101 protein-coding genes are annotated in these 108,356 nt (G+C 70.1%); 57 read left to right on the top strand and 44 right to left on the bottom strand.

The features are described 5' to 3' along the window. Nucleotides 1-181, bottom strand: a 181-nt coding sequence (locus GWK61_RS55995; RefSeq protein ID WP_228561715.1) for a hypothetical protein, incomplete at its 3' end; no start/stop codon positions are given. Here GWK61_RS55995 and GWK61_RS04475 point away from each other — a divergent pair. The 7 genes from GWK61_RS04475 to GWK61_RS04445 all read left to right on the top strand — a co-directional run bounded on the left by GWK61_RS04475 (nt 171) and on the right by GWK61_RS04445 (nt 6,625). After that, on the top strand, nt 171-746 hold the full coding sequence (locus GWK61_RS04475; protein ID WP_228561714.1) for a hypothetical protein: 576 nt from the start codon (nt 171-173) through the stop codon (nt 744-746). The two genes, GWK61_RS55995 and GWK61_RS04475, sit on opposite strands and share 11 nt — an antisense overlap. 381 nt (nt 747-1,127) lie before the next feature. Further along, the gene (locus tag GWK61_RS04470; protein ID WP_194905214.1) at nt 1,128-2,465 is read left to right on the top strand and encodes an NAD(P)/FAD-dependent oxidoreductase; all 1,338 of its coding nucleotides are present in this window, start codon (nt 1,128-1,130) and stop codon (nt 2,463-2,465) included. Nucleotides 2,466-2,571: 106 nt separating this feature from the next. After that, the gene (locus GWK61_RS55990) at nt 2,572-2,802 is read left to right on the top strand and encodes a type II toxin-antitoxin system HicB family antitoxin (RefSeq protein ID WP_194905213.1); all 231 of its coding nucleotides are present in this window, start codon (nt 2,572-2,574) and stop codon (nt 2,800-2,802) included. Between the two features lie 143 nt (nt 2,803-2,945). Next, nucleotides 2,946-3,710 carry an alpha/beta hydrolase family protein gene (locus GWK61_RS04460; protein ID WP_194905211.1) on the top strand — a complete coding sequence of 255 codons (765 nt, stop codon included), beginning with the start codon at nt 2,946-2,948 and terminating at the stop codon, nt 3,708-3,710. 64 nt (nt 3,711-3,774) lie between these two features. After that, entirely contained in the window at nt 3,775-5,046 is a 1,272-nt protein-coding gene (locus tag GWK61_RS04455; RefSeq protein ID WP_194905209.1) for an SAM-dependent methyltransferase, read from the top strand. 71 nt (nt 5,047-5,117) lie between these two features. After that, entirely contained in the window at nt 5,118-5,630 is a 513-nt protein-coding gene (locus GWK61_RS04450) for a SigE family RNA polymerase sigma factor (protein ID WP_194905207.1), read from the top strand. Between the two features lie 23 nt (nt 5,631-5,653). Beyond that, nucleotides 5,654-6,625, top strand: a complete 972-nt coding sequence (locus tag GWK61_RS04445; protein WP_194905205.1) for a hypothetical protein — start codon at nt 5,654-5,656, stop codon at nt 6,623-6,625. Nucleotides 6,626-6,747: 122 nt separating this feature from the next. Here GWK61_RS04445 and GWK61_RS04440 read toward each other — a convergent pair whose 3' ends face one another. Next, on the bottom strand, nt 6,748-8,031 hold the full coding sequence (locus GWK61_RS04440) for a PP2C family protein-serine/threonine phosphatase (protein WP_194905203.1): 1,284 nt from the start codon (nt 8,029-8,031) through the stop codon (nt 6,748-6,750). A 208-nt stretch (nt 8,032-8,239) separates the two neighbouring features. Between GWK61_RS04440 and GWK61_RS04435 the strand changes: the two genes are divergently transcribed. Beyond that, nucleotides 8,240-11,599 (top strand): HAMP domain-containing protein, encoded by a 3,360-nt coding sequence (locus GWK61_RS04435; RefSeq protein WP_194905201.1) that lies wholly within the window; start codon nt 8,240-8,242, stop codon nt 11,597-11,599. Continuing rightward, the gene (locus tag GWK61_RS04430) at nt 11,596-12,216 is read left to right on the top strand and encodes a response regulator (RefSeq protein WP_194905199.1); all 621 of its coding nucleotides are present in this window, start codon (nt 11,596-11,598) and stop codon (nt 12,214-12,216) included. Before GWK61_RS04435 ends, GWK61_RS04430 begins: the two co-directional genes overlap by 4 nt. A 93-nt stretch (nt 12,217-12,309) precedes the next feature. Here GWK61_RS04430 and GWK61_RS04425 read toward each other — a convergent pair whose 3' ends face one another. Next, nucleotides 12,310-13,221: an EamA family transporter gene (locus GWK61_RS04425; RefSeq protein WP_228561713.1), complete on the bottom strand. Its 912-nt coding sequence runs from the start codon at nt 13,219-13,221 to the stop codon at nt 12,310-12,312. A gap of 37 nt (nt 13,222-13,258) precedes the next feature. After that, nucleotides 13,259-14,332, bottom strand: a complete 1,074-nt coding sequence (locus GWK61_RS04420) for a LacI family DNA-binding transcriptional regulator (RefSeq protein WP_194905198.1) — start codon at nt 14,330-14,332, stop codon at nt 13,259-13,261. Between the two features lie 93 nt (nt 14,333-14,425). On the opposite strand from GWK61_RS04420, the gene GWK61_RS04415 reads away from it, so the two are divergent. The 3 genes from GWK61_RS04415 (at nt 14,426) to GWK61_RS04405 (ending at nt 17,566) form a co-directional block, all read left to right on the top strand. After that, nucleotides 14,426-15,586: a Gfo/Idh/MocA family protein gene (locus tag GWK61_RS04415; RefSeq protein ID WP_194905196.1), complete on the top strand. Its 1,161-nt coding sequence runs from the start codon at nt 14,426-14,428 to the stop codon at nt 15,584-15,586. Nucleotides 15,587-15,594: 8 nt separating this feature from the next. After that, nucleotides 15,595-16,671, top strand: a complete 1,077-nt coding sequence (locus tag GWK61_RS04410; RefSeq protein ID WP_194905193.1) for a DUF993 family protein — start codon at nt 15,595-15,597, stop codon at nt 16,669-16,671. A 64-nt stretch (nt 16,672-16,735) separates the two neighbouring features. Next, complete coding sequence (locus tag GWK61_RS04405) at nt 16,736-17,566, top strand: sugar phosphate isomerase/epimerase family protein (protein ID WP_194905191.1); 831 nt, start codon at nt 16,736-16,738, stop codon at nt 17,564-17,566. A 77-nt stretch (nt 17,567-17,643) separates the two neighbouring features. Here the strand turns inward: GWK61_RS04405 and GWK61_RS04400 are convergent, their stop codons facing one another. Next, entirely contained in the window at nt 17,644-19,524 is a 1,881-nt protein-coding gene (locus GWK61_RS04400; protein WP_194905189.1) for a putative Ig domain-containing protein, read from the bottom strand. A gap of 256 nt (nt 19,525-19,780) precedes the next feature. Between GWK61_RS04400 and GWK61_RS04395 the strand changes: the two genes are divergently transcribed. Both GWK61_RS04395 and GWK61_RS04390 read left to right on the top strand, forming a co-directional pair. Then, complete coding sequence (locus GWK61_RS04395; protein ID WP_194905187.1) at nt 19,781-22,711, top strand: helix-turn-helix transcriptional regulator; 2,931 nt, start codon at nt 19,781-19,783, stop codon at nt 22,709-22,711. A gap of 32 nt (nt 22,712-22,743) precedes the next feature. Beyond that, entirely contained in the window at nt 22,744-23,826 is a 1,083-nt protein-coding gene (locus GWK61_RS04390; RefSeq protein WP_194905185.1) for a LacI family DNA-binding transcriptional regulator, read from the top strand. Between the two features lie 30 nt (nt 23,827-23,856). Here GWK61_RS04390 and GWK61_RS04385 read toward each other — a convergent pair whose 3' ends face one another. From GWK61_RS04385 to GWK61_RS04375, 3 genes are read right to left on the bottom strand one after another with little or no spacing between them, the layout of a single operon-like run. Next, nucleotides 23,857-24,630 carry a sugar phosphate isomerase/epimerase family protein gene (locus tag GWK61_RS04385; RefSeq protein ID WP_194905183.1) on the bottom strand — a complete coding sequence of 258 codons (774 nt, stop codon included), beginning with the start codon at nt 24,628-24,630 and terminating at the stop codon, nt 23,857-23,859. Continuing rightward, a complete protein-coding gene (locus GWK61_RS04380; protein WP_194905181.1) occupies nt 24,627-26,525 on the bottom strand; it encodes a DUF2264 domain-containing protein in 1,899 nt (632 codons plus the stop codon). The genes GWK61_RS04385 and GWK61_RS04380 overlap by 4 nt, the downstream gene beginning before the upstream one ends. A gap of 1 nt (nt 26,526) precedes the next feature. Beyond that, nucleotides 26,527-28,227 (bottom strand): heparinase II/III domain-containing protein, encoded by a 1,701-nt coding sequence (locus GWK61_RS04375; protein ID WP_194905179.1) that lies wholly within the window; start codon nt 28,225-28,227, stop codon nt 26,527-26,529. Nucleotides 28,228-28,388: 161 nt separating this feature from the next. Between GWK61_RS04375 and GWK61_RS04370 the strand changes: the two genes are divergently transcribed. After that, the gene (locus tag GWK61_RS04370) at nt 28,389-28,634 is read left to right on the top strand and encodes an NAD(P)-dependent oxidoreductase (RefSeq protein ID WP_323747400.1); all 246 of its coding nucleotides are present in this window, start codon (nt 28,389-28,391) and stop codon (nt 28,632-28,634) included. A gap of 23 nt (nt 28,635-28,657) precedes the next feature. Continuing rightward, nucleotides 28,658-29,497 (top strand): alkaline phosphatase family protein, encoded by an 840-nt coding sequence (locus GWK61_RS04365; protein WP_194905177.1) that lies wholly within the window; start codon nt 28,658-28,660, stop codon nt 29,495-29,497. Between the two features lie 10 nt (nt 29,498-29,507). Here the strand turns inward: GWK61_RS04365 and GWK61_RS04360 are convergent, their stop codons facing one another. Next, a complete protein-coding gene (locus GWK61_RS04360) occupies nt 29,508-30,314 on the bottom strand; it encodes a hypothetical protein (RefSeq protein ID WP_194905175.1) in 807 nt (268 codons plus the stop codon). Between the two features lie 209 nt (nt 30,315-30,523). On the opposite strand from GWK61_RS04360, the gene GWK61_RS04355 reads away from it, so the two are divergent. Continuing rightward, nucleotides 30,524-31,885 (top strand): magnesium transporter MgtE N-terminal domain-containing protein, encoded by a 1,362-nt coding sequence (locus GWK61_RS04355; RefSeq protein WP_194905173.1) that lies wholly within the window; start codon nt 30,524-30,526, stop codon nt 31,883-31,885. Further along, nucleotides 31,886-32,389, top strand: coding sequence for a DUF1003 domain-containing protein (locus GWK61_RS04350; protein ID WP_194905171.1), 504 nt, complete (start codon nt 31,886-31,888; stop codon nt 32,387-32,389). Nucleotides 32,390-32,460: 71 nt separating this feature from the next. Here GWK61_RS04350 and GWK61_RS04345 read toward each other — a convergent pair whose 3' ends face one another. Both GWK61_RS04345 and GWK61_RS04340 read right to left on the bottom strand, forming a co-directional pair. Beyond that, nucleotides 32,461-32,817, bottom strand: a complete 357-nt coding sequence (locus GWK61_RS04345; RefSeq protein WP_194905169.1) for a VOC family protein — start codon at nt 32,815-32,817, stop codon at nt 32,461-32,463. Between the two features lie 35 nt (nt 32,818-32,852). Then, nucleotides 32,853-33,659 (bottom strand): methyltransferase domain-containing protein, encoded by an 807-nt coding sequence (locus tag GWK61_RS04340; protein WP_194905167.1) that lies wholly within the window; start codon nt 33,657-33,659, stop codon nt 32,853-32,855. Nucleotides 33,660-33,932: 273 nt separating this feature from the next. Here GWK61_RS04340 and GWK61_RS04335 point away from each other — a divergent pair, with 273 nt between their 5' ends. From GWK61_RS04335 to GWK61_RS04325, 3 genes are all read left to right on the top strand, one after another. Continuing rightward, on the top strand, nt 33,933-34,400 hold the full coding sequence (locus GWK61_RS04335) for a MarR family winged helix-turn-helix transcriptional regulator (protein WP_194905229.1): 468 nt from the start codon (nt 33,933-33,935) through the stop codon (nt 34,398-34,400). Nucleotides 34,401-34,709: 309 nt separating this feature from the next. After that, nucleotides 34,710-35,594, top strand: coding sequence for an SGNH/GDSL hydrolase family protein (locus tag GWK61_RS04330; protein ID WP_194905165.1), 885 nt, complete (start codon nt 34,710-34,712; stop codon nt 35,592-35,594). Between the two features lie 80 nt (nt 35,595-35,674). Next, nucleotides 35,675-37,141 (top strand): MBL fold metallo-hydrolase, encoded by a 1,467-nt coding sequence (locus GWK61_RS04325; RefSeq protein WP_323747398.1) that lies wholly within the window; start codon nt 35,675-35,677, stop codon nt 37,139-37,141. Between the two features lie 19 nt (nt 37,142-37,160). Here GWK61_RS04325 and GWK61_RS04320 read toward each other — a convergent pair whose 3' ends face one another. From GWK61_RS04320 to GWK61_RS04300, 5 genes are all read right to left on the bottom strand, one after another. Then, the gene (locus GWK61_RS04320) at nt 37,161-38,828 is read right to left on the bottom strand and encodes an MFS transporter (RefSeq protein ID WP_194905160.1); all 1,668 of its coding nucleotides are present in this window, start codon (nt 38,826-38,828) and stop codon (nt 37,161-37,163) included. 134 nt (nt 38,829-38,962) lie between these two features. Beyond that, nucleotides 38,963-39,523 (bottom strand): cyclic pyranopterin monophosphate synthase MoaC, encoded by a 561-nt coding sequence (gene moaC / locus GWK61_RS04315; protein ID WP_228561711.1) that lies wholly within the window; start codon nt 39,521-39,523, stop codon nt 38,963-38,965. Further along, complete coding sequence (glp, locus tag GWK61_RS04310) at nt 39,520-40,761, bottom strand: molybdotransferase-like divisome protein Glp (RefSeq protein WP_194905158.1); 1,242 nt, start codon at nt 40,759-40,761, stop codon at nt 39,520-39,522. Before glp ends, moaC begins: the two co-directional genes overlap by 4 nt. A 78-nt stretch (nt 40,762-40,839) precedes the next feature. Then, on the bottom strand, nt 40,840-41,760 hold the full coding sequence (gene galU, locus GWK61_RS04305; protein ID WP_194905156.1) for a UTP--glucose-1-phosphate uridylyltransferase GalU: 921 nt from the start codon (nt 41,758-41,760) through the stop codon (nt 40,840-40,842). A gap of 14 nt (nt 41,761-41,774) precedes the next feature. Then, entirely contained in the window at nt 41,775-42,437 is a 663-nt protein-coding gene (locus tag GWK61_RS04300) for a GGDEF domain-containing protein (protein WP_323747401.1), read from the bottom strand. Nucleotides 42,438-42,502: 65 nt separating this feature from the next. Between GWK61_RS04300 and GWK61_RS04295 the strand changes: the two genes are divergently transcribed. The 5 genes from GWK61_RS04295 (at nt 42,503) to GWK61_RS04275 (ending at nt 47,598) form a co-directional block, all read left to right on the top strand. Continuing rightward, a complete protein-coding gene (locus tag GWK61_RS04295; protein ID WP_194905151.1) occupies nt 42,503-43,183 on the top strand; it encodes a 5-formyltetrahydrofolate cyclo-ligase in 681 nt (226 codons plus the stop codon). A gap of 104 nt (nt 43,184-43,287) precedes the next feature. Beyond that, nucleotides 43,288-45,618, top strand: a complete 2,331-nt coding sequence (locus tag GWK61_RS04290) for an ATP-binding SpoIIE family protein phosphatase (RefSeq protein ID WP_194905150.1) — start codon at nt 43,288-43,290, stop codon at nt 45,616-45,618. A gap of 153 nt (nt 45,619-45,771) precedes the next feature. Further along, nucleotides 45,772-46,176 (top strand): FmdB family zinc ribbon protein, encoded by a 405-nt coding sequence (locus GWK61_RS60570; protein ID WP_194905149.1) that lies wholly within the window; start codon nt 45,772-45,774, stop codon nt 46,174-46,176. Between the two features lie 136 nt (nt 46,177-46,312). After that, a complete protein-coding gene (locus GWK61_RS04280; protein WP_194905148.1) occupies nt 46,313-46,867 on the top strand; it encodes an RcpC/CpaB family pilus assembly protein in 555 nt (184 codons plus the stop codon). 59 nt (nt 46,868-46,926) lie between these two features. Continuing rightward, on the top strand, nt 46,927-47,598 hold the full coding sequence (locus tag GWK61_RS04275; RefSeq protein WP_194905146.1) for a nitroreductase family protein: 672 nt from the start codon (nt 46,927-46,929) through the stop codon (nt 47,596-47,598). A 4-nt stretch (nt 47,599-47,602) separates the two neighbouring features. Here GWK61_RS04275 and GWK61_RS04270 read toward each other — a convergent pair whose 3' ends face one another. Next, nucleotides 47,603-48,142 carry a hypothetical protein gene (locus tag GWK61_RS04270; RefSeq protein ID WP_194905144.1) on the bottom strand — a complete coding sequence of 180 codons (540 nt, stop codon included), beginning with the start codon at nt 48,140-48,142 and terminating at the stop codon, nt 47,603-47,605. A gap of 80 nt (nt 48,143-48,222) precedes the next feature. Here GWK61_RS04270 and GWK61_RS04265 point away from each other — a divergent pair, with 80 nt between their 5' ends. From GWK61_RS04265 to GWK61_RS04250, 4 genes are all read left to right on the top strand, one after another. Continuing rightward, entirely contained in the window at nt 48,223-49,500 is a 1,278-nt protein-coding gene (locus GWK61_RS04265; protein ID WP_194905142.1) for a serpin family protein, read from the top strand. Nucleotides 49,501-49,566: 66 nt separating this feature from the next. After that, nucleotides 49,567-50,139: an FHA domain-containing protein gene (locus GWK61_RS04260; RefSeq protein ID WP_194905140.1), complete on the top strand. Its 573-nt coding sequence runs from the start codon at nt 49,567-49,569 to the stop codon at nt 50,137-50,139. A gap of 80 nt (nt 50,140-50,219) precedes the next feature. Continuing rightward, nucleotides 50,220-50,498 carry a LapA family protein gene (locus GWK61_RS04255; protein WP_194905138.1) on the top strand — a complete coding sequence of 93 codons (279 nt, stop codon included), beginning with the start codon at nt 50,220-50,222 and terminating at the stop codon, nt 50,496-50,498. A 102-nt stretch (nt 50,499-50,600) separates the two neighbouring features. Next, complete coding sequence (locus tag GWK61_RS04250) at nt 50,601-51,839, top strand: RodZ family helix-turn-helix domain-containing protein (RefSeq protein WP_194905136.1); 1,239 nt, start codon at nt 50,601-50,603, stop codon at nt 51,837-51,839. A gap of 200 nt (nt 51,840-52,039) precedes the next feature. Here the strand turns inward: GWK61_RS04250 and GWK61_RS04245 are convergent, their stop codons facing one another. Then, entirely contained in the window at nt 52,040-52,804 is a 765-nt protein-coding gene (locus GWK61_RS04245) for a LamB/YcsF family protein (protein WP_194905134.1), read from the bottom strand. Between the two features lie 117 nt (nt 52,805-52,921). Here GWK61_RS04245 and GWK61_RS04240 point away from each other — a divergent pair, with 117 nt between their 5' ends. Beyond that, nucleotides 52,922-53,734 (top strand): hypothetical protein, encoded by an 813-nt coding sequence (locus tag GWK61_RS04240; RefSeq protein ID WP_194905132.1) that lies wholly within the window; start codon nt 52,922-52,924, stop codon nt 53,732-53,734. Here the strand turns inward: GWK61_RS04240 and pheA are convergent. Together pheA and GWK61_RS04230 are read right to left on the bottom strand one after the other, a co-directional pair. Beyond that, entirely contained in the window at nt 53,721-54,665 is a 945-nt protein-coding gene (pheA, locus tag GWK61_RS04235) for a prephenate dehydratase (RefSeq protein ID WP_194905131.1), read from the bottom strand. The genes GWK61_RS04240 and pheA overlap by 14 nt on opposite strands. Nucleotides 54,666-54,681: 16 nt before the next feature. Next, nucleotides 54,682-55,842, bottom strand: a complete 1,161-nt coding sequence (locus GWK61_RS04230) for an FAD-dependent monooxygenase (RefSeq protein ID WP_194905128.1) — start codon at nt 55,840-55,842, stop codon at nt 54,682-54,684. Nucleotides 55,843-55,931: 89 nt separating this feature from the next. On the opposite strand from GWK61_RS04230, the gene GWK61_RS04225 reads away from it, so the two are divergent. Continuing rightward, nucleotides 55,932-56,528: a TetR/AcrR family transcriptional regulator gene (locus GWK61_RS04225; protein ID WP_194905126.1), complete on the top strand. Its 597-nt coding sequence runs from the start codon at nt 55,932-55,934 to the stop codon at nt 56,526-56,528. A 40-nt stretch (nt 56,529-56,568) separates the two neighbouring features. On the opposite strand, the gene GWK61_RS04220 is transcribed toward GWK61_RS04225, so the two are convergent. After that, complete coding sequence (locus GWK61_RS04220; protein WP_323747397.1) at nt 56,569-57,270, bottom strand: response regulator; 702 nt, start codon at nt 57,268-57,270, stop codon at nt 56,569-56,571. Nucleotides 57,271-57,478: 208 nt separating this feature from the next. Here GWK61_RS04220 and pdhA point away from each other — a divergent pair, with 208 nt between their 5' ends. The 6 genes from pdhA (at nt 57,479) to GWK61_RS04190 (ending at nt 64,807) form a co-directional block, all read left to right on the top strand. Next, a complete protein-coding gene (pdhA, locus tag GWK61_RS04215; RefSeq protein ID WP_194905124.1) occupies nt 57,479-58,606 on the top strand; it encodes a pyruvate dehydrogenase (acetyl-transferring) E1 component subunit alpha in 1,128 nt (375 codons plus the stop codon). A 1-nt stretch (nt 58,607) separates the two neighbouring features. Further along, on the top strand, nt 58,608-59,603 hold the full coding sequence (locus GWK61_RS04210) for an alpha-ketoacid dehydrogenase subunit beta (protein WP_194905122.1): 996 nt from the start codon (nt 58,608-58,610) through the stop codon (nt 59,601-59,603). 17 nt (nt 59,604-59,620) lie between these two features. Continuing rightward, the gene (locus GWK61_RS04205) at nt 59,621-61,129 is read left to right on the top strand and encodes a dihydrolipoamide acetyltransferase family protein (RefSeq protein ID WP_194905120.1); all 1,509 of its coding nucleotides are present in this window, start codon (nt 59,621-59,623) and stop codon (nt 61,127-61,129) included. 140 nt (nt 61,130-61,269) lie between these two features. Continuing rightward, the gene (locus tag GWK61_RS04200) at nt 61,270-62,064 is read left to right on the top strand and encodes a carbon-nitrogen family hydrolase (protein ID WP_194905118.1); all 795 of its coding nucleotides are present in this window, start codon (nt 61,270-61,272) and stop codon (nt 62,062-62,064) included. A gap of 96 nt (nt 62,065-62,160) precedes the next feature. Continuing rightward, nucleotides 62,161-63,804: a serine/threonine protein kinase gene (locus tag GWK61_RS04195; RefSeq protein ID WP_194905116.1), complete on the top strand. Its 1,644-nt coding sequence runs from the start codon at nt 62,161-62,163 to the stop codon at nt 63,802-63,804. Nucleotides 63,805-63,853: 49 nt separating this feature from the next. Continuing rightward, nucleotides 63,854-64,807, top strand: coding sequence for an SDR family oxidoreductase (locus tag GWK61_RS04190; RefSeq protein WP_194905113.1), 954 nt, complete (start codon nt 63,854-63,856; stop codon nt 64,805-64,807). Here the strand turns inward: GWK61_RS04190 and GWK61_RS04185 are convergent. The 7 genes from GWK61_RS04185 to dnaK all read right to left on the bottom strand — a co-directional run bounded on the left by GWK61_RS04185 (nt 64,793) and on the right by dnaK (nt 73,252). Then, entirely contained in the window at nt 64,793-65,173 is a 381-nt protein-coding gene (locus GWK61_RS04185) for a DUF3037 domain-containing protein (protein ID WP_194905111.1), read from the bottom strand. The two genes, GWK61_RS04190 and GWK61_RS04185, sit on opposite strands and share 15 nt — an antisense overlap. Further along, the gene (locus GWK61_RS04180) at nt 65,170-66,033 is read right to left on the bottom strand and encodes a HipA family kinase (RefSeq protein WP_194905109.1); all 864 of its coding nucleotides are present in this window, start codon (nt 66,031-66,033) and stop codon (nt 65,170-65,172) included. Before GWK61_RS04180 ends, GWK61_RS04185 begins: the two co-directional genes overlap by 4 nt. A gap of 42 nt (nt 66,034-66,075) precedes the next feature. Further along, the gene (gene clpB, locus GWK61_RS04175) at nt 66,076-68,718 is read right to left on the bottom strand and encodes an ATP-dependent chaperone ClpB (RefSeq protein ID WP_194905107.1); all 2,643 of its coding nucleotides are present in this window, start codon (nt 68,716-68,718) and stop codon (nt 66,076-66,078) included. Between the two features lie 107 nt (nt 68,719-68,825). Then, entirely contained in the window at nt 68,826-69,293 is a 468-nt protein-coding gene (locus tag GWK61_RS59260; RefSeq protein WP_194905104.1) for a heat shock protein transcriptional repressor HspR, read from the bottom strand. 7 nt (nt 69,294-69,300) lie between these two features. Continuing rightward, nucleotides 69,301-70,425, bottom strand: a complete 1,125-nt coding sequence (gene dnaJ, locus GWK61_RS04165; RefSeq protein WP_194905102.1) for a molecular chaperone DnaJ — start codon at nt 70,423-70,425, stop codon at nt 69,301-69,303. Between the two features lie 68 nt (nt 70,426-70,493). After that, nucleotides 70,494-71,204, bottom strand: a complete 711-nt coding sequence (gene grpE / locus GWK61_RS04160; RefSeq protein ID WP_194905100.1) for a nucleotide exchange factor GrpE — start codon at nt 71,202-71,204, stop codon at nt 70,494-70,496. A gap of 170 nt (nt 71,205-71,374) precedes the next feature. Next, nucleotides 71,375-73,252 carry a molecular chaperone DnaK gene (dnaK, locus tag GWK61_RS04155; protein ID WP_194905098.1) on the bottom strand — a complete coding sequence of 626 codons (1,878 nt, stop codon included), beginning with the start codon at nt 73,250-73,252 and terminating at the stop codon, nt 71,375-71,377. A gap of 312 nt (nt 73,253-73,564) precedes the next feature. Between dnaK and GWK61_RS04150 the strand changes: the two genes are divergently transcribed. Next, on the top strand, nt 73,565-74,245 hold the full coding sequence (locus GWK61_RS04150) for a hypothetical protein (RefSeq protein ID WP_194905096.1): 681 nt from the start codon (nt 73,565-73,567) through the stop codon (nt 74,243-74,245). Nucleotides 74,246-74,329: 84 nt separating this feature from the next. Here the strand turns inward: GWK61_RS04150 and GWK61_RS04145 are convergent, their stop codons facing one another. Next, nucleotides 74,330-75,382 carry an alpha/beta hydrolase gene (locus GWK61_RS04145; protein WP_194905094.1) on the bottom strand — a complete coding sequence of 351 codons (1,053 nt, stop codon included), beginning with the start codon at nt 75,380-75,382 and terminating at the stop codon, nt 74,330-74,332. A gap of 251 nt (nt 75,383-75,633) precedes the next feature. On the opposite strand from GWK61_RS04145, the gene GWK61_RS04140 reads away from it, so the two are divergent. Beyond that, nucleotides 75,634-76,764 carry a phosphotransferase enzyme family protein gene (locus GWK61_RS04140; protein ID WP_194905092.1) on the top strand — a complete coding sequence of 377 codons (1,131 nt, stop codon included), beginning with the start codon at nt 75,634-75,636 and terminating at the stop codon, nt 76,762-76,764. Here GWK61_RS04140 and GWK61_RS04135 read toward each other — a convergent pair. From GWK61_RS04135 to GWK61_RS04125, 3 genes are all read right to left on the bottom strand, one after another. After that, nucleotides 76,739-77,302, bottom strand: a complete 564-nt coding sequence (locus tag GWK61_RS04135) for a bacterial proteasome activator family protein (RefSeq protein WP_267254209.1) — start codon at nt 77,300-77,302, stop codon at nt 76,739-76,741. The genes GWK61_RS04140 and GWK61_RS04135 overlap by 26 nt on opposite strands. A gap of 80 nt (nt 77,303-77,382) precedes the next feature. Further along, a complete protein-coding gene (locus tag GWK61_RS04130) occupies nt 77,383-78,381 on the bottom strand; it encodes an NAD(P)H-quinone oxidoreductase (protein WP_194905090.1) in 999 nt (332 codons plus the stop codon). Nucleotides 78,382-78,833: 452 nt separating this feature from the next. Then, the gene (locus tag GWK61_RS04125; protein WP_194905088.1) at nt 78,834-79,418 is read right to left on the bottom strand and encodes a TetR/AcrR family transcriptional regulator; all 585 of its coding nucleotides are present in this window, start codon (nt 79,416-79,418) and stop codon (nt 78,834-78,836) included. A 98-nt stretch (nt 79,419-79,516) separates the two neighbouring features. On the opposite strand from GWK61_RS04125, the gene GWK61_RS04120 reads away from it, so the two are divergent. Beyond that, a complete protein-coding gene (locus GWK61_RS04120) occupies nt 79,517-80,281 on the top strand; it encodes an SDR family oxidoreductase (protein WP_194905086.1) in 765 nt (254 codons plus the stop codon). Between the two features lie 160 nt (nt 80,282-80,441). Here GWK61_RS04120 and GWK61_RS04115 read toward each other — a convergent pair whose 3' ends face one another. Next, nucleotides 80,442-81,224 carry an oxidoreductase gene (locus GWK61_RS04115; RefSeq protein ID WP_194905084.1) on the bottom strand — a complete coding sequence of 261 codons (783 nt, stop codon included), beginning with the start codon at nt 81,222-81,224 and terminating at the stop codon, nt 80,442-80,444. Between the two features lie 188 nt (nt 81,225-81,412). Between GWK61_RS04115 and GWK61_RS04110 the strand changes: the two genes are divergently transcribed. Beyond that, nucleotides 81,413-82,390 (top strand): ATP-binding protein, encoded by a 978-nt coding sequence (locus GWK61_RS04110; protein ID WP_194905082.1) that lies wholly within the window; start codon nt 81,413-81,415, stop codon nt 82,388-82,390. Here the strand turns inward: GWK61_RS04110 and GWK61_RS04105 are convergent. Together GWK61_RS04105 and GWK61_RS04100 are read right to left on the bottom strand one after the other, a co-directional pair. After that, nucleotides 82,356-83,210, bottom strand: coding sequence for an alpha/beta fold hydrolase (locus tag GWK61_RS04105; protein ID WP_194905080.1), 855 nt, complete (start codon nt 83,208-83,210; stop codon nt 82,356-82,358). The genes GWK61_RS04110 and GWK61_RS04105 overlap by 35 nt on opposite strands. An 86-nt stretch (nt 83,211-83,296) precedes the next feature. Continuing rightward, nucleotides 83,297-83,878 carry a TetR/AcrR family transcriptional regulator gene (locus tag GWK61_RS04100; protein ID WP_194905078.1) on the bottom strand — a complete coding sequence of 194 codons (582 nt, stop codon included), beginning with the start codon at nt 83,876-83,878 and terminating at the stop codon, nt 83,297-83,299. A 238-nt stretch (nt 83,879-84,116) separates the two neighbouring features. Here GWK61_RS04100 and GWK61_RS59255 point away from each other — a divergent pair, with 238 nt between their 5' ends. The 5 genes from GWK61_RS59255 to nhaA all read left to right on the top strand — a co-directional run bounded on the left by GWK61_RS59255 (nt 84,117) and on the right by nhaA (nt 90,571). Continuing rightward, nucleotides 84,117-85,316, top strand: a complete 1,200-nt coding sequence (locus GWK61_RS59255; RefSeq protein WP_194905076.1) for a sensor histidine kinase — start codon at nt 84,117-84,119, stop codon at nt 85,314-85,316. 14 nt (nt 85,317-85,330) lie between these two features. After that, the gene (locus GWK61_RS04090; protein WP_194905074.1) at nt 85,331-86,065 is read left to right on the top strand and encodes a LytR/AlgR family response regulator transcription factor; all 735 of its coding nucleotides are present in this window, start codon (nt 85,331-85,333) and stop codon (nt 86,063-86,065) included. A 176-nt stretch (nt 86,066-86,241) separates the two neighbouring features. After that, the gene (locus GWK61_RS04085; RefSeq protein ID WP_194905071.1) at nt 86,242-86,820 is read left to right on the top strand and encodes an acetate uptake transporter; all 579 of its coding nucleotides are present in this window, start codon (nt 86,242-86,244) and stop codon (nt 86,818-86,820) included. Nucleotides 86,821-87,035: 215 nt separating this feature from the next. Continuing rightward, nucleotides 87,036-88,991, top strand: a complete 1,956-nt coding sequence (gene acs / locus GWK61_RS04080; RefSeq protein ID WP_194905069.1) for an acetate--CoA ligase — start codon at nt 87,036-87,038, stop codon at nt 88,989-88,991. A gap of 302 nt (nt 88,992-89,293) precedes the next feature. Then, nucleotides 89,294-90,571 (top strand): Na+/H+ antiporter NhaA, encoded by a 1,278-nt coding sequence (gene nhaA / locus GWK61_RS04075; RefSeq protein ID WP_228561707.1) that lies wholly within the window; start codon nt 89,294-89,296, stop codon nt 90,569-90,571. An 82-nt stretch (nt 90,572-90,653) separates the two neighbouring features. Here the strand turns inward: nhaA and GWK61_RS04070 are convergent, their stop codons facing one another. The 8 genes from GWK61_RS04070 to GWK61_RS04035 all read right to left on the bottom strand — a co-directional run bounded on the left by GWK61_RS04070 (nt 90,654) and on the right by GWK61_RS04035 (nt 97,106). Beyond that, nucleotides 90,654-91,412: a MerR family transcriptional regulator gene (locus GWK61_RS04070; protein WP_194905064.1), complete on the bottom strand. Its 759-nt coding sequence runs from the start codon at nt 91,410-91,412 to the stop codon at nt 90,654-90,656. A 129-nt stretch (nt 91,413-91,541) separates the two neighbouring features. Further along, complete coding sequence (locus GWK61_RS04065) at nt 91,542-92,192, bottom strand: HAD family hydrolase (protein WP_194905062.1); 651 nt, start codon at nt 92,190-92,192, stop codon at nt 91,542-91,544. A 71-nt stretch (nt 92,193-92,263) separates the two neighbouring features. Continuing rightward, entirely contained in the window at nt 92,264-93,436 is a 1,173-nt protein-coding gene (locus GWK61_RS04060) for a lipid-transfer protein (RefSeq protein WP_194905060.1), read from the bottom strand. 2 nt (nt 93,437-93,438) lie between these two features. After that, a complete protein-coding gene (locus tag GWK61_RS04055) occupies nt 93,439-93,867 on the bottom strand; it encodes a MaoC family dehydratase (RefSeq protein WP_228561706.1) in 429 nt (142 codons plus the stop codon). After that, on the bottom strand, nt 93,864-94,943 hold the full coding sequence (locus GWK61_RS04050) for an acyl-CoA dehydrogenase family protein (protein ID WP_228561720.1): 1,080 nt from the start codon (nt 94,941-94,943) through the stop codon (nt 93,864-93,866). The genes GWK61_RS04055 and GWK61_RS04050 overlap by 4 nt, the downstream gene beginning before the upstream one ends. 5 nt (nt 94,944-94,948) lie before the next feature. Next, entirely contained in the window at nt 94,949-95,359 is a 411-nt protein-coding gene (locus GWK61_RS04045) for a Zn-ribbon domain-containing OB-fold protein (RefSeq protein ID WP_194905056.1), read from the bottom strand. Beyond that, nucleotides 95,356-95,889: an FAS1-like dehydratase domain-containing protein gene (locus GWK61_RS04040; protein WP_194905055.1), complete on the bottom strand. Its 534-nt coding sequence runs from the start codon at nt 95,887-95,889 to the stop codon at nt 95,356-95,358. The genes GWK61_RS04045 and GWK61_RS04040 overlap by 4 nt, the downstream gene beginning before the upstream one ends. An 8-nt stretch (nt 95,890-95,897) precedes the next feature. Beyond that, a complete protein-coding gene (locus GWK61_RS04035) occupies nt 95,898-97,106 on the bottom strand; it encodes an acyl-CoA dehydrogenase family protein (RefSeq protein ID WP_194905052.1) in 1,209 nt (402 codons plus the stop codon). Between the two features lie 163 nt (nt 97,107-97,269). On the opposite strand from GWK61_RS04035, the gene GWK61_RS04030 reads away from it, so the two are divergent. From GWK61_RS04030 to GWK61_RS04020, 3 genes are read left to right on the top strand one after another with little or no spacing between them, the layout of a single operon-like run. Further along, a complete protein-coding gene (locus GWK61_RS04030) occupies nt 97,270-98,469 on the top strand; it encodes an NTP transferase domain-containing protein (RefSeq protein WP_194905050.1) in 1,200 nt (399 codons plus the stop codon). Then, nucleotides 98,466-99,749, top strand: a complete 1,284-nt coding sequence (locus tag GWK61_RS59250; RefSeq protein WP_323747394.1) for a molybdopterin molybdotransferase MoeA — start codon at nt 98,466-98,468, stop codon at nt 99,747-99,749. The genes GWK61_RS04030 and GWK61_RS59250 overlap by 4 nt, the downstream gene beginning before the upstream one ends. A gap of 38 nt (nt 99,750-99,787) precedes the next feature. Continuing rightward, entirely contained in the window at nt 99,788-100,843 is a 1,056-nt protein-coding gene (locus GWK61_RS04020; RefSeq protein ID WP_323747393.1) for a potassium channel family protein, read from the top strand. Between the two features lie 125 nt (nt 100,844-100,968). On the opposite strand, the gene GWK61_RS04015 is transcribed toward GWK61_RS04020, so the two are convergent. Further along, entirely contained in the window at nt 100,969-101,814 is an 846-nt protein-coding gene (locus GWK61_RS04015) for an HAD family hydrolase (RefSeq protein WP_194905048.1), read from the bottom strand. A gap of 766 nt (nt 101,815-102,580) precedes the next feature. On the opposite strand from GWK61_RS04015, the gene ssd reads away from it, so the two are divergent. The 7 genes from ssd to GWK61_RS03980 all read left to right on the top strand — a co-directional run. Then, nucleotides 102,581-104,287 (top strand): septum site-determining protein Ssd, encoded by a 1,707-nt coding sequence (gene ssd, locus GWK61_RS04010; RefSeq protein WP_194905046.1) that lies wholly within the window; start codon nt 102,581-102,583, stop codon nt 104,285-104,287. 98 nt (nt 104,288-104,385) lie between these two features. Beyond that, the gene (locus tag GWK61_RS04005; RefSeq protein ID WP_194905044.1) at nt 104,386-105,792 is read left to right on the top strand and encodes a TadA family conjugal transfer-associated ATPase; all 1,407 of its coding nucleotides are present in this window, start codon (nt 104,386-104,388) and stop codon (nt 105,790-105,792) included. Continuing rightward, nucleotides 105,789-106,601, top strand: coding sequence for a type II secretion system F family protein (locus GWK61_RS04000; protein WP_194905041.1), 813 nt, complete (start codon nt 105,789-105,791; stop codon nt 106,599-106,601). The genes GWK61_RS04005 and GWK61_RS04000 overlap by 4 nt, the downstream gene beginning before the upstream one ends. Continuing rightward, nucleotides 106,598-107,302, top strand: a complete 705-nt coding sequence (locus GWK61_RS03995) for a type II secretion system F family protein (RefSeq protein ID WP_194905039.1) — start codon at nt 106,598-106,600, stop codon at nt 107,300-107,302. Before GWK61_RS04000 ends, GWK61_RS03995 begins: the two co-directional genes overlap by 4 nt. Before the next feature lie 34 nt (nt 107,303-107,336). After that, complete coding sequence (locus GWK61_RS03990) at nt 107,337-107,513, top strand: DUF4244 domain-containing protein (RefSeq protein ID WP_194905037.1); 177 nt, start codon at nt 107,337-107,339, stop codon at nt 107,511-107,513. Further along, nucleotides 107,513-107,896: a TadE family type IV pilus minor pilin gene (locus tag GWK61_RS59245; protein WP_194905035.1), complete on the top strand. Its 384-nt coding sequence runs from the start codon at nt 107,513-107,515 to the stop codon at nt 107,894-107,896. Before GWK61_RS03990 ends, GWK61_RS59245 begins: the two co-directional genes overlap by 1 nt. Next, nucleotides 107,877-108,356 (top strand): Rv3654c family TadE-like protein (locus tag GWK61_RS03980; RefSeq protein WP_194905033.1); only part of this gene is annotated, 480 nt, incomplete at its 3' end. The genes GWK61_RS59245 and GWK61_RS03980, both read left to right, overlap by 20 nt.

The following is a 108,356-nucleotide window of genomic DNA, read 5'->3' as shown; positions in this document are numbered from 1 at the left end:
GGGTGGGACCGGGCGTGGGTCCGGGCCTGGCGGTGGGGACGACGACACCGACGCCAGGCGTGTCGAGTATGTCGAGTACGTCGAGTACGTCCTCACCGACGTCGGCGCCCTCGTCGCCGATCTCGGTGTCCCAGGTCTTGTCCGGTTCCACGCAGTCCTCGCCGAACACGGTGATCGGCACGATCCCGGCGTCCTGGAAACCACCGGTCCCGGGGCACCCGACCGACCCGACGGGCACCGACGGACCGTCGGTCGCCGAGCTCGTCATCGACGTGCTGCAACAGCTCGGGCCGGGGACGGGATCGAGCTTCAGCGGCAGCTCGATCAGCGACGTCAACGCGAACGCCACCCTGACCTGGACCACGCAGCACGGCGCGATCCGGATCTCGGCCTCGGTGAGTAACGGCGCGCTGGACGGCAAGACCCCGCAGTCGCAGTGCATGCCGGCCTTCGAAGAGGACTACTGCGCGGCGGCGACTCTCTCCGACGGTTCGGTGGTCATGGTCCAACACGGCACCGGCTACCCCGGCGGCAGCAGCACTCCGACGCACAACAACATGGTCTCGATCACGCGGCCCGATCACGCCGCGATCAACGTCGTGGAGTGGAGCGACGGTCCGCTGACCGACGACCAGCTCTACCAGATCGTGGCCGACCCGCGCTGGGGCCTGCGGATGGCCGGCTCCTTCGTCGGTCACGCGGACGCCGTCATCCGGCCTTTCACCGATGACGGCGCGGGAGGCTGACCGGCCGCCCAGGAAGCCGGGAACTCTCCCGTGGCGTCGCTCGTCTTTTGGTCTGGTCACACATTGTCTGGCTATACATGTTCTGACTGCACATGTTCCGGCCACACATTGTCCGGCCACACAGCCGGGCGGCGCTATTCTTCTACGCGACGTCGAATGTGTCTCACTACCTGACACTGTGTCGGAATAGCTGTAATGTTGCTCACAGTGTGACCAGCGTCACCAGCGCATCTGATGCCAAACGCGCACAAATCTTCCCGCTGACATCAGCTGTTAACTCGCACCGCACGGGGCACTGCCTGAACCTCTCTACGCTTGAAAAGTAAGAAGATCGAGCGTCGAGACGGCGGCCTTGGACTAGGCGGCGGAGGCGAGCATCAAGTGGGCAAGGCGAGCGGGAACGGCAAGGCGATCCCTCGGATTCTGATCGTTGGCGGCGGCTACGTCGGGATGTACACGGCGCACCGCATCCTGAAGAAGCTCGGCAAGGACGAAGCGCTGGTCACTGTCGTCGACCCGCGCTCGTACATGACCTACCAGCCGTTCCTGCCCGAAGCGGCGGCCGGCTCCCTGTCCCCGCGGCACGTCGTGGTGCCGCTGCGCTCGGTGCTCAAGCGCGCCGAAGTGCTCACCGCGCGGGTCACCGACATCGACCAGGTGCGCAAGGTCGCCTCGATCGAACCGATCGCCGGCGAGCCCTACGAGATCGAGTTCGACCAGGTGGTCATCGCGGTCGGCTCCATCGCGCGCACCCTGCCGATCCCGGGCCTGGCCGAGAACGGCATCGGCTTCAAGCAGATCGAAGAGGCCATAGCGCTGCGCAACCACGTCCTGGGCCAGATGGACATCGCGGCCACCACCAAGGACGAGAAGATCCGCCGCCGCGCGCTCACCTTCGTCTTCATCGGCGGCGGCTTCGCCGGCATCGAGGCGATCGCCGAGCTGGAGGACATGGCGCGCGACGCGTGCAAGATCTACCCGAACATCCGCCCCGAGGACATGCGCTGGGTGATGGTCGAGGGCTCCGGGCGCATCCTGCCCGAGGTCCGGCCGGCGCTCGGCGAGTACACGGTCCACGAGTTGGAGAAGCGCGGCATCCAGGTCAAGCTGAACACGTTCCTGGAGTCCTGCGTCAACCGCCGCGTGCAGCTCTCGGACGGCACCAAGATGGTGGCCTCCACCATCGTGTGGACCGCCGGCGTGAAGCCGAACCCGGTGGTGCAGAAGTTCGGCGTCCCCCTCGGCGAGCGCGGCCACGTCGTCGCCGACCCGACCCTGCGCGTCGAGGGCTTCGCCAACGTCTGGTCCGCCGGCGACGGAGCCCAGGTCCCGGACCTGGCCAACCCCGGCAAGTGGTGCTCCCCCTCGGCGCAGCATGCCGTGCGCCAGGCCAAGCAGCTGGCGGACAACGTGGTCGCGGCCGTCCGCGGCTTCGAGCCCCGCGAGTACAAGCACAAGCACGTCGGCTCGGTGGCCTCCCTGGGCCTGCACAAGGGCGTCGCCGACGTCTACAACATCCGCCTGCGCGGCTGGCCGGCCTGGTTCATGCACCGCACGTACCACATGAGCCGGGTCCCCACCTTCAACCGCAAGATCCGCGTCATCGCCGACTGGACCCTGGCCCTGTTCTTCCGCCGCGAAGCCGTCGGCCTGGGCTCCATCGAGCGCCCGCGCGACGAGTTCGCCGAGGCCGCGGGGGACCAGCGCAAGGCTGCGTGAGTCGCGGTCGTCTCGGGCCGGGGCCCGTCGGAGTTTTCGCTTCGACGGGCTTCGGCCTTTTCGCGTGCGAAAGTGAAGAGGTCCAGCCGAGCAAGGAGGCAAGTCAGTGACCGGACCTGCGACCCCCGAGACCTACCGCGCCATCGCCGAGCCGGACGGCGACTGGTGGGTGGTCACCGTCCCGGATCTGCCAGGTGTGCACACGCAAGGCCGCAACCGCGAGCAGGCCCGGAACACGGCGCGCGACGCGATCGCGACGATGCTCGGCACCGATGCGGAGCGGGTCACGATCACGATGGACTTCCGAGGATCCGAACGGTCGGGGGACAGCGGGTGAAGTCACCCGAGCCCGCCACGCCCACGCGCCGCCGCCGTGCTCACCACCCGACCGACTCACGCACCCCCGACCTCAGCCGCACGCCCCCCAGGCCTTGAGACGATGCTTCGCACCGCGAACCTCCCAGCGGTACCCTCGCTCCCGTGAGCAGGGAATCCGAACCCCGCCTCGACCCGCCGATCCGCCCGGTGCGTGACGGCGTGGTCGGTGTCGTCCTGCTCGCGCACGGTGGCAAGGAGCGTTCGCACCAGGCGCCGCATCGGCGGGGTGGGCCGGTGACGCGGATGCGCATGATCGCGCGGGCGGTGGCGCCGCGGTTGGCGGGGCGCGGGGTTGCCGTGCACACCATGTGCTTCCGGTATCAGGGGTGGAACGGGGATGAGCGGGCGCCGGTGCCGGATGTGCGGTGGGCTGCCGCGCAGCTGGCGGAGCGGTACGGCGATGTGCCGATCGTGCTCGGTGGCCACTCGCTCGGCGGCCGCGCGGTGGTGAACGCCGCCGACGCGCCGCACGTGGTCGGGGTGCTGGGCCTCGCACCGTGGCTGCCGGAGGCCGAGCCGACCGTGCAGCTGGCCGGGCGGCGGTTGCTGTTGGCGCACGGGACGCGCGATCGCGTCACCTCGCCGCGTTCCTCCTACGAGTACGCCGCTCGGGCCCGGGCCGAGGGACACGACGTGGCGCGGATCGTGGTGCCGGGCTCTGGCCACACGCTTCTGTCCCGGGCCCGGGATTGGAACCGGCTGGTCCTGGCGTTCAGCCATACGTGTCTCCTCGATCAGCCCGGCTCGGCGCAGGCGGCCGCAACCCGGCCGCCGCGCTATGCCGACCTGATCGTCGAGGCCTTCCACGCGGCCGCCCCCGAGGGCTTACAACGAGTCCTGACCCCCGCCGGGCGGGTCCGCGCTTAACGATCAAGAGCGTGTTACGTTACTGAAGGCGTTCAGAGACTGACCCCGATCTCGGAGCGGAAAGATGACTCACCAGTCCATCCCGCTGATCGACACCGATCGCTGGCCGGACCTCGCGCGTTTCCCGGACCGCCCGGTCCGTGCGCGCGTCGCACGACGTTTGTTCACCCACGCGCTGAAGGACATCCCGGTGACCGTGGTCGCCCCCAACGGGCTGGCGCTGGCCGGAGCCGGCGTCCCCGGCGGCGGCGGGCCCGTGCTGCGGGTGCGGCGACCGCAGGAGTTCCTGAACCGGCTCGGCACCGACGGCCTGATCGGCTTCGGCGAGGCCTACCAGACCGGCGCCTGGGACACCGAGACCGGCGACGAGCTGGTCGCGCTGCTCACCGAGCTGGCCTCGCGGCTGGAGGACCTGATCCCGCGGCCGCTGCACCGCATGCGCAGCCTGGCGGCCCAGCACATGCCGCGCGAGCACGACGGCGACCGGCGCGGCGCGCGGCACAACGCGCACGCGCACTACGACCTGTCCAACGACATGTTCGAGGCGTTCCTCGACCCGTCGATGACCTACTCCTCGGCGCTGTTCGACCCGGTCGCCGACGCCGACGGGCCCGGCGACCTGCACGCCGCGCAGGTCCGCAAGATCGACGCGATGCTCGACGCGGCCGGCGTCCGCAAGGGCACGCGCCTGCTGGAGATCGGCTCCGGCTGGGGCGCGCTGGCGATCAAGGCGGCCGGCGAGCGCGGCGCCACGGTGCTGACCGTGACCCTGTCCGAGGAGCAGCAGGACCTGGCCCGCAGGCGCGTCGCCGCGGCCGGCCTGGCCGACCGGGTCGAGGTGCGGCTGGCCGACTACCGCGAGGTGGCCGAGGAGCAGCCGTTCGACGCCGTGGTCTCGGTGGAGATGATCGAGGCCGTCGGCCGCCGCTACCTGCCGGACTACTTCCAGGCCATCGAGCGCAACCTGGCCCGCGGCGGCCGCGTCGCCGTCCAGGCCATCACCATGGCCCACCACCGCATGGTCGCCACCCAGGACTCGTACTCCTGGATCCACAAGTACATCTTCCCCGGCGGCCTCATCCCCTCGATCGCCGAGCTCGACCACGCCGCCGGCACCGCCGACCTGCGGCTGGCCGCCCGCCGCGACTTCGGCCTGGACTACGCCCGCACCCTGCGGGCCTGGCGCCACCGCTTCGAGGAGAACTGGCCGCGGGTCGCCGCGCACGGCTTCGACGAGGTCTTCCGCCGCACCTGGCGCTTCTACCTGGCCTACTGCGAGGCCGGATTCGCCTCCGGCTACCTCGGGGTCTCGCAGCTCGCGTACACGAGACGGTGATCCGGGCAACCCCGGAGCCCCCCACTTCCGTATAACTCCTGCCGGCGCAGGAGCAGTGGAGAGGTGGGGGGATGGACAGGTCCTACGAGGCGGAGTTCGCCGAAGTCGTCGCCGCCAAGGGCACGGCGCTGCGGCGCACCGCCTACCTGATGTGCGGGGACTGGCACCTGGCCGAAGACCTCGTCCAGGCCGTGTTCGTGAAGGTCCACCTGCACTGGCGGCGCATCAGGCGTCAGGACACCTTCGACGCCTATCTGCGCACCATGCTCTTCCGCGCGTACCTCGACACCCGCCGCGCCAAATGGCGGCGGGAGACCCCGGCGGAGTACCTGCCGGACGTCGAGGCGCCGGGCACCGGACCCAGCGACGACCGCGACATCCTGGTCGCGGCACTGCGCCGGGTCCCGCCCCGACAACGCGCGGTCCTGGTCCTGCGGTACTGGGAGGACCTGAGCGTGGAGGAAACGGCCGGACTCTTGGGGTGCACCGCGGGCACCGTCAAGAGCCAGGCCGCCAAGGGGCTCGCCGCGCTGCGCCCGCTGCTGGCCGGCACGGTCTTCGAGCCCGTCGCCGAAGAACACTGACACCAGACATGAGGGACGAACCCATGCCAGATCTCGAATCCCGAGAGGACGACTGGGCCCGCGGCGTCTTCGACCGCGCGCACACCTCTGACAACGAACCGCACTGGGTCCCGGATGCCGCGGCAGCGGCGCGGACCAGCGCCCGCCAGCGAACGCGGTACCGGGCGACCGGCGCCCTGGCGGCGGCAGCGATCGTCGCACTGTCCGCGGGCGCCTTCACCACGCTCGGCGGCGGTGCGAGCAGCAGTGGGCAGACCATGGTCTCGCCTGCGTCTTCCCCCGCGAAGACCATCGCCCCCCTTTCGAGCCTCAGCAAATACCTCCGCCTCGGCAACGGGTACCGCAACCCGACGCCGAAGGACCCCGTCGCGATCCCCGCCGGGGCCGCCGCCACGATCAGCGCCGTCATCAGCGGGATCGACCCCGGCCTGGCGCATGTCCGCAACTCGTACGACCGGAGCCCGACCGTCATCGGGCCGCCCGCCTCGGGGAGGTTCCTGGACGACGTCGGAGGCATGGGGTTCTGGACAACCGACGGAGTCCCGCCGGTGAACGGCCACGACGACGTGTCCACGCCTCTGGGGACCGTGACGGTCAACGTGTACGACAGCTGGCTGGCCGGCCAGATCACGACTCCCCCGAACGTGGCGTGCGGACTGGACGAGTTCTGGGTGCCCGTCTATCTCCTGCCGACTTCCTGGTCACCCTGCACACACCAGACTCTGAGCGACGGCTCGGTCATCGTCACGACGCACTCGGTCGGCGACAAGGACGGAGAAATGTCCGTCGCCGGCCGCCGGTTCCCCGACGGAACGCTGGTGACGGTCTCCGCCAGCTCAGTCGTCTACTTCGGCACCATCTCCGGCTACCCCCCTCTGGGCAACGGAGCCGGGAAGCAGCGCTCCATCACCGGCAAGGCCCTGAAGCCGGTCCCGTGGACCGACGACACACTCGCCAAAGCCCTGAGCGGACCAGAGGTCAAGGGTTTGCCGTGACACAACCCGAAGACCCTCGCCAGGCGTCTATATAGGTGCGGCGAAAGCCGACAGCGGTCCTGAGCCATCCCCCCGGCTCGGGACCGCACCTTTTCTGGCACCGTACCTCTACCTGATACGCCTCAGCCCTTGTAGGCGCGCAGAGCCAACAGCGCCAGGTCGTCCCGCGTTCCGGAGGACCCGAAGTCCACGACCGCCTGCCGCACCCGCGCCACTACCCCCGGCGCGGTCATGCCCGAACAGCCGGACAGCGCCGCGGCCACACCCTCGTCGCCGAGCATCAGCCGGCCGTTGCGGCGCTCGCTCGCGCCGTCGGTGTAGACCAGCAGCACCTCGCCGGCGCCCAGCTCCACGTCCTCGGCGTACAGCGTCGGCGCCGGCAGCACGCCGAGGAGCGGCTGCGGGTTCGCGGCGGCGCGGACGCTGCCGTCCGTGCGCAGGATCAGCGGCAGCGGGTGGCCGGCGCAGACCAGCACCAGCTGGGCCGAGCCGTCGGGACGGGGTTCGACCTCGCCGTACAGCAGGGTGATGAATCGCCCGGCGTCGCCGGCGAGTTCGCCCTCCTCCAGCACCGCCTGGTTCAGCCGCTCGACCACCGTGACCGGCGAGCGCCCCTCGCGGGCCAGCAGCCGCAGCGAGTGCCGGGCCAGGCCGGTCAGGGCGGCGGCCTCCGGGCCGGTGCCGCAGACGTCGCCGACCGCGAAGCCCCAGACCTTCCGGCTGATCGGGAACACGTCGTAGAAGTCGCCGCCGACGTGCACGCCGTCGCTGTTGGACGCGGCCTCGTAGACCACGCCGATGTCCAGTCCCGGCACCGCCGGCAGCGAGGGCGGCAGCAGCGAGCGTTGCAGGCCCCTGACGATCTCCACCTGTTCGGCGTACTGCCGCGCGTTGTCCAGCGCCGCCGCGATCCGGGACGCCAGCTCCATCGCCAGCGGCACCGCGGGACCGGCGAAGCCGCCCTTGCCGGGGCCGCCGAGGACCAGGGTGCCCAGCGACACGCCGCGCGCGGTGAGCGGGATCGGCAGCGCCTGGCCGTACGGCGAGGCCACCGGGACCGGCCACTCGCCGTGCGCCGGGGTGTTGATGTGAGCCCTGCCACTTTCCTCCGGCAGCGGCGGACGCCAGCCCTCCAGCGCCGAGCGCAACGCGTCCAACCTGCGCTCTTCGCGGTGCCAAATGTGTTCCGGAGTCCACGAAGACGACACGTTCGGGTGATCCGCGGCCGGATAGAGTGCCACCCAGTCGGCCAGCCTCGGCACGACGAGCTGGGCGGCCAGGGCCGCCAGGCGGCGCCGGTCCAGCGTGCCGGACAGGAGTTCGCCAGCCTGGGAAAGCAGGGTGAGCCGGACCGCTTCTTCGGGGCGGTCTCGGGGAAGAGACGTACGGGGGGTGCGAGGGGCCATCGTGTTCGAGCCTAGCCCGGCCCGGGCCTCTGCGCGGGCTAATCGTATGGTTCATCCGTTTCCGCCCGAACGATCTGCGAGACTGTGACTGACCGAGAGAACACCGGGCGGCCGCCGCCGCACGTCGGGTGACTCCGCGAGAACTGAGAGTCATCTGGCGTCGCACAACGGGACGCGGGCCGGCCGCCCATGTCAAGGAGGCGCGGCGATGACGCTGCAATCGGAACGCCTGGCGGACGCCGAGCTCGATCGCCAGCTCGGAGCCATCCTGGAGGTGGCCCAGGCGGTGGCCCGAGGCGACCTGTCGCGCAAGATCGCGCTGTCCGGGGACATCGTCGACGGACCGGTCGCCGAACTCGCGCAGACCATTGACGCGATGGTCGGACAGCTCTCGGGCTTCGCCTCCGAGGTGATCCGGGTGGCCCGCGAGCTCGGCACCGAGGGGCGCCTGGGAGGTCAGGCCACTGTCCCGCACGCCGAGGGCATCTGGCGCGACATCACCGACTCGGTGAACTCCGCGGCCCGAAACCTCACCGCGCAGGTCCGCGACATAGCGGGAGTCACCACCGCGGTCGCGCAGGGCGACCTGACCCAGAAGATCACGGTCGAGGTGGCCGGCGAGATGCTGGAGCTGAAGGACACCATCAACACGATGGTGGACCAGCTCTCAGGGTTCGCCGACGAGGTCACCCGGGTGTCCCTGGAAGTGGGCACCGAGGGCCGGCTCGGCGGCCAGGCCCGGGTGCCCGGCGTGGCCGGCACCTGGAAGGACCTCACCGACTCGGTGAACTCCATGGCCGACAACCTGACCACCCAGGTCCGCAACATCGCGCAGGTGGCGACGGCCGTGGCCTCCGGCGACCTGACCCAGACCATCACCGTCGACGCCCGCGGCGAGATCCTGGAGCTGAAGACCACGCTGAACAAAATGGTGGACCGGCTCGGCACCTTCGCCGACGAGGTGACCCGCGTGGCCCGCGAGGTCGGCACCGAGGGCAAGCTCGGCGGCCAGGCCACGGTGCGCGGCGTGGCCGGCACCTGGAAGGACCTCACCGACAACGTCAACGCGATGGCGAACAACCTGACCAGCCAGGTCCGGAACATCGCGCAGGTGACCACCGCGGTCGCGAACGGCGACCTGTCCAAGCGCATCGACGTCGAGGCGCGCGGCGAGATCCTGGAACTGAAGACCACGCTGAACACCATGGTCGACCGGCTCTCCGCGTTCGCCTCCGAGGTGACCCGCGTGGCCCGCGAGGTCGGCACCGAGGGCAAGCTGGGCGGCCAGGCCACGGTCGAGGACGTCTCAGGGACCTGGCAGCGGCTGACCGAGTCCGTGAACGAACTGGCCTCGAACCTGACCACGCAGGTCCGCGCGATCGCCGAGGTGGCCACCGCGGTCACCGCCGGCGACCTGACCCGGCTGATCACGGTCGAGGCCAAGGGCGAGGTCGCCGACCTGAAGAACAACATCAACCAGATGATCGGCAACCTGCGCGAGACCACGCGCCGCAACGACCAGCAGGACTGGCTGAACACCAACCTGGCCCGGATGAGCGGCCTGATGCAGGGCCAGCGCGACCTGGACGCGGTCTCCGCGCTGATCATGAGCGAGCTGACCCCGCTGGTGAACGCCCAGTACGGGGCCTTCTACCTGGCCCGCCGGGAGTCCGGCACGAAGGTGCTGAACCTCATCGCCTCCTACGGCGTGGACCGCGAGTCCCCGGACGTCACCTCGCGCTTCCGCCTGGGCCAGGGCCTGGTCGGCCAGGCCGCGGTGGAGCGCAAGCCGATCATGATCCAGCACGCGCCCGTGGACTACATCCGCATCTCCTCGGGGCTCGGCTCGGCCTCGCCGTCCTCGGTCGCGGTGCTGCCGGTGCTGTTCGAGAACGAGGTCATGGCGGTCATCGAGCTGGCCAGCTTCCACAGCTTCGACGAGGTGCACCGCGCGCTGCTGGAGTCGCTGATGGAGATGGTCGGCGTCACGGTCAACACCATCACCGCCAACACCCGCACCGAGGAGCTGCTCGGAGAGTCCCGCCGGCTGGCCGACGAGCTCAAGGCCCGCACCGACGAGCTGCAGATGCAGCAGAAGGAGCTGCGCCGCTCGAACGCCGAGCTGGAGGAGAAGGCCGAGCTGCTGGCCCGGCAGAACCAGGACATCGAGGTCAAGAACTCCGAGATCGAGCAGGCGCGGCAGGAGCTGGAGGAGCGCGCGAACCAGCTCACGATGTCCTCGCGCTACAAGTCCGAGTTCCTGGCGAACATGTCGCACGAGCTGCGCACCCCGCTGAACAGCCTGCTGATCCTGGCGCGGCTGATGTCCGACAACGCCGAGGGCAACCTGACCGAGCGCCAGGTGGAGTACGCCGAGACCATCCACGGCGCGGGCAGCGACCTGCTCCAGCTGATCAACGACATCCTGGACCTGAGCAAGATCGAGGCCGGGCGCATGGACGTGCAGCCGGCCCGGATAGCGGTCAGCCAGCTGGTGGACTACGTCGAGGCCACGTTCCGCCCGCAGACCGAGCAGAAGGGCCTGGAGCTGCGGGTGCGCGTCACGCCCGCGGTGCCGGCGCACCTGTTCACCGACGAGCAGCGGCTGCAGCAGGTGCTCCGCAACCTGCTGTCGAACTCGGTGAAGTTCACCGAGTCCGGGCACGTGGAGCTGGTCGTGGACACGGTCGACGACGTCGTGCTCGGCGGCCCGGAGGACAGCAACGAGGTCGCGCTGGAGCCGGCGGTGTCCTTCGCGGTGTCCGACACCGGCATCGGCATCGTGGACGACAAGATCCAGACCGTCTTCGAGGCCTTCCAGCAGGAGGACGGCACCACCTCGCGCCGCTACGGCGGCACCGGGCTCGGGCTGTCGATCAGCCGGGAGATCGCCAAGCTGCTCGGCGGCGGCATCCGCGCCGAGAGCCAGCGCGGCCGCGGCTCGACGTTCACGCTGTTCCTGCCGCACGCGGTCGGACCGGACGGCGGCGCGGTGTTCGGCAGCACCGGCAGCCTCGGCTACGGCACCAGCCCGCTGCCGGCCGGCGCGATGGCCGAACCGGCGCCGACGCTGCCGCTGATCCCCGAACAGGCCCCGCATCCGGACCCGTATCTGCCGTCCACGGAGCTCTACGCGGCCGGTTCGGACATCACCTTCGACGGGGAGAAGATCCTCATCGTCGACGACGACATCCGCAACGTCTTCGCCCTGACCTCGGTCCTGGAACAGCAGGGCTGCACGGTCCTGAACGCCGAGAACGGCCGCGCGGGCCTGGAGGCCCTGGAACGCGCCGACGACGTGGCGCTGGTCCTGATGGACGTGATGATGCCGGAGATGGACGGCTACGCCACGATGGCCGCGATCCGCGAGATCGACCGCTACAAGAACCTGCCGATCATCGCGCTGACGGCCAAGGCCATGCGCGGCGACCGGGAGAAGTCGATCGAGGCCGGCGCCTCGGACTACGTGACGAAACCGGTGGACACCCCGCACCTGCTGTCCGTCATGCGAGGCTGGCTCGACGCCGACACCGGCGCCCAGCCCGCCGCAGGAGGCCAGACCCCGTGACCGACGCCCACCGCGCCTCGACGCCGGCCGACGCCGACATCAAGATCCTGCTGGTCGACGACCGCCCGGAGAACCTGCTGGCCCTGGAGTCCATCCTGGGCTCGCTGGGCCACGAGCTGATCACCGCGTCCTCCGGCGAGCAGGCACTGCGCGCGGTCCTGCGCGAGGACTTCGCGGTGATCCTCCTGGACGTCCGCATGCCCGGCATGGACGGCTTCGAGGTGGCGGCGCACGTCCGCCTGCGCGAGCGCTCCCGCGACACCCCGATCATCTTCCTCACCGCCGCCGGCGACGGCCCGCACCAAACCCTGCGCGGCTACGCCGCCGGCGCCGCGGACTACCTGACCAAACCCTTCGACCCCTGGGTCCTGCGCGCGAAGGTCGGCGTCTTCGCCGAGCTGCACCGCAAGAACCGCCAGCTGAAGGAGCAGGCGGAGATGCTCCGCGAGGCGGCCGGGGTGACGCCGCGGATGCTGGACGAGCTGTCGAACCGGCTCGGCGCCATCGAGGGGACGCTGGCACTGCTGATCGACCAGGACGGACGCGAGGGGGCGGTCGGGCGGTTGGAGCGGCGGGTGGTGCGGATGCGGGCGGCTTTGGACGCGGTGCGGGTTTAGCGGATTTGGGGTGCGGCGCCCGCGAGGCTGCGGCAGTCCGGCTTGGCCAGGCTGCTTGCGGTGCGCGCGGATTGTGCGGCGCCGCCAGAACCCTTATGCCGCTTCGAGGATCAGGATCCCGCTGGCGATCGTCACCGCGGCGAAGATCCGGTACCGCCCGAAGGGCTCGCGCAGGAAGACCGAGCCCAGCGCCGCGCCGAAGATCACGCTTGTCTCGCGCAACGCCGACACCGCAGCGAGCGCGCCGCGCGTCTGGGCCCACAGCACCAATCCGTAGGCCACGAAGGACAACGGTCCCGCGATCACGCCGCGCATCACATCGCCGCGGCTCAGTTTGCGAAGCGTCACCCGGAAGCCTGCGGCCGCGCCTGTCGCGCCCCGCCGCACCATGATCGTCACGCACGCCGCCGTCATCAGCGTGCCCTCGGCGAGCATCATCCACACCGTGTAGCCGGCCGCCGACCCCGAATGCCGCACCGCGACGCCGTCGGTGACCGTGTACGTCGCGATCGACAGCCCCGTCATCGCCGCCCAGAACAGGGCTTTGCCCTGCGTCCGCTTCGGCCGTCCGGCGGAGAACACCAGCACCGTCAGCCCACCGCAGACCACAGCGATGCCCACTGTCTGGTGCCGCGACATCGGATCGCCCAGCAGCGTCGCGAAGCCCGCCACCACCACCGGCGAGAGCCCGCGCGCGAGCGGATAGACCTGGTTGAAGTCGCCGATCTCGAAGGTCTTGATCAGCATCAGGAAGTACCCGACGTGCAGCGCCGCCGACACAAGCAGCAGCACCCACGAGGCCCGGGCCGGCACCGGGACGAAGAACAGCCCGAGCCCGGCCAGCGCACCCGCCGACAGCGTCATCAACAGCGAGGCGGTCAGCTTGTCGGGGATGAACTTGAGAATCGCGTTCCAGCTCGCGTGCAAGAACGCTGCGGATAACACGACGGGGACCAGGATTCCGGGCGCACCAGCAGCCGAGGCCTCTGCACTGAGCAGACTCAATTCCCCACCCCTATATATACGTGTCCTGCGAACCGGCTCAGGCAGCCGGCGCCGTACTCCCCCGCACGATCAGTTCAGTAGCGCTGTGCACGACGGTGCGCCCCTCGCCCTCGGCATCTTCTGCGGGCGACTCCACCACCATCCGCATCGCCTGCTCACCCATGCCCTCGCTGTTGACGCGCACCGTCGTCAGCGCGGGCATCAGGTCGGCGCAGATCGGCAGATCGTCGAAGCCGACGAGGCTCACGTCCTCCGGCACCCGCCGCCCGGCCTCGCGCAACGCGGCCAGGGCTCCGATGGCCATCACGTCGGCCATCGCGAACACCGCCGTCACCTCGCGATGCTCGGCCAGCAGCCGCCGAGTCGCGTCGTAGCCGCCGTCGCGGGTGAAGTCGCCCTCGATCTCGTGCGCGACGACCGGATCCCCGGCGCCCTCCGTCAGCCCTCTGCGAAACCCCTCGGAGCGGTCGGCGATCGTCACGAGTCCGTGCGGCCCGGCGACCATCCCGATCTCGCGATGCCCCAGCCCCGTCAGATGCAGCGCCGCTTCCCGCGCGCCCCGCACGTTCGCCGGCAGCACCGCGTCGATCTCCGGCCCCTGGTCGCCGATGGTCACCACGCGTCCGCCGCCCTGCTGGTAGTCCAGCAGCCGCTCGCGCAGCGGCTCGGCCAGCGCCGGGTCCACCGGCGGCGAGCCGGCGACCAGGATCGCGCGGGCCCGCTGCGCGCCCAGGCGGGTGATGTAGTCCAGTTCCAGGGCCGGCTCGCGGTAGGTGTTCGCGACCATCACCAGCAGGTCCCGCTCCCGCGCCACGCGCATCGCGCCGGCCGCGATCGCCGAGAAGTACGGGTCGTTGACGTCGTGCACGAGCAGTCCGACCAGCGACGTCGTCGCGCGGGCCAGGGCCTGCGCCGGGCCGTTCGAGACGTAGCGCAGCCGGGTGGCGACCTCGCGCACGTGCTCGCTCAGGTCCGCGTTCACGATCCGGGTGCTGCCGTTCAGCACGCGCGAGGCGGTGGCCAGCGAAACGCCCGCGGCGTCGGCCACCTGCTGCAGCGTGGCTCCGCCGCGGCGCGGGGCCGGCGAGGGTGTTGACCTCTGCGTGGACACGCTCGTAACCTATCGCCTCAGGAACGGTTCGGAAAGCGCTTTCCAGTGCCGATCGGGCCTTTCGGTGATCACAACTAGATCTCGGGAGCGGCGATGACACGCGAAGTAGTCGGCATAGCCATGAACGGCGTCACCGGACGCATGGGTTACCGGCAGCACCTGCTCCGGTCGATCCTCGCGATCCGCGAGCAGGGCGGCCTGGCGCTGCCGGACGGCCGCACCGTCTGGCCCGAGCCGGTCCTGGTCGGCCGCAACGCCGAGAAGATCGAGGCGCTGGCCGCGCAGCACGGCCTGGACAAATGGACCACTTCCCTGGACGAAGCCCTGGCCGACCCTTCGGTCACCGTCTACTTCGACGCGCAGGTCACACCGGCCCGCGTCCCGGCGCTGACCAAGGCGATCGAGGCCGGCAAGCACATCTACACCGAGAAGCCGACCGCCGAAACGCTGGCGGAGGCGGTCCAGCTCGCGCAGATCGCCGACGCGGCCGGGGTCAAGCACGGCGTGGTGCAGGACAAGCTGTTCCTGCCGGGCCTGCTGAAGCTGAAGCGGCTCGTGGACTCCGGCTTCTTCGGCCGCATCCTGTCGGTACGCGGCGAGTTCGGGTACTGGGTCTTCGAGGGCGACTGGCAGCCGGCGCAGCGGCCGTCGTGGAACTACCGCAGCGAGGACGGCGGCGGCATCATCCTGGACATGTTCCCGCACTGGCGTTACGTGCTGGACCACGTGATCGCGCCGGTCCAGAGCGTCTACGCCGAGGCCCGCACGGACATCCCGACCCGCTGGGACGAGCAGGGCCGGGAGTACAAGGCCACGGCCGACGACGCCGCGTACGCCATCTTCGAGCTCGAAGGCGGGATCGTCGCCTCGCTGAACTCCTCGTGGACCACGCGCGTGAACCGCGAGGAACTGGTCGAGTTCCAGATCGACGGCACGCACGGCAGCGCCGTCGCCGGACTGCGCAACTGCAAGGCGCAGCACCGCGCCGCGACCCCGAAGCCGGTCTGGAACCCGGACATCCCGGCGACCGAGGACTTCCTCGCGCAGTGGCAGGAGGTGCCGGACAACGCGGTCATGGACAACGGTTTCAAGGTGCAGTGGGAGATGTTCCTCGCGCACCTGGTCGCCGACGCGCCGTACAGCCACGACCTGTGGGCCGGAGCGCGCGGCGTGCAGCTGGCCGAACTCGGCGCGCAGTCCTGGCGTGAGGGCCGCAAGGTCGCCGTGCCGGAGCTCGACCGGACCGGGAAGTGAGCGCCGCGATGACCGGCTTCACCTCGCGGGTCGTGTACGCCGCCGCGCACGTCGTGGCAGACCCGGACGCGGACAACGGCGCGGGCAGGCCGGCGGTCCTCGACTGGGAGGCGACGCTGCGCTTCCGCGAGCACCTGTGGTCGCTGGGCTTCGGCATCGCGGACGCCATGGACACCGCGCAGCGGGGGATGGGGCTGGACTGGCCGGCGACGCAGGAGCTGATCCGGCGCAGTGGCGCGGCGGCGAAGGCGGTCGATGCGGCAGGTGTTCCGTCGCTGTTGGCATGCGGCGCAGGCACCGACCAACTCGCCGCCGGCACGCATTCGCTCCCAGATATCCGTGCCGCCTACGAGGAACAGCTCGGCGTCGTCGAGGCGGCCGGCGCACGCGTGATCCTGATGGCCAGCCGGGCCATGGCGGCATCCGCGCAGTCAGCCGATGACTACTTGAAGGTCTACCGTTCACTGCTGAATCAGGCCTCGAACCCGGTGATCCTGCACTGGCTGGGCGACATGTTCGACCCCGCGCTGGCTGGCTACTGGGGCTCGCCGGACATCCCGACCGCATTGGCGACGGTCCTGGAGCTGATCAACGCCAACCCGGCGAAGGTCGACGGCATCAAGATCTCCCTCCTGAACGCCGACTACGAGCTGGAGCTCCGCAGCAAACTGCCGGAAGGGGTCCGCCTCTATACCGGCGACGACTTCAACTACCCGGAGCTCATCAAGGGCGACGCCGCCGGCCACTCGGACGCCCTGCTCGGCATCTTCGACGGCATCGCACGCCCCGCTTCGCAGGCCCTGCAGGCACTGGACCGCGGCGACTTGGAAGCGTACGACCGGCTGATGGGGCCGACTGTCGAGCTGTCGCGGCACATCTTCGAGAAGCCGACCTTCAACTACAAGGTCGGCCTGGTGTTCCTGGCCTACCTGAACGGCCACCAGGACCACTTCACGATGGTCGGCGGCCTGGAGACGGCACGCGACGCCGCGCACCTGACCGAGCTGCTGCGGCTCGCCGAGATCGCTGGCGTCATCGACGATCCGGAGCTGGCCGCCGCTCGGTTCGCGGCGGTGGTCGCATGAGGTTTCACATCCGCAGCCACCAGATCGTCATCGGCACCGACGCCGCAGCCCCGGCGGTCGTCGGATGAAACTCTCCCTGAACCAGGCCACCGTCAAGCGCCTCACCCTCGCCGAGGCCGTCGACGGCTGCGTCCGCGCCGGCGTCCCGGCCATCGGCCTGTGGCGCGACCGCGTCCAGGAGATCGGCATCGAGGCGGCTGGAAAGATCGTGCGCGCGTCAGGCCTCGAAGTCACCAGCCTGTGCCGGGGCGGCTTCATGACCGCCGCTTCCGCCGAGGACCGTGCCGCCGCGCTCGCCGACAACAAGCAGGCGGTCCTGGAGGCCGCGGGCGTGGGCACCGACGTGCTCATCCTCGTCGTCGGCGGGCTGCCCGCCGGCTCCAAGGACCTGCCCGCCGCGCGCGCCGCCGTCGCCGAGGGCATCGCCGATCTCGCGCCGTTCGCCGCCGAGCACGGTGTGAAGCTCGCGATCGAGCCGCTGCATCCGATGTTCTGCGCGGACCGCGCCGTGGTCTCCACGCTCGGGCAGGCGCTCGACATCGCCGAGGCGTTCCCGGCCGAGCAGGTCGGCGTCGTCGTCGACACCTACCACGTGTGGTGGGACCCGCGGCTGGAGGCGTCGATCACGCGCGCCGGCAAAGGGAATCGGATCCTGTCCTACCAGGAATGCGACTGGGTCGTGCCGCTGCCGGCCGACATGCTGCTGGGCCGCGGGCACGTCGGCGACGGCCACATCGACTTCGCGCGCATGCGGGCTCTGGTGACCGCCGCAGGATGGAAGGGCTGCGCCGAGGTGGAGATCTTCAACCAGGAGATCTGGGACACGGACGGCGACCGGACCATCGCCACCGTCCGGGCCCGCCACGAGGCGGTCGGTGCCGCCTCGGGGTTCTGAGACAGCCCCCGTACACGAGAGCGGATCCGGCCCGCGAGGGGCCGGATCCGCCTGTGTTTCACAGGGAACTGATCAACTTACGACACCGTGACGTCGTCGTACAGCGTGTACGTCGGGTCGCCGGCGTAGTTGTCGTCGTGGTTCGTCAGCGTCAGCGTGTAGCTGTGGCCGGCGGTGACCGAGGAGGTCACCTGGGTCCAGCCCGAGGTCGGGTTGGTGCAGGTCTTGGCCAGGACGGTCTTGGTGGTGCCGGTGGTGTTGTCCTTCAGCGTCGCCGTGGCCCAGTCGTACTGGACGGTGTCGTCGCAGGTCACGTTGTACCAGAAGGACAGCTTGCTGTTGCCGGTGCCGGCCTTGAAGGTCTGCGCGACGGACGAGGTGCTGCTCGGGTTGGTGTTGCCGAGCTCGGCCGCGTAGCCGCCGGAGTGCGGGCCGGAGGCGGTCGCGGCGGTGACGCCGGAGGCGGTCCAGCCGGACAGCGAGCCGTTCTCGAAGCCGCCGTTGACGATGACGTTGCCGCCGCCGGTGGTGGAGTTCACGGTCCAGCCGAAGGACGCCGAACCCGAGGCCCCGGTGCCGTCGGTGGCCGTGACGGTCACGTTCGAGCTGCCGGCGGTGGTCGGGGTGCCGGAGATCAGGCCGCTGCCACTGTCGATGGTGACGCCCGCGGGCAGCCCGGTCGCCGAGTAGGTCAGGGTCTGGGTCGAGTCCGAGTCCGAGGCCTGGACCTGCAGCGACACCGCGGTGCCGACGGTCGAGGTCTGCGCGGCCGGCTGCGTGACGGACACGGTGTTGGTGCCGGTGCCGCCGTGCGTCAGGATCTGGTGCGAGATCGCGCAGGAGTTGGTGTCGTTCGACCAGCTGGCCTGCTCGGCGAAAGAGTCCGAGCCCAGGCTCACGTTAGCCGCGCCGCCGGTGGTGCCGGGCTGGAGCCACGCGCACTCGTCGGAGTTCTCCTGGCCGTTGTAGGACGAACCGGACACGTGGTTGGTCCAGCCGCCGGCCGGGTTCTGGTCCGACATCATCTCGTGCCACTCGTGGCCGAGGGTCATCGTGTAGCCGTCGAGGACGCCGTTGCCGCCGGAGTTGATGAAGTTGGTGCCGCAGGTCTGGCCCACGTCCATGTTGTACGGCTGGTTGGAGAACGCGATGTCGCCGTAGTTGCTGGTGACCGCGCCGCCGTTCAGCGTGGTGTCGCCGTTCCAGTCGTGCCAGGCGCAGTAGCCGGTGTTGGGGTCCTGGTAGCCGTCCGGGTCGGTGCCGTGCGGGGACAGGATCACGTAGTAGGCGTCACGGTTCGCCGCCGCGGTGGTGTTGCCGAAGTGCCCGGCCGCGTTCACCGCCTCCACGCCCAGCTGGTGGCCGGTCGCCGCCGAGGGGGACGCCCCGGAGTTGTCGTACCAGACGCCGGACAGCACGCCGCCGGTCTGGTAGGGCACGAAGCTGGCGTTGCTCGGGCAGCTGGTCGCGCCGCTGGCCACGTTGGGGCCGTCGCACCACTGGGTGAGGTCGGCCGACCAGGTCTCGCCGCCGGTGCCGATGTCCTTGAACATCTTCTGCACGACCGGAGCCGCGCTGTTCGGGTCGCCGGAGAAGTTGGCGAGCCCGTTGGAGTCGGTGCTCTGGGTGCCCCACTGGGTCCCATAGAACACCAGGTACACCTTGGCGTGTCCGTCCAGCACGCCGATGCCGTCCACGCCGCCGCCGTAGGACAGCGTCTCGGAGCCGGTCGCGGCCTGCGTTCCGGCGGCGTTTATACGGTCGCACAGAGTCTGTGTCGCCGTAAGCTGCACGCCGTGGTGGTGCTGGTGGTGCGGGGCATGACTGCAGGACGCCGGGTTGATGTCCCAGGCCTGCGCGGTCTGCGCCGAGGCCGCCATGAGACCGAAGCCGGCCGCCATGGTGGCGACAGCCGCTCCGGCCGCCGCGGCTCGTCGCCGCGTGTACGTGTTTTTCATCTCCGCCTTCTGTGGGGTAGAGGGGAAAGGTGGCGAGCTAAGAATTTGCTGAAGGCCCGGTCCGACCGCATCGGGGGAAACCCTTGAACAGCTCCGGCATGACCAGCTCTTTACTTCGGGCGTCGTGGCCCGGAACACAGCGAGAACTCTTGTGACCGCGGGCGTGCACGGCGTAACCTTCCCCGAGCGGCCTCCACGCCCCACCGGGTTCGGGACCCGCAGCCGTCACCGGCACCGCGACCGCCAAGGACTTGACATGATCGGGCATGGGGAGCTCGTCGCCGCCCTGGTCGCGCGCGCCGTCGACGGCCTCCCGACGTTATTGGCCGCCCCACCCGGCCGCGGCAAGTCGGCTCTGCTGGACGCGGTCGCAGAGCCCTGGATCAGCCGTGACGATCATGTGGTGTGGCTGACGGCGGCACCGGCTGACCGCAACGTCCCCTTCGCCGCATTAGCCAATCTCTTATCCGAGGCACCCGATCTGCCCGAACCCTGGCTCGCGGCGGTGCGCCAAGCACTGCGCCGAATACCCGGGTCTCCTGACCGCGTCGCGATTCGCTTAGCCGCGCGCGCCTGCATAGACAACGCGGTCCCGCCGGACAAACGCATTCTGCTGCTGATCGATGACATGCAGTGGTGGGACGCGGAGAGCCTGGACGTGGTGGCGTATCTCGCGCGGCACGGCATCCCGGTGGTCGCGGCCACGCGCCCCGGCGGCCCGGTGGACCTGCTGGGCCGCGACGCGGTGGAGATGACGGTTCCCACGCTGACGGCGGAGCAGACCGCGACTCTGTTGCAGCAGCGCGGAATCGGCTTCCGGGTCGCGGCTCGCGTCCACTCGGCGGCAGGCGGGAACGCGCGGCTGACGGTGGAGCTCGCGCGGGGGCTGGACGCGTCGTCGGGCACGCTGGACGTGGTGACGACGCCGCCGGCGGCCCGGCGCTGCGTCCGCGGCTGGATCGACGAACTGCCGACTCCGGACGGGGTCTGGCGCACTCTGCTGATCGCCGCACTGGCCGCGGATCCTTCTATAACGACCCTGCGCCGCACCGCCGGCCCGGACACGCTGGAGGCGCTGTCCTGCGCGGAGCAGGCCGGGCTGATCGCGGTGGACGTGCACGGAACGGTCAGCTTCCCGGCCACCGCGGTTCGCGACACAGTGCTCGCCGACGCATCGCAGGAGACACTGCGCACCGCACACCTGCTCCTCGCCGAAACCACGACCGACCCGACGGCCCGCCTGTGGCACCGCGCCTCAGCCGCCCGCGACCGCCCGGACCTGGAGATGGCCTCGGACCTGGCCATCGCCGCCCGCGCGGTACGCCGACGCGGGGATCCGGGACGCGCGGCGGAGTTATGGCTGCTGGCGGCGGAGATGATGCCGCTGCGCGAGGCGGAGTCGCAGGAGGTGGAGGCGCACAAGGCGGCGAACGGTTCGCTTGCGGCGCTGCCGGCTCCGGTCAGTGGGACGGCTCAGGCTGGGCATAGCGCTGACAACCAGGAGACAGCCACAGACTCCGCAGCTTTCGGCACCGCGCAAACAGCCCAGTACCTGCCGCATCTCGCCGATTCGCCGCCGCACACTGCCGATTCCGCAGCTGCTTCAACCAGCCCCGCCGCCGATCGCGCGCCGCATCCGGCATCCCCTCCCCGCCCCACCGCCATCGCCGCCCTCCTCCTCGCCGCCGCCACCGATGCCGCAGCTGCGGGGCGCCAGCACCTTGCGCGCACCGCCGTGGCGCGGCTGGATCGCACCGAGTCCGATCATGCGGCGCGGGCGCGGGCGCGGCTTGCCGTCGTCGATGCGGCTGGGCAGGCGGTGGGTGGGCTCGATGACATTCTTGGGCGTGCGTTGGCTGATGCCGAGGCGGCGGCCGATCCGGCCCTGCTCTCCGAAGTGCACCTGCGCGTTGCCTGGCATGCGCATCTCGCGCTTGGCGACAATCGGCGGGCTCTTGATGCCGCGCGGGCCGCGGTTCGGGCTGCCGAGCTTTCGCAGAATCCTGAGTCGCAGGCCGCCGCCCTGGTCATGCTCGCGCGGATCGAGCAGCTGCTCGGCGAGGCCTCGTACCCACGCGTGCTGCGTCGCGCGCTCGCGCACAGCCCCGACCCGGCGCCCGGTTCGCTCATCAACTCCGCACGCTGGTTGTCCGTCCGCTTCGCGCTCTTCGCCGACCAGCTCGACGAGGCGCGCTATCACCTCCGGCTGCTCACCTCGTACGCCGAGCGCAGCGGGAGCCACGGCGACCGGGCGCTGCTGCTGCGGGGCGCCGTCGAGATCGAGGCTCGCGCTGGGCACGGGGCCGCCGCCATCCGCAGTGCGCGGCGGCTCAAGGAGCTGCCCGGCGCCGAGCGCGCCTCTCCCGGGCCGGTGTTGTTCACCTCCGCGCTGGCGCAGGTGGCCGGGGGCACGTTGGAGGAGGCGCTGCGGCTGGCCGATCGGGGGACCGCCGCGTCGGCGCAGGAGCAGGACCAGATCTTCATGACCCGCTGCCTGGCCCTGTCCGGGGAGGTGCGCCTGCTGCTGCGCGACACCGCCGGTGCCGCCGACGATCTGCAGCGAGTCAGGACCCTGGTCGACGAGCAGGGCATCGCCGACCCCGCCGCCGTGCGCTTCCACGCCGACCTCGCCGAGGTGCTGGTCGCCTCCGGGCAGGGCGAGGAGGCGGCGGCGGTCATCGCCGAGACGCGGCGCGCTGCCGAGCGGCTGCAACGGCGCGGGGTGCTGGCGACGCTGGACCGGGCCGACGCGGTTCTCAAGGCGGCGCAAGGGGATCACGCCCGCGCCGAAGCGCTCCTGCACCGCGCCGACCACACCTTCCGCGCGCTCGGCCTGCCGCTGGAACGCGGCCGGGTCCTGCTGACCCGCTCGTTCCTCGACAAGCGGCGGCGGCGTGCGGCCTCCGCGCGGCACTTCCACGATCAGGCCGCGGCGGTCTTCCGACGCGCGCAGGCGCCGTTGTGGGAGCCGGCCGAGGTGGCCGCCGAGGCGCCGGCGCCCGATCTGTATCTGACAGCCGCCGAGCAGCGCATCGTCGCGCTGGTCACCGAGGGCCTGCCGAACCGCGAGATCGCCGCGAACCTGTTCCTGTCGGTGAAGACCGTGGAATCCGTGCTGACCGGCGTTTACCGAAAGCTCGGCGTCCGATCGCGCACTCAGCTGGCCGTGCTCCTGCGCGATGATTAGGGGAAACGCTTTAGTAAACGTATTCTTCCCCCGTGGCGAGACGACCGGACAGCGACGCCGGATCCCCGAACGGCCGCGCGGCGACCATCCGCGACGTGGCCACCCGAGCGGGGGTCTCGGTCGCGACCGTCTCCCGGGTCCTCACCGGCAACTACCCGGTCGCCGCCGCCACCCGCACCAGGGTCCTGCGCGCGGTCCGCGACCTGGACTACGTCGTCAACGCGCACGCCCGCGCGCTGGCCGGCACCCGCTCCAAGATCATCGCGGTCCTGCTCTCCAACCTCACCTCCCCCTTCTACAACCGCGTCGCCTCCGGCGTGGAGCAGCAGGCGGTGGCCGAGGACCGGCTGTGCATGGTGAGCACCACCGGCGGCGACCCGGAGCGCGAGGTGAAGTTGGTCGAGACGTTGCGCGAGCAGAACGTCGACGCCGTGGTCCTGGTCGGCGGCGTCATCGACGGCCCCGAGTACCGCGAGCACATGGCGCGCCTGGCCCGGCTGCTGGACAGCGCGGGCTCACGCCTCGTGGTCTGCGGCCGCCCCTCGCCCGGCGAGAACCTGCCGGTGACCGTGGTCGAGTACGACAACGCCGGCGGCGCCTTCGCCGCGACCAGCCACCTGCTCTCGCAGGGGCATCGCAGGGTCCTGTTCATCGGCGGCGACCCGCAGAACACCACGACCCGCGACCGCCTCGACGGCTACCGCCGCGCCATCGGCGCCTACGGCATCGCCGAGGACCCCAGCCTGGTGATCGTCAGCAACCAGCTCCCGCCGTTCGCCTACGCCGAGCTCAAGAAGCGGCTGGCCGCGGGCCCGCCGGACTTCACCGCGGTCTTCGCCTGGGACGACCACATCGCGGCCCGCGCGCTCGTCGCGTTCCGGGAGGCCGGGGTCTCCGTGCCGGACGACGTATCAGTGATCGGATACAACGACGAACAAGAGGCGCAGGACCTCTACCCGGCGCTGACCACCGTCTCGATCCCGCACATGGAACTCGGCCGCGAAGCCGTCCGCCTGGCCCTGCACCGCGACGAGGCGGCCGCCCCGAACCAGCACGTCATGCTGGGCACCCACATCGTGCTGCGGGATTCGGTGCGGCCGCGGATCAACGTGTGAGCCGGCGACGGCCTCGATCCAAAACCGACCTCAGTCGAAGACCGGCTTCACCTTCAGCGCCTCGGCCAACGGCACCGCCTCGGGGTGCCACTTGGACTCCCACTCCAACGACACCCAGCCCTCATACCCCAGCTCCCGCAACGCGGCGTAGAACTCGGGCAGCGGGATCGTGCCCTCGCCGAGCGGCAACGGCGTCCGCTCCTCCGGCGACAACACGTCCTTCACCTGCACGTGCCGCAGATACGGCGCCAGCACTTCCTTCGTGACGGAGATCGGCTCGCCGGTCCGCCACGGATGCATGACGTCCCAGATCGTCCCGACATCACCGGAAACCTGCGCCAGCACCCGCGCGATATCCACACCCTGTGGATGACTGTCGTGAGTCTCCAAAAGAATCGCGACGCCCTCGGGCAACTGCGCCGCGATCGCGTTCAGCCGACGCACGGCACGCGCGTCCGCCTCGGCCCCGGGCTCCTCCGCACCAGGGAAGACGCGCACGAATGGCGCGCCCAGATCCCGAGCGAGTTCCGCATGCGCCAACGCATCCGCGACGCACTCGTCGTCGCTGACCGCACCGCTGGCCACTTTGACATAGGAAGCAACCGCCAACACGGTGACGCCGCCGGACTCCAGCAACTCCCGCGCGGCAGCCCGCTCCTCCACAGACAACCCGATATGCACAGGTTCGTCATCGGCGGCCCGCAGCTCCAGCCCGAGCCACCCTGTGGACCGCGCCAGCTCGACGACGTCCGCCAGCGGCATCCCCGAGCAGCCCAAAGTGGAAAACGCCAACGGCCAACTCATTCCGCGACCCCGTCTCCGTCATCGATACCGTCGTCAGAACCGTCGTCGGCGCCGTCATCAGGGAGCCGATACACCATGACTTTCGACAGATAGCTCACCGTGCCACCGGGATGCTCCGCCGTCAGATACGGCGTCGCCGAGAACGCGCCCAGCGCGTTGGCACCGAGCTCGGTGTCCACACCGGCCGCGGTCCACGTGCCCAGGCCCTCGATCCGCGACATCACCCCGAGATCGTTGACCGCGAACGCCCCGGGCAGCTTCTCGTTTTCGCCGCGCAATGGCTCTTCGGGACCCGCGACCGGATACCCGCCCTCGCGCACCGTCCAGCCGGCCGGCGCCGTCACGGAGTGCTCCCGGGTCTCGACGCCGTCCTTCACGGAGACCCTGGCCGAAATCCGTGCGCCCTCGATCGGAATCACCGCGCCGCCCGGCTCGGTCTCGAAGCCCGGGACGTGCTCCGACGAGATGTACCCGTCGGCCGCCGTACCGGGCTCGATCACGGCCCGCGAGGACACCCGGCCGTCCGGCGCGATCAGCGCGACGTGGTTCCCGACCCGCTTGGCCCACGCCTCCGGCGCGGTGTCCGGCGCGGTCACCGTCGAGAACGCCAGCGGTGAGTAGAACACGTCGGTGCGCGGGTCGAACGGCGGCGTGTGGTGCCAGGCCTTGTCGCTGCCGTGGTTCAGCAACCGGACCACGCCGTCGTCCTTGGTCCCGCTCAGCGCCCAGCCGACCGGCGCGATGAAGCTGTCGAAGTTCCCGACCTCCACCGGCAACGGCGACTCCAGCGCCGTCCACACCCTGTGGTCGGCCGGGAGCATCAAGCCGATGAAGCCCTTGGAGGCCCAGTAGGGCGAAGCAGGGCCCGAATAGTTCTGCACCATCGGCAGGAACGGCTCGTGCCACCCCGGGGTCAGCAGGCCACGCGCATCCGGCGCGCCGTGCTCGGCGAAGTGCTTCATCACACCGCTGGCGGCGCGCCGCGAAAGCCCGGCGTCATAAGGGGAACAGTCGAACATCTCCCCGACCCAGATCGGCGCGGCGGCCGCGAACCGGTACGTCAGCGACCGGCCTTGGTAGATCGGCGCGCCGTCGGAGCCGAAGAAGTCGAAGTAGCGCTCCAGGAACTGGCGCAGCCGGTCCCGATAGACCTCGCGCGCCGCGAGCGCCCTCTCACCCCGCACGCCACCCTCGGCCATCTGCGTCCACACCAGCGGATACAGGTGCATGGCCCAGCCGATGTAGTAGTCGAAGTTGCGGCCGGCACCGTCGGTGTACCAGCCGTCGCCGACGTACCATTCCTCGGTCGCGTCGAGACCGCGAAGGATCTCAGACTCCTCATACCGCGCGCCGATCGAGGACAGGAACTCCTCAGTGACCGTCTGGAACAGCATCCAGTTGTTCGGCCAGGTCGGATTGCCGATGAACTCGCCGAGCCAGTCGGCGACGAGCCCCTGGGCCCGCGCGTCCAGCCGGTCCCACAGCCATTCGCGCGTGTAGTGCAGCCCCAGCGCGATCGAGGCCGCCTCCACCATCGGCTGCCCCGGCCGGCCCTGCGGGATCCGAGGCCAGGCCTCGGGATGCGCGGCGTCCGCGCCGGCGGCGAGGCCCGAGGAGTATCGGGCGATCAGGTCCTCGGCGACCGGCCCCTGGCCCCGGTCGGCGACGATCCGCCACGCCGCGAGCAGGAAGGTGCGGGCGAAGCCCTCCAAGGCATCCGAGTCGACGCCCGAGGCGCTGGGCCGGCCCGGCAGCTCGAAGCGCGCCGAACTCGGCGACGCGAACGGCTTCAAGGAGTCAAGCAGGTAGTCGGCCTGCGCGAGCCAGTGGGCCCGCGTCCAGCCGGTGTGCTCGGACAGGTTCCGGTCCTCGGGGACATCCATCGCACCGGCCACATCAACGCTCCTTGCTCGCGACGGTGAACACGGACTCCAGCCGGCTGCCGCCAGCCTCAAGGGAGCATCGTAGCCGAATGCGGAAAACGCTTTCCAGCTCTCCGCGATGACCGCTGGTCTCGATGCTCTCCAGCTCGGGAACCATCGCGACCGGACCGCTCCACGTCATGACGCAGCGCGCCTTCTCGCCCTCCCACACCACGCGATCGGCCTCGAACGTCGGCCGGATCCGGCTGATGAAGATCTCCTCGAAAGGCATCGGGCGATCGGTCTCGATCCGGTCGACCACGACCAGGCTGCCGTGTCGCTGCCAGGTGAACCGGCGGCCCACGGCGAGCAATCCGGGGACTTCGTATGCCGAGGTCAGGTCCAAGGTCAGGATCGCGCCCTGGCCGGTCTCGGCGAAGCGCTCGACCTTCGCGGCGTACTCGGCGCCCGGCAGCTGACCCCGACCGTCGATCAGCGGGATCGAGTGCCCCTCGGCGGCTGTATGAACATCCTTATACCGGTCGGGCCCGAAGTACGCGGCGTTGTATTCGCCGGCGCCCAGGTCCGTCAGCAGCGTCTCGCCGTGGCCGCGCAGGATGAACTGGCCGACGTCCAGATGGTTGTGGAACTCGTCGTTGTGCCCGCCCTTGGCCGCGAACTCCGCCTCGCCGCCGCGGTCCACGACCCACGCCAGATCCGGCAGGTACGCGACGCCCGGCGCCGTCGGCTGGTCCAGGACGCGCTCGCTGGTCCACTCGATGTTCTTGGCGACGTGCGGCCAGCGATGACAGAAGTCCGACGCGAGGCTCGGCACAGCCGTCAGATACGGCACCGGCACCCCGAGCCGTTCGACCAGCCGCGACATCAACCCGGTCGGGATCTCCGCGGTCTCCGAGCCGTCGGAGAAGCTCGGGAACCGGCCGTCGCCGAATCCGACGCGGGAAGGGAACGCAGCGATCTCGCGGATCTTCTTGTCCAGCAACAGATCCGAGCCGCCGCGCTCGCGCCACGCCTCGGCGAAGTAGGCGAAGTACCCGAAGCCGTAGACCCAGTAGTCCATGCCCTCGGAGCAGCCGCCGTCGTCGGGGTAGTGCTCGATGAAGCGGCGCAATGACTTCTGCGCGCGCTTCAGGATCATCGCCAACCGCTTGGCCTCGTCCGGGAAGAAGGCCAGCGCGGCCATCCCGACGCCGCCGGCGACCACCGCGAGCCAGTTGTTGGTCATCTTCTCGAAGGCCATCGGCCGCTGGTCGTCGGCGAACGGGATGAAGACCCGGTCCAGCAGCTCCTCGCGGCAGCGCATCGTCACGTCCTCGGGCAGCTGCTTGCCGAAGCGCCCGATCAGCTCGGCGACGGTGTGCGCGGTCTCGGCCGCGAAAAGGTCGACGCAGCGGCGCATGTCGCCGTCGCGGGCGTGGTAGACGTGCGCGGGCAGGGCCCAGGTGTACTCGTCGCAGACCCGCCACAGCTCGTCGGCGAGGACGGCGAGCACGTCCGCGCTCACGACGCCGTCCGCGCGCACGTCGAACATCGCCGCCGCGCCGGCCGCGACCAGCCGTCCGCGCCGCTCGAAGTAGGGGTGCTCGTAGCCATAGCGGTGTCCGGTGTCGCCGAACTCCCGGTACAGCGTGAACGTCAGCTCGGGCGCGGCGGACCCGGCCGCCCCCGCCACGGCGTCGCGGACTTCGTCTTCCAGGGCGGCCAGGTAGTTCATGCGCAGATCATCTCAGCCGTGGGTCGGTATTTAACTGTGCGTCTTCGCGTACTCGGCGCCGAGCTCGGCCGCGATCTGGTCGCCGCCGCCGCTCTGCCACTTCTTGATGACGTCGTCCCACAACGACAGCGCGGCGGGCACTGGCCGGCGCCGAGGCGCTGGTGCGGCACTGCGCCGCCGGCCGGATCGACGCGTTCCTGGACGTCACCGACCCCGACGAACCGCTGCCGCCGACGCATCCGTTGTTCCTGCTGCCGAACGTGGTCGTGACGCCGCACCTGGCCGGGGCGATGGGGACCGAGGTGGCGCTGCTCGGCGCGTACGCGGTGGCCGACGTCGAGCGGTACGTGGCGGGGCTTCCGCTGCTCGGCGCGGTCCGTGAGGATGATCTAGCGCGGATCGCTTAGCCGACTCACAACCCAGGGGAGACATGAGCACTTCATGCGTACTGGTCATCGGGATCGACGGCACCCGCCTGGACTTCCTCGAAGCCGAGCCGACTCCGAACATCGACCGGATCATCGGCGAGGGCTTCCTGGCCCCGGTGTGGATCGAGGACGGCACCCCGACGGTGTCAGGACCCTGCTGGGCCACGGCCGTCACCGGGACCACGATCGAGCGGCACAACATCAGCAGCAACGACTTCGCCGGGCACCGGCTGGCCGAGCACCCGGACTTCCTGACCGTGCTGACGCGCGACTTCGGCCTGCACACGTATCTTGCGATCGGCGCCTGGCCGCCCCTGGCCACCACCGCCGACCACGGCCCGATGTTCGCCTCGCCCTCCCGCCTGAGCTTCGCCACCTTCGGCCAGTCCGCCCCGGGGTGCGACCGCGGCGACGAGGCGATCACCGGCGACGCCGAGCGCGTGCTGGCCGCCGAGGACGTCGCGGCGGCGTTCGTCTACCTCGGGGTGAACGACGCCACCGGGCACGACCAGGGCTGCGGGGACCTGTACCGGGCCGCCATCCGCCGCACGGACGCGCGCGTCGGGCGGTTGCTGGCGGCGGTGGCGTCCCGGCCGGAGCGGGCCGCGGAGAACTGGACCTTCATCCTGGTGACCGACCACGGCCAGGTGCTCGAGGGCGGCCACGGCGGCGGCAGCGCGGCCGAGCGGACGGCGTGGATCGCGGCGTGCGGTCCGGGCATCGAGGGCGGCGCGGACTACGGGACGCTGCGGCATGTCGACGTCGCGGCGCATGTGTACGCGGCGCTGGGGGTCGAGCCGGAGATTGTGTTGGACGGCAAGGCCTTCGCCTCGGTGGTGTGAGGGATCGCTACTACTTCGCGATCTTTGCTATGTCGACGACTTGTCCAGGCGGCGGCGGGTTCAGCGTCACCGGCGTGCCGTAGTCCATGAAGTCCAGCGTCCCGCCGCCGGGCGGCAGCACCCGCTCCAGGTAGGGCTGGCCGTCGATGGCCACGTACACCCGGGTGTCCTTCGACCCGGACAGCACGATCGACTTGGTGCCCCGGATGTCCTTCTGGCCGTCCTTGCCCAGCGACCCGATGCCCTGCATGATCTGCGCCAGCAGCTGGCGCGGATCGGTCAGCGAGGCGAAGGTCTGGTACTGCGCGTCGGCCGGGCCGATGTGCAGGTAGTTGATCTGCATGGCGGTCACCGCGATGCTGTTGTCCGAGGAGCTCGAAGTCGGGCTGCCCGCGGAGGTCGAGGGGGACCCGGCCGCGCTCGGCGCCGGCGAGGTGTCGCCGAGCCGCGACAGCACGGAGCGGTAGAACGCCTGGTCGCCCTTGACGTAGACGTCCGGCCCGACCCGCAGCAGCTCGATCACCTCGGTGCCGATGGTGACGGTGCCGGAGGCGCCCTTGTCCTTCTCCAGCCGCAGGTCCAGCGCGACCTGCTGGCTGCCGGAGGTGAACTGGCCCTGGATGTGCACGCTGCTGGCGTTCAGCACCGCGTCCTCGGCGGTGGCGACGATGGATCCGGCGCCCTTCTTGGCCACGCCGTTGGTACCGGTGGATCCGCATCCGGCCAGCGCCGCCACGGCCGCGACCAGCGCGGCACCTGTTCTGACGGCGGTTCCTCGGGACGTGCGCACGATGCTCCAGTCGATCGGTGTCGCCACGAGACTAGACGGTCCGCAGACGCGACGGGGAAGGAGTAGCGGAGTCGGCCACGCCGGTCCCGGAACCGGTAGCCTGATCACATCATCGGACCTGGGAGGTCGCACGGTCGGCGGCGTTTCAGTGAGCCCGTGCGGCAGCACATTCACCATGACCACCGGTAGTCGGCGCCCCCACCGCCGGCGACGTCGAGGCGGATACGGAGGTTGACTTGAGGGCCCTGTCCCGCGTTTACGTCTCCCACCTTGCGGGACGCTCCGTTTTCGACGCCGACGGCGAGCCGGTCGGCCGGATCCGCGACATCGTGGTCAGCATGGGCGCCGGCGACAGCGCGCCGCGCGTGCTCGGCCTGGTGCTGGAGATGCACGGCCGGCGGCGGGTGTTCCTGCCGATCGGCCGGGTCACCTCGATCGAGAACCAGCAGGTGGTCTCCAGCGGCCTGGTGAACATGCGGCATTTCCAGCAGCGCCCCGGCGAGACCCTGGTGCTCGCCGAGCTGCTGGACCGCCGGGTGACGCTGAACGCCACCGGCGAGGCCGCGACCGTGCGCGACGTGGCCCTGGAGCCCGAGCGCGCCGGCAAGGAGATGGCGGTCACCAAGCTGTTCGTGCAGAAGGCGGCCAAGGGCGGACTGCGGCGCCGGGGCGAGACGCTGACCGTGGACTGGGACGCGGTCCAGGGCCTGGAGGTCTCCGGCGTCCAGGGGGCCGCGGAGCTGGTCGCGGCGCTGGACAAGCTGCACGCCGCGGACCTGGCGCAGGTCATGCACGAGCTGTCGCCCAAGCGGCGCGGCGAGGTGGCCGCGGCGCTGGACGACGACCGGCTGGCCGACGTCATGGAGGAGCTGCCCGAGGACGACCAGGTGGAGATCCTGGGCGAACTGGAGTCGGAGCGCGCCGCCGACGTGCTGGAGGCGATGGACCCCGACGACGCCGCGGACCTGCTCGGCGAGCTGAGCACGGACGAGGCCGAGCGGCTGCTGGCCCTGATGGAGCCGCAGGACGCGAACCCGGTGCGGCGGCTGCTGTCCTACCGCGAGGACACCGCCGGCGGCCTGATGAACTCCGATCCGATCATCCTGCTGCCGAACGCGACCGTGGCCGAGGCGCTGGCGCTGGTGCGCGACGAGGAGCGGACGCCGGCGAACGCCTCGCTGGTGTTCGTCACCCGCGCACCGACGGAGACGCCGACCGGCCGCTACCTGGGCGCCGTGCACATCCAGCGGCTGCTGCGCGAGCCGCCGATGGCGCTGGTGTCGGCGGCCGTGGACGTCGAGCTGGAGCCGCTGGCCCCGGACGCCCCGCTGAACGAGGTCACGGCGTACATGGCCACGTACAACCTGGTCGCGGCGCCGGTGGTGGACGCCGACGACCGGCTGCTGGGCGCGGTGACCGTGGACGACGTGCTGGACCACCTGCTGCCCGACGACTGGCGGATGCGGCCGGGCGGCCACCCGCACGACGAGCTGCCGCCGGAGGCCCGCGAGGTCGTGGAGTTGCTGGAGGAACAGGACGGGGCGGGCGGCACGACAGCCCGCCGGAACCGGGCCGGCACCGAGGCAGGGGAGCGATAAGTGGCGCGCGAGTACATCCCGCCGCGGCTGGACCAGCCCCGGGGACGGCGTCAGGTCTCGTTCAAGCCGTCGTTCGACCCGGACGCCTTCGGCCGGGTGTCGGAGGCCATCGCACGGTTCTTCGGCACGGCGCGGTACCTGGTCATCCAGACCGTGCTCGTCATCATCTGGATCGGGCTGAACATCCTGGTGATCACCAAGACGATCCGCTGGGACCCGTACCCGTTCATCCTGCTGAACCTGGCGTTCTCGACGCAGGCCGCGTACGCCGCGCCGCTGATCCTGCTGGCGCAGAACCGGCAGGCCGAGCGGGACAAGGTGCAGATCGCCGAGGACCGGAACCGCGAGGAGATGTCGATCGCGACGATGGAGTACCTGACCCGGGAGATCGCCTCGCTGCGGATGGCGGTCGGCGAGGTCGCCACCCGCGACTACGTGCGCGGCGAGCTCCAGGCTCTGCTCAAGGAGTTGGAAGAGCGGGCGCGGGACATCCCTCGGGACTAACCGGGTCAGGTTCGCGTTCGGCGGGCGCGGCTCGAGAGTCACGCTTCGGGAGCCGCGCCGGGGTCGGGCCTCTACTGCTGGATGAACTCCAGGCGGTTGCCGTGCGGGTCGTAGGTGTGCAGGCGCCGGCGCTCGGGGATGGTCTGGTCCCAGGTGAACTCGTAGCCGGCGGCGGTGAGCGCGGCGACCAGTTCGTCGATGTCGGTGACCAGGATCGCCGGATGCGCCTTGCGGGCCGGTACGAACGGCTCCTCGACGCCGGTGTGGATCTCCAGACCGCCCGCGGCGAACCAGCAGCCGCCGCGCGCGGCCAGGACCGGCGGCTTGGTCAGCTCGGTCATGCCGAGGACCCCGACATAGTAGGCCCGTGAGATGTCCTCGGCGCCCTTCGGGACGGCCACCTGTGCGTGATGGAGTGCAGCGAGCATCGTGTTCTCCCCTCGGAATCACTCTCTCCAGAATGTCAGGCTGCCCGGCCGATGGCGAAGATGCGGCGGTACGGCAGCAGCTGCACAGTGCGGCCGCCGATCTCGCGGATCGGGTAGGCGACGCGGACCAGGGCGTCGTACTCGGCGACGAAGTCCGCTGCGTCGCTCTCATTCAGGGCCTTGATCGCCGGACGCAGCGCGGAGCCGCGTACGAACTCGGTCACGCCGCAGGGCACCTTCGGGTCCGGGTCGGCGGCGACCAGATAGGTGTACGTGGTCTCCCACACGTCGGGCTCCAGCCCGGCCTCGGCGAGCTTCCCGAGGTAGACCGCCGGGTCGTGGGAGGCAGGCTTCTGCAGGTCGGCCGGGACGCGGTCGCCCCACCGCTGCTTCATCTCGGCCAGGGCCAGGTGCGAGGGCGCCTCGAAGTTGCCGGGGACCTGGAAGCCGAAGACCCCGCCGGGCGCGAGCTGCGCGGCCAGGCTCGGGAGCAGGTCCAGGTGGTCCGGGACCCACTGCAGCACGGCGTTGGCCAGCAGGACGTCCACCTTGCTGTCCGGGTGCCAGTCCCGCAGGTCGCCGAGTTCGAACTCGACCTGGCCGGGCACCGCCTGCTGCTGCGCGGCCTCGATCATCGCCGGGGAGGAGTCGACGCCCACGATCCGGGCGTCCGGCCACCAGTCGACCAGCAGCGCGGTCGCGTTGCCGGGGCCGCAGCCGAGGTCGACGACGGTGTGCACCTCGCCGTCCGGATCGAGCTGGGTGACCAGGTCCAGGAAGGGGCGCAGGCGGTCGTTCTCGAACCGCAGATATTGCTGGGCGTTCCAGATGTCGCCGGCCATGACGCCTCCAGGCGGTGGGATGTTCGGAAAAGTATCTCGACATCGAGATACTTAGAGTCTGCCCGGTCAAGAATCTCGATGTCAAGATGCTCGGCGCCGACCTTCCCGGTAGGCTGGGATCTCGGAACAACGGCGAGGAGTAGGTACGCGGTGGAGACGCCACACACGCACGACCTGGACGCCGTCGCGACCCCCGCCCACAACGGCGCCGCCGCCCCGGCCGCCCCGCTCCCCGGGCCCGACCCGCAGGCCTGCCGGGACGAGGTCGACCGGCTGGTCGAGGCCTGGCGGCACGAGCGCCCGGACCTTGATGTGGCCCCGCTGGAAGTCCTCTCCCGGGTCTCCCGCCTGGCCCGCCACCTGGACCGCGCACGCCGCACGGCCTTCGCCGAGCACGACTTGGAGCCGTGGGAGTTCGACGTGCTCTCCGCGCTGCGCCGCGCCGGCGCGCCGTACCAGCTCACCCCCAGCAAGCTGCTGACCCAGACGCTGGTCACCAGCGGCACGATGACCAACCGCATCGACCGGCTGGCCGCCAAGGACCTGGTCAAGCGGCTGCCCGACCCCGGCGACCGGCGCGGCGTGCTGGTGCAGCTGTCGGACACCGGCCGGGAGCGCGTGGACGGCGCCTTCGAGGGGCTGCTGGCCCAGGAGCGCGACCTGCTCGACGGGCTGTCCGCCGACGAGCGCAAGGCCCTGGCCGGGCTGCTGCGGACGCTGGTCCTGCCCTTCGACAACTGAGCCCTCAGGCAGCCGACCCTTTCGAGCGCTGGCTCCTTAGAGCACTGAGTCCTTCGAGCACTGATCCCGTCGGCCGCTGACATCAGCGCTGACATCAGTGGCCGTTTCGGCTCGAAGTGGGTCTTTTCGACCGCTGATCCAGTGCTGTCGCGGTTGCCCTCTCCGGCAGTGTTTTCCGCGCCGTTAACAACGAGTCACCTCCCCCTACCCCTGATGACTACCTGCCGGTAGCATCCGGGTGTTCGCCGCCACATCTGTGCGAAGAAGCCCTTGCAGGCGGCGCGATCTCCACGGGAGGGGACCCAGAGGATGCACGTTCCCAAACTCAGCCTGCGCAAGGCTGCCGCGGTCGCGGCCGCGGCGCTGTGCGGCCTGGCGGTGAGCGCCGGCCCGGCGAGCGCGTCGGACGGCTGGAAGCACCGGCCCTACGACTACTACCTGGCGCTCGGCGACTCGCTCGGCGCCGGCTGGCAGCCGAACGCGGTCACCGGCCAGGGCTTCATCAGCGGCCACGGCTACGCCGACGACATCGCCGCGTCCCTGAAGGCCCGGGGCACCAAGTACGTGAACCTGGCGTGCCCCGGCGAGACCACGGGCTCGATGATCCACGGCGGCTGCTCGTACCCGGAGCCGTACAAGAGCCAGCTCGCCGCCGCCGCCTCGTTCCTGAAGGCGCACAAGGGCGACCGGGTGCTGGTGACGATCGACATCGGCGCGAACGACGTCGACGGCTGCGCCGGCGCCACCGGCCTGGACATCCAGTGCGGTCTGAACGGGATCAAGCAGACCTCGCAGGACCTGCCGGTCATCCTGAAGACGCTGCACGCCGCGGCCGGGCACAAGACCGAGTTCGTCGGGTCGACGTACTACAACCCGTTCCTCGCCTCGTGGCTCACCGGGTCCTCCGGGCAGAGCACCGCGGTGCTGTCGGCGGTCTTCCTGAACCTGTTCAACGCGGTCTTCGCGGTCGAGTACCCGCTGCACGGGGTCCGGGTCGCCGACGTCAGCTCGGCCTTCCAGAGCAATGACTTCGTCGACCAGGTGCCGCTGAAGCCGGGGCTCTCGGTGCCGCTGAACGTGGCCCGCATCTGCCAGTGGACCTGGATGTGCGCGCCGGCCCCGGTCGGGCCCAACATCCACGCGAACGACGCCGGGTATCAGGTCATGGCGAAGGCCTTCGAGGCAGCCTTCTGACATAGCCCTGTTTCACAACTTCACGCTTCTGCGCAGGTCAACTGGGGTCAATCCGAGTCGGGGTTGGCCCCGGTCGCATTGTGGGGCAGGATGAGCCGGTGCCCGGTCCACTCGTCAGTTCGACAGGACACGCGGGATTGCGCGTCGAGGCACCGGAGCTGCGGCTGTTGTGCGATCCGTGGGTGTCGCGGGGCGGGGCGTTCCTCGGATCGTGGTTCCCGTTCCCGGACAACGGCCATCTGCATGCGGTTCCGGGCTTTCTGGAAGCCGAGTGGATCGCGGTGTCGAGCGCGCACGCGGACCATATGGACCTGGCGTTCTTGTCCGGGCTCGATGACGGAGTGCAGGTCGTGGTCCCGGCGTATCCGTCGTCTGTTCTGCGGGACCGGCTGACCGCGGCGGGTGTGAAGAACGTCGTGGAGGTCGAGGGCTGGCAGCATCTGCCGCTCAACTCGCGTGGCGACTGGCTGACGGCCATTCCCGAGCAGTCGCCGATGTCCCATCGCGCTGCGTTCCTTGTCGTCGCGGATGGGATTTCCGTACTGCACTGCAATGATGCGCAGCTCTCCCTGGCGCAGACACGGCGAGCGATGATCGAGGTCGGCGGGCCGTTGGATCTGCTGGCGCTGGATGCGTCGGGACCGCGGTTCAGGGCGGTGAAGCGGTTGGTGCGCACTGTGAAGCCGCGCCTGGCGATGCCATATGGCGGTCCGGCCTGTGTTCTGGATCCGGCACTGGCGCATGACAACGCGCAGATCGCCGAGCCTGATGAACTACCGGCCGAGACACTGCGGCTGTTTCCAGGGGACAGCGTTCGTATAACGCCGACAAGCCACGACGTCACCAGGGATCCGCGTTGGGGGGACTTCTCCTATAGCGACTCCGTCGCTGTTGCGAACCACCTTGAGGCCTACGCTGCTTCTCGCGCGGAAGAGATCGCTGAGGTGTGGACGGCGCATCCTGATCCTGTCGCCGGCTCTGGTCTCGGTGAGCGCTTCGTGGAGCACTTTGTGCGGCTCGGCCGGATGAGTCCGTACTTCTTGGAGCGGATCGCCATGACGGTCCGGTTCGAGGTGGCCGGTGCGGATGGCGGGATATGGGACGTGCACCTCGGGACTTCTGACGAGACTCCTCAGTACACGTTCGGCGTAGAGGCGCGTTGGCTGGAGGCGGTTCTCAGTGGGGAGATCCTTTGGGAGGATCTACTCCTTTCGCGGCGTCTCTCCGTTAAGAGCTCCCCTGACGTCGACAACTCTTATCTGTTCGCTCTGCTTAGGCACGCCGACGTTGACGCGTTGCAGGCTATAGAGGACCACGACAAGCGTGACCCGGACGCCACGGTCATGGTGAACTCCGGAGAGCGGACCTTCGAAGTGACGCGGTACTGCCCGCACTCTGGTGAAGACCTCGCAGAGGGCGCGATTGTAGAGGAGGCGCCGGAGGGTCTGGTTCTGCGCTGCTTGGCGCACAACTTCGACTTCTCACTCACCACCGGGCTGTGTCTGAACGCCCGGTGCGAGCCCATCATGGTGGCGGCGCCTGCCTGAGGCCCTTAGCGCTCGGCGCTTAGGCGGTCGCGGCTTCTTTAGCGGGAGGCTTAGCGTCGGACAGGTAGCCGAGACCACCGGTGGACGCTATCCGTCCGGAACGCATGAAGTACGTGCCGATCAAGGCGATCGCGCCGGCTATGGCACAGGCTATGAAGATCTGCGTATAGGCGGAGTCGGTGAAGACTCCCGCGCGCTGCGTTATACCAGTCTTCGGATCCGGAGTACCGGCGAGCACCGTCTGGCCGGCCACTATCAGCTTCACAGGATGGGCCGCCTGGAACGCCGCAGCTATAGCGGTTCCCACCGCAGTGCCTATGGAGTTGGACACTCCGAGCATCCCTGCGGTAATCCCCTGCTGCTCCGGTGGAGAGGCCTCTACGAGGAGGTTCGGCGTAGTCGCGTAGTAGGCGCCGAATCCGACGCCGAACACGATGCCGACGAGCGCCAACGTCAGTGCTCCGTGATGCGCTGCGGCGTAGATGCCACTGGTCGCGGCGAAGGCGAACATGCCCACCAGCAATGGCTTGCGTGCACCGATCTTCCCCGACAACTGGCCCGAGGCTGCGCCGGAGAACATCGCGACGGTCGAGCCCCAGACCTGGACGCGGAACGCCAAGCCCAGCAACGTGAACCCGAGCCCGTAGCTGAGGTTGCCGAGCACCTTCACGGGGATCTGGTCCGGCTGCACTAGTCCCTTGAAACGTGCCGCCGCGCCTTGTTGGGTCATGGCGATCAAACCGTTGTGGCTCGGCGTGGAGACCATGTACGGGATCGCGAACGCCTGGATGCCCACCACGATCGAGGCGAAGAACGCGATGAACAGCACCATCGAGACCTTCGGCGAGAACAGCAGCCGCAGATCGATGATCGGTTGGCTGATCCTCTTCTCCAGCCCGACGAACGCCCCGATGAGGACCAGGCCGAGGACCAGATAGCCCAGATAGAGCGGATCGGTCCAGCCGACGTTCGCGCCGTTCGAGACGTAGAGCAGCGCGAAGCCCACGCCGCCGGCCAGCAGCAACGCGCCGAACGGGTCCAGCTTCTGGCGGGCGCGGAACTTGGTCTCCGGGCACACCAGGAAGACCAGGGGCAGCGTCACCAGGGTGTAGACCACCAGGAACCAGAACAGCGCCTTGTAGCTCCAGCCGGCGGTGTCGGTCAGCAGGCCGGAGAGCATGATCCCGCCGACACCGGACACGCCGAGCCCGGTGGACACCAGCCCGATCGCCAGCGGCACGTACTTGCGCGGGATCAGGTCACGGATCAGGCCGTAGGCGACGGTGGCCGCGGCGATCGCCACCGCCTGGAAGGCGCGCCCGATCAGGAAGAGCGTCCAGTTGCTGGTGGTGGCGCAGATCAGCGAGCCGATCAGGAACGACACCCCGACCGCGAGCAGCATGTTGCGCTTGCCGTACAGGTCCGACAGCTTGCCCAGGATCGGCGTGGCCGCGCCGCCGACCAGCCCGAAGATGATGGTCATCCACGCGATGTTGCTGCCCACGCCGGGGAAGCTGCGCCCGATCAGCTGCGCCGCCGGCGAGACCATCGTGTACTGCAACGGCGCGACCTCGGCGAAGAGTACGACGACCGCGATGACGGAGAAGATGCGCGCACGGGACGCGTTGTCCAGGCGTCCCGTGTCGTTCTCAGGGGGAAGTGCCGCCGCTGTACTCGAATCGGTCATGGCGCGTCCTTGAAATCTCGGGGAGATGTCTGATCGGCCTTATACGGACCCGACCTGTGAGGATGCTCACAGCTCGCGTTCGGGGCACCATGACACCGAGACGTCCAAGTCGCAAGAGTTATCGAGTGGGTGTGCTAACCCTCGCGCGACCAGTCCCCTGACACACCGCCAGATTTCGTTTCCACCCGGACCCGGGTCAGGACCGCGGCCGGGTCGACCGCCTTGACCATGTCGATGACGGTCAGCCCGGCGACCGCCACCGCGGTCAGCGCCTCCATCTCGACGCCGGTGCGGTCCGCGGTCTTCACCGTCGCCGCGATGGCGACGCCGGTGTCCTCGACCTCCAGGGCGACCTTCACTCCGCTGATCGCGATCGGGTGGCAGAGCGGGATCAGCTCCGGCGTCTTCTTCGCGCCCATGATGCCGGCGATGCGCGCGACCGACAGGGCGTCGCCCTTGGGCATGCCCTCGCCGCGCAGCAGCTCCACCACCTTCGGCGAGACCTCCACGAAGCCGGTCGCCCGCGCCTGGCGCGCGGAGACCGGCTTCTCGGTGACGTCGACCATGCGCGCGTCGCCGGTGGCGTCGATGTGGGTCAGGCGGTCGGACTTGCCGCCGCCGGCCGCAGATGCCGGTGCCTGGGTCGGGGTCGAGTCCGTCGCCGAGTCCGGCTCGCCGTGCGTCGGGTCGGTCATCGCACGCCGCCGTCCAGCACGATCACCTCGACGTCGTCGCCGTCGACCACCTCGGTCACGTGCTCGGGCACCACTATCAACGCGTTCGCCAGGGCCAGGTCGCCGACCAGGTGCGAGCCGTGGCCGCCGACCGGGCGGACGCTCAGGGCCGCCGGGTCGTAGACGCCGCGGGCGAACTGGCGCTTGCCGTCGGGCGAGGTGAAGGCGCCGAAGCAGGTCGCGGTCACGGTCTTGCGCGGCCCGGTGGCGATGCCCATCATCTTCTCGATCGCCGGGCGGATGTAGATCTCGAAGGAGACGTAGGCGGACACCGGGTTGCCCGGCAGTGTGAAGATCGGGATCCGGTCCTCGCCGACGGTGCCGAAGCCCTGCGGCATCCCCGGCTGCATCGCGACCTTGGTGAACTCCACGGTGCCCAGCGTCGAGAGCACCTCCTTCACCACGTCGTAGGCGCCGACCGAGACCCCGCCGGTGGTGATCACGACGTCGGCGCGGATCAGCTGGTCCTCGATGGCGTCCAGCACGCCCTGCGGGTCGTCGCCGACGATGCCGACCCGGATGCCGGTGGCGCCCATGGCGTTCACCGCGGCGGTCAGCGCGGGGCCGTTGCCGTCGTTGATCTGGCCCGGACCGAGCACCGTGCCCGGCTCGACCAGCTCCGAGCCGGTGGACAGCACCACGACCCGCGGGTGCGGGTGCACCGGGGCGTGGACCTGGCCGATCGCGGCGAGCAGGCCGATCTGGCGCGGGCCCAGGCGGGTGCCGGCCTTGAGCACCACCTCGCCGGTCTTCACGTCGGAGCCGAGTATCCGGATGTTCTGGTCGCGCTCCGGGACCCGGGTGATGCGGACGCTCTCGGTACCGGCGTCCGTCCACTCCACCGGCACGATCGCCTCGGCGCCGTGCGGCACCATCGCGCCGGTCATGATCCGGGCGCAGGTGCCCGGCTCCAGGATGCCCTCGTGGACCGAGCCGGCCGCGATGTCGCCGATCACGCTCAGTTCCGCGGGGCTGTCCTCGGCGGCGCCCTCCAGGTCGGCCAGCCGCACCGCGTAGCCGTCGACCGAGGAGTTGTCGAACGGCGGCAGCGCGATGGACGCGACCACGTCGTCGGCGAGCACCAACCCGTTCACATCGGTGATCGGGAGCTCCATCGGGGCGAGCAACTGCACGGTGTCGAGGACCGTCTTCAGGTGGTCGTCGACACTGCGCATCGTCGCGTTATCGGAATCGGACATGCGTCCATCATCCCTTATGCCGCGGACGCGGACGTCAGCGACGGATCGATCTCCATCAATGTGATGGAGATCAACACCTCAGTCCTTGAAGCCCTCGCCCACGTAGGACGACAGCCAGTCCCGGAACTCTTTACCGAGATCGGGACGGTCCACCGCGAGCTGGACCACGGTCTTCAGATAGTCGATGGGGTTACCGGTGTCGTACCGGCGCCCGGTGAACACCACGCCGTGGACCGGGCCGCCGATGTCCGGGTCCCCGGCCAGGGTCCGCAGAGCGTCGGTCAGCTGGATCTCTCCGCCGCGTCCTGGAGGGGTCTCCCGCAAGACGTCCATTACTGCGGGGTCCAACACATAGCGGCCGATCACAGCGAGATTCGAGGGCGCCTGCTCTTTGGCGGGCTTCTCCACCAGATCGGTGATCTGGATGAGGCTGGTGTGCTCCTGATCCAGCGCCGGACCGTCCGCCGCCGGCTTCACCGCGGCACACCCGTACATGTGGATGTGCTCTTCGGGAACCTCGATGAGGGCTACCACCGAGCCGCCATAGCGCTTCCGGACCTCGATCATGGCCGGCAGCAGCGGATCCCGCTCGTCGATGAAGTCGTCACCGAGCAGGACGGCGAACGGCTCGCCGTGCACGTAGGACTCCGCCTTGAGGACGGCGTGTCCCAGACCCTTGGGGTCGCCCTGCCGGACGTAGTGGACGTTGGCCATCTCCGAGGACGCGCGGACCTGTTCCAGCCGGACTTTGTCGCCCTTGGCCGCCAGCGCCTCCTCCAGCTCTGCGGCACGGTCGAAGTGGTCTTCCAGGGGCCGCTTGTTGCGGCCGGTCACCATAAGGATGTCTGTCAGGCCCGCGGTCACTGCTTCTTCGACGACATACTGAATCGTCGGCTTGTCGATGACCGGGAGCATCTCTTTGGGCGTCGCCTTGGTCGCCGGCAGGAACCGGGTACCCAGACCCGCCGATGGAATGACTGCTTTGCGAACCTCCACCATGGATCGGGACGCTATCAGGTGATGTGCCAACTTCCATGAGAATCTCGTTTAGCTGCCATGAGTTGTTCATCAGCGACGCGCAAAAGCGTAGCGGCGTGCGTCCCGTGATCGGGGAAGATCACGCCGCCGACGGAGATCGTCAACTGGAACGGGCCCTGCTCGGGATCTCCGTCCGGACCTGCGTCGAAGGTATGTTTGCGCACTGCGTAGCAAAGCCTCTCGGCGACCTTCGCGGCGGTGTCGGCGTTGGTGCCCGGGAGGATGAGGACGAACTCCTCGCCGCCGTATCTGGCGAAAGTATCGGCGTGTCGAACCTCAAGTGCCAGACGCTGCGCCAACTCGCGGAGTACCGCAGAGCCCCGCTGGTGGCCGTAACCGGCGTTGACCTGGCGGAAGTCGTCGACATCGATCATCAGCAACGCACCGCCTATGCCGGTGGCCCGCGCGGTCTCGAGCTCCCGGGCCAGAGCACCCTGCAGATGGCGGTAGTTCCACACGCCGGTCAGCGGATCGAGCGCGGAGAGCCGTTCCAGGTCCTCTCGGCCTTGCTCAAGTCCGGTCACCTCGATGGCGGCCTCGGCCAGAGCGGTGCGCGTGTTCTCCTCCAGGCGCACCATCCGACCGCGCAGGGTCAGGTTCATGCCGGCCAACGCGGCGCAGGCCGCCGCCAGCAACACCAAGACCACCGCCGTGAGAGACATCGGTGGGGCTCCTCTCCCGGCCTGGCATTCTTGAGCACAGCATGACGAATCAATTCAACGACCCGGGCCTTGCCAAGGGCACGATCCGGTCACGGTTGCTGGCCGCCCGGCGCGCGTGCGCCCCGGAGCGGCGTGCGGCGTGGGCGGCTGCGGCGTGCGAACTGCTGGTGGGGCAGATGGTGGCGCAAATGGTGGGGCACGGCGGTGGAGAGGACGTGGTCGCCGCCTACGCCTCGTTCGGCACCGAGCCGGACACCGGCCCGCTGCTGGCGGAATTGCGCGGGCGCGGTATTCGCGTCCTGTTACCTATTCTAGAGAATGACATGGACCTGTCGTGGGGGTGGTTCTCCGGCCCTGATTCACTCGTTCGAAGGATTCCGCCCGGCGGCTCCCGACCGGGTCCGATCCCCGAGCCTGCCGAGTCACTGGGCGTGGACGCTGTGCTGTCAGCCTCCTGGATCGTCGTACCGGCCCTCGCGGTCTCGCCCACTGGTATGCGCATGGGCCGCGGCGGCGGCAGTTACGACCGGGTGCTGGCCAGGATCGAGGCGTCCCCGCGCCCCGCACGCCCCCGGGTGGCGGCCCTGCTCTACCCCGGGGAGCTGGACGTGGACCTCCCCGTGGAGCCCCACGACCGCCCGGTCGACATGGCGGTCGCCGGGGAAACCGTTCGCCGTTTTCACCACTGCGGCGAATCTCCCGGCGGGGTTCTCTGTCTGTGATGGGGCGAATCTCCGGCGGGGTTCTCTCGCGCTGAGGGGACCGCTAGTGGCAGACTCGGCGCTTAAAGAACGTCAGGGTTCGGCAGAGCGGTTGGGTACCTCACATGCGACGTCAGCCGGGGACCGGGGAACAGCTCCCGCATGCCCGGCCGCAACCGCCGGCCGAACTGGTACCGGCGAACAGCACCCAGACCTCGGCGATCTCGGTGTTGGAGGCCCTGCCCGACCCCGTGGTGGTGCTGAACCACCGGGGGCAGATCACCGGCTGGAACCCCGCTGCTGAAGAGCTGTTCGGCTGGTACGGCGAAGAGGTCCTGGGGCGGCCCTGGACCGAGTTCGTGGTCGCCGACGGCACCAACGGCAACGCTCTGTCACACCTGGACTCCATCGGGTCGACCGTCCAGCGCGGCGGGACCTGGGAGGGTTCCTTCCCCATCATCACGCGCAACGGCGATTCGCTGCTCGCCCGGGTGCGGGCCGCGCCGATGATGAGCGGCGGCATGGTCACCGGCACCGTGGTGACCGCGATCGACCTGTTCGGCTCCGACGCCAGCCGGGACGACCAGCAGCGCGCCGCGGCACGGGCCGCTGTGCGCGCCGCCGTGCTGTCCCGTGCGGGGATGCAGCTGGGGACTTCTCTGGACACCGGCCGGACGCTCGCCGCCCTGGCCGAGATCCTGGTTCCGGCGTTCGCCGACACCTGCGTCGTGGACCTGCTGGACGAGAACGGCACTGCGCAGCGTCTGGTGACGGTGCACAGTACGGACACCTCTCCGTGTCCCCCTATGCGCGCCGGTACAGAGATCCACTACCCGGCGCGCCATCCTTGTGACCGCGCGCTGCGGACCGGGCGTCCGGTCCTCATCCAGGGCGCGCCGCGCGTAAAGGCGCTGGATCCGGATGAGGAGTGCGACCGCAAGGCGCTCCTTCTGGACGCGAAGTCACTGATCGCCGTTCCGCTGCTGGCGCCGAGCGGGGTGCGCGGGGTGTTGGCCATCGCGCTGACCGAGGACGCCGACCCGACGCCGCGGTACGACACCGCGGACTTGGAGCTTGTGGAAGAGCTGGCGGCGCGAGCCGGACTGGCTCTGGAGAACGCGGCCATGTTCGACCGGCAGCGGACTCTGGCTTTGGCTCTGCAGAAATCACTCCTGCCGACCGATCTTCCGCTTCCTGACGGTGTCTCCATCCGCGTCGGCTATGCGCCGGGTGCCGCTTCCGAAGTGAGTGGCGACCTCTATGACGTCGTCGAGCTGTCCGCCGGACGGATCGGCGTCGTCATTGGGGACGTACAGGGACGCGGTGCGCACGCCGCTGCCGTGATGGGACAGTTGCGCGCCGCTCTGCGGGCCTACGCGGTGTTGGACGTGCAGCCCGGCCAGCTGCTGTCGTATCTGGACGAGTTGGTCCGCGGTCTGAACGAGGAGATCCTCGTCACCTGCGTGTACGCCATCTACGACCCCTTTACGCGGCGCTGCGCTTTAGCGAACGCCGGGCATCCGCCGCCGCTGTTGGCCTCTGCGCACGGCACGTATCCGATGGAGGTCCCGCCGGACGTCCCGCTGGGCATCGGTCCGCTCGGACCCGGCGGCGGCAAGGGCGCGGTGCAGTTCGAGGACCACATCTTCAGCATCCCGCCGGGAGACGTCCTGGTGATGTACACGGACGGGGTCGTGGAGCGGCGCGACCAGTCGGTGGACACCGGTGTCCGCACCCTGTGCCTGGCCATCGAGCGCGTGGTGCGCGAGCCGCGCGCGATCTGCCGGGCCGCACTGCGGGCCGCCGGCAGCGAGGCGCATGACGACCAGGCCGTGCTCGCCATGGCGACGTCCACTGTCGACCTGCCGCTGTCGCGTCTGGCCCTGCCGGCGCGTCCTGAGGCGGCGTTCGCGGCCCGGCACCACACCCGGGCCGTGCTTCGCGAGTGGGGTCTGAGCGAGCACGCGGAGCTGGCCGAGCTGCTGGTCTCCGAGCTGATCACCAACGCGGTGCGGCACGCCAGCGGCCCGCGGCCGACTCCGTGGTCCTTCTCCGACTCCGACCAGTACTCCGAGCCCGAGCCGCCGCCGATGGCCGAGGACATGATGGAGCTGGCGGCCGTCCGGGAGTACGCCGACCACCTCGGCGCCCTGGACGAGGACAACGAGATGGACCTGCTGGCCGAGCCCGGCCTGCTGGACGAGCTGGGGATGCTGGACGGCACGCTGTCCGCGCCCGGCGGGTCTCGGCGGCTTGACCTGGTGCTGCGGCGGGGCCTGCGGGCGCTGTGGATCGAAGTTCACGACCCGGACGTGCGGCTGCCCCGGATCCGGCAGGCCGCGGAAACAGATGAGGGCGGCCGCGGGTTGTATCTGGTGGACGCGCTGTCGGCGCGCTGGGGCGCTCGGCCCACGGACGCCGGCAAGTTCGTCTGGTTCGAGATCCCGCTGTTCTGAAACCCTGTGAGCCCGGGGATCCGAGCCCGTTTTGCGGCGTTGTCGGTGAGGTGTGTCACAGTGCTGCCCCACCGCATTGGACAGGCCGCGCGCCGATCCCGCAGAATTGGCAGTCTGGCGGCCAGAGTGCCAGGTCGATGAAGGAGTCTCCCCGTGCCGACTTACCAGTACCAGTGCAAGGACTGCGGTGAAGCGCTGGAGGTCGTGCAGAAGTTCACGGACGACGCGCTGACCGTCTGCCCGAACTGCCAGGGCGAACTGCGCAAGGTGTTCTCCGCCGTGGGCATCGTGTTCAAGGGCAGCGGCTTCTACCGCACCGACAGCCGGTCCGCGTCGAGCTCGTCCACGCCGCCGGCGTCGAACGGCTCGTCGGGGTCCTCGGGCTCGGGTTCGAGCGGATCCGGCGATTCGAGCAGCTCGGGCAACTCCGGCAGCTCGAGCGGCTCAAGCGGCTCGGGATCGGGCGGCTCGGCGAAGAGCGGGTCGTCGTCCTCGTCCTCGGGCACGTCGTCCTCCTCGTCGTCAAGCTCGGGCTCGTCGTCGTCCACAAAGAGCTGACGCACCCCGGTTTTCCACCGGGTTATCCACAGATCCAAGCCAGTTGTCCACAGGCTGGCCCGCGACCGGTGGACAGCCTCGACGGCCCGCTTGGATCATTACTCCCCGAAGCGTCCTGACTACGCCAGGGGGAGCCATGCCGAGCACCACCACCGCCCGCCCGAAGCTCGTCGCCCGGATGTCCGGCCGGCGGCACACGTCCCGTACCCGACGGCTGCGCGTCCTCGGGGCCGCCGGTTTCGCCGGGGTCTCGATGGCCCTGCTGACCGCCGAGCACTCCGCGCCACCGCCCCGCCGACCGCCCCGGTTCACCGCGGATTCCCTGATGAGCGGCCTGGTCGCGGTCCCGGTGCGGTTCGCCGACGCGGGCAGCACCGGGTACCTGCGACCCGGGGACCGGATCGACGTGCTGGCCGCCCGGGACGCCGGACCGGGCGGACCGCCGGGTCCGCCCGACGCGGTCGCCGGCGCCGTCCCGGGCCCGGGTACGGACCCGCCACGGGGTGAGACGGTGGTCGCGGCCGACGTCTCAGTGCTCGAGATCGCGCACTCCGCGGACCCCGGTTCGCTCACCCGTTCCGCCCCGGACGACGGCGGTCTGGTGTTCCTGGCTGTGGACAACGCGACCGCCGCCCGGCTGGCCCGAGCCGCCGTCGCGGCCCGGCTGAGCTACGCGCTGCGCCAGGGGTGACGCTGTGAGTAACGCCACCCTTGCCCCACTCAGGGAAGAAATCTACCCTGCGGATCACCATGGACATTTACGAAGCGCTCTACACCACCCGGGCGATGCGCCGGGTCAAGCCCGACCCGATCCCGGAGTCCGTCCAGGCCCGCATCCTGGACGCCGCGATCCGCGCACCCTCCGGGGGCAACGGGCAGAACTGGCGGTTCCTGCTCCTGGACGACCAGGAGAAGAAGAACCAGATCGGCCCGCTCTACCGCGACGCCCTGGACCAGCTCTACAAGACCGTCTACGCCCCGCTGCTGGCCGCCGTCGCCGCCGACCCGGACAGCCCGGAGTCCCGGCAGGCGGCGAAGGTCACGAAGTCCTCGAAGTGGCTCGGCGACCACTTCGAGGAGGTCCCGCTGTTCCTGTTCGCCTTCGTCCAGCGCGACCGCACCGGCGGCTCGATCTTCCCGGCGGTCTGGAACGCCCAGCTGGCCGCGCGGGCCCAGGGTGTGGGCAGCGCCCTCACCTCGATCCTCGGCGGCTTCCATGACGCCGAGGTCAAGGAGATCCTCGGCGTGCCGGCCGAGGAGAAGTGGACCCAGTCCTGCTGCGTGTCCTTCGGCTACCCGACCGGCCGCTGGGGCGTCGCCCCGCGCCGTCCCGCACACGAGGTCGCGTACCGGAACGGCTGGGGCGAGCCGGTGGGCTTCACGGTCGACGAGCCGCTGTGGCAGCCGTCCGCCGAGGCGTGATCCGCTAGCCGAGAGCCTTCTCCTGGATCAGGTCCGTCAGGGCCCTGACCGCGTCGGCCTTGGCCGGCGACTCGGCCGCCTCCCGCAGCTCGGTGAGGCGGTCCAGGACGTCGTGCACGTCGGTGTCGGGGGAGGCGGCCTCGTCGAGGTCCACCACGACGACCGCGTCGGCGTCGGCGTACTGGACCCGGCCCTCCTTGAGGACGACCAGGGACTTGGAGGCGCCGGCGGCCTTGCGCGGGGCGCTCTTGCGCTTCGGCTTGGCCGCCGCCTTCTTCTCGTCCTTGTCCTCTTTCTCTTCCTTCTCGCCCTTGTCCTCGACGACATCGCCGACCTCGCCGGCCGGCTCCGTGTCGGGATCCGTTTCGGACTCCGCCTCGGGATCCGATCCGGCGGCGACATCCGCGGGCACCTCCTCAGCGCTCCGCGCCGACTGTCCGGCGTCCGACTGCTGCGGAATGTCAACGACTTCCTCGGATACTTCCTGATCCTGGTTCTGGGGCATCGCCGGGGGAGCCATCGGGGGCACGGTCATCGCGTTCATGAACGTTTCAACGATCGACTCCGGACACGGTCACCCCCACCGGGACGAAACCGAACCGGCCCGGCCTGCGTCCAATCCGCATGCCACGCAAGCAGATAGCCGCGATCGCCGCCGCGTCCCTCGCCGCTCTGACGGCGTGCTCGTCCTCCGGCGGCGCCGCGCAGGGAAAGGGAAACGCCTCGCTGGTGCGCACGGACGCCGCACGAGCGACCGTCGGGCAGGGCGACCTGAGCGCCGCCTCGGCCAGTGTGAACGCCTTCGGCATTGACGTCTTCCACTCCGTCGCCGACGGCGAGGGGAACGTCATGATCTCGCCGACCAGCCTGGCCGGCGTGCTGACGATGCTGTTGCCCGGCGCCAAGGGGCAGACCGAGGCCCAGATGGCCAAGACCATGCACACCACCATGTCCGCCGACCAGTTCGCGAACGCTCTCGGCGCCCTGGACTCGGCGACCGTGCAGCGCGAGCTCACCGACAAGGCGGAGCTCCAGCAGTACGACACCGTGTGGACGCAGCAGGGATACGCGATTCAGCCGTCGTACCTACAGGCGCTGGCCTCGGCCTTCGACGCCGGCATCCGCGAGACCGACTTCACCGATCCCGATGCCGCGCGCCAGACGATCAACAAGACGGTCGAGGATCAGACGAACGGACTCATCAAGGATCTCTTCGGCCCCGGGTCCATGTCCGCAGACACTCGGCTCGCGCTCACCGATGCCCTGTACCTCAAGGCGAAGTGGGCCGATACCTTCAAGAAGAGCGAGACCGCAGACAGACCATTCACCCTGGTGAACGGCACCACCGCGAACGTCTCGATGATGAGCAACGAGACCAGCTACGCGTACGCGCAAGGCAGCGGATGGCAGTACGCGGAGCTGCCGTATGAGCAGAACCACCTGGCGATGGGCATCCTGCTCCCGGCCGCCGGCTCCTTCGACAGCTTCCGCAAGTCGCTCACTGCCGACGAGCTGACCGCGATGACCGGTGCGGCCGCACCGGCGCCGGTGGACCTGCAACTTCCGAAGTTCAGCTTCGACACCAGCCGTGAGCTGGGATCGGCGTTGAAGAGCCTCGGCATGACCTCGGTGTTCGACCCGAACGCGGCGGACCTCAGCGGCATCCCGGCCAAGGCCGAGCCACTCCACGTCGGCGTGGTCGTGCAGAAGACCCATGTCGCCGTGGACGAGGACGGCACCACCGCGGCCGCGGCCTCGGGCGTCACGGTGGTGGCCGGCGCCGCCGCGGCTCCGGTCCAGACCACGGAAATGCATGTCGACCGGCCTTTCCTCTTCCTCATCCGGGACACCGTGACGGGCCAGATCCTGTTCTTCGGGCAGGTGGCGGACCCCCGGGGGTGACACAGGGTTCGAGCACCCCCGCGGTCTTGCTGGACACCCGATCCGCCGACATTGGACAATCGCTCCATGGGAGGTCCTTCGTTCGGGAACGGGGCGTGGCAGCCACCGGACCATCGGCCGTCTGATGCCGAGCGCGACGACGCCATCGAGGCTCTGGCCGCCGGCGCCGAGGCCGGCCGGCTGTCCGGCGACACGTTCGCCCGGCGCATCGACCGGGCCCTGGCGGTGCGGTCGCACACCGAGCTGACCCAGCTCGTCTCCGACCTGCCGATCCCGGCCGAGGAGCCGGGCTTCGGCCAGCGCGTGGTGAACGCGGTGTCGGCCGTCGCGCACTTCCGCTTCAAGGTCAAGGCGGCCTGGCGCGGCCCCTCCCTGCCGCGCCTGTCCCTGCCCGGCGGCGGACCCCAGGGCATCCTGCGCATCGGCCGCATGCCCGAGTGCGACCTCCAGCTGTTCGACACCACGGTGTCCCGCTACCACGCCGAGTTCCGCCGCTCCCCGGCCGGCTGGTTCCTGGTCGACCTGGACTCCACCAACGGCACCCGGGTCAACGGCTGGCGCATCACGGCGCCCACCGCCGTCCACCCCGGCGACGAGGTGGCCTTCGGCTCAGTGGTCTTCTCCCTCAACGGCCGCTGACGGTCCCCGCGACAGTCCCCTGTCCCCTGTTCGGGGCAACGCACGGTTCCCGAACCCCGGCCCCGGTAAGAGGCCCGGACATGACGACCGAAGCGCCGCAGCCCCCACCGGCCCCGCAAGCTCCGCGCACCGCGGCCGACAAAGCCCAGCGCTCCCGCATGATCGGCGGCATCGTCATCGCCGTGGTGGCGATCTGGTTCATCCTGGCCAACACCCACAAGGCCAGCATCACCTTCTGGGTGGCGACGGTGACCAGCCCCATGTGGCTGACCCTGGCGGGCACCTTCCTCGCCGGCATGCTGACCAGCCTCCTGCTGACCCGCACCCGCGCCAAGAAGCGCCAGAAGCACGAGCGGTAATATAAGACGTCTTATCCCGCATCACCCGAAACGCCCTATAACCTGTCAGACCCCTCTGTCACCCTGGTGAAACAAGCTCCAAACCACCACAGAGGGGGAACAATGACCACCTACACCCAACCCTGGCTCCGCGCGGAACTCATAGCCGCCCCCGACACCACCCCGGGCGCCCAACTGATGATCCCCGCCGACGGCGTCGAGTTCCACGACGACCAACTCGTCTTCCACCACCAAGGCGACGTCGTCTACGTGGCCGCCCAGGGCCAACTCCGCTCCATCACCTGGTTCGCCAAACAACCCAACCCCGAAACCGCCCGCCGCAAGGCCCAGTGGCCCAAACACGGCACCCGCTGGACCGACGAGGAGCGCACAGACCTCCTCCGCCGCGTCCGCGCCGGCGAGAGCTGGAAGACCATCTCCCTGGCCCACGGCCGCTCCCGCACCGGCTGCCAGCAGGAAGCCGTCAAGCAGGGCTGGATCCACCCCGACACCCTGCGACCGACGCCGGAGCTGCTGCTCAGCATCGTCGAGGAGGACAGCGCCGCCGTCGCTACCTCGGCGCCGACGGAAAGGCTGGCGCCTAACGCTGGCCCTACGGACGCCACTGAGCCAAGCCTCCCGAATGACACCGCCAGCTTGAACACAAACGCTGCGCCGAGCTCCGACACAAACGCCGACACCGCGGCGACAGCGGAAGTGCCCGCGCCTGATACCCGCTCAACAGAGACCACAGCGCCAAGCGCCCCGCGGCACCGTGCCGCCGAAACCACGCCCGCCTCTGCCGCGCCATCTCCGGAAGCCCGGCCAGCCGCCCAATCTTCCGCAGCGCCAAGCATCTCGGGCCGGACCACTGCCGACACCACGGCAGACTCCGCCGCGCCAGCCATATCCACCACTGCGAAACCGCCCACCGACACCGGCCTGGCAAACAAACCGGCTTTCGTAGCACCCATCGGTGCGAACCCGGCCGCGCCTACCGCCGCGCCAGCCACGTCCACCGCTGCGACACCGCCCACTGGTGCGAACCCGGCCCCGCCAGCCGCAATCGCCATCCCAACAACGATCGATCCCGGCCCGGCGAAGGTGTCGGCTTTCGTAGTGCCCGTCGCCATCGCCATGCCGAATCCGGATCGGCCGCAGATCCAACCGCGCGTCCCACGCCAGCGAACCGACTCGAACCCCCAGCCCAAGCCCAAACCCGATGGCGACTCCGAGAAGGATTCTGAGCCCGGCTCCAGCCCCGGCTCGCGCTTTCTCTCCCGCGCACAATCCTCACTGGCCCGGGCCACACTCGGCGCATACATGAACCCGCCACGCGGCCAGTCCGGCACGGCGACCTGACACCTCGCGTCAACACCAGCCGCCGACCATCCGGATGCGGATCCCGGCCCGGTCACGGGATATCCCCCCGTCGCCGGATGGTCGGCTGAACAAGACCTACCACCAAAGCCACCAGGGCAGGAGCGAACTCAGTCCTCGTATGCAGATAATCGATCTTGTGCGTGGCAAGTCGTCCGCCACGCCTCAACAGCCCGCCGTGCTCACGTGAACGCGCCGACCTCGACGCCCACCGACCGTAGTCCGTCGCGTACCGCGGATGCCAGGGCGACCGCGGACGGCGAATCCCCGTGCACGCACAGCGATCGCGCCGCGACGTTCACCATCGTTCCGTCGATCGCCACGACCGTGCCGGACACGGCCATTTCCACCGCGCGGCCCGCGACTTCGTCGGGCTCCGTCAGGACTGAGCCCGGGGTCGAGCGGGGGACCAGGGTTCCCTGGGCCGTGTAGGCGCGGTCGGTGAAGGCTTCCGCTACGGTCGGAAGGCCTGCGGTGGTTGCCAGTTCAAGGAATACTGAGCCGGGAAGGCCCAGGACCGGGATCTGGACGTCGTAGGCGGAGGAGAATGCCACCACCGCGCGGACGACCGCCTCGGCTTGGACCGCGTCGTGCACGATACGGTTGTACAGGGCCCCGTGCGGCTTCACGTAGCGCACCCGGTCGCCGGCTGCTCTGGCGAAGGCGTCCAGGGCACCGATCTGAAAGAGCACATCGTCAGCCAGCTCGTGGGGGTCGTACTCGATGTCGCGGCGGCCGAAGCCGGCCAGGTCACGGTAGCCGACCTGGGCACCGACCCGTACACCGCGGCCGATGGCCGCCGCACAGACCCGGCGCATGGTGGAGGGATCGCCGGCGTGGAAGCCGCAGGCGACGTTGGCGCTGGTGACCAGCTCCAGCAGGGCGTCATCGTCTCCGAGCCGCCAACGGCCGAAGCCTTCGCCCAGATCTGCGTTAAGGTCGATCATCCTGCGCACCACAGTACGCCCGAAGACGGAGCCGTCACCCCTTGTCGCTCCTGTACCCTCTCTGCCGCAGTGCCCTGAGTACATCTGTGAGGACCAACCGTGGAGACTGCCCAGGCAATGAGTGAGCCGTTGTTCCAGAATCTGGAAGACGCCGTCGTGGTGGCCGAGACGGCCCTGCTCGACACGCAGGTGGCCGTCGAGTCGCTGCGTGCCGAGTTGGACCAGTTCACCCGGCTGCACCAGATCCAGCTGGGCCCGTTGTACGGCCGGCTGGACGAACTGGACGCGCTCACCGCCGAGACCGAAGCCGCCATGACCGGCGACCCCGAAGCCATCCGCCGTGCGGTGGAGGCCCGGGCCCGCGTGGACGGCGAAGACCCGATGTTGTTCGCCGCCGCGAACGCCGGCCTGCTCGACGACGAGGAGGAAGGCTCAGAGCAGTCCGAGACGCCGCGCAGGCCCCGCGAGGAGCCCGCGGCACCCAAGCCGGACCCCGACACGCCGGTGCGGCCCAGCAAGACCGCACAGCGCCTCTACCGGGAACTGGCCCGCCGGTCCCACCCGGACCTCGTCCAGAACCCGACGGAGATCGCGCGCCGGCACGCCTTCATCACCCGCGTGAACGCCGCCTACGAGAAGGACGACCTGCCCGGGCTCCAGAAGCTCAGTGAGGAGTGGTCGCTGACGTCCTCGGGCCCGGCGAAGGACAACCCGCAGCGCGAACTGTGGCTGCGCGGCCGGCTGATCTGGCTGCGCGCGAAGCAGGCGGAGCTGGCGCTGGAGCGGCAGACGCTGATGGAGAACCCCATGGCGGACGTGCTCGCGGCCTACCAGTACGACTCGCTGACCGCGCTGCGCTCCATCTCCGAGCAGCTCTACACGGCGATCTCCGAGCGGGAGGCCCTGCTGAACTCGCTCATCGGTTCCTGAGGCCGGCCAACCACTCGGCGGCCTCGCGGAAGTCCTCGTCGGAGGTCCCCCTGCGGACCTCGGCGGCGAGGCCGTCCGCGCGCGGGTAGCTGCCGAGGTACCGGACTTCGGCGGCGACCCGCCGCAGGCCGGTGAGCACTTCCCCGACCCGCGCGTCGTCGAGGTGCCCCTCGCAGTCGATGGAGAACCAGTAGGTCCCCAGCTTCGACCGCGTGGGCCGCGACTCGATCCGCATCAGGTCCACGCCCCGGACCGCGAACTCCTCAAGGATCTCAAGGAGCGCGCCGGGGTGGTTGTCCCTCAGCACCACCGCGAGGGATGTCTTGTCCGCACCGGTCCGGGCCGGCGGCGCGCCGGGCGGCACCACCATCACGAAGCGGGTGACCGCCCCTTCCACATCGTGGATGTTCTCCGCGAGCAGCGTGAGCCGGTAGAACGGCGCCGCGAAGGATCCCGCCAGGGCGGCGTCGTGCACGCCTTCGGAGACCAGCCGCGCCGCGTCCGCGTTGGACGACGCCGCGACCCAGCGCGCGTCCGGCAGGTTCTCGGCCAGCCAGCGGCGGCACTGCGGATAGGCGTGCGGATGGCTCGACACCGTCTTGATGTCGGCGAGCGCCGTGTCGGGCCGCCCCATGAGCGCGAACTCCACCGGCAGCAGGATCTCCCGCACGATGTGCAGCGGCGGTTCCTCGGTGGACAGGTCGTCGAGGGTCGCCGGGACCGCGCCCTCCACCGAGTTCTCGAACGCGACGACCGCGCCCGCCACCTCGCCGCGCCGTACCGCGTCCAGCGCGGCCGGGACGGACTCGTACGGAACCCGCTCCGCCTCCCGGGCCCCGGGAACGCGAAGAAGCGCCGCCTCGGTAAACGTCCCCGCCGGGCCCAGGAAGCCGTAGCGAGTCAGGACGGGAGGCGACGCTTTCTTGGTCATGCGGCCTAGCCTACGGTCACTGAGGCGGCTGCCATGCGACCACCGGATCCATCGCCCGAAGCGCCAGATCCGGCACGAGCCGCCCGGCGAGTCGCATCCCCAGGTTCCGCAACGCTTCCTTGGGCCGCGACGTGCTCTGGGTCAGAGCACCCATCCGATGCGACCGGCGCACCATGTCCGCCCCTCTGGGGGCGCGCAGAGCGGTGTATTGCGCGAGCGCAGTGACGACCTCTGTAGAGCTCTGAGACGGCCCCACAAGCGCCGCCAAGGTAACGCCGTCCTCCATGGCCTGATTCGCTCCCTGCCCCAGGTGCGGCGTCATGGCGTGCGCCGCGTCGCCGAGGATCGCGACCGCACCGCGGTGGTACGCGGACAACGGTTGGGCGATCTCGTAGATGTCGTTGTGCAGAACGGTCTCGGGATCCGCTGCGGAGATGAGTTGGGGGACCGGGAAGTGCCAGGCGCCGAAACGCCTTAGCAGCTCAGCTCTCTCGTCCGGATAAGTGATGCCGGGTTCGGCGTAGTCAGCGGCATAGGCATACGTCCGGCCGTCGGCCAGGGGCGTGATCCCGAAGACCTGGCTGCCGCCCCACACCTCGCCGGGCAGAAAGTCGCCCTTGGGCGTGGGAACGAGAAGGCGCCACGCGGTGGTGCCGCTGTAGACGGCACCGGGGTGCTCCGGAAACAGAGCCTTGCGAAGAACCGAGTTCACTCCGTCCGCGGCCACGATCAGATCCGCTTCCAGCGGCCCGGAGTCTGTCAGCAGACGCGGCCGCCGGGAAGCGCCGCCCGCCTCGACCCCCTTGGCCTCGACGCCCAACCGGAACGTATCCGCAGGCAGCAGCCCGGAGATCACGTCCATCACCGAGGACCGGGTCGCCGGGATCACCGCGTCCCCGAACCGCCGGATGATGGCCTTGCTCGCGGTGCGGGCAATCACCCGGCCGTCGGAGCGGGTCACCGCGGCGTCCCCCTGGAACGCCGCCAGCTTCCGCACCGCGTCGCCGGCTCCCAGCGTGTCCAGCGCCCGCAACCCGTTCGGCGCAACAGCCAGGCCCGAGCCCACCGGCCGCAGCTCCGGCGCCCGCTCGACGACCGTCACGTCCCACCCGCGCTGGAACAGCCCCGCCGCGGCCGTGAGTCCCCCGAATCCCGCCCCCACCACGATCGCCTTCATGACCGCTCCTCACTACATCCGTAGTTCCAACTACGGATGTAGTTCTACGCCACTACAGCCGTAGTCGTCAACTGCTAAGGTCTCGGACCATGACCTCCCGTCCGGACCTCATCGGAGACACCGCGATCGCCCTGCTCGCCGAGCGGGGGCTGCGCGGGCTCACCCACCGCGCGGTCGACGAGGCCGCCGGCCTGCCGCCCGGGTCCACCTCCAACCACGCCCGGACCCGCGGCGCCCTGCTGGAGACGACGTTCGCCCGGCTGTGCCGTCTGGAGGCCGAGGTCTTCGAGGACGCGGCGAACCCCGAAGGCGTGCTGGCGGTGGAGAATCCGACCCCGGAGATCGCCGCCGACCTGGTGGCCACCCAACTGCACGACACCCTCACGCTCCGCCGGGCCCCGTCACTGGCCCGTTTCGAGCTCGCGCTGGAGGCGACGCGACGGCCGGAACTGCGCGCGATCTACGACGAGGCGGGTGTGGCTTTCCGCGAGCCGGCGCGTGGCCTCATGGCGGCTCTCGGCTCCGCCGACCCGGACCGCGACGGCCGCACGTTCATCGCCTTCAGCGAAGGGGTCCTGTTCGATTCGGTCGCCGGAGCCGGCAACCGCGCCGCCCTGACGCGCGAGGAGATCCGCACCGGTCTCCTGCAGCTGTTTCGAGGAATGCTTAAGGACGCCGCGCAGTAGGGGAACCGCTATGCGAGAGCGCGCTATAAGCGCGGAGCTCTTAGCGCGAACGCCCAGGGAGATGCCGCACGGCGAACGCAGCAGCCTGCGTACGCCGCTGCATGGCCAGTTTCGCCAGGATCCCGGTGATGTAGTTCTTCACGGTCTTCTCGGCCAGGCTCAGCCGCTCGCCGATCTGCCGGTTGGTGAGGCCCTCGGCGATCAGCTCCAGGATCCGCTTCTCGGACACCGTGAGCGACGCCAGTTTGCTCGCCGCGTCCTCCCGGTCCGCCTCGCCCGGCACGATCCCGACCCGCAGCCGGCTCAGAAGGTGCTCCGTGGCGGTCGGGTCGAGCAACGAGCCCCCGCGCGCCACCGTCCGGACCGCGTCGACGAGTGCGGAGCCCCGGATGTCCTTCAGAACGTAGCCCGCAGCGCCCGCCATGATGGCGCCGAACAACGCGTCGTCATCCGAGAACGACGTCAGCATCAGACAGCCCAGATCCGGCATCCGCGACTTCAGCTCGCGGCAGACCTCGATGCCCGATCCGTCGGGAAGCCGCACGTCCAGCAAGGCGACGTCCGGCCAGGCAGCCTCGGCCGCAGCCAGAGCCTGCGCCACACTGCCGGCCTGAGCGACCACCTCGATATCGGGTTCGGCGCTCAGCAGTTCGCCCACACCGCGCCGCACCAACTCGTGGTCGTCCAGCAGGAAGACACGGATCGGGTCCGTTATGCCCGAGATGGCAGCATCAGAGTGCACACCGACAACATAGCCATACTCAGGAGCTTTCGCGTCTTTGGTGCGGGGCGTCGCGCACGCATTCCGCCCTGTAACGTGGCCTCTGCACGGCCGAGGGGGATCCACGTCACACCCCGACCACGAACTCCGCGGCCGGCGTCGCACCTCGCTGACCGCGGCGGCGACCCCGCCGTACGTCCGTTTGAGATACGTGTAGAGGAGACATGTAGTGGTGACCTCACGCAAGGGCGCGGGTGGCAAGACCGCTGCTAAAAAGAAGGCCGGGGCCACGAACCCCGACCTCGTGCAGCTGCTGACGCCCGAAGGGGATCTGGTCGAGCACCCCGATTACTCGATCGACCTGACGCCCGAGGAGTACCGCGGCCTGTACCGGGACATGGTCCTGGTCCGCCGCATCGATGCCGAAGGCACGGCGCTGCAGCGCCAGGGCGAGCTGGGGCTGTGGGCCCCGCTGCTGGGCCAGGAGGCCGCGCAGGTCGGTTCCGGCCGCGCGCAGACCGCCGAGGACTACGCCTTCCCCACCTACCGCGAGCACGGCGTGGCGTGGTGCCGCGACGTGGACCCGGTGAACCTGCTCGGGATGTTCCGCGGCGTGAACAACGGCGGCTGGGACCCGAACGAGAAGAACTTCCACCTCTACACGATCGTGATCGGCTCCCAGACGCTGCACGCCACCGGCTACGCCATGGGCATGCAGCGCGACGGCCGCGAGGCGGCGGTGATCGCGTACTTCGGCGACGGTGCGTCCTCCCAGGGCGACGTCAACGAGGCGTTCGTCTTCGCCAGCGTGAACAACGCGCCGGTGGTGTTCTTCTGCCAGAACAACCAGTGGGCCATCTCCGAGCCCAACGAGCGCCAGTTCCGCGTCCCGCTGTACCAGCGCGCCGCCGGCTTCGGCTTCCCCGGCGTCCGGGTCGACGGCAACGACGTCCTGGCCTGCCTGGCGGTCACCAGGGCCGCCCTGGAGCACGCCCGCAGCGGCGGCGGCCCGACGCTGGTCGAGGCCTTCACCTACCGCATGGGCGCGCACACCACGTCCGACGACCCGACGCGCTACCGCAACTCCGACGAGCTGGAGGAGTGGAAGGCGAAGGACCCGATCCTGCGCATGCACGCCTTCCTGGAGAAGAACAAGCACGCCGACGAGGCGTTCTTCAAGGAGATCGACGCCGAGGCGGACACCGTCGCCGCCGACATCCGCGCGCGCTGCCTGGCCATGCCGGACCCGAAGCCGGTCTCGATCTTCGACCACGTCTACGCCGAGCCGCACCCCCTGATGGACGAGGAGCGCGCAGAGTACGGGGCCTACTGGGAATCTTTCGAGGGTGCTCACTGACATGTCAGAGTCGACTTCCAAGACACAGCAGATCAGTCTCGGCAAGGGCCTCAACCTCGGCCTGCGCAGGGCCCTGGAGGACGACCCGAAGGTCCTGCTCATGGGCGAGGACATCGGCAAGCTCGGCGGCGTCTTCCGCGTCACCGACGGCCTGCAGAAGGACTTCGGCGACGCGCGGGTCATCGACACCCCGCTGGCCGAGTCCGGCATCGTGGGCACCGCGGTCGGCCTGGCCCTGTCCGGCTACCGGCCGGTGGTGGAGATCCAGTTCGACGGGTTCGTCTACCCGGCCTTCGACCAGATCGTCACCCAGGTCGCCAAGATGCGGGCCCGGGCGCTGGGCAAGGTCAGCATGCCGATCGTGATCCGCATCCCGTTCGGCGGCGGCATCGGCGCGGTCGAGCACCACTCGGAGTCCCCCGAGGCGTACTTCGCCATCACCGCCGGCCTGCGCGTGGTCGCCACGTCCAACCCGGTCGACGCCTACTGGATGATCCAGCAGGCCATCGCCTCCGACGACCCGGTGGTGTTCTTCGAGCCCAAGCGCCGGTACTGGGACAAGGCCGAGCTGGACCCGACGGCCACGCCGTACCCGCTCTACGCCTCCCGCGTGGTGCGCCCCGGCACGGACGCGACGCTGGTCGCCTACGGCCCGATGGTGAAGACCTGCCTGGAGGCCGCCGCGGCGGCCGCGGAGGAGGGGCGCTCGCTGGAGGTCATCGACCTGCGCACGCTGTCCCCGCTCGACCTGGAGCCGGTCTACGCCTCGGTCCGCAAGACCGGCCGCCTGATCACCGTGCACGAGGCCTCGGTGTTCATGGGGATGGGCGCGGAGGTGGCCGCGAAGGTCACCGAGAAGTGCTTCTACTCCCTGGAGGCGCCGGTCCTGCGCGTCGGCGCCCCGCACACCCCCTACCCGCCGTCGCGGGTCGAGGAGGAGTTCCTGCCGGACCTGGACCGAGTGCTGGACGCCGTCGACCGCGCGTTCGCGTTCTAAGGGATCTGGGAGCACACATGGGTGAGATCAAGAGATTCAACCTCCCGGACGTCGGCGAGGGCCTGACCGAGGCGGAGATCCTGGCCTGGTCGGTCAAGGTCGGCGACCTGGTCACGGTCAACCAGATCCTGGTCGAGATCGAGACCGCGAAGGCCGCCGTCGAGCTGCCCTCGCCGTGGGCCGGCAAGGTCGTCGAGCTGCTGGTGGACGAGGGGCGGACGGTCGACGTCGGCACCCCGATCATCGGGATCGACATCGACCCGAGCACGCCGAGCGCCCCGGCGGCCGGCGGCGGGGACGACATGACCGCCGGCGTCGCGGCCACCGCCGAGGCCAAGGCCGCGCCGGCAGCCTCGGGCGGCACGGGCGGCACAGGCGGCTCGGGCAAGAGCGACGACAAGCGCGAGCCGGTCCTGGTCGGCTACGGCGTGAAGCAGGGCGCTTCCAGCCGTCGTCCGCGCAAGGCCTCAGGCGCGGCGCCGTCCGTGGCCGACGTCATGGGCGCCACGGTCCGCGAGGAGCCGGTCGCCGACGACATCCCGGCCCCGGCGTACTACGGCCAGTCCACGGCTCCGGAGCAGGCCGCTGCGGCAGTGCGGGTCACAGCTGCGGGCGCTCCGGCCGCGCCGATCGGCGCCAAGCCGCTGGCCAAGCCGCCGGTCCGCAAGCTCGCCAAGGACCTGGGCATCGACCTGGCGCTGGTGGTCCCGACCGGGATCAACGGCACGGTGACCCGGGACGACGTGCACGCGGCCATCTCCGGGACGCAGACCGCGCCAGCCGCGGGCGGCGAAGTCGCCCCGGCCGCCGCCGTACCCTTCGTCAACGGCGAGCGCCGCGTCCCGATCAAGGGCGTGCGCAAGGCGACCGCCGCGGCGATGGTGCAGTCGGCGTTCACCGCGCCGCACGTCACCGAGTTCCTGACGGTCGACGTCACCCCGACCATGAAGTTCGTGCAGCGGCTGAAGGAGATGCCGGACTTCAAGGGCGTGCGGGTGTCGCCGCTGCTGCTGGTCGCCAAGGCGTTCCTGGTGGCGATGGCGCGGAACCCGGAGATCAACGCGCGCTGGGACGAGGCAAACGGCGAGATCGTCTACTTCGACCACGTCACCCTGGGCATCGCGGCGGCCACGCCGCGCGGGCTGCTGGTGCCGAACGTCAAGGGCGCGGACCTGCTGCCGCTGGTGGAGTTGGGCCGGGCGCTCAACAGGCTCACCGACGTGGCGCGCGAGGGCAAGACCTCGCTGGCCGACATGAGCGGCGCCACGGCGACGATCACCAACGTCGGCGTGTTCGGCGTGGACACCGGCACCCCGATCCTGAATCCGGGCGAGGCGTCGATCCTGGCGTTCGGCGCGGTGCGGGAGCAGCCGTGGATGCACAAGGGCAAGATGAAGCCGCGCCAGGTGACCACGCTGGCGCTGTCCTTCGACCACCGCCTGGTCGACGGCGAGCTGGGCTCGAAGGTGCTGCGGGACGTCGGCGCGGTGCTGGCCGATCCGCTGACCGCGCTGGCCTGGAGCTGATCGCCTGGAGCTGATTGCCTGGAGCTGATTGCCTGAGGGATCCCTGCCGGGGATCCCTACAGCGGTCTCACGCGGGTTGTGGTCTCACACAGAGGGGCACCGGTTCTCAGAACCGGTGCCCCTCTGGCACGATCGGCAGTATGCGCGTATCCCTCATGCAGCTTGTCGTCGACGACGCGGAAGCGCCCGAGGACCGCTGGAACCGTGTGGTGAAGCTGGTCGAGGCCGAGCGGGAGACCGGGGCGGAGCTGGTGATCCTGCCCGAGCTCTGGGTCGCGGGCGGCTTCGACTACAAGAACTGGACCGGCCACGCCGAACCGATCGCCGACAGCCGGCCGATCGCCGCTCTGGAGAAGGTCCGGACGCAAGAAGGTCCGGGCCAGGAGATGTGGCTGCACTTCGGTTCCTATGTGGAGCGCGCGCCTGACGGAACTCTCTACAACACCGCGGTCTTCCGCGGCCCGGACGGTGTGCAGGCCGAGTACCGCAAGATCCACCGGTTCGGCTTCAGCGAGGGCGAAGCAACCCTCATGGGCGCCGGGGAAGAGCTCGTCACCGTTCCCTCTCCGTGGGGAACGCTGGGACTGGCTACGTGTTATGACATCCGTTTCCCCGAGCTGTTCCGCGGACTCCTGGACAAGGGCATGGAGCACCTGGTGGTCTGCTCGGCGTGGCCCGAGAAGCGGATCGAGCACTGGCGGGTGTTGCTCAAGGCCCGCGCGATCGAGGACCAGGTGTTCGTCTTCGCCACGAACTGCGTGGGGACGAACGGAGGGGTCGCTCTGGGGGGCCGTTCCGTGGTCGTCGATCCCTGGGGGAATGTCGTGGCCGAAGCGGGTACCGGTGAAGAGGTTCTGCGGGTGGACGTGGATCCGGCACTGGTCGCGCGGACACGTAGCGCGTTGCCCGTTCTGAACGACCGCCGCCTGCGCTGAGGACCGGGGTACGGCGGATCAACCTGCTGCCCCATAATGGCCGGGACGCCGTACAGGGGAGGCTGCACGTTGAATATGAACGGCAATGTACATAGAGTGGAGACCGCGGCGACCGATCGGGTCGGGCCGTATCTGCTCGTCACCCAGCTCGGATCGGGTGCCATGGGCCGGGTGTTCCTCGGCACCGACGCCGACGGCCGCCAGGCGGCGGTCAAGATGGTCCGCTCCGATCTGGCCGAGATCCCGGCGTTCCGCAAGCGGTTCTCGCGAGAGCTACAGGTCGCCGAACGCATCCACTCCCCACGTATCGCGGAGATCTACAACGCGGAGACCGAGGGCGCACGGCCGTGGCTGGCCACCGAATACGTCCCCGGCCCGACGCTGCAGGACGCGATCGATCAGGGCGGCGGGTTCGACGATGCGCGGCTTCGCGCTTTAGCGGTGGCGATCGCACAGGCGCTGCAAGTCATTCACGCCGCAGAGGTCGTACACCGCGACCTCAAGCCGGCGAACGTACTGCTCGGTCCGGACGGCCCCAAAGTCATCGACTTCGGCGTGGCCCGCGCACTGGATGCATCCCTGCTGACCAACACCGGTCAGACTCTCGGCACACCCGCGTATATGTCCCCTGAGCAAGCTGACGGACGCTCTGTCCAGAGCGCTTCTGATGTGTTCGCTCTGGGTTCGCTCTTGGTGTTCGCCGCCACCGGCCGACTCGCGTTCGGCGACGGCGCGCCTCTGGCGATTCTGCACCGCGTGGTCAACAATGAGCCCGATCTCAGCGGAATCGCCGAGAACGACGACGTCCTGCGTCAACTCATCAAGGGCTGCCTGGCCAAGGAAGCCGAGAACCGCCCCACACCGCAGCAGATCATCGACCTGTTCGGCGAGGTCGGGTGGCAGCCGCTCACCGGAGTCGCGTGGCAGCAACCGCCGCTCGGCGTGGGACTGCCGGTCACCGCGAGCGAGTCAGCCGACACCCCGACCGTGGCCCTCGCACCGAAACGCGGTGGCAAGCGGATCGCCGTGATCTCCGTCGCCGCGGCCGCCGCGGTCATCCTGACCGGCATCGCCGTCGTCGAGGGCAGCGGCGGCAGCACGGGAAAGTCGGCGACTGGTACTCCGCAGACGGGTGGTTCGCTGTCCGGGAGCCAGTCGGCCGCCGGCTCGTTCCCGTCCACCCCCGGGTCCTCCAGCGACAGCGGACAGCCTTCCGCAAGCGGCAAGCCGACTTCGACGTCGAACGCACCGGTCGGCCAGGTGAAGCCGGGCAACGGCGGCACGACTCCGGATCAGGGCAACTCGGTGCCGGTCACAGTAACGGTCGACGATGGCGGCCCGAACAACCCGAGTACCCCTCCGACCTCCTCGTCTGCATCGCAGCCGGTCAGCCACCCCACGACGCACAAGACCACGTCCCCACCCCCGCAACAGCCGGCACACAACCCGCCGGGACCGGTCTCCGGCGTCGGCGCGTACATTCCGGCCTGGTTCGGCGAAGCCACGGTCGACGCGTCCTGGAACGCGGACCCCGGCGCGACCAGCTATGTCCTGCACTACAACATCGACGGTGGTGGCGATCAGTACGTCACGGTCAACGGCACCGGTTCTTCCTACATGCTCCCGGCGGGAAGCACCTCATGCATCCAGGTCCAGGCAATCGGCCAGTACGGCAAGTCGACCTGGGCGCCGGCACCGGCACTGTGCTTCAACTCCGCCGGCCAGGAGGTCGGCAGCTGACTCGAGCGACCCCTACCGTTCAGTAAGTTACCGGCGGTAGGGTTCGGCCATGGGAACCTGGGGACCGCACGGCGTCAGCGGGAAGGTCGTGGTCATCACCGGCGCGGCGCGCGGGATCGGCGCGGACGCGGCGCGTCGGCTGGCGCGGCGCGGGGCGAAGGTCGCGCTGATCGGGCTGGAGCCCGAGGAACTCCGCAGGACCGCGGAGTCCTGCGGTCCCGACGCGACAGCGTGGGACGCGGACGTGACGTCTTGGGAGCAGCTCGGCGCCGCGATCGACGGCATCGTCGCGCACTACGGCGGCATCGACGTGGTGGTGGCCAACGCCGGTGTCGCGCCGACCGGCTTCATCCGCTCCATCGACCCGGCGGCGTTCGAGCGCACCATCGAGATCAACCTGCTCGGTGTCTGGCGGACGGTACGCACGGCGCTGCCTCACGTCATCGAGCGCAAAGGCTACGTACTCGTGGTCTCCTCCGCGGCAGCACTCATCCATGCCCCTGCGTTGGCCGCGTATACGGCGTCCAAGGCCGGCGCCGAAGCGTTCGGAGACAGCCTGCGCGCCGAAGTGAAGCACCTCGGCGTGGATGTCGGCGTCGCGTACTTCTCGTGGATCAAGACCGATCTGGTGACGAGCGCGGACGCGCATCCGGTCCTGGGTAAGTTCCGTAAGAGCGCGCCGGGACCAGCATCCCGTGTGTATCCCCTGGAGAAGGTCGGGGAGGCGGTCACTGAGGGAATCGCTAAGCGCAGCCGCGTTATATGCGTTCCCTCATGGGTGAACCAGCTGCGCCGTATCCACGGGATGCTGCCCGCGGTCGTGGAGAAGGCGAACGCCCGGGCCACCGCGCGTGCGGACCGCGAGATGATCGCGGACATCGAGAAGCGCGGGGCCGAGGCGTCGTCGCGGCTGACCGGTCCGGGAGGCGCGGCCGCACAGGCGGGCAACCCGGGCGAGACAGCCAAGGCAGCCAAGGCAGCCAAAGCGTCAGCCGAGGACTGACCCGGCGAGTCTGTCCAGAGCGGCCGCAGGGTCAGCGGTGAGGCCGGTGTGCACCGGACCGGGCTGCACCACCGTGGAACGCGGCGCGATCAGCCACCGGAACCGTCGGCCCAGCGCGTCCTGGCCGGCGGGGCCGGAGTCCGGTCCGCCGCAACAGACCTTCGAGACAGCGCCGAGCAGAGCCTCGATCCCCTCGACGTCCGCTGTGGGATCCAGCGCGCGCACCCGCACCGTGTCCACCTGCGTGGCGCATCCCAGGAAGTCGAGCTGCTGGCAGTAGAGCACGACGCCGACGTTGACGTACTCCCCGCGCTCGACGCGGGGAACAGCACGCAGCACCGAGTACTCGTAGGGCTGAACGCTCATTTCACCCGTCCCTGCATCCAGTTCGGGTGCTTCGCCTTAAGGCGCGCCTTGAGATCGGAGTTCTGTACGGACCGCGCGGCTTCCTGCGCGGAACTATCCACAACCTGTGGAAACCACTCGCGCGGTCCGATGACGCGGGTCAGCAGATAGCTGACGTACGCGTCACGCACCGCGTCGGCGGACTCGAATCCGGGCTCGTCGACCAGCCACTCGTCCGGCACGACCGCCACGACGGACCGCAGCAGCTCCTCCGTGACGAGCGGCGCGAGGGCCGCATCCGCACCCGGCATGTCCTTCGCATAGGAGGCGAGCACATGGTCGCCCGCGTCGAAGGGAGCCAGGGCGCCCTTCTGCGCGCCGGGCCAGTTGTGGTGGAAGATCAGCGAGGCACCGTGGTCGATCAGGTAGAGCTGGCGGTGCCACAGCAGCAGATTCGGGTTCCGCCAGGATCGGTCCACGTTGCGCACCAGCGCGTCGAACCACACGATGCGGCTGGCGAGTTCGGACTCCACGGGAAACGCCAAGGGGTCGTATCCCAGTGACCCCGGCAGGTAGTCCATGCCGAGGTTCAGACCCTTGCTCCCCTTGAGGAGCTCCTGGATCTCCTGGTCCGGCTCGGCGGCGCCGATGATCGGATCCAGCTCGATCCCGACCAGCGCCGGTACCGGCAGGCTCAGGGCCCGCGCCAGTTCCCCGGCGATCACCTCGGCGACCAGGGCCTTGCGACCCTGGCCGGCCGAGCGGAACTTCACCACGTACGTCCCGAAGTCCGAGGCCTCGACCAGTCCGGGCAGCGAACCGCCCTCGCGGAGCGGGGTCACGTACCGGGTGGCGGTGACGGTCGGCAGAGTGGCAGGCATGGACACCACGCTAGACGCACCGCCGACTTTCGATCATCTCCATTACGACTGGGGCGACTGCGGCGACTGCGGCGACTGCGAGGTGATGACCAGCGCGTCGTTCTCGACGTCCACGTCCACCCGCACCGTGTCCCCGTCCCGGATCTCGCCGGCCAGCAGCTTGCGGGCCAGCGGGTCGCCGATCGCGGACTGCACCAGGCGGCGCAGCGGACGGGCCCCGAAGGCCGGCTCGTAGCCGGCGATCGCCAGCCAGTCGCTCGCGCCCGGGCTGACCTCCAGCCCCAGCCGGCGGTCGGCCAGGCGCTTGGCCAGCTTGCCGACCTGGATGCCGACGATGCGGCCGAGCTCGGTCGTGCCCAGCGGGTCGAAGACCACCTGCGCGTCCAGCCGGTTCAGGAACTCCGGCTTGAACGCCGCGCGCACCGCGCTGTCCACCCGCTGGCGCCGGTCCAGCCGGGCCTGCACCGGGTCCAGGGCCTCGTCGACCGTCAGGTCGAAGCCGGCGGTGCCCAGGTTGGAGGTGAGGATCAGGATCGTGTTGCGGAAGTCCACGGTCCGGCCCTGCCCGTCGGTGAGGCGGCCGTCGTCCAGGACCTGCAGCAGCACGTCGAAGATCTCCGGATGCGCCTTCTCGACCTCGTCGAGCAGCACCACCGAGTACGGCCGGCGGCGCACGGCCTCGGTCAGCTGGCCGCCCTCCTCGTAGCCGACGTAGCCGGGAGGGGCGCCGACCAGCCGGGCCACCGAGTGCTTCTCGGAGTACTCCGACATGTCGACGCGCACCATGGCGTGCTCGTCGTCGAACAGGAAGTCCGCCAGCGCCTTGGCCAGCTCGGTCTTGCCGACGCCGGTGGGGCCGAGGAACAGGAACGAGCCGGTCGGGCGGTCCGGGTCGGAGACCCCGGCGCGGGCCCGCCGCACCGCGTCGGAGACCGCGGCCACCGCCTCGACCTGGCCGATCAGCCGCTCGCCGAGCCGCTCCTCCATGTGCAGCAGCTTCTCGGTCTCGCCCTCCAGCAGCCGGCCGGCCGGGATCCCGGTCCAGGCGCCGACCACCTCGGCGATGTCGTCCGGGCCGACCTCCTCCTTGACCATCGGCGCGGCCGTCTCGGCCTCGTCCACCGAGGTGGAGGCGGTGGCCAGTTCGGCCTCGACCGCCGGGATCTCGGCGTAGAGCAGCCGGGAGGCGGTCTCGAAGTCGCCGGACCGCTGCGCCAGCTCGACCTGCGACTTCATCGCGTCCAGCCGCTGCTTGAGCTCACCGACCCGGTTCAGGCCGCCCTTCTCCTGCTCCCAGCGCACGTTCAGGGCGTTGAGCTGCTCCTGCCGGTCGGCCAGGTCCAGGCGCAGCCGGGCCAGCCGGTCGCGGGAGGCCGGGTCGTGCTCCTTGGCCAGCGCCAGCTCCTCCATCTTCATCCGGTCCACGATGCGCTGGAGCTCGTCGATCTCCACCGGACGGGAGTCGATCTCCATGCGCAGCCGGGAGGCGGCCTCGTCGATCAGGTCGATGGCCTTGTCCGGCAGGAAGCGGGAGGTGATGTAGCGGTGCGAGAGCGTGGCCGCGGCGACCAGCGCGGTGTCGGAGATGGCGACCTTGTGGTGCGCCTCGTAGCGGCCCTTGAGGCCGCGCAGGATCGCGATGGTGTCCTCGACCGTCGGCTCGTCGACCAGGACCTGCTGGAAGCGGCGCTCCAGCGCGGCGTCCTTCTCGATGCGCTCGCGGTACTCGTCCAGCGTGGTCGCGCCGACCATCCGCAGCTCGCCGCGGGCCAGCATGGGCTTGAGCATGTTGCCGGCGTCCATCGACGAGTCGCCGGTCGCGCCGGCGCCGACCACCGTGTGCAGCTCGTCGATGAAGGTGATGACCTGGCCGTCGGAGTCCTTGATGTCGGCCAGGACGGCCTTCAGGCGCTCCTCGAACTCGCCGCGGTACTTCGCGCCGGCCACCATCGCGCCCAGGTCCAGGGACACCAGGCGCTTGTCGCGCAGGCTCTCCGGCACGTCGCCGGCGATGATGCGCTGGGCCAGGCCCTCGACCACCGCGGTCTTGCCGACCCCGGGCTCGCCGATCAGCACCGGGTTGTTCTTGGTCCGGCGCGAGAGCACCTGCACCACCCGGCGGATCTCGGCGTCGCGGCCGATCACCGGGTCGAGCTTGCCGTCGCGCGCCGAGGCGGTCAGGTCGACGCCGTACTTCTCCAGGGCCTGGTAGGTGGCCTCCGGGTCCTGCGACGTCACCCGCGAGGAGCCGCGCACCTTGGTGAACGCCTCGCGCAGCGCCTGCGGGGTGGCCCCGGCCTTCTTCAGCAGCTCGGCCGTGCCGTCCTCGCCCAGCGCGAGGCCGACCAGCAGGTGCTCGGTCGAGACGTACTCGTCGTCGAGCTTGCGGGCCTCGTCGCCGGCGGCGTTCAGGGCGTTGAGGGTGTTGCGGGCCAGGGTGGGCGCCGAGACCGTCGAGCCGCTGGCCGACGGCAGGCGCTCGGCGGCGGCCTCGACCGCCTTGCCGAGCGCGGCGCGGTCCACGCCGACGGCCTCCAGCAGCGGCCGGGTGGTGCCCTCGACCTGGCCGAGCAGGGCCAGCAGCACCTGGACCGTCTCCACCTGCGGGTTGCCCGCGCGCGTGGCCTCGCGGATCGCGACGCTCAGGGCCTCCTGGCTCTTGGTCGTCAGCTTCTGCGAATCCACTGTGAAACCTCCAAGAGAAAAGCCCCCCGAACATTAAGTTGTCAGCGCTCCGCCGAGCGCCAGGCGCTCACCCGCCTTGGCTCACTCGCCCTGGGGCGCGCCTCGGGTCACTTGCCCTGGGGCTTCCAGACCGCCAGGGCGGTGGTGAACGTGGCCGGCAGAGCCGGCAGCAGGTCGCCGCGGTAGCCCGGCGGGGCCGGGGGCAGCGGCGAGACCGGCGGTGCCACGGGTGGGCGAGGCGGGACCGCGCTCTTCCCGGTCGGGTAGAGCGTCACGGCCTCGAGCTCGGCGATCCGCCGGGACAGCGCCGCGACCTGCTCCTCGAGCTCGCGGATGCGCTTGATCCCGGCCAGGTTCACGCCCTCGTCCTGGGACAGGCGCTGCACCTCGCGCAGGGTGTCGACGTCGCGTGCGGAGTACCGGCGGCCACCGCCGCCGGTGCGCTCCGGGCACACGATGCCCAGCCGGTCGTACTGGCGCAGGGTCTGCGGGTGCATCCCGGCCAGCTGCGCGGCGACGGAGATCACGTAGACCGGGGTTTCCTCGGTCAGCGGCAGGAACGGATTCTTGGCCATCGGTCCGTCACTCTCCCTTCGCGGCGTCCAGCAACTCCGCCCGCGGGTGGTGGTTGCCGGTCGCCTCCTGGAACTTCTCCAGCGCCGCGCGGGCGTCGGCGCCGATCTCGGCCGGGACCGCGATCTCGAAGCGCACCAGCAGATCGCCCTTGGACCCGTCCTTGCGCGCCACGCCGCGGCCGCGCACGCGCAGCACCCGGCCGTTCTGCGAGTTGGCCGGCAGCTTCACCGTCACCGGCATGCCGCCCAGGGTCGGGACCTGGATCTCCGCTCCGAGGACCGCCTCCGGGAAGGTGACGGGCACGGTCACGGTCAGGTTGTCGTCCTCACGTCCGAAGACGGCGTGCGGGCTCACATGGACCACCACATACAGGTCGCCGGCCGGGCCGCCGCGCTCGCCGGAGGCACCCTTGCCCTTGAGCCGGATGCGCTGGCCGTCGCGGACCCCCGCCGGGATGCGGGCCTGGATCGTCCGGGAACTGGCGGCCCGGCCGGAGCCGTGGCACACCGGGCAGGGGTCGTCGACCAGCAGGCCGCGGCCCTTGCAGTCCCGGCAGGGTTCGGAGAAGGCGAAGCCGCCCTGGTTCCGGCTCACCTGGCCGGTGCCCGAACAGGTCGGGCACACGCGCGGGGTGGTGCCGGCCTTGGCGCCGGTGCCCGAACAGGCCGAGCACGGCGTGTCCGAGGTCAGCCGGAGCGAGACGGTGGCGCCGTCGATGGAGTCGCTGAACTTCAGCGTCACCTCCGACTCCACGTCCGCCCCGCGCCGCGCCTGGGTGGTGCGGCCGGTGGTGCCGGTGCCGGTGGTCGGGCCGCCGGTGCGGTTGAACAGGCCGCCGAGCAGGTCGCCGAGGTCGAAGTTGAACCCGCCGGGGGCGCCGCCGCCGGGCGGCCGGAATCCGCCGTTGCCGAAGACCGAGCGCGAGTCGTCGTACTCCTTGCGCCGCTTGTCGTCGGACAGGACGTCGTAGGCCTCGGAGATCTCCTTGAACTTCTCCTCCGACGCCGCGTCGCCCTTGTTGGCGTCCGGGTGGTACTGACGCGCCAGCTTCCGGTAGGCCTTCTTGATGTCGGCAGCCGGCGCGTCCTTGGGGACTCCGAGGATCTTGTAGTAGTCCTTGTTGACGGCCACCTAAACCCACGCCTCCCGTCCGGGTTGTGCCATGTCGTTCACGCGTCGCCCTCGTCGCCGGCCCGGGCTCACAGCCCCGAATCGTCGTCGTCGTCGACTTCCACAGCCGCATCGGCCGCTGCCTTGTTCCCGGTGCCGTTGCCGGCACTGTTCCCGTTCCCGTTCCCATTACCGCTCGGCGCACTCTTCGCGGCCGACGCGGCGGGCCCGGGCTTCGGCTTGGCCGGCTCCGGGGCCGGCTCGGCCTCCGGGGCCGGTCCGGGCTCGGCGACCTGCACCTGTGCCGGACGGACCACCCGCTCGCCGATCCGGTAGCCGGGGCGGAACAGCACCGCCACGGTCACCTCGTCCACGTCCGGGGACGTGGTGCTCAGCAGCGCCTCGTGCAGGTTCGGGTCGAAGATCTCGCCGGCCGCGCCGAACCGGGCCAGGCCCTGCTTGGCCACCACGGCCTCGAACGCCTCGCCGACCTGCCGGAAGCCGCCTTCCAACTCGCCGTGCTCGCGGGCCCGGCCGATGTCGTCCAGCACCGGCAGCAGCTCCGACAGCGCCCCGGCGACCGCGGTCTCCTTGACCACCTGCCGGTCGCGCTCGACGCGCTTCTTGTAGTTGCTGAACTCGGCCTGCAGCCGCTGCACATCGTTGGTGCGTTCGGCCAACTCCGCCTGCACACCTTGCAGCTCATTGGTCCGCTCGGCGAGTTTGGCCAGCAGCTCGGTCACCGCGAGGTTGGCGCGCTCTCCCTCGCCTCCCGGCTCGGCCGCGTACTCGTCGCTCACGAAAGGTCCTCCTGAACCCGCCGCTTCCCCACAGTCGGGAAGGCTTCAGTGTCGCTGGGGGTGGCGCCGCGCGGGAGCCGGATCACCCTTGGAGATGATCGGCCGCTCCGCGCGGCGCCGTCTAGCCGTAGTGCTTCGCTCGTCAGGTGGAACCCTGCGGCGGGCCTGCGTCAGGCCTGGCCGCCCTTGCCCTCGTCGACGATCTCGGCGTCCACCACGTCGTCCTGCTCCGGACCGGCACCGGTGGCGCCGGCGGACTCCCCGCCGGGAGCGCCGGCCGCCTCGCCAGAGGCCTGGGCCTGCTGGTAGAGCGCGGCGCCGAGCTTCTGGCTGGTGGTCGCCAGCTTCTCCGAAGCCGAGCGGATGGTGGCGGAGTCCTCGCTCTTGAGGGCCTCCTTGGTCTCGCCGATCGCGGCCTCGACCTCGGACTTCACATCGCCCGGGACCTTGTCCTCGTTGTCCTTGAGGAACTTCTCGGTCGAGTAGACCAGGGACTCGGCCTGGTTGCGGACCTCGGCGGCCTCGCGGCGGCTGTGATCCTCGTCGGCGTACTGCTCGGCCTCGCGCATCATGCGGTCGATCTCGTCCTTCGGCAGCGCCGAGCCGCCGGTGATGACCATCGACTGCACCTTGCCGGTGCCCAGGTCCTTGGCCGAGACGTTGACGATGCCGTTGGCGTCGATGTCGAAGGTGACCTCGATCTGCGGCAGGCCGCGCGGCGCCGGCGGCAGGCCGGTCAGCTCGAACATGCCCAGCCGCTTGTTGTACGCCGCGATCTCGCGCTCGCCCTGGTAGACCTGGATCTGCACCGACGGCTGGTTGTCCTCGGCCGTGGTGAAGGTCTCCGAGCGCTTGGTCGGGATCGTGGTGTTCTTCTCGATCAGCTTGGTCATGATGCCGCCCTTGGTCTCGATGCCCAGGGACAGCGGGGTGACGTCGAGCAGCAGGACGTCCTTGACCTCGCCCTTCAGGACACCGGCCTGGAGCGCGGCACCGACGGCCACGACCTCGTCCGGGTTGACGCCCTTGTTCGGCTCCTTGCCGCCGGTCAGCTCGCGGACCAGGTCGGCCACGGCCGGCATGCGGGTGGAACCGCCGACCAGCACCACGTGCTCGATCACGCTCAGCGAGACGCCGGCGTCCTTGATCACCTGGTGGAACGGGGTCTTGCAGCGGTCCAGGAGGTCCGAGGTCAGCTGCTGGAACTGCGAGCGCGTGAGCTTCTCGTCCAGGTGCAGCGGGCCCTCGGCGCTGGCGGTGATGTAGGGCAGGTTGATCGAGGTCTCGGTCGAGCTGGACAGCTCGATCTTCGCCTTCTCGCCGGCCTCGCGCAGACGCTGCATGGCCATCTTGTCCTTGGACAGGTCCACGCCGTGCGCGTTCTTGAACTGGGTCACCAGCCACTCGACGACCTTGTTGTCCCAGTCGTCGCCGCCGAGGTGGTTGTCGCCGTTGGTGGCCTTCACCTCGATGGTGGAGAAGCCGTCGTCGTCCTTGCCGACTTCCAGCAGGGAGACGTCGAAGGTGCCGCCGCCGAGGTCGAAGACCAGGATGGTCTGGTCGCCCTCGCCCTTGTCCAGGCCGTAGGCCAGGGCCGCGGCGGTGGGCTCGTTGACGATGCGCAGGACGTTCAGGCCCGCGATCTCGCCGGCCTCCTTGGTGGCCTGGCGCTCGGAGTCGGAGAAGTACGCCGGGACGGTGATGACCGCGTCGGTGACCTTCTCGGACAGGTAGGACTCGGCGTCCCGCTTGAGCTTCTGCAGGATGAACGCGGAGATCTGCTGCGGCGTGAAGGCCTTGTCGTCGACGTTGATCTTCCAGTCGGTGCCCATGTGGCGCTTGACCGACCGGATGGTGCGCTCCACGTTGGTGACGGCCTGGCGCTTGGCGACCTCGCCGACCAGCACCTCGCCGTTCTTGGCGAAGGCCACCACGGACGGGGTCGTCCGCGAGCCCTCGGCGTTGGTGATGACGGTGGGCTCGCCACCTTCCAGGACGCAGACGACGGAGTTCGTCGTCCCGAGGTCGATGCCGACCGGACGTGCCATGGGGATTCCTCCGCGAAAGACGTTTCGTTGCTGCCACGTGTCTGCTGTGCGTCGCGTGTTGCGTGGGGAAGGCCCGCGGCAGGTTGAGTCGAGTTCGCTCAATGATGCACGGTGCGGTGGGTCGAAGTCAAAAGGTTGCGCGGATGGCACTCAACTTTGATGCGCCAAATGCTTCTGACCTGCCCGGAAACCTCACAAAAAGATTTCGGCGATCATGCCGCCCGGACGGCTCCGCGACCGGGCGTCGAGGTGCACGCTACCGACCCGCGCCTTACCGTCGGCTTGTGGGGGCCGGTGGAAGGAGCCTGGAACATGCGGAACGTCCTCGGCGGTCTCCTCGCGCTGATCGGCGCGGCGGCCACGCTCGTCAGCCCTTGGCAGCCCTGGTACAACAACCGGCACGGAAGTGCCTACAAGTTCTACGAGGTCTTCGGGTCCGGGGTCACGCCCTCGGGGTCCGGGGTGATGGACTCGGTCTTCCTGGTCTTCCTGGTCATGGCCGTGCTGGCGGTGGCCGGCGTGCTGCTGCGCTCCCGGGCGATGGTGGCCTCCGCCGGCGTGGTCGCGCTCGGTTTCACGATCCTGTGGATGGTGCGCCAGGGCCAGGCGGCCGGCGAGCTGACCATCACCGGGGCGAACAATCGCGGGCTCGGCTCCGGGGTGGCCTACGCGTTCGCTGGCGGGCTGCTGATGATCATCGGTTCCCTGATGATGGCCGGACGGCCGATGCGGACCGCGACCGCCGAGCGGCCCGCGGCGAAGACCGCGGATCAGAGCACGTACGGCACGGCCGCGACGACGTCCCCGGCGCCGGCGATCACTACGACCGCTCCCGTGGACAAGAACCCCGCAGCTCGTACGGCTCCGACGCCGGCCTCGGCACCTGCCGCAGGGCCCGCCGAACGCACCGGCACCGAGCGGCTCAGCAAGGAAGAGCGCGAGATGCTCGGCCTGGACGAGGACACGTCCGCGCAGCCCAAGCAGCAGAACTGAGCACCCGCGAGCGATGTTTCACGTGAAACATCGCAGCCCCGGCGTCACCCGGCGTCACCCGGCGTCACCCGGCGTCACCCGGCGTCACCCGGTGGACGAGGTGGCGCCCGAGGCCGTGGTCGAGGCCCCAGTCGACGCCCCGGCTGACGGCGAGGCGCTCGGGCCGGCCGAAGACGGCGACTGCGAGGCGCTGCTCCCCACCGTGAAGCCCTGGTCCAGGAACGTGATCACCTTCGGGAAGGACGCGGTGACGAAGTCGTAGGAGTGCCCGCCGGGCTCGATGTGCCAGGACAGGTCGACGCCGCAGGCGCAGTCGTGCAGCCGCTGCGCGAACTCGGCGGCCTGGCCCTGGATCAGGGAGTCCGTCTCGTCCTGGTCCTCCAGCAGCAGCACCCGCTTGCCGGCCGCCTTCTGCACCATGTCGTCCGGCGTGTTGGCAGCCTCCACCCGGCTGTCCGAGCCGAACATCCCGTCCGGGTCGTCGACGTGGAAGTACCCGGCCAGCGAGACGAACTGGCTGAACAGATCCGGGTGCCGCAGCGTCAGGTTGGCCGCGGCGTAGCCGCCCATCGAGAAGCCGACTATCGCGCGCATACTGGCCGACCGCGGCGAGTTGCCCTCAACGGCCGGTATCACGTTCTTGATCAGGTAGGACTCGACCATGTCCTTGCCGTCCTGCGCGTCGGCCCACTCGGTGTCGTTGTGCGCGTTGCCGCCGCCGGTCGGCACCGCCACGATGAACGGCGCCTCGGCGCCGGAGGTGAACGCCTGGTCCAGGACGTCCTTGACGGCCTCCATCATGCGGTCCGGCTCGCCGGGCACGCCGTGCAGCAGGTAGACCACCGGCAGCACCACGTTCGCCGGTACCGCGGGCCGGTAGACGTCGACCGGCCGCGTCTTCATGTCGTCGTCCGCCGACGGCACGTTCAGCGTCGTCACCGTGCCCGGCCCGGTGACCTTGGGCGCCAGGTGCGGAGTGGTTGGCGCGGCCGCGCCCGGCTTCGCGCCGGGGGCCGAGTTGTCCGTGGCCGACGTGTCGAGCGGACCGGTCGGGGGAGGCACGATGCTGGCGTCGTCGGTGCTCTGATGGCTGCCGAAGTGGTGCGTGGCGTAGCCGAACGCCACTCCGGAACCCACGACCAACGCGGTGCTTATGACGAACAGAGCGACGGCCCGCAGGGGAGACCGACTACTGCGCTTGGGCGCACGACGATGTCCCCTCGCCGCGCTCGCCGCCATAGTCCGTCCGCCTCCCCACGCCCGGGCCGGGGCGCTGCCATGTCCTGCCACCCTCACGGAGGGCGCGCGGGATGTCCACTGGTTCATTCGAGGCTAGTCACGCCACATAAAGCGCAGGTTAAGGATGATCCGCAATGTAGAGTGCGCGCATGCCGGAGACATCAGGGCCACTCCAGGCGCTGTTTCTGCGGTTCGGGCTGCCTGCGCCGACCGCTTTCCGCCCGGTGGACAGCGGACTTCTCAATCGGTCATATCAGATTACTTCGCCCGGCCGGCACTACTTCCTGAAGCACTATCTGCCCTGGCGGGGAATCGGATCCGGGCTCCCCGACGAGCACGGCCGCAAACGCTCCGCGGACCGGACACTGCGTTGGCAGCACGAAGCCGTGATCCGATTACAGGCGGCGGGTCTCCCCGCAGTCGCCCCACTCAGGGATTTACATGGCCGTACAGTCGCATATGTACGGGGACGCCCTTTTGCAGTGTTCCCGTGGAACGACGGAGTACACCGTCACAGCAGACATATGCAGGATGTTGACGCGTTCTGCTTAGGCGCGGTGCTGGCCGACATCCACACGGGCCTGGCGCGAGTTCTTCCGCAGGTTCCGCAGCCGTTGTTCGTCGCGACCACTTCCGAACAGCGTGCCGTCGCCGAGGCCGAACAGCTGCTGGCCCTGGTCGATGCCGGCGCTGGTACCGATGCCGACACCAACACCGATGCCGTCCAGAGCGAGATGGACGCGCTCTCCGCGCACCGATTACGGGAGCGCTTAGCGCTCATTCCCGAGGTCGCCCACCTACGCCCCGCCCCGAACGCCGTCGGAACCGTCGGCTACATCCACGGCGACTTCCACGCCGGGAACGTCATGTGGTCGGGGATGGAACCCGGAAGCCGGGTCACGGCGGTCGTCGACTGGGAGAAGACCGCAGTCGCACCTTGTGGGGACGAGGTGGTGAGCACCGCTTTAGTGTTCTTCACAGGGGAGTACTCAGGTCAGCTCGACCTGGATCTGGTCAGGGCGTTCATCGGGGGGTACGTCGCGGCTCGGCCGCACTTCTCCGAGCGGGAGCTCACCGACTCCGTGCGCCGCGTCTGGTGGGAGCGGCTGACCGACTTCTGGATCCTGACATGGCACTACCAGCACGCCGACCACCGCGCGGACTCGCTGTTCCCCGCCACCGCGGCACTGGTGCCGTGGTGGACGGAGAACTACACGAAGGTCCTGGACGCCTTCCTGGACGGCGCCGCGACGGCTACAGGTACGGTCCGGCGCCGCTGATCCGCCCGGGCTGCTCGCCGTCGGCGGCCAGGCCCGCGCCGGGCGGCACGGACCCGGGCGGCAGCGCCCGGCGGATCTGCTCCAGCTGCGCCCGCGCGGCCATCTGCTGCGCGAACAGAGCCGTCTGGATGCCGTGGAAGAGCCCCTCCAGCCACCCGACCAGCTGCGCCTGGGCGATGCGCAGCTCGGACTCGCTGGGGACCTCGTCCTCGGCGAACGGCAGCGACAGCCGCTCCAGCTCCGCGACCAGCTCCGGGGCCAGGCCCTTCTCCAGCTCGGCGATCGAGGAGCGGTGGATCTCGCGCAGGCGGGCCCGGGAGGCCTCGTCCAGAGGCGCGGCGCGCACTTCCTCCAGCAACTGCTTGATCATCGAGCCGATCCGCATCACCTTCGCGGGCTGCTCGACCATCTCGGCGACGTTCATCGGGTTCTCGCCGGACTCGTCGTCCCCGTGGGCCTCGGAGGGCACCACGATGACCCGGCCGGCCAGATCGCCGTGGTCATCGGCGTCGGGGTCGTTGTTCAGGCTCATGCTCATCGCTCCGAAGATGTCGCCGTTCAATCCCGTCATGTATCCGTCCCTAGATTCAAATGCTGTTTCCGCACGGGCATTCCCGGCTAGCCGGCGCTTCCCGCCGCCGCGACGTCCAGCAGGACCTTGCCCACGTGCCCGCTGTCCTCCACGATCCGCTGTGCCTCGGCCGCCCGGTCGATCGGCAGCACCCGGTCGACGACGACCCGGAAGCGGCCCTGTTCGATGAGCGGCCAGACGGCGTCCCGCGCCGCCGCGACGATCTGCGCTTTCTCTTCAGACGGCCGCGCACGCAGAGTGGTTGCACTGATGTCGGCCCGCTTTCGCAGCAGCGTGTTCAGATTCACCTCGCCCTTGACGCCGCCCTGCAACCCGATGATCACCAGCCGGCCGTTCACCGCCAGCGCGTCGACGTTGCGGTTGAGGTAGGCGGCGCCCATGTTGTCGAGGATCACGTCCACGCCGCGGCCCTCGGTGACTTCCCGTACCCGCTCCACGAAATCCTCGTCGCGGTAGTTCACCGCGACGTCGGCGCCGAGATCGCGGCAGGCCTGGAGTTTCGCGGCGCTGCCGGCGGTGACGATCACCGTCGCGCCGAGCTCGTGCGCGAGCTGGATCGCGGTGGTCCCGATGCCGCTCGATCCACCGTGGACCAGCAGGGTCTGGCCGGCGCTGAGCCCGGCCAGCATGAAGACGTTCGACCATACGGTGCACACGGTCTCCATCAGCCCGCCGGCGTCGATCGCGCTCATGCCCTTCGGCAGCGGTGCGACCTGCCCCGCGGGCACCGCGACCAGCTCGGCGTATCCGCCACCGGCCAGCAGCGCGACCACCTCGTCCCCGGGCACGAACCCGCTGACCCCGGCGCCGACTTCGACGACCCGCCCGGAGCACTCCAGCCCCGGATAGGGCGAGGCTCCCGGCGGGGGCGAGTAGTGGCCCATCCGCTGCATGATGTCGGCGCGGTTCACCGCCGACGCCGTGACCTGGATCAGCACCTCGCCGGCCGCGACGACCGGATCCGGCACCTCGGTCCACACCAGCTGCTCCGGTCCGCCCGGCTCGGCGATCGTGATGGCGCGCATGACTTCACCCTAGCGAGAGCCGTGCACAAGGGGCGGATCCAGGCGAACGGGCGGCTCCGAGCGGTGCTGCTGAGCACGTCTGAGACCGCTGTGCAACGTGAGGCGCCATTGTTCCCCCATTCAGTCGACAACGGGTAAAAACCGGCCAGTAGCCCTTGGCACCGACCTTGATCGGTCGTAGAAAGAAAGCAAGGCCCGGCGACCTCCCAACTCAAAGAGAAGGAATGGTTTGGCACAAGGCCGCTAGACCTCGACACCGAATCGGGAACCCACGCAAAGACCGACCCCTTAAGGGGCCAGCCAGCCAGGCAGACGGAGAGTACAGCGAGGACCTGGAAGGCGACTACGGACAAGAGACGCTTGTTAACTCGTTCTCGGTGTCATTCGTAACAGCGGTGCCGCTTGCGCAGCGGCACCGCTGACCTTTTCCGTTTCGCTCCCCTTCGCGGGGATTACTGCGAATTCGCAGCGGCCGCGACAAGTGCGTCGGCGAGTTTGTGCGCCGCCTCGCCGTCGAGCGGCCGGTGGCCGACCAGACCGCGGTACCAGAGCAGGCCGTAGGCCAGGTCGGTGAGGAAGTCCAGATCTGCGTCGGCGGCCACCTCGTCGCGCGCCGCGCCGCGCTCCAGCAGGACCCGCAGGGTCGCGCGGCGGCTGGCCAGGAAGTCGTGGAAGGGCCGCGCCGCCTCGGGGTTCTCGATCGAGGCGACCATCATGCTCTTCAGCTCGCTCAGGACCTTGGGGTCCTCGGACTGCGGGAAGGTGGTCTGGAAGAACTCCCTGAGGTCGGCGGCCAGCGTGCCGGTGTCGGGCAGCGGGATGGTGTGCTGCGCACGCGTGCCCACCGCCTCGGCGATCACCGCGGCCTTGGACGGCCACCAGCGGTAGATCGTCTGCTTGCCGACCCCCGCGTCCCGGGCCAGGCGCTCGATCGTGAAGCCCTCGTAGCCGACCTCCTGAAGCAGGGCGATCGCGGCGTCGATGATCGCCTCGCGGGCTGCTTCGTTGCGGCGTCTTCCGGTGTGCGGGCGCTCCATGACCGGCAGCCTAACGGATTTGTCTAGACGCGTCGTCTCGGCAATAATTGTCGAGACGGATCGTTTCGACAAAGAGTCACCCGACGGAGGGGACCCGCATGTCCACCACCACGGCCGCCACCAACGCCACTCCGGGGAAGTTCACCGGCCAGACCGTGTACGTCATCGGCGCCAGCCACGGCATCGGCGAGGCGATCGCCGGCGCGTTCGCCGCCGACGGAGCCGACGTCCTGATCACCGGCCGCACCAAGGAACGTCTCGACGCGGCCGCAGAGCGCATCGGCCACCCGGTCCGCGTCTTCCAGTCCGACGCCCGCCGCCAGGAGGACGTGGACGCCCTGTTCGCAGCCGCGGACAAGAAGATCGACCACCTCGTCCTCGCGGTCAGCGGCGGCATGGTCGGCCTGGGCACCCTCGCCGACCTCGCCGACGAGGCCCTGCGCGAAGGCTTCGAAGGCAAGGTGTTCGCCCAACTCAGGATCCTGAAGGCATCCCTGCCGCACCTGGCACCGAACGCCTCGGTGACATTCATAGGCGCCGGCAGCTCCCGCGCAGCGTTCCCCGGCACCACCGCTCTGGCCGCGGCCAACGGCGCCCTGGACGCCGCAGTCCGCCCCCTGGCCGCCGAACTGGCCCCGGTCCGCGTCAACGCGGTCTCCCCCGGCGTGATCGACACCGCCTGGTGGCACCCGCTGGGCGAACAGCGCGACGGCTTCATGGCCCAGCAGGCGGCGGCCACCCCGGTGGGACGCGTCGGGCAACCGCAGGACATCGCCGACGCGGTGCAGTTCCTGGCCGGCAACGGCTTCACGACCGGCGTGGTGCTGGACGTGAACGGCGGGACGACACTGGCGCGGAGCTGAGCCGCCGCGCCCACGATCGGCGCAATTTCGGCGGCGATCCGCCCGCCGGGCCTTGACCTGTCCGCACCCGCCGCCGATCCTGGGCGGGCGCTCCTTTCTTCGAAGGTGGTTTGCCCCCATTGGTTGGGGCGGGGCCCCAACAGCGCCGCAGGGCGAGAAGTCAGCCGCGCATGATCGCTTCGCACACCGCCAGCGACTCGCGGGCGCCGAGCGCGACCGCCTCCGCGTACTGCGCGAGCCAGGTGGCCAGGGCCTCGTCGGTGCCGGTCGCGTAGGCGCGGGCGGCGGCCAGGTAGGTCTCGGTGCCGAGGTCCACGTGGCCGGCTTCGACCACGGCCAGGGACTGGGGGTCCAGGCCTCGGTCGGCGAGGATCAGGCGGGACGCTGCGCGGGCCAGGAGGCCGTCGGCCCAGCCGAAGGGTTCGTGCACCAGGAGTTCGGCGTGGACCGCCGCGGCGACCACGACGGCCGGCACGTCGGCGGTGGCCGGGTCGCGGAGTTCGTTGGCCAGGGTGTTCAGCGTGGCTGCCGCTTCGGGGTCGCGGGGGCGGCCGACCTTGTCCTGGTCGAGGTGGCCGGCGGCGGCGAGCAGGTGCATGCGCGACAGGGCCTGGATCGGGGAGCGCTTCCAGACCGGGGCCAGGGTGCCCAGTTCGCCGGAGATGCGCAGGGCGCCGCGCAGGAGGCCGCTGCCATCCTCGTCGCCGAGGTCGGTGCGGCGGCGGACCTCCTCCAGCGGCCAGTCGGTGCCGGGCTCGGTCAGCGAGCCGAGGGCGGCCGAGGCCCGGGCGCCGCGCAGCTGCGATTCGGCGGTGACACGGGCCGACTGGCTGCGCAGCACCTTGTGCCGGCGCACGCGGTCCACGGCCTCCCGGGCGGTCTCCGCCGCCTCGGCGGCGTTCGGGACGGCGGCCAGGCGGCGGATCGGGGAGCGGGTGTCCATGCCCCGGACTTTACCTACCGCCGAGTAGCGGGCCGCCACCCGATCGGAGGACGCATGGTTGACGCGCCGCGCCGGCGCCGTCGAGACTCGGCGCGTACCGGTTTTATTGAAAATGGTTGTCATCAGCCGCGGACCTCCCCCGGGAGGCCCGCGACGTGCTCCCACCCCAGGCGCAAGGAGGTCCCGGCATGCGCATCGCCCTGGTCGGCAAAGGCGGCAGCGGCAAGACCACGGTCTCGGCCCTCCTGATCCGACACCTGGCCGCCGGCGGCCGCCCGGTGGTCGCCGTGGACGCCGACATCAACCAGCACCTCGGGGTGGCACTCGGCCTTCCGGAGGACCAAGCCGCCGCGCTCACCCCGATGTCCGCGCACCTGGCGGAGATCAAGGACTACCTGCGCGGCGACAACCCGCGGATCGCCGGCACCGAGGCCATGGTGAAGACCACGCCGCCGGGGCGCGGGTCACGCCTCGTGCGGCTGGAAGAGGAGAACGCCGTCCACAGCCTGTGTGCGGCGCGGCTGACCGGCGAGCTGGAGAACGTCCGGCTGATGGTGACCGGCGGCTTCGAGGACAAGGACCTCGGCGTCTCCTGCTACCACTCCAAGATCGGCGCGGCCGAGCTCTACCTGAACCACCTGGTCGACGGGCCCGACGAGTACCTGGTGATGGACATGACCGCGGGGGCGGACGCCTTCGCCTCCGGCCTGTTCACCCGCTTCGACCTGACCTGCCTGGTGGTGGAGCCGACCCGCAAGTCGGTGTCCGTCTACCAGCAGTACCGCGAGTACGCGAAGGAGTACGACGTCGCCATCCGCGTCGTCGGCAACAAGGTCACCGGCCCCGACGACGTCGCCTACCTGCGCGAGAACACCGGAGCCGACCTCGTGGCCTGCCTCGGCGCCTCGCACTACGTCCGCGCGCAGGAGCAGGGCCGGGACAAGGGCTTCGACACGCTCGAGCCGGCCAACCGCACCGCCCTGGCACGCCTCCAGCTGGAAGTGGACGCCGTGTCGCAGGACTGGGCCAAGTTCACCCGGCAGGCGGTCCACTTCCATCTGAAGAACGCTCAGGCCTGGGGCGACCGCGCGACCGGCGTGGACCTCGGCGCCCAGGTAGACCCGGACTTCGTCATGGGACCGGAAGCGTTCGCGGCACAGAGCTGAACGCCGTCACCTTCCGCACGACGTCCGGGTCCGTCAGGATCCGGAAATGGCCGAGGCTGGTCCAGGTGTCGAGTTCCGCTCCGGGCCACAGCCGCGCCAGCCGGTCGCCGTTGGCCACCGGGACCTCGCGGTCGCCGAGATCGTGGACGATCAGCAGTGGCGGCAGACCGCTCAGGTCCTCAGAACGCATCCGTTGCGGGATGTCGAACCTGTCCATGGACGTCCCCACGCGCTTCTCCAGAACCCTGAGGAAGCCCCTGCGTATCCGTTCTCTGAAGCCGAGCATCTTGGCGAACTCATAGGAGAACCCGATCGGGTCGCTCATCGGCGCCACTACAGCGAGCCTCCCTATAGAGAGGCCGTCGAGAGCCGACAGGACGACTGCGGCAGCACCGAAGGAGTGCGCGATCACCGCATGCGCTTCTCCAAAACGATCCACAGCTGTGGACAAGCTCTCTGAGAACTCGGGAAGCGTGGCGCGCCCAGGTCCTGCGAAGCTCTGCGTAGACCTGCCGTGGCCGGGCGCGTCGAAGGACACGACCCGGCACCCGGCGGCCAGCAGCGGCTCCACGAAGGCGTCGAGCTGTTCGGCCACGCCGCCCCAGCCGTGGACGAGATAGACGACCGGCCCTTCCGTGCCCCACACGGTGCCGTGCACAGTGCTGCGCCGCACGGTCATCGTGAACGGCTCGCCGGCGGACACCGCGATCGGTGTCTTCGGCCGCCAGGGCCGTTTGGGCACGGTCAGCCAGATGCGTTCGGCCCAGCGCGCGCCGGGTCCCGGCGCGACGACCTCCAGTACCCCGAACGCGGTCCGCACAGCACCGACCCCCAGCCCCTTTTTAGCACGAACGGTCGTGCTTTTTTTACGCGACGACGATGACGCGGTCATATGGATGACCCCCTCTAGCGGTTGGATTCGATCAATCGGGAGAACGCACGGCGGGCCCGCTCCTCGGCCCTGGCGTCACCGAGCAGCCGGTGCGCCTGGAAGAAGATGAGCATGATCCCGTGCAGGTCGTGGGCGAACTGCTCCGGATCGGCGTCGGCGGCGAAGAAGCCCTCGGCGATCCCGGTCCGGAACATCTGCGCCACCGAGTCGCTGAAGTCCAGGTGCATGCGGACCAGGCGGTCCCGCACCGGACCCGGCTGGTCGTCGTACTCCCAAGCCGCGGAGACGAACAGACACTCCGCGGCCCCGTCGCGCGACACCGCCAGCCAGCTTTCGAAGAGCGTCATGATCCGCTTCTCGCCGCGCGGAGCGGACACGGCCGGCCGGACGACGTCCTGGACGAACGCCTCGCTGGCGAACTCCAGGACCTGGATCTGGAGCGTCTCCTTGGACTTGAAGTGCGCGAACAGGCCGCTCTTGGACATCCCGGTCCGCTCGGCGAGCGAGCCGATGGTGAGCGAGGCCAGCCCGCTGATGGCCGCGACCTCGACGGCCGCTTCCAGTACCTGCCTGCGGGTCTCCTCGCCCTTGCTCACGAGACGAAAATAGCACGACCGTTCGGAGTGCGCGACCCGGATGTGACCCGGGTGTGACCCGGGGCTCGGCCCGGGCACGACCGGCACGCTCCGGACCGGTCTCTCAACGGATCCAGGGGCCGACCACCCGCCTCGACCGCCCTCGACCGCCTCTATCGCCTCGATCACCACCCCCGGCGCCGACATCAGGCCACCGACACCCTCGACTTCGTACCCTGACCGCATCAGACTGGGACATGTGGCATCCAACCCCGCCACCGTCGGCATCGTGGCCGCGCTCGTCGCCCCGGCGGTCGCGGTGTCCCGTGCCGTCCAGCGGCACCGTCTGGCCGGGACGTCCGCCGAGCGCGCCGCCTACGCAGCCATGCACGCTGTCGCGCTGGCGGGCCCACCCCTGCGCGTCGGCCTGACTCCGGACTCCACCCGCCGCGCCGCGCGGCATCTGCGGCCGCTCCTCGGCACAGCGGCGCTGGCGTTCAACGACACCGAGCGCACCCTCACGTGGGACGGCGCCGGCCAGCACCGGCATTCTCAGGACTCCTATGAGCTCTCCACAGAAGCCCTCAAGTCCGGGACCGTCCGTGTACTCGGCCCTGAGGAAGTGCACTGCGGCAGCGACTCCTGCGTGATCCGCCATGCGGTCGTCGCCCCGATCATCCCGCCGAGCAGCATCGGGGGGATCCGGGACGGCAGCAGCACTGCGATCGGGACGCTGTCCGTCTACAGCTCCAACACCTCCGTGGCCCTGGTACGGGCCGTCGGCGAGGTCGCGTACTGGGTCGCCACGCAGATCGAGCTGGCCGAACTCGACCGGTCGCGAACCCGCCTGATGGAGACCGAACTCAGAGCGTTGCGTGCGCAGATCTCTCCGCACTTCATCTACAACTCCCTGACCGCCATCGCCTCCTTCACGCGCACGGACCCAGCGCGCGCCAGAGAACTCCTCCTGGAGTTCGCGGACTTCACCCGCTACTCGTTCCGCGCCCACGGCGAGTTCACGACGCTCGCCGAGGAACTGCGCTGTGTGGACCGCTACCTGCTGCTGGAACGGGCCCGCTTCGGCGAACGCCTCCAGGTGAGTCTGCGGATCGCCCCTGAGGTGCTTCCTGTAGAGGTTCCCTTCCTCTGCGTTCAACCCATAGTGGAGAACGCGGTAAGGCACGGCCTGGAAGGCAAACCCGGTCCCGGCCACGTCACCATCACCGCCGAACCGACCCGCCACCACTACCGCATCACGGTCGCGGACGACGGCGTCGGCATCACCCCGGACGTCCTGCGCGAAGCCCTCGCGCCGGCCGAGCCGGGCACGCGCACCTCGGTCGGCCTGTCCAACGTCCACGAGCGGCTGCGCGCGGTCTACGGGACCGCCTACGGCTTGGCGATCGAATCCGGGCCCGGAGCGGGTACCACCGTGGTGATCCGGATCCCCAAGAAGTAGGGACGACAGACCGCATGACCATCGCGACGCCGACCGGCCTGCGCGTGCTCGTGGTCGACGACGAGCCCCCGGCCGTCGCCGAACTCGCCTACCTCCTGTCCCGCGACCCCCGCGTCTCCTCCGTACGGACCGCCAACGACGGGGAGGAGGCGTTGAGGGTTCTGAAGAACTCTCCCGTGGACGCACTGTTCCTAGACATCCGTATGCCGGGCCTGGACGGTCTGGAGATAGCGGCGCTCCTCAACCAGTTCGCCACCCCTCCGCAGATCGTCTTCGTGACCGCGCATGAAGAGTTCGCCCTGGAGGCGTTCGACCTGCACGCCTCCGACTACCTCCTCAAGCCGGTCCGGGCGGAGCGCCTCGCCGAAGCCCTCCGCCGGATGACACCGGCGTACGCACCGCATAGGGCCCCTGAACCGGGGCCCTATGACGTCATCCCCGTGGAGTTGGCCGGCGTCACGCGCTTCGTCCCGCGCCAAGACGTCTCCTATGCGGAGGCCCAGGGCGACTACGTGCGCTTGTACACGACCGAGAGCAGCCACCTGGTCCGCATCCCGTTGGCGGTCCTGGAGGAACACTGGTCCGGCGCCGGTTTCGCCCGCACGCACCGCCGCTTCCTGGTCCGTGTGGAGGCCGTCTCCGAAGCCCGGTGGGAGAGCGGCCACCTGACCGTCATCGTCAGCGGGACGTCCATCCCCGTGGCCCGCCGGCACACCCGTGAAGTGCGCGAACGGCTCAGTCACCGCTGACCGTGCGGCCCCGACCGCTCGACTTCCGTTGGTCACCCGTTGAACGCCTCGGGTGGACCGTCCGTAGATCGAACCCTTATCCCCTCTGTCATAGTTTGACACCGATTACTTACGGTGAACTCAGGGCGGGTCAACGGAGATCCGCCCAAGCGACACGACGAAGGGGAGACGAAGTCGTGAGCGAGACCACCACCACTGAGGCCCGGCTCGGCGATCCGGCGCCGCTGGGCCTGGCGGGCCTGGCCATGTCACTGGGGCTGCTGTCGTTCCACAACACCGGTCTGATCAAGGAGGCCGGGCTCACCGGCCTCACCGCGGCCACCGCCGTCGTCTTCGGCGGCGTGGTCTCCCTGCTGATGTCCATGTGGGAGTACCGGCGCGGCAACACGTTCAACGCCACCTTCTTCGGTGCGCTGAGCGCGTTCTGGCTGACCACCTACTGGGCACACACCGGGACCGCCGTCGACTACAAGTCGACCGGCCTGTACTTCCTCGGCTGGACCGTCATCGGGGTCTACCTCACCCTGGCGGCCCTCAAGACCAGCGGGGCCACTCTGCTGACCACCGCCGGGCTCACCGTCACCTGGCTGTTCCTGGCGCTGGGCCAGTTCCAGAACAGCACCGACCCCGACGGCCTGACCAAGGTCGGCGGCTGGCTCGGCCTGGTCACCGCGGCGCTGGCCTTCTACGGGTCCTGCGCCGGTGTCGCCAACGAGACGCACGGGAAGCCGATCCTGCCGACCTGGCCCCGCTGACGCGGTGATCAGCCGTCCATCACTCGTTGATCATCAAGCGGCACCTTGAGCACGCCGCCCACCGAACCGGGTCCCGGTGGGCGGCGTACTGGTGTCTCCAGGTAAAAGGTCTATACCAATCGGGCTGAAACCCTTGTGTTCCGGGCCGTCCCTTGGTGTGCTACTGCCTGGATAAAGTGTGACCGCTGTCATAATGCATCGAACGAGGAGAGACGGTGTCGAACGAGGCCCTTTCCAATTTGCTCCGTGAGGACCGCCGGTTCGCGCCGCCCGCGGACTTCGCCGCCGCCGCGAACGTCAAGGCCGACGCGTACGCGACGGCTGAGGCGGACCGGCTGGCGTTCTGGGAGACCCAGGCCCAGCGCCTGTCCTGGGGCGCCCCCTGGAGCGAGGTGCTGGACTGGTCGGGCAAGCCGGTGGCGAAATGGTTCGTCGGCGGGAAGCTCAACGTCGCCTACAACTGCGTGGACCGGCACGTGGAGGCCGGCAACGGCGACCGCGTCGCGATCCACTTCGAGGGGGAGCCCGGCGACTCCCGCGCCATCACCTACGCCGAGCTCAAGGACGAGGTCTCCAAGGCCGCCAACGCCCTGACCGAGCTCGGGGTGCGCCAGGGCGACCGGGTCGCGATCTACATGCCGATGATCCCGGAGACCGCTGTAGCGATGCTCGCCTGTGCGCGCATCGGTGCGGTGCACTCCGTGGTGTTCGCGGCGTTCTCCCCCGACGCGCTCCGCGCGCGCATCGAGGACGCCGGCGCCAAGCTGCTGATCACCGCGGACGGCTACCACCGCCGCGGCGGCACCGTGAACCTCAAGGCGAACGCCGACGAGGCCGCCGAGGGCGCGGAGACCATCGAGCACGTGCTCGTCGTCAAGCGCACCGGCGCGGACGTCGCGTGGGGCGCCAAGGACGTCTGGTGGCACGACGCCGTCGGCGCCGCGAGCACCGAGCACACCCCGGAGGCGTTCGACAGTGAGAACCCGCTGTTCATCCTCTACACGTCCGGTACCACAGGGAAGCCCAAGGGCATCCTGCACACCACCGGCGGCTACCTGACGCAGGCGTCGTACACCCACCACGCGGTGTTCGACCTGAAGCCGGAGACCGACGTCTACTGGTGCACCGCCGACGTCGGCTGGGTCACCGGACACTCTTACATCGTCTACGGGCCGCTCTCCAACGGCGCCACCGAGGTGATGTACGAGGGCACCCCCGACACCCCGCATCAGGGCCGCTTCTGGGAGATCGTCCAGAAGTACAAGGTCACACTCCTCTACACCGCGCCCACCGCGATCCGCATGTTCGCCAAGTGGGGCGACGACATCCCGGCCAAGTTCGACCTCAGCTCTCTGCGGCTGCTGGGTTCGGTCGGTGAGCCGATCAACCCCGAGGCGTGGATCTGGTACCGGGAGAACATCGGCGGGGGCCGGACGCCGGTGGTGGACACCTGGTGGCAGACGGAGACCGGGGCGATCATGATCTCCCCGCTGCCGGGCGTCACCGAGGCCAAGCCGGGCTCGGCCATGCGGCCGCTGCCGGGCATCTCGGCGAACGTCGTCGACAAGGAAGGCACCATCGTCGAGAACGGTCACGGCGGCCTGCTGGTCCTGGACCAGCCCTGGCCCTCCATGGCCCGCGGCATCTGGGGCGACCAGCAGCGCTTCGTCGACACCTACTGGGCGCGCTTCGCCGAGCAGGGCTACTACTTCGCCGGCGACGGTGCGAAGAAGGACGAGGACGGCGACCTGTGGCTGCTGGGCCGCGTCGACGACATCATGCTCGTCTCCGGCCACAACATCTCCACGACCGAGGTCGAGTCGGCCCTGGTCTCCTACCCTGCGGTCGCCGAGGCCGCGGTGGTCGGCGCCAAGGACGAGACGACCGGACAGCGCATCGTCGCCTTCGTCATCCTGCGCGCCGGCCAGGAGGAGACCGAGGACCTGGACGCGGTGCTGAAGGCGCACGTCTCCAAGGAGATCGGCCCGATCGCCAAGCCCAAGCAGATCCAGATCGTGGCCGAGCTGCCCAAGACCCGCTCCGGCAAGATCATGCGCCGCCTGCTGAAGGACGTCGCCGAGGACCGCGCGGTCGGCGACACCACGACCCTGGCCGACTCCACGGTCATGGACCTGATCAAGGCGAAGCTGCCGCACGCGAACGAGGACTGATCCAGTCCGCTCCAGTTCGCAAACGCGTTACCGACCGCCGGGTGCACGGGCCTCAGGGCCCGTGCACCCGGCGGTTCCGCGTTCTGGTTGCGGTCTCTGGTTCCGCATTCTCAGGAGCCGGACCATCGCACACGGGTTCCTCACACTCCGGTAGCCTGAACAGCCTAGGAGCGCCGGGAAGTCTGGTCGGCATGGGTAGTGGTCCGTTGATCACCACCCGTCCGACGCCGACCCCCGAGCCATGAGGACGCCTGATGACGCCCCCGGACCGCCCCGCCGCCCCAATACGCGCATTTGCGCGGTTGAAGCGCATAGAGCGCAGGCACGTGGCGGCGGTCCTGCGGACCGAGACGGTCGGCGGCGCACTGCTCATCGTCTTCGCGATCGTCGGACTGCTGTGGGCGAACTCCCCCTGGCGCGCCTCCTACGACACCGTCAAGAACACAGTCATCGGTCCGCACCTGTGGCACCTGGACCTGTCGCTGGCGAACTGGGCCGCCGATTTCCTGCTCGCGTTCTTCTTCCTCGTGGCCGGGATCGAGCTCAAGCACGAGTTGCAGGCCGGCGAGCTGTCGAACCCGCGTGCCGCAGTACTGCCGGTGATCTCTGCGCTGTGCGGCATGATGGTGCCGATCGCCGTCTACCTCCTGGTCAGCGCCGGTCACACGAACGCGGGCGACGGCTGGGCCGTGCCCACCGCCACCGACATCGCCTTCGCTCTGGCCGTCCTGGCGGTCGTCGGCCAGAACCTGCCGTCGGCACTGCGCGCGTTCCTGCTGACCCTGGCCGTCGTCGACGACCTCGGTGCGATCATCATCATCGCGATCGCGTACACCGCCAAGATCGACACCGTCGCGCTGGCGATCGCGGCGGTACTGATCGTCGCTTTCTACGTCCTGCAGCGGATGCGGATAGGAAGCCTGTGGCTGAACGTGCCGCTGGGTCTGGGGATCTGGATCGCAGTGCACTCCAGCGGGATCCACGCGACGGTGGCCGGTGTCGCCATCGGCCTGATGCTGCGCGGGCACACCGGCGACGAGCACGACGACTACGACGACCATGCCGACTCCGGAGAACAGGACGAGGGACCTCAGTCACCGGCGGAGAAGGTGCAGTGGCGACTCCAGCCGTTCTCCGCAGGCTTCTGTGTCCCCGTCTTCGCGATCATGTCCGCGGGCGTCTATGTCGGCGGCAAGACGCTGGGCAGTCTGGTGAGCGATCGGATCCCTCTGGCGATCGCCGCAGGCTTGTTCATCGGCAAGGCGGTGGGGGTGTTCGGCGGCGCCTACCTCACTGCGCGCTTCACGCGGGCCGAGCTGTCCGACGAACTGCGGTGGCGCGACATCGCGGCGGTGTCCGCCCTGACCGGTGTCGGGTTCACGGTCTCGTTGCTGATCGCCGAGCTCGCCTTCTCCGACTCCCCAGGCGTGCTGAACCTCGCCAAGGGCGGAGTGCTGCTCGGGTCCTTGGTGTCCGCACTCGTCGCTGTAGTACTGCTCCGTAGGAGGGACCGCTTCTACGACGAGATCTGCACAGACGAAGAGTCGGAAGACGTGGAGCTGGTGCTCGGGCGAGAATAGAACGGCGTCCCCTCCGCACTGGCCGCGGAGGGGACGCTTCTGCGTTGTTCCGTTAAGCGGGATCCCTACCAGTTGCTTTGTACTAGTCGATCAGGCGCGCTTCCGCATAGGCGGCCATCGCGGCGGCCTGGTACTCGGCGAGGCCTTCGGCGATCTTCTGATAGTTCGCCTTGAAGCGCTCGTCGTCGACGTACATCTGGCCCAGGCACCTGTACGCGTTGCGGTTCGGCGTCCACCAGATGCAGATGCTCTGGTAGTGCTGGTGGACCTCGTCCTGGACCGCCGGATCGTCGACCGGCGTGCCGGCGGCCATGAACTCCGCCATCCGGATCATCGCCGCGGTCGCCTCGCGCTGCCAGCGCCGCATGTCCTCGTCTGTCATGGTCACGCGCCTGGCCTGGGCCCGCTCGAACTCCTCGGGCCAGCGCTCGCGCGCCTCGTCGTCGTACTGCGACTGGTCGAACCCCTCGAAGAGGTTCTCCGGCCGGTTGATGTGCACGGACATCTCTGGCTTCCCTTCCAGCTCGACGATGGTCCGCCGCACGGTCTCGGCCACCCGCGACAGCCGGTCGCGCTCGACGATCAGCCGGCCGTACTGGCGGCGCAGGGCGGCCAGCGTGTCCGGCTCGGAGTCGATCGCTTCGGCGATGTCGGCCAGGGCCAGCCCGAGCTCGCGCAGGACGAGGATCTGCTGGAGACGCAGCAGCTGTGCTTCCTCGTAGTAGCGGTAGCCGTTGGCGCCGACGTGGTCGGGCTTGAGGAGTCCGATGTCGTCGTAGTGGCGCAGAGTACGGGCAGTCACCCCGGACATGCGCGCCACCTGCGCGATCGACCAACTCATGGCGGTTCCCATCGATGTGCAGCCGGGCTTTCCGACCACTTCCTCGAAGGTAGAAGCTTCCGTTACGGCAAGGTCAAGCCGGATTGGTCCGCCCTGCGAGCCGGTCGCCGCGGAACGGTGCGAAGAACCTCAGGGCCGGCCGAGGATCAGCTCGAACGCCTCGGCGGTGGCCTCGACGACCTGCTCCGGCTGCGGGTCCGTGGCGCCGAGCCGACGGCCGTGCCGGATCCACGCGGTGTGCAGGCCCACGCCGTTGCCGCCGGCGATGTCCGAGGTCAGGGAGTCGCCGACCATCCAGCCGCCCTCCAGCGGCGCCCCGGCCCGCTCCGAGGCCAGCTGGAAGATCTTCGACTCGGGCTTCCAGCTGCCCTCGACGTCCGAGATGCAGACCACGTCCACGAAGGCGCGCAGCCCCACGGCGTCGATCTTGGCGTTCTGGAACTCGCCGAACCCGTTGGTGACGATGCCGATCCGCCAGCCCGCGTCGCGCAGCGCCTCCAGGCCGTCCAGCACCCCGGCGAAGGGCTTGAGCAGGTCGACCATCCGGAGCCGGTAGTCGGTCAGCAGCTCGGCCGGATCGGCGTCCAGCTTGAAGTGCTCGACCAGGCCCCGGAAGGCGTCGTCGGGCGCGCCGGTCCAGTAGATGTGCTCGTGGTCGGCGAACCAGCGCACGTCACCCGCGGCGCCGTGGGCCGCGACCAGCTCCTCGGTCCAGGCGATGAAGGCGCCCTTCGAAGAGATCAGGGTGTCGTCCAGGTCGAACAGCGCGAGACGGGGCATGGCTCCGAGATTAACTGATCGTTCCGACGCCCAACGGAACGCCGGGTTACGGATGATGGCCCAGGTGCCGCTCAGACCGTGCTGAGCAGCAGTCCCGAGGTCGGGACACCGGTGCCCGCGGTGACCACTACGTGGTGGACGTCCGACACCTGGTTGACGGCCGTTCCTCGGGCCTGGCGCACGGCCTCGGCGATGCCGTTCATGCCGTGGATGTAGGCCTCGCCGAGCTGGCCGCCGTGGGTGTTCAGCGGAAGCCGGCCGCCGACATGGATGGCGCCGTCCCGGATGAAGTCGCCCGCCTCGCCGCGTCCGCAGAAGCCGAACTCCTCCAGCTGCGTCAGGACGAACGGAGTGAAGTGGTCGTAGATGACGGCGGTCTGGATGTCGTCCGGTCCCAGCCCGGACTGGCTCCACAGCTGCCGGGCGACGGTCCCCATCTCCGGCAGCCCGGTGATGTCCTCGCGGTAGTAGCTGGTCATCATGTGTTGGTCGTGTGCGGAGCCCTGCGCGGCTCCCGCTATAAGGACTTCCTTCCCAGGGAGATCACGTGCGCGCTCTGCAGAGACGACCACGAGCGCCACTCCGCCGTCGGACTCCTGGCAGCAGTCCAGCAGCCGCAGCGGATCGGCGATCAGCTTTGAGCCCTGGTGCTCAGCCAGGGTGATCGGGCGCTCGTAGAACCACGCCGCCGGGTTCGTGGCCGCGTGCGCTCGTGCCGCCACCGCGACGCGTCCGAAGTCTTCGGAGGTGGCGCCGTACCGGTGCATGTAGCGGCGCGCGGCCATGGCGACCCAGGCCGCCGGGGTGATGAGGCCGTAGGGCGAGTAGTAGCCGAAGTGCTGCGCCATCGGGGAGTCGCCGCGCGCCTGGGCAGCGGCGTCGCCGGTCCCGAACCGCCGGCCGGAGCGCTCGTTGAAGGCGCGGTAGCAGACCACGACGTCGGCCAGGCCCGCGGTGATCGCGGCCGCCGCGTGCGCGACCGTCGCACAGGCGGCGCCGCCTCCGTAGTCGACCAGCGAGAAGTAGCGCAGCTCGGCGACGCCCAGGCCTCGGCCGACCATGATCGACGGACTGGAGTCCATCGAGAAGGTCACCAGGCCGTCGACGTCGCGCGGCGCGATCCCGGCGTCGTCCAGTGCGGCCTTACACGCCTCCAGGCACAGCTGGAGTTCGCTGCGGCCGGACTCCTTGGAGAACTCCGTGGCGCCGATACCGACGATCGCCGTCCTGCCGGACAGGTTCACGCTCACTCCCCGAGGCCCTTCAGCGTGACGGTGCCGGTGACGTGGTAGCCGAGTTGGTTCGCGCCGCGGACCGCGACCTCGACCGTGCCGTCCTCCCCGACGCGCGCCACGGACCCGCTGAGGGTCATCGTGTCGCCGGGGTAGTTCGGCACGCCGAGCCGGATCGCGATCTTCAGGATCCGGGCCTCGGCGCCGGCCCAGTCGGTCACGAACCTCCCGACGAGGCCGTTGGTGGTGAGGATGTTCATGAAGATGTCGGGGGAGCCCTTCTCCCGGGCCGCCGGGACGTCGTGGTGCACGTCCTGGTAGTCGCGGGAGGCGATGGCCCCGGCGACGATCCGCGTCGGCGTGATCGGGATGACCAGCTCCGGCAGCGTCTCCCCGACCTTCGGCAGCGCGCCCTGGGTGTGACCGCGTCCGGCCCCGCTCATTCGTCCTCCTCGATCGGGTGGGCGGCGATCAGCTCGCCGAGGTCACCGGACCAGGCCTCTGCAGAGCCGCCATAGAGTTCCCAGTAGCGGGCCCATGCGTGGTACCGGTGCAGGGGATAGGTGACGTCCACTCCGAAGCCGCCGTGCAGGTGGTGCGCGGAACCGACGACCCGGCGTGCGCCGTCGGAGGCCCAGACCTTGGCGGTGGCAACCGCATAGCGGGCGCGCGGTGAACCGATGCCGTTCTCTGCGATCGCGTATACGGCGTCCCACAGCGCGGCCTGCATAGCGCGGGAGTCGATATAGAGGTCCGCAGCGCGCAGGGCCACGCCTTGGAACGTCGCGAGCGGATGCCCGAACTGAACGCGGCCGCCGGTGTACTCGGCGGTCATCGCCAGGGCGCGCGCCGCGATCCCGCACAACATCGCCGAGGAGAACAGCGCGGCCAGGGCCCGGGCCTCGTCGACCGCTTCGCTCACCTCCATGACCTCGGCGTCGATGAACTCCAGGACGCCCAAGGGCTCGCCGGTCGTGGTCACCTGGTCGCCGACGCGCGCCGTCGACAGGGAGACCAGCGCCAGCACTTCCTTGTCGTCCTCACGCAGGGCCGGGACGAGCGCCAGATCGGAGCTGAGCGGATACGGCACCAGCTGCGTGATCCCGTTGAGCCGCTGGCCGGTCAGCCGCAGCGGCGCGGCCACCGCGGATGGATGCTCGGCGAGCGCCGCGGTGATGACCAGCTCTCCGGAGATAACCGCCGACAGGTTCTTCTCGTCGATGACCGAGACCGCGACGAACGTCTCCACGAGAGGCAGCCGGGCCAGCGCGGCGCCGGCGTCCGTCAGCAGGCGCACCATGCCCGGCAGACCGGTACCGCCGCCTCCCACGCTCTCTGGAAGGACCGCGGCGAGCAGTCCGGTATCCGCGAGGATCCGCCACAGGCGGCGGTCGTGTTCATCCGATACCGGTTCGTTGCTGTAGGCCGGACTCCGTGTGGCTTCTATATCGAGGTCCTTGAAGACCGCGATGGAGAGCTCTCCCACGGCTTCCAGCGCATCGTCCACCGACTGGTCCATGACGGTCACGACGCCCCACCTTCCAGAGCCGGTCCGGCGAAGACGAGGCCGTCCTCGAAGACGAGGTTCAGCGGCATCTCTATACGCAGGTCCTCGTTGGCGATGCCACGTGTGCCGCAGACGATGCGCGGTCGCGCGTCGCTGTCTTCTACTTCCAGGTCTATGAGAGCCACCGCATAGGGACCCTCTTCCCAGGGCGGGAGCGGGTGATGGCAGATCGTGTAGCTGTGCAGGACGGCCTGACCGGTCGCCTTCACCGTCGTCCAGTCCAGGGACTGGCAGTCCGGGCACATGGGCGAAGGGGGATGCCGGAGCGATCCACAGGCTGTGCATTTCTGGATGAACACGTCGCCCTTCGCGACACCCTCCCAGAAGTAGGCGTTGTCCCGGCCGGTCACCGGCTGCGGGCGCGTCATGCCTTCGCTCCCGGGTCCTGCGCCTTCGGCTGGAACCACAGGGTGCGGAACAGCATCTCGCCGACGAGTTCGCCGTGCTGGTCGCGGTACTCCGTGACCGAGGTCAGGAAGTAGCCCTCTCCGAGCGCCGTCTTCTTGCGCGGCGACACAGAGTCGAGCCGCGAGGTGGCGTACAGGTGGTCTCCCACAGTGAGGTACCGGTGATAGGTCTGCTCGCAGTCGGTCGCCACCACGGCCCGGTAGCCGGCCTCGACCAGCGTGGCCTGGGCCCGGGTGGTCCCGTCCTCGAAGCCGCGCATCCGCAGCCCGGGCATCGTCCAGGCCTGCAACGACGCCGGCGGTGCGACCACGTCGGGATGGCCCACCGCGCGCGCCGCCGCCGCGTCGGTGTAGACCGGCAGTTCGTCGCCCATCGCGTCGCACCAGTGCCGGATCATCGGCTGGTTCACCGGGTCCCAGGCCGGGACCGGCTCGGACGGCGGATCGGCTGTGTGGGCGGACACTGTCTCGTACAGCGGATCGGTCTCCACAGTTCTCCCTATCTCCGCACCCTGGGCATCGCCAGCCCGGTCATCGCGATGATCTCCCGCTGGATCTCGTTGGCCCCGCCGCCGAAGGTGTTGGTGACCGCATAGCGGTAGAGGTATTCGAGGTCGCCCATAAGAAGCGCGCCGGGAGAGCTCGTCTTAAGGATTCCCGCCGCGCCGAGTACCTGGAGCAACTCTGCCAACGCCTCTATATGCGTTTCCGTACCATGCACCTTCGCCGCGGACGCGTCGGCGGGGGACAGGTGGCCGCCGGTCTGGTCCTTCTGCAGAGCCGCGACCATCTGGCCGTTCAGAAGCCTCAGACCGCTGATGCGGATATAGGCGCGGGCCATAGCGGTTTTCACCCAGGGCAGGTCTATGACCCGCTTCCCACCGGCGGCCGGGGTCTGCATGGCCCAGCTCTGCACCTTCGCGAACGACCGGATCACGCCCTGCGCCACCGCCGCCAACGCCACGCGCTCGTGGTTCAGCTGGGTGGTGATCAGCTTCCAGCCCTCGTTCTCGGCACCGACCCGCATCGTCACCGGCACACGGACGTCGCGGTAGTACGTCGCGGTCGTGTAGTGCGAAGCGATCGTGTGGATCTTCGTCGCCTCGAAACCGGGGTCGCTGGTGTCGACCAGCAAGATCGAGATGCCTTTGTGTTTCGGCGCTTCGGGGTCGGTCCGGCAGGCGAGCCAGACGTACTCTGCGGAGTCCCCATGCGTCGTGAAGATCTTCTGGCCGTTGACCACATAGGCGCTGCCGTCCTCTGTGCGCACGGCACGTGTGGTCAGACTCGCCAGATCGGTACCGGCGCCGGGCTCGGAGTAGCCGGCCGCGACGTCGATCTCCGCGGTGAGGATGCGCGGAAGGATCAGGTCCCTCTGTTCCTGTGTACCGAAACGCATAAGCGTCGGCCCCACAGTGTTGAGCGCCACCAGGGGCATCGGACACCCCGCACGCGATGCCTCGTCGAAGAAGATGAACTGCTCCACCGGTGTCAGGCCGCGGCCTCCGTACTCCTTCGGCCAGCCGACGCCGAGCCAACCGTCCGCTCCGAGCTTCCGGTGCAGGGTACGGACAGTGTCCGTGGAGCTCTCGGGCAGCCGCAGATCGTGACGGACCTCCTCGGTGACGAGCGCGGCGAAGTACGCCCGCAGTTCGGCTCGCAGGGCCCGTTGGGCCGGGGTGTAGGCCAGGTGTTCCGGAGGGTGCATGCGGCGGCGTCTCCCGCGGTCGGCGTGATCGGCTGGACGGGCGAGTGCTGAAGGTGCTGATCGGCGCCCCGACCGGCAGTCCGCGGCGGCCCGAACGCGATCTGAGCACTCGTCAGATTAGAACACGTTCTACTGGAAGGCCACACCCCGTTATGGTGGCGGTATGGACGCTCTGGGCGGATCCGGCGAACCCTTCGACGTGATCGTCCTGGCCGGCGGCGGCGCGCGCCGGCTGGGCGGGACCGACAAACCCGCGCTCGAAGTCGGCGGGGTCAGCATGCTCGACCGGGTGCTGGCCGCCTGCCGGGGCGCGGCGTCGGTCGCGGTCGTCGGTCCGCCCCGGCCGGTGAGCCAGCCGGTCGTGTTCACCCGCGAATACCCTCCCGGCGGGGGTCCGGTGCCGGCGCTGGCCGCGGGGATGACGGTCGGCTCCGCGGAGCTCGTCGCCGTCTTCGCCGCCGACCTGCCGTTCCTGGACGTCGAAGCCGTCACGACGCTGCGGCGCGCGCTGACCGCCGACGCGGTGCTCTTCACCGACGAGCGCGGCAAGGACCAACCACTCGCCGCGGTATACCGGCGCAGCACGCTCGCGGAAGCATTGGACGCGGTGCCCGAACTCCGGGGCGCACGCCTGTTCTCGATCGTCGAGGCGCTGGCCGTGACCCGGGTCCCGGACACGCGGGGCGTGACCGCGGACTGCGACACCTGGGAAGCCGTTGACTCCGCACGCGCGCTGGTTGCGACACGACCCGCGACAAAGGCGAAGATGGACGACATGGACGACAAGAAGCAGCTCGCCGACTGGTGCGCCGCCGCCGCGGCCGAACTCGGGCTCACCGGGCACGAACTCGGCGAGGCCGACCTGGACGCGATCCTCGGGCTGGCCGGGGTCGCCGCGCACAATGTCCTGCGACCGGCGGCGCCGCTGACCACGTTCCTGGCGGGGTACGCGGTCGGGCTGCGCAGCTCGGCCGACGGCGGGCGCGGCGCCCTGGACGGGCCGATCGCGAAGCTCAGCGCCCTGGCTCAGGCCTGGGACCCGGAGACCGGCGGCCCGACCGGGCCCGGTCACGGCGCGGCGAGCGGGACGGTCGGGGGCTCGGTCGGCGGTTCGGTGGCGGGCAGTCCGGCTGCGACCCGCGACGCCTCGGCCGGCTCGGCCGCGATCGGTTCAGCAGGCAGCGCGGCGGGCAGCGGCTCGGCAGACAGCTCGGCCGGCGGCACAAACAGCGGCCCGGGAAGCAGCTCGACAACCGCTGGCGCCGGCGACGCCGGGAGCGCTGGCAGGGCTTCCGCAGGCCACTCCGCGAGCGACTCGGCCGGCGACTCGGCCGGCGGCGCACCGGGAGCCGGCGGCCGGTGAGCACGTCCTGGGCCGAGGCCCGCAAGATCGCCGGTGCCGCGGCGATCCCCCTGCCGACCACCCGAGTCCCCATGGCCCAGGCACGCGGCGCGGTGCTCGCCGAGTCGCTGTCCGCCCTGGTCGACCTGCCGCCGTTCGCGACCTCCGCCATGGACGGCTGGGCGGTGTCCGGCCCGGGGCCGTGGCGGGTCACCGGCCAGGTGCTCGCCGGTCAGGAGGCCACGCGGCTCGGCGACGGTGAGGCCGTGGAGATCGCCACCGGGGCCCGGGTTCCCTCCGGCGCGTCGGCGGTCCTTCGCCGTGAGCGCGGCTTCGTCGACGAGCGCACCAGGCTCCATGTCAGCGAGACCGCCGAGGAGCACAGCCACCCGGCCCCGGCCCCGGCCGCCGCCGCACCGCAGCGTTCTTATGCGGCCGTCTCGAACGCCGCCACCGCGACGCGCGCCCTGCGCGGCACCGAACCGGGCCTGCCGATAGGGTCCGACATCCGGCCGCAGGGCCAGGAGTCGCGCCGCGGCGAGACCCTGCTCTCGGCCGGCACCCGCGTCACCCCCGCGGTACTCGGCCTGGCCGCCGCCGCGGGCTACGACGACCTGCCGGTCCACGAGCGCCCGCGCGTCGCGCTCGTCGTGATCGGCGACGAGCTGGCCGAGTCCGGCCTCCCGGACGGCGCCCGGATCCGCGACGCGCTCGGCCCGATGTTCACCGCGTGGCTCGAAGCGCTCGGCGTCGAGGTGACGGTGAGCCGGGTCGCCGACGACCCGCGGGACCTGCTCGCGGCCGTCGCGTCCTCCCCCGCCGATCTGGTGATCACCACCGGCGGCACGGCGCGCGGGCCGCGGGACCACGTGCACCGCGTGCTGGCCGAGCTCGGCGCGCGCCTGCTCGTCGACGGCGTCTCGGTGCGGCCGGGACACCCGATGCTGCTCGGCCAGTACGGCGGCACCCGGCAGCACCGCCGGTTCGTCGCCGGGCTGCCCGGCAACCCGCTGGCCGCCGTCGCCGGCTTCGTCACCGTGGTGCGGCCGCTGCTGCGCCGGCTGTCGGGGCTGGCGGAGACGTCACACTTCCTGCCGCTCGGGGATGCCGTCGGCACCCACCCGACCGACACTCGACTCGTGCCCGTCTCCGTCACCGACGCCGTCGCGATCCCGCTGCGGTTCACCGGCCCGGCGATGCTGCGCGGACTGGCGCTGGCCGACGGGCTGGCCGTCGTACCGCCGGGGGGAGGGGTGGTCGCCCTCGGCGCAGGGCAGCGGGTGGAGGTGCTTACGGTCTGAGCGAGCACACCACGTACGCAGCGCCGTTCCGCCCGTCGGTGGTGCTGCCGCGCGCGGTCTCGGGCCCGCTGTGGGCGGTGCTCAAGCGGGTGCTGCTGGCGCTCGGGATCCTGGTGCTCTCGGCGGTGATCGTCTATCTGGGACGCAACGGCTACCGCGACTCCTCCGGCAAGACGGTCGGCTGGCTCACAGCCTTCTACTACGCCACCGTGACCCTGTCGACCACCGGCTACGGCGACGTGGTGCCGGTCAGCGACTCGGCCCGGCTGGTCAACACGCTCGTCGTCACGCCGCTGCGCGTGATGTTCCTGCTGGTGTTGGTCGGCACCACCCTGGAGGTGCTGACCGAGCGGACCCGCAACGAATGGCGGCAGGAGAGGTGGAGGTCGAAGGTGCGGGATCACACCGTGGTGGTCGGCTACGGCACCAAGGGCAGCTCGGCGGTGCAGACGCTGCTGAAGAACGGCCACACCCCGGAATCGATCGTGGTCGTCGACACCGACCCGGCGCGGATCGCCGAGGCCAACCGGCGCGGCCTGGCCGGCATCGTCGGCGACGGCAGCCGCAGCGAGGTGTTGGAGCGCGCGGAGATCACCAAGGCCAAACACGTGGTGATCAGCGCCGACCGGGACGACACGGCCGTGCTGACCACGCTGACCGTACGTCGTCTGACCCGCCGCGCCATGGTGGTGGCCTCGGTCCGGGAGGCCGAGAACGCCGCGCTGCTGCGCGAGAGCGGCGCGTCCTCGGTGGTCACCAGCTCCGACACCGCCGGTCAGTTGCTCGGCGTGGCCACGATCAGCCCCAAGGTCGGCCAGGTGGTGCAGGACCTGCTGTCCTACGGCGACGGCCTGGAGCTCATGGAGCGCCCCGCCGACGCCCGCGACGTGGACAAGGAGCCCCGGGCGGTCAAGGAGCCGGTGCTGGCGGTCATCCGCGGGTCGCGGACCATGCGCTACGACGACGTGGCGATCGGCACCATCCAGCTGACCGACCGCCTGGTCGTGGTGCGCTCGGTGCACGACCGGCAGGCCGGCCCGGGGGCGCGTCGGGGCACCGGCGCCGGTCCTGGGCGCTCCGGCCGACTCAGCTGACCCGGCCGCTCCATCTGACCCAACTGACCCAACTGACCCGGCTGGCCCGGCTGGCCCGGCCACCCCGAATTGTCGCGCTGAGGTAGCTGAGCAAGCTCAAGTCGGACAGATCCGCCGTAACAGGCTCAGACGAAGTCAGAGCGCCGCCGGCGCCGGCCGCGCGTCCCCAACCACCAGATGGTCCCCGCGGTCGCCAGAGCCAGGCCCAGGGCCGTTCCGGACACCGCCGGCCGGGCCGCCAGCTCGCCGACCCGGGAGCGCAGCGCCACCGGCTTGTCGAAGACCAGGATCGGCCACTCGCGCGCCGTCGCCTCCTTGCGCAGGGCGCGGTCGGGGTTGACCGCGTAGGGGTGGCCCACGGACTCCAGCATCGGGACGTCCGTCGCGGAGTCGCTGTAGGCGAAGGACCTGCTCAGGTCGTAGCCGCGCTCGGCGGCCAGCTCCTGGATCGCCTTGGCCTTGTTCTCGGCGTAGGCGTAGAACTCGATCTCGCCGCTGTACTTGCCGTCCTCGCCGACCGCCATCCGGGTGCCGATCGCCAGGTCCGCGCCGAGCATCTCGGCGATCGGCTCGACTACCTCCGAGCCGGAGGTGGAGACGATCACCACGTCGCGCCCGGCGGCCTTGTGCTCGGCGATGAGCGCCGCGGCCTCGGAGTAGATCAACGGGTCGATCAGGTCGTGCAGGGTCTCGGCGACGATGTCCTTGACCTGTTCGACGTCCCAGCCGGTGGCCATGGCGGACAGGAACTGCCGCATGCGCTCCATCTGGTCGTGGTCCGCGCCGCCGGCCAGGTACACGAACTGGGCGTACGCCGTCCGCAGCACGGTGCGCCGGTTGATCAGGCCGCCGTTGTAGAACGAACGGCCGAAGGCCAGGGTCGAGGACTTGGCGATGATCGTCTTGTCCAGGTCGAAGAAGGCCGCCGGACGGCCCGCGCCATCCGCACGTGCGTCCGCATGCTCATCCACACAATCGAGGATAGCGTCGTTGGTAGGTCCTACGTCGGGACCGCTACAGATGCGCCCTCAGTGACGGCTTTGAAGCGCAGTTACCCCCCGCCGACGGTGGCTCTTCAGTCATTCGGCGTAATGGATGAGGGCGGGGTTTGCATTCTGCGAGCCTCGGGTACACCATGGAAGTCACGGATCGTTCGCGACCGTGCTACCACGGCCCGGCTCCTCCCCCCCGAGCCTGGTCGTGGAGAAGACCCCCGCTCTCCCCCCCGGCGGGGGTCTTCACTTTTCTTCGTTTCTTGCGATGTCACAGCCGCGCCCCGCCCGGTCCCGGGCGGCGGCGGTCGGGTCGCCGGGCCCGTAGGTTGTGCTGACATCCGGTTCACGCCGACCGCCCTGCGGGCCCCGTCAAGGGTCCCCGCGGGCTGCTCCATGCCCCCTCACGGCACAGTTCCGGCACAGTTCCGAGACAGAACTCTCAGAGTTCCGTCTCCAGTTCCGGCACAGATCCACCGTTGATCCGGCACAGTTCCGACAACCGACGTTCGGATATCCCGCGACCCGGTTTAAATCTTCCTGAGAAATCCACAAGTTCGCACACGAACTAAGACGCCGCATCCAATAACCGCGTAGCCGCTGGGCCGAACGGGGGATAGCGGTTATCCCCAAGCCGGGTTTATCCACAAGTCCTTCCGGCAGTCCTGGCGCACTCTGCGATTCCTCGGCGACCCTGGGCCCGTGTCCCGCCGACCGAAGGCGGGCCCGATCCCAGGGAGCCGCCATGCGAGAGGTCACGCAGCATCCTGCGTCCCGCCGGCCAGACCGGAACCGCAGGTCAGGGCCCGAATCACGGTACGAACCCGGGCCCGGTCCGGCCCCGGCCCCGCTGGCCGTCACCGCCGACCCGGCCTTGGCCGAGGCGCTGTTGCGGGTGGCGGCCGAGGCCGGGGTGCGGATCGAGATCGTGCCCGGGCCGAGTGCCGCGCGCCACCGCTGGAGCGCCGCACCGCTGGTGCTCGTCGGCGTCGACCAGACCGGCGAGGTGGCCCGCGCCGGGCTGCCGCGCCGCCCGGAGGTGGCACTCATCGGCCGCGACCTGGACGACGCCTCGGTCTGGCAGCGCGGGAGCGCGCTGGGTGCCGCCCACGTGCTGATCCTGCCGGACTGCGAACGCTGGCTGGCCGGTCTGCTCGCCGAGGCCGACAGCCCCCGCGAGGAGCCCGGAGCGGTGGTCGCGGTGCTGTCCGGGCGCGGCGGGGCCGGCGGCTCGACCCTGGCCGCCGCGCTGGCCCTGGCCGGCGTGCGCCGGGGCCTGCGTTCCACACTGGTGGACCTGGACCCCGCCGGCGGCGGCATCGACCTGCTCTTCGGCCTGGAGACCGAGCCGGGTCCGCGCTGGTCGGAGCTGGCACAGTGGCGCGACGGCCGGCTGTCCGGGCGCTCGCTGCGGGACGCGCTGCCGACCTACGCGGCGCATTCCCGCCACGGCCTGGCCGGCGGCCTGGGCTTCGGCGAGGAGGGCGCGGACCGGTTGCCGGTGCTGGCCTGGCCGCGGGCCCGGCCCGGCGAGGACGACGGCCCCGGCTGGCTCGGCGCCCGCCCGGGAACCGCCGAGGATCCCTGGTACGACAGCGGGACCCCGGTCGATCCGGGAAAGGCCGATCCGTGGCTCCGGCCGGAGTCCCCGGGCGTCGGCGGCGACATTGGCGGCGCTTCCGCGAATCCCTTGTATGACGACGGATCCCCCGACATCGACGAGGAACTGTGGTCCGGCGGCGGTTCGCCGAGCCGTAAGGAAACCGCCGGAGCGCGACGAATCGGACGCCGGCTCAATGGTGACGGTTCATCAGCGGAATCTCTTTCCCGGGCGCCCGTGATCACCCCGGAAAACTCTGATTCAGAGGCATCCTGGGAAGTCGGCAGCCCTTCCGCTCAGGACCGCGCCGACAGCATGGCGCGGGCGACGGCCCGGCCGCGGCGCGGCCTGCCGATCCTCACCTGGCCGCACACCCGGACCGACGTCCCGCTTCCGGCGGTGGCCGCCGAGCCGGTGCGCGCCGTGCTCACGGCGTTGGCGCAGGCCGGTGACCTGGTCGTGGTCGACCTGCCCCGCTCGCTCGACGAGGCCGCGACCGAGGCGCTGGCCCTGGCGAACGTGACACTGATGGTGGTCCCGGCCGAGGTGCGGGCCTCCGCGGCGGCCTCGCAGTTGGCCGCGGCGGTCCGGCTGGTGTCGCCGGACCTGCGCGTGGTGGTGCGGCTGCCGGCTCCCGGCGGGCTGGAGCCGCTGGACATAACGGATGTCATGGGCGGCTTGCCGCTGGCCGGGGTGATCGGGGCCGAGCGACGGCTCTCGGTGGCCGCCGAACATGGCGAACCGCCAGGCTCCAGTGCGCGGGGCAGCGTCTCCGCATTCTGCCGCGGCTTCCTGGACGACCTGTTCGGCCTGGCGCCCGCACGGCGCTCCGAGTCCCGGGCGGCGGCATGAACGCGCCGCCGCCTTCGCCGAGGACGCCGCCCTCGCCGAAGTCCTCCCCGGTGTCGGCGTCGATGTCCCCTTCGATGTCCCCTTCGATGTCCCCGTCCATGTCCTCAGCCCCGCTGCCCGGATCGGAACGGCTGCGGTTGAACGCAGGGCTCGTGGACCGGGTGCGGAGCAGGCTTGCCACCCCGCCGGTCCGGGTCGACATGCAGGCGATCCTCGCGGCACTTCGGGCCGAGGGCTGCATGCTCGACGGCCGCGATCTGCGCGCGGCGGCGTATCAGGTCCGTTCCGAACTCACCGGCGCCGGCGTGCTGGACCGTTTCCTGTCCGATCCGGAGGTCACCGACGTCCTGGTGAACGCGCCGGACTCGGTGTGGATCGAACGTGCCGGGACGTTGAGCCGCGCCGATGTGCGCTTCCCCGACGAGGCCGCGGTAAGGCGGCTCGCGCAGCGGCTGGCCGCGCACGCCGGACGCCGCCTCGACGACGCCGCGCCGTGCGTCGACGGGGTGCTGCCCGACGGCGCCCGGCTGCACGCGGTGCTGCCTCCGGTGGCCGTCCGGGGAACGCTGATCTCCCTGCGGGTCCCGCCGCGCCAAGCGTTCACCATGGACCGGCTCACGGCCGGTGGGATGACCACCGAGCACGGCGCGCGCCTGTTGCGGGCCGTCGCCACCGCGAGGGTGTCGTATCTGGTCACCGGTGGCACCGGCAGCGGCAAGACCACGCTGCTCGGCGCGCTGCTCGGCCTGGTGCCGGCCGACGAGCGGATCGTGGTGACCGAGGAATGCGCCGAGGTGGTCGTCGATCATCCGCATGTGGCGCGCCTCCAGTGCCGGACCGCGAATCAGGAAAACCGCGGCGCGGTGAACCTGCGGACGCTGGTGCGGCAGGCGCTGCGGATGCGGCCGGATCGGGTCGTGGTCGGCGAGGTGCGCGGGCCCGAGGTGCTGGAGCTGCTGGCGGCCATGAACACCGGGCACGACGGATGCGCGGCGACGTTGCACGCGAACGGCGTCGAGGACGTCGTGGCGCGGGTCGAAGCCCTTGCTGCCCCGGCCGGACTGGAGCGCGGTGCGCTGCACGCGCAGCTGGCGTCCGCGGTGCAGGCGGTCGTGCATCTGGTGCGGGAGAAGGGAAAACGGCGGCTGGCGTCGATCGGCGTCGTCGACCGCGGGTTCGGGGAGACCGAGGTACTGCCCGCCGTGGATTTCGATGCTGCCGGGACGGCGACCTACGGCCCTGGTTCGGAACGACTCAGCCAGCTGCTGGGCCTGGACGTCCGGCAGACAGGTGCAGAGCCCCCACAGGAACAGCGGAACGGGGACACCGACGCCGATCTGGAGAAGCTCGCCGGCTGGCAGGAAGCCTTGGCTGAGGCTGATCGTCTCTTGCCGGTCCTCAAGAGCGCGGCCGATGCGGGCAGTGCGCCTAGGGGAAGCGATCCGGACGAACCGTTCGTCGCCGACTACGGGCCCTCTCCGTCGCGCAGAGGAGGCCACCGATGAACTCCGCGTTCGCAGGTCTTCTGGCGGCTTCGGCGGTACTGACCTTCCCCGGGCCGGGCGCGCGCCGACGGCTGGAGACCGCGGTGCTGGGCGGTCCGCGCGGGCCGAGATGGCGATTGCGGCTGGCCGGTGCGTGGCCGACGGTGCTGTCGGCGATCGCGTTGGGGGTCCTCAGTTCTGTGGCGGCGCGCTCGGCGGTGCTGGCGTTCCTGGTGCCGTTCGGAGCGTGGTGTGGGTATCGGGCCTGGACGGCGCACACCGCACGGCTGGCCGTCGAGCGCCGGCAGACCGAGGTCATCGAACTCTGCGTCACCATCTGCTCCGAGCTACACGCCGGCCGGGAGGCGCGCGAGGCGTTGCATGACGCCGCGTCCGGCGCGTGCCCGGATCTGGCGGTCTATCTCGCCGGACCGCTCAGTACCGGCGACGACGTCGTGACGGTGCTGCGTTCCGCGGCCGGAACGCCGGGCCGTGAAGCCCTTGCCGCGCTTGCCGCCTGCTGGCAGGTCGCCGAGGGTGGCGCGGGGATGACCCCGGCGATCGGCGAGCTGGCCGACGGGCTCCGGGCCGAACGGGCTCAGCGGCGCGAGCTGGACGCCGAGCTCGCGGGGATCCGCACCTCGGCGCGGCTGCTGGCGCTGTTGCCGGTGGTGGGGCTGGTGATCGGCTCCGGGATGGGACTCTCGCCGGTCCCCATGCTGCTGCACACCGGGATCGGCGAGACGTGTCTGGTGCTGGGGATCGCCTTCGTGCTCGGCGGCGTGATGTGGATGGACCGCATCGCGCGATCGGCGGAGGCGTTGTCATGAGCGTCCTCGGCATCGCGTTCACCGGGGTCGCGGCCGGAGTGTCGGCGGGCTTGTCGGTGCTGTGCTGGCCTCAACGGCACCGGGACCGGCCCGCGCGGCGGTTGGCTTTTCTGGCTTCGCCGGACGGCGCCACGGATCCGTCGCATTCGCGACCGTGGTCAGGCTTTCTCAAACGTCTGAGACACAACCCCTGGTCCACGGCCCGCAGCCAACGACGGCAAGGCGAAGCGGCCGCACGCATATCGCCGGTAGCCGCTGATCTGCTGGCCGCGTGCCTGGCCTCCGGCGCGGATCCGCTGCGCGCGGCCGAGGTGGTGGCGTACTGCCTGCGGCCGCCGGGCCGGCTCACCACGCTCGGCGAGCAGGCGGCGGCCGAGCTGGCCGACCGGTTCCAGGAGGTCGCGCAGCTGCTGCGGCTCGGCGGCAACCCGGTCGCCACCTGGCGCGTGGTCGCCGCCGAGCCCGGACTGCGGCCGGTCGCCGAAGCCATCGGCCGGGCCGGCCTGTCCGGCGCGCCGCCGGTCGCCACGATCCGCGCCTGCGCCACCGATCTGCGCAAGGAGCGGCACGCCGCGAGCACGGCCGCCGCTCGGCGAGCCGGGGTGCGGGGCGTGGCGCCGCTGGCCGGGTGCTTCCTGCCCGCGTTCGTCCTGATCGGGGTCATCCCGATCGTCCTGGGCCTGGCCCACCACCTGCTCTGACCTCAGACCCCTCATTTCATTGGAAGGAAGAACCATGAGACTCATTCGCCGACGACGCCACCGGGACCGGGGCATGTCGACCGTCGAGTACACGCTTGGAACACTCGCGGCGTGCGCCTTCGCAGTGATCTTGTACAAGGTGATCACGAGTCCGGCGGTGCAGAACGGCCTCTCGGCGGTTCTGCGCAAGGCGCTCACCACAGCGTTCTGATGCACCGGCGAAGACGGCGGGACGCCGGTTACGCCACGGTCGAAGCCGCACTGGCCATCCCGAGCCTGGTGCTGTTCACAGTGGCGTTGGCCGGGGTCCTGACCGGGCTGGCGACACAGATCCGCTGCCTCGACGCCGCGCGGCTGGGAGCCCGAGCGGCGGCGCGCGGCGAGTCGGCGGCGGAGGTCGGGGCGGCTGTCGGCCGCGCCCTGCCAGGCGCTTCGGTGCGCATCGGCACCGAGGACGGCCTGATCCACGTCACGGTCTCGGCGCCGGTGGCCGAGGTGCCGCTGCTGCGGGCGTTCACCGTGCACGCCGATGCCTATGAGGCCGACGAAACCACTGTGGGAAGCGAGGACACCCATGCCGACCCGGACCCGTGATCGCGGCTCGGCCACGATCTGCGCCGCGCTCCTGGCGGGCCTACTGACGGCCCTCGCCGGAGCGGTGCTCGCCCTCGGCGCCGCGATCCTCGCCCGCCACCGGGCCGGAGCCGCCGCCGACCTGGCGGCGCTGAGCGCCGCCGTCCACGCCGAGACCGGGCAGCCGCCCTGCGACTGGGCCCGGCGCGTGGCCGCCGCCGAGCGCGCCCGGCTGGTCCGGTGCGCCTGCGACGGCCCGGTTTGCCTGGTCGGTGCCGCCGTCGGCACGCCATGGGGCGCGGCGACCGTGACCAGTCGTGCCGGCCCGGCCGACGATCCCGTTGGTACCGACGATCCCGTTGGTACGAGTGCCTTCGGCATCGAGCGAAGCAGCCGACCGGAAGCGGACAGCATGAGCTTGCGAGCCGCGAACATCACTCCCCGACCGCCGCCCCACCGCACGCCAATCGTCCCACTCTGT

The sequence above is a fragment of the Catenulispora rubra genome (genome assembly GCF_015356825.1).
Lineage (GTDB): Bacteria > Actinomycetota > Actinomycetes > Streptomycetales > Catenulisporaceae > Catenulispora > Catenulispora rubra.
Note: the sequence above shows the minus strand (reverse complement) of the source record. Positions and strands in the feature narration are given on the sequence as shown.

What these genes read in the sequence shown, in the direction of transcription:
- GWK61_RS04455 (WP_194905209.1), top strand. Translation starts at nt 3,775, where the DNA reads ATGACTCACCAGTCCATCCCGCTGATCGACACCGATCGCTGGCCGGAC.
- GWK61_RS04450 (WP_194905207.1), top strand. Translation starts at nt 5,118, where the DNA reads ATGGACAGGTCCTACGAGGCGGAGTTCGCCGAAGTCGTCGCCGCCAAG.
- GWK61_RS04445 (WP_194905205.1), top strand. Translation starts at nt 5,654, where the DNA reads ATGCCAGATCTCGAATCCCGAGAGGACGACTGGGCCCGCGGCGTCTTC.
- GWK61_RS04440 (WP_194905203.1), bottom strand. Translation starts at nt 8,031, where the DNA reads ATGGCCCCTCGCACCCCCCGTACGTCTCTTCCCCGAGACCGCCCCGAA.
- GWK61_RS04435 (WP_194905201.1), top strand. Translation starts at nt 8,240, where the DNA reads ATGACGCTGCAATCGGAACGCCTGGCGGACGCCGAGCTCGATCGCCAG.
- GWK61_RS04415 (WP_194905196.1), top strand. Translation starts at nt 14,426, where the DNA reads ATGACACGCGAAGTAGTCGGCATAGCCATGAACGGCGTCACCGGACGC.
- GWK61_RS04410 (WP_194905193.1), top strand. Translation starts at nt 15,595, where the DNA reads ATGACCGGCTTCACCTCGCGGGTCGTGTACGCCGCCGCGCACGTCGTG.
- GWK61_RS04405 (WP_194905191.1), top strand. Translation starts at nt 16,736, where the DNA reads ATGAAACTCTCCCTGAACCAGGCCACCGTCAAGCGCCTCACCCTCGCC.
- GWK61_RS04400 (WP_194905189.1), bottom strand. Translation starts at nt 19,524, where the DNA reads ATGAAAAACACGTACACGCGGCGACGAGCCGCGGCGGCCGGAGCGGCT.
- GWK61_RS04395 (WP_194905187.1), top strand. Translation starts at nt 19,781, where the DNA reads ATGATCGGGCATGGGGAGCTCGTCGCCGCCCTGGTCGCGCGCGCCGTC.
- GWK61_RS04385 (WP_194905183.1), bottom strand. Translation starts at nt 24,630, where the DNA reads ATGAGTTGGCCGTTGGCGTTTTCCACTTTGGGCTGCTCGGGGATGCCG.
- GWK61_RS04375 (WP_194905179.1), bottom strand. Translation starts at nt 28,227, where the DNA reads ATGAACTACCTGGCCGCCCTGGAAGACGAAGTCCGCGACGCCGTGGCG.
- GWK61_RS04365 (WP_194905177.1), top strand. Translation starts at nt 28,658, where the DNA reads ATGAGCACTTCATGCGTACTGGTCATCGGGATCGACGGCACCCGCCTG.
- GWK61_RS04345 (WP_194905169.1), bottom strand. Translation starts at nt 32,817, where the DNA reads ATGCTCGCTGCACTCCATCACGCACAGGTGGCCGTCCCGAAGGGCGCC.
- GWK61_RS04340 (WP_194905167.1), bottom strand. Translation starts at nt 33,659, where the DNA reads ATGGCCGGCGACATCTGGAACGCCCAGCAATATCTGCGGTTCGAGAAC.
- GWK61_RS04330 (WP_194905165.1), top strand. Translation starts at nt 34,710, where the DNA reads ATGCACGTTCCCAAACTCAGCCTGCGCAAGGCTGCCGCGGTCGCGGCC.
- GWK61_RS04320 (WP_194905160.1), bottom strand. Translation starts at nt 38,828, where the DNA reads ATGACCGATTCGAGTACAGCGGCGGCACTTCCCCCTGAGAACGACACG.
- moaC (WP_228561711.1), bottom strand. Translation starts at nt 39,523, where the DNA reads ATGACCGACCCGACGCACGGCGAGCCGGACTCGGCGACGGACTCGACC.
- glp (WP_194905158.1), bottom strand. Translation starts at nt 40,761, where the DNA reads ATGTCCGATTCCGATAACGCGACGATGCGCAGTGTCGACGACCACCTG.
- galU (WP_194905156.1), bottom strand. Translation starts at nt 41,760, where the DNA reads ATGGTGGAGGTTCGCAAAGCAGTCATTCCATCGGCGGGTCTGGGTACC.
- GWK61_RS04295 (WP_194905151.1), top strand. Translation starts at nt 42,503, where the DNA reads ATGACGAATCAATTCAACGACCCGGGCCTTGCCAAGGGCACGATCCGG.
- GWK61_RS04290 (WP_194905150.1), top strand. Translation starts at nt 43,288, where the DNA reads ATGCGACGTCAGCCGGGGACCGGGGAACAGCTCCCGCATGCCCGGCCG.
- GWK61_RS04280 (WP_194905148.1), top strand. Translation starts at nt 46,313, where the DNA reads ATGCCGAGCACCACCACCGCCCGCCCGAAGCTCGTCGCCCGGATGTCC.
- GWK61_RS04275 (WP_194905146.1), top strand. Translation starts at nt 46,927, where the DNA reads ATGGACATTTACGAAGCGCTCTACACCACCCGGGCGATGCGCCGGGTC.
- GWK61_RS04270 (WP_194905144.1), bottom strand. Translation starts at nt 48,142, where the DNA reads ATGAACGCGATGACCGTGCCCCCGATGGCTCCCCCGGCGATGCCCCAG.
- GWK61_RS04265 (WP_194905142.1), top strand. Translation starts at nt 48,223, where the DNA reads ATGCCACGCAAGCAGATAGCCGCGATCGCCGCCGCGTCCCTCGCCGCT.
- GWK61_RS04260 (WP_194905140.1), top strand. Translation starts at nt 49,567, where the DNA reads ATGGGAGGTCCTTCGTTCGGGAACGGGGCGTGGCAGCCACCGGACCAT.
- GWK61_RS04255 (WP_194905138.1), top strand. Translation starts at nt 50,220, where the DNA reads ATGACGACCGAAGCGCCGCAGCCCCCACCGGCCCCGCAAGCTCCGCGC.
- GWK61_RS04250 (WP_194905136.1), top strand. Translation starts at nt 50,601, where the DNA reads ATGACCACCTACACCCAACCCTGGCTCCGCGCGGAACTCATAGCCGCC.
- GWK61_RS04245 (WP_194905134.1), bottom strand. Translation starts at nt 52,804, where the DNA reads ATGATCGACCTTAACGCAGATCTGGGCGAAGGCTTCGGCCGTTGGCGG.
- GWK61_RS04240 (WP_194905132.1), top strand. Translation starts at nt 52,922, where the DNA reads ATGAGTGAGCCGTTGTTCCAGAATCTGGAAGACGCCGTCGTGGTGGCC.
- pheA (WP_194905131.1), bottom strand. Translation starts at nt 54,665, where the DNA reads ATGACCAAGAAAGCGTCGCCTCCCGTCCTGACTCGCTACGGCTTCCTG.
- GWK61_RS04230 (WP_194905128.1), bottom strand. Translation starts at nt 55,842, where the DNA reads ATGAAGGCGATCGTGGTGGGGGCGGGATTCGGGGGACTCACGGCCGCG.
- GWK61_RS04225 (WP_194905126.1), top strand. Translation starts at nt 55,932, where the DNA reads ATGACCTCCCGTCCGGACCTCATCGGAGACACCGCGATCGCCCTGCTC.
- GWK61_RS04210 (WP_194905122.1), top strand. Translation starts at nt 58,608, where the DNA reads ATGTCAGAGTCGACTTCCAAGACACAGCAGATCAGTCTCGGCAAGGGC.
- GWK61_RS04205 (WP_194905120.1), top strand. Translation starts at nt 59,621, where the DNA reads ATGGGTGAGATCAAGAGATTCAACCTCCCGGACGTCGGCGAGGGCCTG.
- GWK61_RS04200 (WP_194905118.1), top strand. Translation starts at nt 61,270, where the DNA reads ATGCGCGTATCCCTCATGCAGCTTGTCGTCGACGACGCGGAAGCGCCC.
- GWK61_RS04190 (WP_194905113.1), top strand. Translation starts at nt 63,854, where the DNA reads ATGGGAACCTGGGGACCGCACGGCGTCAGCGGGAAGGTCGTGGTCATC.
- GWK61_RS04185 (WP_194905111.1), bottom strand. Translation starts at nt 65,173, where the DNA reads ATGAGCGTTCAGCCCTACGAGTACTCGGTGCTGCGTGCTGTTCCCCGC.
- GWK61_RS04180 (WP_194905109.1), bottom strand. Translation starts at nt 66,033, where the DNA reads ATGCCTGCCACTCTGCCGACCGTCACCGCCACCCGGTACGTGACCCCG.
- GWK61_RS59260 (WP_194905104.1), bottom strand. Translation starts at nt 69,293, where the DNA reads ATGGCCAAGAATCCGTTCCTGCCGCTGACCGAGGAAACCCCGGTCTAC.
- dnaK (WP_194905098.1), bottom strand. Translation starts at nt 73,252, where the DNA reads ATGGCACGTCCGGTCGGCATCGACCTCGGGACGACGAACTCCGTCGTC.
- GWK61_RS04150 (WP_194905096.1), top strand. Translation starts at nt 73,565, where the DNA reads ATGCGGAACGTCCTCGGCGGTCTCCTCGCGCTGATCGGCGCGGCGGCC.
- GWK61_RS04140 (WP_194905092.1), top strand. Translation starts at nt 75,634, where the DNA reads ATGCCGGAGACATCAGGGCCACTCCAGGCGCTGTTTCTGCGGTTCGGG.
- GWK61_RS04135 (WP_267254209.1), bottom strand. Translation starts at nt 77,302, where the DNA reads ATGAGCATGAGCCTGAACAACGACCCCGACGCCGATGACCACGGCGAT.
- GWK61_RS04130 (WP_194905090.1), bottom strand. Translation starts at nt 78,381, where the DNA reads ATGCGCGCCATCACGATCGCCGAGCCGGGCGGACCGGAGCAGCTGGTG.
- GWK61_RS04125 (WP_194905088.1), bottom strand. Translation starts at nt 79,418, where the DNA reads ATGGAGCGCCCGCACACCGGAAGACGCCGCAACGAAGCAGCCCGCGAG.
- GWK61_RS04120 (WP_194905086.1), top strand. Translation starts at nt 79,517, where the DNA reads ATGTCCACCACCACGGCCGCCACCAACGCCACTCCGGGGAAGTTCACC.
- GWK61_RS04115 (WP_194905084.1), bottom strand. Translation starts at nt 81,224, where the DNA reads ATGGACACCCGCTCCCCGATCCGCCGCCTGGCCGCCGTCCCGAACGCC.
- GWK61_RS04110 (WP_194905082.1), top strand. Translation starts at nt 81,413, where the DNA reads ATGCGCATCGCCCTGGTCGGCAAAGGCGGCAGCGGCAAGACCACGGTC.
- GWK61_RS04090 (WP_194905074.1), top strand. Translation starts at nt 85,331, where the DNA reads ATGACCATCGCGACGCCGACCGGCCTGCGCGTGCTCGTGGTCGACGAC.
- GWK61_RS04070 (WP_194905064.1), bottom strand. Translation starts at nt 91,412, where the DNA reads ATGAGTTGGTCGATCGCGCAGGTGGCGCGCATGTCCGGGGTGACTGCC.
- GWK61_RS04065 (WP_194905062.1), bottom strand. Translation starts at nt 92,192, where the DNA reads ATGCCCCGTCTCGCGCTGTTCGACCTGGACGACACCCTGATCTCTTCG.
- GWK61_RS04055 (WP_228561706.1), bottom strand. Translation starts at nt 93,867, where the DNA reads ATGAGCGGGGCCGGACGCGGTCACACCCAGGGCGCGCTGCCGAAGGTC.
- GWK61_RS04050 (WP_228561720.1), bottom strand. Translation starts at nt 94,943, where the DNA reads ATGGACCAGTCGGTGGACGATGCGCTGGAAGCCGTGGGAGAGCTCTCC.
- GWK61_RS04045 (WP_194905056.1), bottom strand. Translation starts at nt 95,359, where the DNA reads ATGACGCGCCCGCAGCCGGTGACCGGCCGGGACAACGCCTACTTCTGG.
- GWK61_RS04035 (WP_194905052.1), bottom strand. Translation starts at nt 97,106, where the DNA reads ATGCACCCTCCGGAACACCTGGCCTACACCCCGGCCCAACGGGCCCTG.
- GWK61_RS04030 (WP_194905050.1), top strand. Translation starts at nt 97,270, where the DNA reads ATGGACGCTCTGGGCGGATCCGGCGAACCCTTCGACGTGATCGTCCTG.
- ssd (WP_194905046.1), top strand. Translation starts at nt 102,581, where the DNA reads ATGCGAGAGGTCACGCAGCATCCTGCGTCCCGCCGGCCAGACCGGAAC.
- GWK61_RS04005 (WP_194905044.1), top strand. Translation starts at nt 104,386, where the DNA reads ATGTCCTCAGCCCCGCTGCCCGGATCGGAACGGCTGCGGTTGAACGCA.
- GWK61_RS04000 (WP_194905041.1), top strand. Translation starts at nt 105,789, where the DNA reads ATGAACTCCGCGTTCGCAGGTCTTCTGGCGGCTTCGGCGGTACTGACC.
- GWK61_RS03995 (WP_194905039.1), top strand. Translation starts at nt 106,598, where the DNA reads ATGAGCGTCCTCGGCATCGCGTTCACCGGGGTCGCGGCCGGAGTGTCG.
- GWK61_RS03990 (WP_194905037.1), top strand. Translation starts at nt 107,337, where the DNA reads ATGAGACTCATTCGCCGACGACGCCACCGGGACCGGGGCATGTCGACC.
- GWK61_RS59245 (WP_194905035.1), top strand. Translation starts at nt 107,513, where the DNA reads ATGCACCGGCGAAGACGGCGGGACGCCGGTTACGCCACGGTCGAAGCC.